99 protein-coding genes, 1 tRNA gene and 2 pseudogenes (2 of these 102 only partly in view) are annotated in these 114,949 nt (G+C 69.5%); 63 read left to right on the top strand and 39 right to left on the bottom strand.

Features of this window, described 5'->3' with window-relative positions; all coding sequences use genetic code 11:
- The 5 genes in view from TA3x_RS24105 to TA3x_RS24125 are tightly spaced (each overlapping or abutting the next) and all read right to left on the bottom strand, a layout consistent with a single transcriptional unit that may run on beyond the window.
- Positions 1-119, bottom strand: partial view of a hypothetical protein gene (locus TA3x_RS24105; protein WP_435017225.1) — the start only. It extends 730 nt beyond the left edge of the window; only the first 119 of its 849 coding nucleotides appear in the window; it begins with the start codon at positions 117-119; the stop codon falls past the left edge of the window.
- Positions 110-1,135 carry a Gfo/Idh/MocA family protein gene (locus TA3x_RS24110; protein ID WP_435017226.1) on the bottom strand — a complete coding sequence of 342 codons (1,026 nt, stop codon included), beginning with the start codon at positions 1,133-1,135 and terminating at the stop codon, positions 110-112. The genes TA3x_RS24105 and TA3x_RS24110 overlap by 10 nt, the downstream gene beginning before the upstream one ends.
- Positions 1,135-2,343: a class I SAM-dependent methyltransferase gene (locus TA3x_RS24115; protein WP_435017227.1), complete on the bottom strand. Its 1,209-nt coding sequence runs from the start codon at positions 2,341-2,343 to the stop codon at positions 1,135-1,137. Before TA3x_RS24115 ends, TA3x_RS24110 begins: the two co-directional genes overlap by 1 nt.
- Positions 2,340-3,263, bottom strand: a complete 924-nt coding sequence (locus TA3x_RS24120) for a hypothetical protein (RefSeq protein WP_435017228.1) — start codon at positions 3,261-3,263, stop codon at positions 2,340-2,342. The genes TA3x_RS24115 and TA3x_RS24120 overlap by 4 nt, the downstream gene beginning before the upstream one ends.
- Positions 3,260-4,486, bottom strand: coding sequence for a 3-dehydroquinate synthase (locus tag TA3x_RS24125; RefSeq protein WP_435022425.1), 1,227 nt, complete (start codon positions 4,484-4,486; stop codon positions 3,260-3,262). Before TA3x_RS24125 ends, TA3x_RS24120 begins: the two co-directional genes overlap by 4 nt.
- Before the next feature lie 294 nt (positions 4,487-4,780).
- Here TA3x_RS24125 and TA3x_RS24130 point away from each other — a divergent pair, with 294 nt between their 5' ends.
- Positions 4,781-6,100 (top strand): MFS transporter, encoded by a 1,320-nt coding sequence (locus tag TA3x_RS24130; protein WP_435017229.1) that lies wholly within the window; start codon positions 4,781-4,783, stop codon positions 6,098-6,100.
- Positions 6,101-6,121: 21 nt separating this feature from the next.
- Here TA3x_RS24130 and TA3x_RS24135 read toward each other — a convergent pair whose 3' ends face one another.
- From TA3x_RS24135 to TA3x_RS24145, 3 genes are all read right to left on the bottom strand, one after another.
- Complete coding sequence (locus TA3x_RS24135) at positions 6,122-7,576, bottom strand: DUF1501 domain-containing protein (RefSeq protein WP_435017230.1); 1,455 nt, start codon at positions 7,574-7,576, stop codon at positions 6,122-6,124.
- 56 nt (positions 7,577-7,632) lie between these two features.
- Entirely contained in the window at positions 7,633-10,563 is a 2,931-nt protein-coding gene (locus tag TA3x_RS24140; protein ID WP_435017231.1) for a DUF1553 domain-containing protein, read from the bottom strand.
- Between the two features lie 165 nt (positions 10,564-10,728).
- Complete coding sequence (locus TA3x_RS24145) at positions 10,729-11,904, bottom strand: hypothetical protein (protein ID WP_435017232.1); 1,176 nt, start codon at positions 11,902-11,904, stop codon at positions 10,729-10,731.
- A gap of 228 nt (positions 11,905-12,132) precedes the next feature.
- Here TA3x_RS24145 and TA3x_RS24150 point away from each other — a divergent pair, with 228 nt between their 5' ends.
- Positions 12,133-12,354: a Flp family type IVb pilin gene (locus tag TA3x_RS24150; RefSeq protein WP_435017233.1), complete on the top strand. Its 222-nt coding sequence runs from the start codon at positions 12,133-12,135 to the stop codon at positions 12,352-12,354.
- A 61-nt stretch (positions 12,355-12,415) separates the two neighbouring features.
- Here the strand turns inward: TA3x_RS24150 and TA3x_RS24155 are convergent, their stop codons facing one another.
- Positions 12,416-13,249, bottom strand: a complete 834-nt coding sequence (locus tag TA3x_RS24155; protein ID WP_435017234.1) for a hypothetical protein — start codon at positions 13,247-13,249, stop codon at positions 12,416-12,418.
- A gap of 194 nt (positions 13,250-13,443) precedes the next feature.
- Positions 13,444-14,370, bottom strand: coding sequence for a dihydrodipicolinate synthase family protein (locus TA3x_RS24160; RefSeq protein WP_435017235.1), 927 nt, complete (start codon positions 14,368-14,370; stop codon positions 13,444-13,446).
- A 397-nt stretch (positions 14,371-14,767) separates the two neighbouring features.
- Here TA3x_RS24160 and TA3x_RS24165 point away from each other — a divergent pair, with 397 nt between their 5' ends.
- Entirely contained in the window at positions 14,768-14,995 is a 228-nt protein-coding gene (locus TA3x_RS24165; protein WP_435017236.1) for a hypothetical protein, read from the top strand.
- 76 nt (positions 14,996-15,071) lie between these two features.
- Here the strand turns inward: TA3x_RS24165 and TA3x_RS24170 are convergent, their stop codons facing one another.
- The 4 genes from TA3x_RS24170 to mutM form a co-directional block, all read right to left on the bottom strand.
- Entirely contained in the window at positions 15,072-16,838 is a 1,767-nt protein-coding gene (locus tag TA3x_RS24170; protein ID WP_435017237.1) for a hypothetical protein, read from the bottom strand.
- 124 nt (positions 16,839-16,962) lie between these two features.
- A complete protein-coding gene (locus TA3x_RS24175) occupies positions 16,963-19,596 on the bottom strand; it encodes a PVC-type heme-binding CxxCH protein (RefSeq protein ID WP_435017238.1) in 2,634 nt (877 codons plus the stop codon).
- A 225-nt stretch (positions 19,597-19,821) separates the two neighbouring features.
- Positions 19,822-21,702, bottom strand: coding sequence for an ATP-binding protein (locus TA3x_RS24180; RefSeq protein WP_435017239.1), 1,881 nt, complete (start codon positions 21,700-21,702; stop codon positions 19,822-19,824).
- 133 nt (positions 21,703-21,835) lie between these two features.
- Positions 21,836-22,699 carry a DNA-formamidopyrimidine glycosylase gene (gene mutM, locus TA3x_RS24185; RefSeq protein ID WP_435017240.1) on the bottom strand — a complete coding sequence of 288 codons (864 nt, stop codon included), beginning with the start codon at positions 22,697-22,699 and terminating at the stop codon, positions 21,836-21,838.
- Between the two features lie 159 nt (positions 22,700-22,858).
- On the opposite strand from mutM, the gene TA3x_RS24190 reads away from it, so the two are divergent.
- The 15 genes and pseudogenes from TA3x_RS24190 to TA3x_RS24260 all read left to right on the top strand — a co-directional run bounded on the left by TA3x_RS24190 (position 22,859) and on the right by TA3x_RS24260 (position 34,345).
- Positions 22,859-23,695: a DeoR/GlpR family DNA-binding transcription regulator gene (locus TA3x_RS24190; RefSeq protein ID WP_435017241.1), complete on the top strand. Its 837-nt coding sequence runs from the start codon at positions 22,859-22,861 to the stop codon at positions 23,693-23,695.
- Entirely contained in the window at positions 23,692-24,378 is a 687-nt protein-coding gene (pduL, locus tag TA3x_RS24195) for a phosphate propanoyltransferase (RefSeq protein WP_435017242.1), read from the top strand. The genes TA3x_RS24190 and pduL overlap by 4 nt, the downstream gene beginning before the upstream one ends.
- A 70-nt stretch (positions 24,379-24,448) precedes the next feature.
- Positions 24,449-24,781, top strand: a complete 333-nt coding sequence (locus TA3x_RS24200; protein ID WP_435017243.1) for a BMC domain-containing protein — start codon at positions 24,449-24,451, stop codon at positions 24,779-24,781.
- 3 nt (positions 24,782-24,784) lie between these two features.
- Positions 24,785-25,090, top strand: a complete 306-nt coding sequence (locus TA3x_RS24205) for a BMC domain-containing protein (RefSeq protein WP_435017244.1) — start codon at positions 24,785-24,787, stop codon at positions 25,088-25,090.
- Positions 25,091-25,121: 31 nt separating this feature from the next.
- Positions 25,122-25,400 carry a BMC domain-containing protein gene (locus TA3x_RS24210; protein WP_435017245.1) on the top strand — a complete coding sequence of 93 codons (279 nt, stop codon included), beginning with the start codon at positions 25,122-25,124 and terminating at the stop codon, positions 25,398-25,400.
- Positions 25,400-26,602: an acetate/propionate family kinase gene (locus TA3x_RS24215; protein WP_435017246.1), complete on the top strand. Its 1,203-nt coding sequence runs from the start codon at positions 25,400-25,402 to the stop codon at positions 26,600-26,602. Before TA3x_RS24210 ends, TA3x_RS24215 begins: the two co-directional genes overlap by 1 nt.
- A gap of 30 nt (positions 26,603-26,632) precedes the next feature.
- Positions 26,633-26,953, top strand: coding sequence for a EutN/CcmL family microcompartment protein (locus tag TA3x_RS24220; RefSeq protein ID WP_435017247.1), 321 nt, complete (start codon positions 26,633-26,635; stop codon positions 26,951-26,953).
- Between the two features lie 61 nt (positions 26,954-27,014).
- The gene (locus TA3x_RS24225) at positions 27,015-28,448 is read left to right on the top strand and encodes an aldehyde dehydrogenase (protein WP_435017248.1); all 1,434 of its coding nucleotides are present in this window, start codon (positions 27,015-27,017) and stop codon (positions 28,446-28,448) included.
- 28 nt (positions 28,449-28,476) lie between these two features.
- Complete coding sequence (locus tag TA3x_RS24230; RefSeq protein ID WP_435017249.1) at positions 28,477-28,731, top strand: EutN/CcmL family microcompartment protein; 255 nt, start codon at positions 28,477-28,479, stop codon at positions 28,729-28,731.
- Positions 28,728-29,468, top strand: coding sequence for a hypothetical protein (locus TA3x_RS24235; protein WP_435017250.1), 741 nt, complete (start codon positions 28,728-28,730; stop codon positions 29,466-29,468). Before TA3x_RS24230 ends, TA3x_RS24235 begins: the two co-directional genes overlap by 4 nt.
- Complete coding sequence (locus tag TA3x_RS24240; RefSeq protein WP_435017251.1) at positions 29,465-29,743, top strand: EutN/CcmL family microcompartment protein; 279 nt, start codon at positions 29,465-29,467, stop codon at positions 29,741-29,743. Before TA3x_RS24235 ends, TA3x_RS24240 begins: the two co-directional genes overlap by 4 nt.
- 56 nt (positions 29,744-29,799) lie before the next feature.
- Positions 29,800-30,708: a class II aldolase/adducin family protein gene (locus TA3x_RS24245; RefSeq protein WP_435017252.1), complete on the top strand. Its 909-nt coding sequence runs from the start codon at positions 29,800-29,802 to the stop codon at positions 30,706-30,708.
- A 48-nt stretch (positions 30,709-30,756) separates the two neighbouring features.
- A pseudogene (locus TA3x_RS24250) lies at positions 30,757-31,677 on the top strand (malate dehydrogenase); the annotation flags it as partial.
- A gap of 175 nt (positions 31,678-31,852) precedes the next feature.
- The gene (locus TA3x_RS24255) at positions 31,853-33,181 is read left to right on the top strand and encodes a hypothetical protein (RefSeq protein WP_435017253.1); all 1,329 of its coding nucleotides are present in this window, start codon (positions 31,853-31,855) and stop codon (positions 33,179-33,181) included.
- Between the two features lie 36 nt (positions 33,182-33,217).
- Positions 33,218-34,345, top strand: coding sequence for an ABC transporter ATP-binding protein (locus TA3x_RS24260; protein WP_435017254.1), 1,128 nt, complete (start codon positions 33,218-33,220; stop codon positions 34,343-34,345).
- On the opposite strand, the gene TA3x_RS24265 is transcribed toward TA3x_RS24260, so the two are convergent.
- From TA3x_RS24265 to TA3x_RS24275, 3 genes are all read right to left on the bottom strand, one after another.
- Positions 34,326-35,414 carry a linear amide C-N hydrolase gene (locus TA3x_RS24265; protein ID WP_435017255.1) on the bottom strand — a complete coding sequence of 363 codons (1,089 nt, stop codon included), beginning with the start codon at positions 35,412-35,414 and terminating at the stop codon, positions 34,326-34,328. The genes TA3x_RS24260 and TA3x_RS24265 overlap by 20 nt on opposite strands.
- Positions 35,415-36,001: 587 nt before the next feature.
- Positions 36,002-37,159 carry a pyridoxal-phosphate-dependent aminotransferase family protein gene (locus TA3x_RS24270; protein WP_435022426.1) on the bottom strand — a complete coding sequence of 386 codons (1,158 nt, stop codon included), beginning with the start codon at positions 37,157-37,159 and terminating at the stop codon, positions 36,002-36,004.
- A 161-nt stretch (positions 37,160-37,320) separates the two neighbouring features.
- Positions 37,321-37,893 carry a hydrolase gene (locus TA3x_RS24275; RefSeq protein WP_435017256.1) on the bottom strand — a complete coding sequence of 191 codons (573 nt, stop codon included), beginning with the start codon at positions 37,891-37,893 and terminating at the stop codon, positions 37,321-37,323.
- A gap of 208 nt (positions 37,894-38,101) precedes the next feature.
- On the opposite strand from TA3x_RS24275, the gene TA3x_RS24280 reads away from it, so the two are divergent.
- Entirely contained in the window at positions 38,102-39,847 is a 1,746-nt protein-coding gene (locus TA3x_RS24280) for a response regulator (RefSeq protein WP_435017257.1), read from the top strand.
- Positions 39,828-41,009 (top strand): metallophosphoesterase, encoded by a 1,182-nt coding sequence (locus TA3x_RS24285; RefSeq protein WP_435017258.1) that lies wholly within the window; start codon positions 39,828-39,830, stop codon positions 41,007-41,009. The genes TA3x_RS24280 and TA3x_RS24285 overlap by 20 nt, the downstream gene beginning before the upstream one ends.
- A gap of 337 nt (positions 41,010-41,346) precedes the next feature.
- Here TA3x_RS24285 and TA3x_RS24290 read toward each other — a convergent pair whose 3' ends face one another.
- Positions 41,347-45,174 carry a protein kinase domain-containing protein gene (locus TA3x_RS24290; protein ID WP_435017259.1) on the bottom strand — a complete coding sequence of 1,276 codons (3,828 nt, stop codon included), beginning with the start codon at positions 45,172-45,174 and terminating at the stop codon, positions 41,347-41,349.
- 360 nt (positions 45,175-45,534) lie between these two features.
- On the opposite strand from TA3x_RS24290, the gene TA3x_RS24295 reads away from it, so the two are divergent.
- From TA3x_RS24295 to TA3x_RS24305, 3 genes are all read left to right on the top strand, one after another.
- On the top strand, positions 45,535-47,310 hold the full coding sequence (locus tag TA3x_RS24295; RefSeq protein ID WP_435017260.1) for a hypothetical protein: 1,776 nt from the start codon (positions 45,535-45,537) through the stop codon (positions 47,308-47,310).
- A gap of 165 nt (positions 47,311-47,475) precedes the next feature.
- A complete protein-coding gene (locus TA3x_RS24300) occupies positions 47,476-48,216 on the top strand; it encodes a hypothetical protein (RefSeq protein ID WP_435017261.1) in 741 nt (246 codons plus the stop codon).
- Positions 48,217-48,334: 118 nt separating this feature from the next.
- On the top strand, positions 48,335-48,730 hold the full coding sequence (locus TA3x_RS24305) for a hypothetical protein (RefSeq protein ID WP_435017262.1): 396 nt from the start codon (positions 48,335-48,337) through the stop codon (positions 48,728-48,730).
- Positions 48,731-48,859: 129 nt separating this feature from the next.
- Here the strand turns inward: TA3x_RS24305 and TA3x_RS24310 are convergent, their stop codons facing one another.
- Both TA3x_RS24310 and tyrS read right to left on the bottom strand, forming a co-directional pair.
- Entirely contained in the window at positions 48,860-49,936 is a 1,077-nt protein-coding gene (locus TA3x_RS24310) for a Gfo/Idh/MocA family protein (protein ID WP_435017263.1), read from the bottom strand.
- Positions 49,937-49,970: 34 nt separating this feature from the next.
- On the bottom strand, positions 49,971-51,197 hold the full coding sequence (gene tyrS / locus TA3x_RS24315; protein ID WP_435017264.1) for a tyrosine--tRNA ligase: 1,227 nt from the start codon (positions 51,195-51,197) through the stop codon (positions 49,971-49,973).
- 187 nt (positions 51,198-51,384) lie between these two features.
- On the opposite strand from tyrS, the gene TA3x_RS24320 reads away from it, so the two are divergent.
- Positions 51,385-52,530 carry a CPBP family intramembrane glutamic endopeptidase gene (locus tag TA3x_RS24320; protein WP_435017265.1) on the top strand — a complete coding sequence of 382 codons (1,146 nt, stop codon included), beginning with the start codon at positions 51,385-51,387 and terminating at the stop codon, positions 52,528-52,530.
- 74 nt (positions 52,531-52,604) lie between these two features.
- Positions 52,605-52,678 (top strand) — tRNA-Ile (locus TA3x_RS24325).
- Positions 52,679-52,899: 221 nt separating this feature from the next.
- On the opposite strand, the gene TA3x_RS24330 is transcribed toward TA3x_RS24325, so the two are convergent.
- Entirely contained in the window at positions 52,900-53,085 is a 186-nt protein-coding gene (locus tag TA3x_RS24330) for a hypothetical protein (RefSeq protein ID WP_435017266.1), read from the bottom strand.
- 252 nt (positions 53,086-53,337) lie between these two features.
- Here TA3x_RS24330 and TA3x_RS24335 point away from each other — a divergent pair, with 252 nt between their 5' ends.
- Positions 53,338-53,757, top strand: coding sequence for a hypothetical protein (locus TA3x_RS24335; RefSeq protein WP_435017267.1), 420 nt, complete (start codon positions 53,338-53,340; stop codon positions 53,755-53,757).
- 196 nt (positions 53,758-53,953) lie between these two features.
- Here the strand turns inward: TA3x_RS24335 and TA3x_RS24340 are convergent, their stop codons facing one another.
- Positions 53,954-54,466 (bottom strand): hypothetical protein, encoded by a 513-nt coding sequence (locus TA3x_RS24340; RefSeq protein WP_435017268.1) that lies wholly within the window; start codon positions 54,464-54,466, stop codon positions 53,954-53,956.
- Positions 54,467-54,729: 263 nt separating this feature from the next.
- Entirely contained in the window at positions 54,730-55,158 is a 429-nt protein-coding gene (locus TA3x_RS24345) for a response regulator transcription factor (protein ID WP_435017269.1), read from the bottom strand.
- Between the two features lie 524 nt (positions 55,159-55,682).
- Between TA3x_RS24345 and nuoB the strand changes: the two are divergent.
- From nuoB to TA3x_RS24425, 16 genes and pseudogenes are all read left to right on the top strand, one after another.
- Positions 55,683-56,906 (top strand): annotated as a pseudogene (gene nuoB / locus TA3x_RS24350) (NADH-quinone oxidoreductase subunit NuoB); the annotation flags it as partial.
- A 237-nt stretch (positions 56,907-57,143) separates the two neighbouring features.
- Positions 57,144-58,226, top strand: a complete 1,083-nt coding sequence (locus TA3x_RS24355) for an NADH-quinone oxidoreductase subunit D (protein ID WP_435022428.1) — start codon at positions 57,144-57,146, stop codon at positions 58,224-58,226.
- The gene (locus TA3x_RS24360) at positions 58,223-58,954 is read left to right on the top strand and encodes a 4Fe-4S binding protein (RefSeq protein WP_435017270.1); all 732 of its coding nucleotides are present in this window, start codon (positions 58,223-58,225) and stop codon (positions 58,952-58,954) included. The genes TA3x_RS24355 and TA3x_RS24360 overlap by 4 nt, the downstream gene beginning before the upstream one ends.
- A 16-nt stretch (positions 58,955-58,970) precedes the next feature.
- Complete coding sequence (locus TA3x_RS24365; RefSeq protein ID WP_435017271.1) at positions 58,971-59,369, top strand: hypothetical protein; 399 nt, start codon at positions 58,971-58,973, stop codon at positions 59,367-59,369.
- A gap of 188 nt (positions 59,370-59,557) precedes the next feature.
- A complete protein-coding gene (locus TA3x_RS24370; RefSeq protein WP_435017272.1) occupies positions 59,558-59,821 on the top strand; it encodes a hypothetical protein in 264 nt (87 codons plus the stop codon).
- 38 nt (positions 59,822-59,859) lie between these two features.
- Positions 59,860-60,216: an NADH-quinone oxidoreductase subunit A gene (locus tag TA3x_RS24375; protein ID WP_435022430.1), complete on the top strand. Its 357-nt coding sequence runs from the start codon at positions 59,860-59,862 to the stop codon at positions 60,214-60,216.
- A gap of 23 nt (positions 60,217-60,239) precedes the next feature.
- Entirely contained in the window at positions 60,240-61,457 is a 1,218-nt protein-coding gene (nuoH, locus tag TA3x_RS24380; RefSeq protein WP_435017273.1) for an NADH-quinone oxidoreductase subunit NuoH, read from the top strand.
- Complete coding sequence (locus TA3x_RS24385; RefSeq protein ID WP_435017274.1) at positions 61,454-62,128, top strand: NADH-quinone oxidoreductase subunit J family protein; 675 nt, start codon at positions 61,454-61,456, stop codon at positions 62,126-62,128. Before nuoH ends, TA3x_RS24385 begins: the two co-directional genes overlap by 4 nt.
- Positions 62,125-62,451, top strand: a complete 327-nt coding sequence (gene nuoK, locus TA3x_RS24390; RefSeq protein WP_435017275.1) for an NADH-quinone oxidoreductase subunit NuoK — start codon at positions 62,125-62,127, stop codon at positions 62,449-62,451. Before TA3x_RS24385 ends, nuoK begins: the two co-directional genes overlap by 4 nt.
- A 35-nt stretch (positions 62,452-62,486) precedes the next feature.
- Positions 62,487-64,193: an NADH-quinone oxidoreductase subunit N gene (locus TA3x_RS24395; RefSeq protein WP_435017276.1), complete on the top strand. Its 1,707-nt coding sequence runs from the start codon at positions 62,487-62,489 to the stop codon at positions 64,191-64,193.
- A gap of 35 nt (positions 64,194-64,228) precedes the next feature.
- Positions 64,229-64,636, top strand: a complete 408-nt coding sequence (locus TA3x_RS24400; protein ID WP_435017277.1) for a hypothetical protein — start codon at positions 64,229-64,231, stop codon at positions 64,634-64,636.
- A gap of 267 nt (positions 64,637-64,903) precedes the next feature.
- Positions 64,904-66,481: an NAD(P)/FAD-dependent oxidoreductase gene (locus TA3x_RS24405; protein WP_435017278.1), complete on the top strand. Its 1,578-nt coding sequence runs from the start codon at positions 64,904-64,906 to the stop codon at positions 66,479-66,481.
- Between the two features lie 107 nt (positions 66,482-66,588).
- Complete coding sequence (locus TA3x_RS24410) at positions 66,589-67,512, top strand: rhomboid family intramembrane serine protease (protein WP_435017279.1); 924 nt, start codon at positions 66,589-66,591, stop codon at positions 67,510-67,512.
- A 37-nt stretch (positions 67,513-67,549) separates the two neighbouring features.
- Positions 67,550-68,725 carry a Gfo/Idh/MocA family protein gene (locus TA3x_RS24415; RefSeq protein WP_435017280.1) on the top strand — a complete coding sequence of 392 codons (1,176 nt, stop codon included), beginning with the start codon at positions 67,550-67,552 and terminating at the stop codon, positions 68,723-68,725.
- A gap of 18 nt (positions 68,726-68,743) precedes the next feature.
- Positions 68,744-69,661: a sugar phosphate isomerase/epimerase family protein gene (locus TA3x_RS24420; RefSeq protein ID WP_435022432.1), complete on the top strand. Its 918-nt coding sequence runs from the start codon at positions 68,744-68,746 to the stop codon at positions 69,659-69,661.
- An 82-nt stretch (positions 69,662-69,743) separates the two neighbouring features.
- Positions 69,744-70,781, top strand: a complete 1,038-nt coding sequence (locus TA3x_RS24425; protein ID WP_435017281.1) for a glycosyltransferase family 2 protein — start codon at positions 69,744-69,746, stop codon at positions 70,779-70,781.
- 76 nt (positions 70,782-70,857) lie between these two features.
- On the opposite strand, the gene TA3x_RS24430 is transcribed toward TA3x_RS24425, so the two are convergent.
- Entirely contained in the window at positions 70,858-71,226 is a 369-nt protein-coding gene (locus TA3x_RS24430) for a response regulator (RefSeq protein ID WP_435017282.1), read from the bottom strand.
- Between the two features lie 257 nt (positions 71,227-71,483).
- Between TA3x_RS24430 and TA3x_RS24435 the strand changes: the two genes are divergently transcribed.
- From TA3x_RS24435 to dhaL, 16 genes are all read left to right on the top strand, one after another.
- A complete protein-coding gene (locus TA3x_RS24435; RefSeq protein WP_435017283.1) occupies positions 71,484-72,824 on the top strand; it encodes a di-heme oxidoredictase family protein in 1,341 nt (446 codons plus the stop codon).
- A gap of 219 nt (positions 72,825-73,043) precedes the next feature.
- Entirely contained in the window at positions 73,044-74,867 is a 1,824-nt protein-coding gene (locus TA3x_RS24440) for a cytochrome c peroxidase (RefSeq protein WP_435017284.1), read from the top strand.
- Between the two features lie 72 nt (positions 74,868-74,939).
- Complete coding sequence (locus TA3x_RS24445) at positions 74,940-77,552, top strand: ATP-binding protein (protein WP_435017285.1); 2,613 nt, start codon at positions 74,940-74,942, stop codon at positions 77,550-77,552.
- A gap of 154 nt (positions 77,553-77,706) precedes the next feature.
- Entirely contained in the window at positions 77,707-78,744 is a 1,038-nt protein-coding gene (gene thiS, locus TA3x_RS24450; RefSeq protein WP_435017286.1) for a sulfur carrier protein ThiS, read from the top strand.
- Between the two features lie 240 nt (positions 78,745-78,984).
- Positions 78,985-80,970 carry an ATP-dependent DNA helicase gene (locus TA3x_RS24455; RefSeq protein WP_435017287.1) on the top strand — a complete coding sequence of 662 codons (1,986 nt, stop codon included), beginning with the start codon at positions 78,985-78,987 and terminating at the stop codon, positions 80,968-80,970.
- A gap of 114 nt (positions 80,971-81,084) precedes the next feature.
- The gene (locus TA3x_RS24460) at positions 81,085-82,353 is read left to right on the top strand and encodes a PQQ-dependent sugar dehydrogenase (RefSeq protein ID WP_435017288.1); all 1,269 of its coding nucleotides are present in this window, start codon (positions 81,085-81,087) and stop codon (positions 82,351-82,353) included.
- A gap of 105 nt (positions 82,354-82,458) precedes the next feature.
- The gene (locus tag TA3x_RS24465) at positions 82,459-83,277 is read left to right on the top strand and encodes a MotA/TolQ/ExbB proton channel family protein (RefSeq protein ID WP_435017289.1); all 819 of its coding nucleotides are present in this window, start codon (positions 82,459-82,461) and stop codon (positions 83,275-83,277) included.
- Between the two features lie 24 nt (positions 83,278-83,301).
- Positions 83,302-83,772: an ExbD/TolR family protein gene (locus tag TA3x_RS24470; protein ID WP_435017290.1), complete on the top strand. Its 471-nt coding sequence runs from the start codon at positions 83,302-83,304 to the stop codon at positions 83,770-83,772.
- Positions 83,769-84,299, top strand: a complete 531-nt coding sequence (locus TA3x_RS24475) for an ExbD/TolR family protein (RefSeq protein WP_435017291.1) — start codon at positions 83,769-83,771, stop codon at positions 84,297-84,299. Before TA3x_RS24470 ends, TA3x_RS24475 begins: the two co-directional genes overlap by 4 nt.
- On the top strand, positions 84,296-84,985 hold the full coding sequence (locus TA3x_RS24480) for a hypothetical protein (RefSeq protein WP_435017292.1): 690 nt from the start codon (positions 84,296-84,298) through the stop codon (positions 84,983-84,985). The genes TA3x_RS24475 and TA3x_RS24480 overlap by 4 nt, the downstream gene beginning before the upstream one ends.
- Entirely contained in the window at positions 84,982-86,040 is a 1,059-nt protein-coding gene (locus tag TA3x_RS24485; protein ID WP_435017293.1) for a vWA domain-containing protein, read from the top strand. Before TA3x_RS24480 ends, TA3x_RS24485 begins: the two co-directional genes overlap by 4 nt.
- A 451-nt stretch (positions 86,041-86,491) precedes the next feature.
- Positions 86,492-88,159 carry a DUF6599 family protein gene (locus TA3x_RS24490; RefSeq protein ID WP_435017294.1) on the top strand — a complete coding sequence of 556 codons (1,668 nt, stop codon included), beginning with the start codon at positions 86,492-86,494 and terminating at the stop codon, positions 88,157-88,159.
- 73 nt (positions 88,160-88,232) lie between these two features.
- Positions 88,233-89,348, top strand: a complete 1,116-nt coding sequence (locus tag TA3x_RS24495) for a DUF362 domain-containing protein (RefSeq protein ID WP_435017295.1) — start codon at positions 88,233-88,235, stop codon at positions 89,346-89,348.
- Between the two features lie 90 nt (positions 89,349-89,438).
- Positions 89,439-91,121 carry a 4Fe-4S binding protein gene (locus TA3x_RS24500; protein ID WP_435017296.1) on the top strand — a complete coding sequence of 561 codons (1,683 nt, stop codon included), beginning with the start codon at positions 89,439-89,441 and terminating at the stop codon, positions 91,119-91,121.
- Between the two features lie 113 nt (positions 91,122-91,234).
- Positions 91,235-91,750 (top strand): hypothetical protein, encoded by a 516-nt coding sequence (locus TA3x_RS24505; protein ID WP_435017297.1) that lies wholly within the window; start codon positions 91,235-91,237, stop codon positions 91,748-91,750.
- A 25-nt stretch (positions 91,751-91,775) separates the two neighbouring features.
- On the top strand, positions 91,776-93,446 hold the full coding sequence (gene dhaL, locus TA3x_RS24510; RefSeq protein ID WP_435017298.1) for a dihydroxyacetone kinase subunit DhaL: 1,671 nt from the start codon (positions 91,776-91,778) through the stop codon (positions 93,444-93,446).
- Position 93,447: 1 nt separating this feature from the next.
- On the opposite strand, the gene TA3x_RS24515 is transcribed toward dhaL, so the two are convergent.
- The 11 genes from TA3x_RS24515 to TA3x_RS24565 all read right to left on the bottom strand — a co-directional run bounded on the left by TA3x_RS24515 (position 93,448) and on the right by TA3x_RS24565 (position 101,390).
- Positions 93,448-93,747, bottom strand: a complete 300-nt coding sequence (locus TA3x_RS24515; RefSeq protein WP_435017299.1) for a hypothetical protein — start codon at positions 93,745-93,747, stop codon at positions 93,448-93,450.
- Between the two features lie 61 nt (positions 93,748-93,808).
- Positions 93,809-94,210, bottom strand: coding sequence for a response regulator (locus TA3x_RS24520; RefSeq protein ID WP_435017300.1), 402 nt, complete (start codon positions 94,208-94,210; stop codon positions 93,809-93,811).
- Positions 94,210-94,920: an HAD family hydrolase gene (locus TA3x_RS24525; RefSeq protein WP_435017301.1), complete on the bottom strand. Its 711-nt coding sequence runs from the start codon at positions 94,918-94,920 to the stop codon at positions 94,210-94,212. The genes TA3x_RS24520 and TA3x_RS24525 overlap by 1 nt, the downstream gene beginning before the upstream one ends.
- Positions 94,921-94,956: 36 nt before the next feature.
- Entirely contained in the window at positions 94,957-95,304 is a 348-nt protein-coding gene (locus TA3x_RS24530; protein WP_435010619.1) for a P-II family nitrogen regulator, read from the bottom strand.
- Positions 95,305-95,405: 101 nt separating this feature from the next.
- Complete coding sequence (locus TA3x_RS24535) at positions 95,406-96,539, bottom strand: serine/threonine-protein kinase (RefSeq protein ID WP_435017302.1); 1,134 nt, start codon at positions 96,537-96,539, stop codon at positions 95,406-95,408.
- Between the two features lie 76 nt (positions 96,540-96,615).
- Positions 96,616-97,521 (bottom strand): signal recognition particle-docking protein FtsY, encoded by a 906-nt coding sequence (gene ftsY / locus TA3x_RS24540; RefSeq protein ID WP_435017303.1) that lies wholly within the window; start codon positions 97,519-97,521, stop codon positions 96,616-96,618.
- A 64-nt stretch (positions 97,522-97,585) separates the two neighbouring features.
- Positions 97,586-98,461 carry a PHP domain-containing protein gene (locus TA3x_RS24545; protein WP_435017304.1) on the bottom strand — a complete coding sequence of 292 codons (876 nt, stop codon included), beginning with the start codon at positions 98,459-98,461 and terminating at the stop codon, positions 97,586-97,588.
- Complete coding sequence (nusB, locus tag TA3x_RS24550; protein ID WP_435017305.1) at positions 98,461-98,991, bottom strand: transcription antitermination factor NusB; 531 nt, start codon at positions 98,989-98,991, stop codon at positions 98,461-98,463. Before nusB ends, TA3x_RS24545 begins: the two co-directional genes overlap by 1 nt.
- 115 nt (positions 98,992-99,106) lie before the next feature.
- Positions 99,107-99,589: a ribonuclease HI gene (rnhA, locus tag TA3x_RS24555; protein ID WP_435022434.1), complete on the bottom strand. Its 483-nt coding sequence runs from the start codon at positions 99,587-99,589 to the stop codon at positions 99,107-99,109.
- A gap of 115 nt (positions 99,590-99,704) precedes the next feature.
- Positions 99,705-100,328: a transcriptional repressor LexA gene (gene lexA / locus TA3x_RS24560; RefSeq protein ID WP_435017306.1), complete on the bottom strand. Its 624-nt coding sequence runs from the start codon at positions 100,326-100,328 to the stop codon at positions 99,705-99,707.
- Positions 100,329-100,559: 231 nt separating this feature from the next.
- Positions 100,560-101,390, bottom strand: a complete 831-nt coding sequence (locus TA3x_RS24565; RefSeq protein ID WP_435017307.1) for an SMI1/KNR4 family protein — start codon at positions 101,388-101,390, stop codon at positions 100,560-100,562.
- A gap of 120 nt (positions 101,391-101,510) precedes the next feature.
- On the opposite strand from TA3x_RS24565, the gene TA3x_RS24570 reads away from it, so the two are divergent.
- Entirely contained in the window at positions 101,511-102,293 is a 783-nt protein-coding gene (locus TA3x_RS24570; protein ID WP_435017308.1) for a PIG-L deacetylase family protein, read from the top strand.
- Positions 102,294-102,296: 3 nt separating this feature from the next.
- On the opposite strand, the gene TA3x_RS24575 is transcribed toward TA3x_RS24570, so the two are convergent.
- The 3 genes from TA3x_RS24575 to TA3x_RS24585 form a co-directional block, all read right to left on the bottom strand.
- Complete coding sequence (locus TA3x_RS24575; protein ID WP_435017309.1) at positions 102,297-102,770, bottom strand: hypothetical protein; 474 nt, start codon at positions 102,768-102,770, stop codon at positions 102,297-102,299.
- A gap of 99 nt (positions 102,771-102,869) precedes the next feature.
- The gene (locus TA3x_RS24580; RefSeq protein ID WP_435017310.1) at positions 102,870-105,977 is read right to left on the bottom strand and encodes a PVC-type heme-binding CxxCH protein; all 3,108 of its coding nucleotides are present in this window, start codon (positions 105,975-105,977) and stop codon (positions 102,870-102,872) included.
- 92 nt (positions 105,978-106,069) lie between these two features.
- Positions 106,070-107,992 carry a hypothetical protein gene (locus TA3x_RS24585; RefSeq protein ID WP_435017311.1) on the bottom strand — a complete coding sequence of 641 codons (1,923 nt, stop codon included), beginning with the start codon at positions 107,990-107,992 and terminating at the stop codon, positions 106,070-106,072.
- A 466-nt stretch (positions 107,993-108,458) separates the two neighbouring features.
- On the opposite strand from TA3x_RS24585, the gene TA3x_RS24590 reads away from it, so the two are divergent.
- Complete coding sequence (locus TA3x_RS24590; protein WP_435017312.1) at positions 108,459-110,633, top strand: heme-binding protein; 2,175 nt, start codon at positions 108,459-108,461, stop codon at positions 110,631-110,633.
- Positions 110,634-110,729: 96 nt separating this feature from the next.
- Positions 110,730-111,149: a hypothetical protein gene (locus TA3x_RS24595; RefSeq protein ID WP_435017313.1), complete on the top strand. Its 420-nt coding sequence runs from the start codon at positions 110,730-110,732 to the stop codon at positions 111,147-111,149.
- A 67-nt stretch (positions 111,150-111,216) separates the two neighbouring features.
- On the opposite strand, the gene TA3x_RS24600 is transcribed toward TA3x_RS24595, so the two are convergent.
- Positions 111,217-112,086 (bottom strand): alpha/beta hydrolase, encoded by an 870-nt coding sequence (locus TA3x_RS24600; RefSeq protein ID WP_435017314.1) that lies wholly within the window; start codon positions 112,084-112,086, stop codon positions 111,217-111,219.
- 288 nt (positions 112,087-112,374) lie between these two features.
- Between TA3x_RS24600 and TA3x_RS24605 the strand changes: the two genes are divergently transcribed.
- Positions 112,375-113,703, top strand: coding sequence for a peptidylprolyl isomerase (locus TA3x_RS24605; RefSeq protein WP_435017315.1), 1,329 nt, complete (start codon positions 112,375-112,377; stop codon positions 113,701-113,703).
- Between the two features lie 322 nt (positions 113,704-114,025).
- Positions 114,026-114,949 carry the 5' portion of an aminotransferase class I/II-fold pyridoxal phosphate-dependent enzyme gene (locus TA3x_RS24610; RefSeq protein WP_435017316.1) on the top strand. It continues 318 nt past the right edge of the window, so only the first 924 of its 1,242 coding nucleotides appear in the window; the start codon lies at positions 114,026-114,028; its stop codon lies beyond the right edge, outside the window.

Consider the following 114,949-nt stretch of genomic DNA (forward strand, 5'->3'; position numbering starts at 1 on the left):
GGGGGGAGGGCGTTGCGGACGTCGGAGCAGAGGACGCAGTTCAGCGTCATCGGGTCCTGCCGCTCGAACCAGGTGTGCCAGAAGCCGCAGTGGGTGCAGGAGAGGTGCGTCAGCGGCATGCCGCCTCCAGGAGCGCATGGTGGGCCAGGTCGGATGCCGGGGAGAACGGGTAGGGACGGCCGGACAGGACCGCGTCGGCGAACGCCCCGGCCTGCTCGCCGAACGGGCCGCGGTCGGCCGCCCCGCCGAAGGGGACGGCCGTCGATCGCCCGGTTTCGGCGTCGACCCATTCCAGGGTCCCGCCCGGCGTCTGGCCCATCGTGTTGGTGGCCGTGGCCATGCCCCGCGTGCCGATCAATTCCAGCCGGCGGCGGGGGAAGCTGTCCGGGCAGTTGTAGGCGACGTGGAGCGTGGCGAGGGCACCGCCGCTAAATCGCCCCGCCAGCACCGCGCCGTCGTCGACGGCGTAGCCGTGGACGCGAGTTTGAGTCAATGCGATGAGCGACTCCCAATCGTCGCCGAGCAGCATGGCCAGCAGGTCGATGCCGTGGGGCGCCAGGTCGATCAGGGCACCTCCGCCGGCCCGGGCCGGGTCGACCCGCCAGTTGTCCGGCGCCCAGTCGGCCGGCAGCCAGCAGGCGTAGTGGATCCGAGCCTGGGCCACGACGCCGAGCGTCCCATCGGCGACCAGATCGCGAAGCCGGACATGTGCGGCGTGGAACCTCTGGTCGTAGGCGGTCGCATAGACGACCCCGGCCCGATCGCATGCCTCCACCATCCGCCGGGCATCGGCGAGCGTGGTCGCCATCGGCTTCTCGCACAGGACGTGCTTGCCGGCGGCCGCGCAGGCGGCGACGATCCCGGCATGGGCGTGGTTCGGCGTGGCGACGTAGACGGCCTCGACCGCCGGGTCGGCCAGGAACGATGGGAGGCTGTCATGGGGTATGGCCACACCGCGATCGGTCGGAAGGGTTGCGGCCAGCCGAGCCATCGAGTGCGGATCGGGATCGAACAGCCCGGCGACGCGACCGTTGCCCGAGGCGACGATCCCCGGCACGCCATAGTCGCGTGCCACCCAGCCGCAGCCCACTACACCCCAGCCCAGGCGGCGGGTCCAGCCCGCATCGATGGCCATCACCAGCGCTCCGGAAGGTCGAGCAGGATCCGTCGTCGCGCCAGGCGGGCCACCTCGTCCCGCTCCGGCCGCGAATGATCCGGGGGCGTCGGCTCCCCGATCAGATAGCCGGACGCCTCGGCGTATTCGGCCTCGAACCGGGGCGACGGCCAACGCGGCACCATTTGACCCCCTTGGTCGACCAGCAGTGGATTGACCCGGAGCGGGCGCGAGCCGGGGGCCGGGTCGAGCAAGGTCCGCCCGGTGTCCAGGCCGTCATCTGGCCAGGCCAGGGCGACCGCCTCGACCCCGGCAAGCGAACCGGCGTCTCGCGCCGGGGCCGGCGTCTCGGCCCAGGCCCAGCGGGCCAGTTCGGCGTCGTCGTACATCCGGCATCCCGGCAGCAGGCCGGCATACGCCTCGGGCGTCCAGGGATCGCCCGCGACACCGCGATGGTCGAAGTCTCGGTTGTGTGCGTGGCCGATCAGGATCCGCCCCGCATCGCCCGCCGTCCGACGGAAGGAGGCGACGACCCCCGGCTTGTCGTCGAGGAAGTAGAACGCGTCGTGGCAGAAAACGGTCGGCGACGAGGACGCCCGCCCCAACGGCCACCCGGCGACCGCGTCCGCACAGACGAGACCCACGTCGCCCGGCACCACGAACCGGCGGGCCAGCCAGATCTTGGCGAACACCACGTCGAGGCCCAGGCAGTCGATCCCTCGCAGTCGCAGGTCGCGGAGGTAATGGCCGATCCCGCAGGCCACCTCGACCACAGGCCGACCCGGGGGCGCGTGCCTCCCCAGCAGAGCGAGCCCGGACAGGTAGGTCGGGGCCGACCAGCGATAGGCGAAGTAGTCCGCCACCGGGCCGAATCCCAGCGCCCGCATTGCGTCGCGAAGCGTGCCATCTCCTTCCGCCGCGTCGATGGCCCCAGCAATTGAGGCCGCGTCGGGGGGCGGGGTGCGGGCGAAGTCGTCCTGATCGGCCAGCAAGAGGCCCAGGGCCGATCGAGCATCGCGGGAATCCAGGGCCTCCAGGGCGTGTTGACGCAGATGCTCACGACCCACCCGGAGGAACGGGATCCCCTCGACGACGGGCCAGCGGCCCCCGCCCTCGCCGACGAGCGAGTGGGGCGAGTCGGGCCGAAGCGGGGTCGCGTCCTCCGGGTCGACGAGCGCGCAGCCGCATCGCTCCCCCACCCGGGCGGAGGGGCCGGTGATGGTGCTCATGGAAGCAGCCCCGCATCGCCCAGGACATCGAGGTGGAACGCCTGGATCGGCCCGGGATGGACGAGATCGAGGTCGACGAGTGCCTGATCGATCCGGAATCCCGCGGCTCGGGCGTGGTAATCCATTTGCAACACCCGGTCGAGCACGTCGGCGGCATGGAACGCCCGAGCCTCGGGGGTGTCGGCATGGGGCAAGATGAGGCGGGCCCGGGCCACAACCTCGGCCAGCGCCGGCGGCAGCTCGCCCATCGCCCGGGCCGTGAGCCGATCCATGATCGGCCCGAGGTGCCGGCCCAGAAGCTCCTCGCCGGCGAAGCCGGAGTCGGGAAGCTCCGCGTTGTGGAGGTGGTGCGACAGCCCGGCCAGGAACGGGATGGCCGGGTCGGCATCGAACGACGACGCGACGAGCACCGCGTAGACCGCCGTGACGTAGCAATGGTCGGCGTGGCTCTCCGCCGGCTCCAGGATCAACCTCGGGTGGCCCGGGCGCGTCGCCCCGGCCCTCGGCTGATCGGCGAGACGGCCGACCCATCCGGGCAAGGGCTCCAGCCCTCCCGGATCGGCCGGGAGGCCGCCGACCGCCTCCCCGAGACGGTCCCGGATGCTCGGATCGAGGCATTCCGCGAATGAGTCGACCCCGGCGCGGAGGACCTCGATGGACTCGGTCTCCGAGAGGCCCGCGTCCGCGAGCACGGCCGCATCGATCGCGCCGAGGCGGGCGGAGGCGACCCCCGAGGCGGCCTCGGCCCAGGCCACGCGGGCGGGGTCCGCCCCGGAGATCAGGGCGGCCCAGGCCCGGGCGAAGCCGTGCGCCGCGACGCTGCCAGCTCGGCCGGCCCGGCGGATCCGCTTCAGGTCGTTGATTTCGCCGAGGAGCGGGCGGAGCCGGCCAAACCCCATCACCCGAGGAGGACCGCTCATCTCCGGGACCCCGAGGCCTCGGCGAGCGGCTCCCCGGCGGGGTGGCCGCGCGACGCGTCGTGGTCCTGGACGCGGCCGATCGCCTCGCGCATCAGGTCGCGGTCGATCTCGTGGACGTCGACCGGATCGCCCACCGCGCGGAGCATGGTCACGGTCAGGCGGCCGCCGAGGTGCTGGCGGAACTCCTCCAAGCCGTCGAGCAGAGGGCCGACATCGCGGAGCATCGGGTGGCCGAGCGTGAAGCCGAGGTCGGACAGGCAGCGGAGGATCCGCGCCGAGTCGTCCCAGGGAAGGCCGATCGCCAACGACGAATAGATCGCATCGATGGCCACACCGATGGCGACCGCCTCGCCGTGCCGGACCGCGAAGCCGGTCATCGGCTCGAGCTTGTGGGCCGACCAGTGGCCGAAGTCGAGCGGGCGGGCCTCCAGCGCCTCGAACGGGTCGCCCCCCTCGGCGATGTGGGCGAGGTGGAACTCCACCGAAGCCCGGATCATCGGCATCGCCACGGATAGGTCGCGCCGGCGGATCCGCCCCGCCCCCCGGCAGAGTTGGTCGAAGACCTTCGGCGACTTCAGCAAGGCGACCTTCACCGCCTCGGAGAAGCCGGCGATGAAGTCGCGGTCGGGCAGGCTGGACAGCAGCCCGGCGTCGTTGATCACGGCCCAGGGGACGGCGAACGCCCCCATCCAGTTCTTCTTGCCGAAGAAGTTGACCGCGTTCTTCACGCCGACGCCGCTGTCGGCCTGGGCCAGGGTCGTGGTCGGGAGACGGACCAGGCGGATGCCCCGGTGCGCGACCGCCGCCGCGAAGCCGACCGCATCCAGCACCGCGCCGCCGCCCGCCACCACGACGTAGCTCCTCCGGTCGAGGTCGGTGTCGTTGAAGGCGCGGAGGATCCGATCGAGCTCATCCCGGTCGTTCTTGATCGATTCCCCGCCCGGGACGACCCGGACCTCGCCCGCCAGGGTGCAGCGATCGGGGTGATCCTCGATGATCCCGGCCAACGTGGGGAGGATCTCGGGGCGGGCGTCGGCCACATGGGAATCGACGAAGATCTGGACCTTCGCCGGGGACTGGCCCGATGGCTCCAGCACCTCGACCAACGCCCCCCGGTCCTGGCCGAGCACGTCGTCGGTGTAGCGGAGGCGGTGGTGGAAAGTGACGGCGAACGGCGAATCGACGCGCCTGCCCTGTGCGGGCTGCGCAATGGTGCTTTGGATCACCGACGACGTCTCCGCGAGGATGGCCGGGGACGAGGGCCCCGTCCGAATCGATCAATTCTGGGATGAATGGTCTTGTAGGCGGCCGCATACGTTCGTCCACCCTTGAGGGCGATCCGAAACCGTTTTTCGATGGAATGGCCCGTCGCGGAGGTCGGGGATCGGGTCCATGCCGGGGGCCGCGGCCGATCCCAAAATGGTGGACAAACCCGAGTTGGGAGACGCCGGGAGGTTGACCACAGCCCGGAGCGTCGGCAGCATGGGTCCTCCGCCCGGTCTCCCCTGGTCCTGCCGATGACCCATCCCATCCCCCCGCTTAGCGAGAGCCGGTCGCTCCGCGCCGTCGTGTTCTTCGCCCTCTATGCGGTCGAGGGGATCCCCTCGGGCTTCGCCCTGACCGCTGTCTCCAACTACCTGGCGGCCGAGGGGGTCGGATCTGAGGTGATCGGGGCCTTCGCGGCCCGGATCGGACTGCCATGGACCGTCCAGTTCCTCTGGGGCCCGATCATCGACCGCCATCAGGGGTCCCCGATGGGCCGGCGCAGGCCGTGGGTCGTGGGTTCCCAGTTCGCCGCCTTCGTCGCCTCGCTCGGGGTGGTCGCCGTCCGGGATCCCAGGAATCAACTCGGGATGTTGTCGCTGGCCTTCCTGATCCACGGGATCTTCGCGTCGATCCAGGATGCCAGCGTCGATGCGATGGCCATCGGCATGATCCCGGAAGAGGAGCGGGGGCGGGTCAATGCGTACATGCGGGCCGGCCTCCTGTTCGGATCGGGGGCCGGCGCGGCGGCATGGGCGGTCCTGATCCGGTCGGCCGGATTCACCGCCGCCGCCGTGGCCCAGTCCGCCGTGCTGCTGGCGATGACGGTGCTCACGTGCTTCGTCCGGGAGCGGCCGGGCGATCTCCTGCTTCCCTGGGGCCGGCCGGCAGCCGACCCCGTCGCCGGATCCGCGACGCCGGATCGGCCCGTGGCGGGTCGTCGGCCGTTCGCGACGATCCTGGCCGAGTTGGTGCGGGGCCTGCTGGAACCCCGGGGCCTGCGGATCTTCGCCTCGACCCTGGCCGTCTACGGGGCGATGGCCGTCTTCATCCGGGCGTTCTCGTACAGCCTCGTCGGCGACCTCGGCTGGTCGGACGAGGACGTGTCGGTCTATTCGGGGGCCTACGGCACGGCGACCGGCCTGGCGGTCTCGCTCGCGGGGGCCGCGATCGCCGATCGGATCGGTCCCCGCCGCCTGATGATCGGCTCGATGGGCCTGATCGGAGGCTTCCTGATCCTGTTCGGCGCCTCCGCGCGGTCATGGGCCAACCCGCCGGTGGCCGCCTCCGGGCTGATCCTCTGGTCCGCCTTCGATCCGATCTTCTCGATCGCGTGCATGCCGGTCTTGATGTCGCTCTGCCGGCCGGGCGTCGAAGGCTCCCAGTTCACGGCGTATATGGCCCTGGTCAACCTCGCCAACGCCGTGGGGACGTATGTCTCGGGGCAGCTCCAGGGGCGATTCTCGGCCGGGAGCCTCGGCCTGTTCGCCGGCCTCGCCATCTGGGCGATGCTCCCCTCGGCGATCGGATCGCTCCGCTCGGCGGGAAGCCCGCGAGAAGGGTCATGGTCGTGATCATCCCGGATGGGTGACAACTCATGCAAGGAGATCGCTCATCACCCGGCCGTGGACGTCGGTGAGCCGGCGATCGAGCCCGTCGCGGCGGACGGCAAGGCGGGTGTGATCGATCCCCAGCAGGTGCAGGACGGTGGCGTGGATGTCGTGGACCTCGGTCGGATGGCGTCGGTCGGCCGGCTTGAAGCCCCACTCGTCGCTCGGGCCCAGGCTGATCCCCCCCTTGATCCCGCCGCCGGCCAGCCAGTTCGTGAAGCAGTGGGGGTTGTGGTCCCGTCCCCGGCCCCCCTGGCTCGACGGCATCCGGCCGAACTCGGTGGTCCAGAGGATCAGGGTGTCGTCGAGCATCCCCAGCCGCTTCAGGTCGGCGATCAGGGCCGAGGCCCCCCGGGCCATCCCCCGGGCGAGCGGACCATGGTCGCGGGCGACGTCCTCGTGGCTGTCCCAGTTCCGCCGGGGGAAGCCGTTGTCGTTGCCGCTCCAGACTTGCACGAACCGGACGCCCCGCTCCAGGAGCCGACGGGCGATCAGGCAGCGCCGGCCGAAGGTGTCGATCTCCTCGGTCGCATTGATGGAAGGGCCGAACGTGGTCCCCGAAGGCTCGACCCCGTAGAGCCGCAGGGCCTCCTTCGATTCCGAGGCGAGGTCCAGGGCCTCGGGCGCGGCGAGCTGCATCCGCGCGGCCAGCTCATAGCTTCGGACCCGCCCGGCGAGCCGCTCGTCCCCGGGATGGTCCTCGGCGTGCCTCCGGTTGAGCCGCGACAGCAGGTCGATGCCCGCGACATCGCCGTCCCTCCCCCCGAGGGCCACGCGCTCGTCGGGGAAGAGATCCTCGATCGGCGTCCGGGCCCCAGGCGACAGGACGGTCCCCTGGTGCTGGGCGGGCAGGAAGGCGTTGTCCCAGTTCTTGGTCCCGTTCGAGGCGAACCCGCGGGGGTCGGGCAGGACGACGAAGGCGGGCAGGTTCTCGGTCATCGACCCGAGCCCGTAGCTGACCCACGCCCCCATGCCGGGGAATCCCGGACGGTCGAACCCCGTGGTCTGGAGCAGCGTCCCCTGGCTGTGCACGCCCGTCTTGCCGACGACGTTGTGGACGAACGCAATCTCGTCGATCACCGAGCCCAACGCCTCGACCGGCTCGCCGAGCATCTTGCCGCACCCGCCGTGCGGCCGGAAGTCGAACACCGGGCGGAGCCAGGGGCCGAGGCCATCCTGGAACGTCTCGACCCGCTCGCCGAAATCCGCCGGCTGGCCGTGCCTCTTGACCAACTCGGGCTTATAGTCGAACAGATCGATGTGGCTCGCCGCCCCCGCCATGAAGAGTTGGACGACCCGCCGGGCCTTCGGGGCGTGGTGAAGCCCGCCGTCCGGCCGGAGCCCCCCGCCCGCCCGGGCATCCTCGGCGCCCAACAGCGACGCCAGCGCGATCCCGCCCAGGCCGCCCCCCGATTGCCACAGGAAATCGCGACGATTCATCCGCCAGCCTCGCTCATCGGGTTCGATGCCGAAGGGGTGATCACGGCGGGTCGCCCTCAATCGACGAAGACGAATTCATTGAGGTTCAGGATCACGCGGCAGGCGTTGGCCAGCCCGTGCTGCCGGGTATGGTCGCCGAGCGCATCGCGTTCCTCGGGCGTGGGCGCCCGGCCGATCGCCCGCATGAAGGCACCGGCGACCTGCGAGGCGGGGTCGCCCTCCGCTTCGAAGGCCTTCGCCATGTGCCGGGCGCTCGCGAGCATGAGACCGTTGTTGTAGAGCGCCAGGGCCTGGAGCGGCGAGAGGGTCTCGTTCCGCCGGTCGACCTGCATCGAGGGGTCGGCGCAGTCGAGCGCCGCCATGAACGGCTGGGGGCGGGACCGGGCCAGGAAGCGATAGATCGACCGCCGCCGCGAGGCCGGGTCGTCCGGGTCGTGCGCGCGGTATTCATAGTGGGGCGAATGTTCCGGGCGCTCGATCGCGAAGTCGCGGAACGGCGGGCCGTACATCGTCCGGTCGAGCGTCCCGGCGGCGACGAGCGTCGCGTCGCGGATCGACTCGGCGTCGAGCTTCCTCCGATTCATCCGCCAGAGGAGAAGATTCTCGGCGTCGATCGCGGCGGACGCCGGGTCGTCGGCCGAGGATTGCCGGTAGGCCTCGCTGGTGACGATCCGCCGATGCAGGACCTTGAGCGACTGACCTCCGTCGCGGAAGTCGGCCGCCAGCCAGTCGAGCAGTTCGGGGTGGGTCGGCGGGCTGCCCATCCGACCCAGGTCGTTGGGGGTGGCCGCCAGGGCCCGGCCGAAGTGGTACTGCCAGACGCGGTTGACGATCGACCGCCAGGTCAGCGGATTCTTCGGATCGATCAGCCATCGGGCGAGCGCGGCCCGCCGGGCCGACTCGGGGTGCCCCTCCGGAAAGTCGAACTCGCCGGGGCATTCCGCCGAGACGGCCGGGACGCCGGGTGCGACCTCCGGGCCGGGGTCATCGACGTTGCCGCGGCGGAGCCGGTGGATCGGCCGGGGCCGGCCGCCGTCGGCCCCGGTGCCCCGGAAGTTGCCGGTCCCGGTGTGGATCGTCCCGGCATAGACCAGGCCCGTCGGAGCGAACCGCTCCAGGTCGGCGGCGTTCGCGGCCAGTGCACCTTTCAGCTCCGCAAGTTCCCAGGACGCCCCGGGGCCGGCCGTCCGGCCGATCAGTTCGTCCCGCTCCGCCGCCAGTCGAACCGGATCATCCTTCGGCCCGGCCCGGCCTGGGGCGTATCCGTCGGTCAAGTTGGCCGAACGCCATCGGGGGGGCGCCTCGATCGAGTTGGAAGACGCCACCGGCGAGCCGGCCGCGAGGTTCTTGCCGGAGGCGTTTATGACTTCCAGCTCGGCCATCGCGAGGTGGTAATCCCCCTGGCGCAAGGCCAGGCGTGTGGCCGTGAGCCGGACGTATCGGGCCGTGGCGACGGCTTCGATGGCCTGGGGCGTGATGCCCGGATTCGGGACGTCGGCATCGGTCCGATCGACGAGGACGGAGACCTCGGCGCGGAACTCGGGGTCGTCGGACGCCTCGATCCGGTATCGGGGCGGGAAGCCGAACCCGGCGCCAATCCCGTTGAAGTCGTCGTGCGCCCCCCAGAGGACGACCCGGTCGATCCGGGACGGCGCCCCGAGGTCGACCTGCACCCACTCGGTCGCGTCCGGAGTCGGGGACAGCCGGCCATGATAGCCGAACTCGGGCCGGGCTTGTGCCGGGGCGTTGGCGGCGGCGATCCTCCGGTCGAGTTCGGCCAGCGCCGACCCGCCGGCGGCCCGGATCCGCTCCTCGACCGCCTTCTTCCGCCGTTCGAGAACCTTGCGTCCTTCGGTCAGGGCGGCGTGCTTCCGGCCCGCCTCGGGATCGTCGTGATAAGGGCGATCGGCCCGATCGATCGCGGCGAAGATCGCCTGGAGTCGGTAGTACTCCTCCTGGCGGATCGGGTCGAACTTGTGGTCGTGGCAGCGGGCGCACTGGACGGTCAGGCTCGTGAACGTGTTCAGGGCGTTCGCGACCATGTCGTCGCGATCCAGGTGCCTGGCCACCTTGCCGTCCAGCTTCGTCTCCGGGACCTCGGCGTGGCCGATCAAGTCCCACGGCCCCGCCGCGATGAAGCCGAGGGCCGTGATCCCGTCGGCGGTCCCCGGATAGAGCCGATCCCCGGCCACCTGCTCGGCGACGAATTGGCCGTAAGGCTTGTCCCCATTCAGCGATCGGATCACATAGTCGCGATAGGGCCAGGCGTTCGGCCGGGGCTGGTCCTTGTCGTAGCCGTGCGAGTCGCCGTAATGGACCACGTCCAGCCAGTGCCGCGCCCAACGCTCGCCGTGATGGGGCGAGGCGAGCAGCCGGTCGACCAACCGCTCGTAGGCGTCGGGGGCCGGGTCGGCCGCGAAGGCCTCGATCTCGGCCGGCGAGGGGGGCAGGCCGATCAGATCGAAGGAAAGGCGGCGGATCAGTGTCCGACGGTCGGCCATGGGCGAGGGCCGGAGCCCTCGCGCCCGGAGGCCGGATCGGATGAAGGCATCGATCGGGTTCGACGCGCCCATGTCAGGCACCGCGGGCCGGCGCAGGGGGCGGAGCGACCACCAATCGCGCGGGTCGTCGCCCGCGGCATCGCCCCCGGGCCATTCCGCGCCCTGGTCGATCCAGGTTCGGAGGAGGCCAACCTCATCCGGGGTCAGCCGCTCCCCGGTCGGGGGCATGATCCGGTCGGGTTCCAGGCCCGACGCCAGCCGGACGACCGGGCTGTCGGCCCCCCGACCGGGCAAAATCGCGGCATCCTCTCCCCCGCCCAGGGCCGAGGCCTTCCGGTCGAGCCGAAGGCCCCCCTTCTGCTTGCCCGGCCCGTGGCAACCCAGGCACGATCGGGCCAGGATCGGCCGAACGTCGCGATCGAACTCGATGTCGCCGCCGGCGCCCGCGGCGACGGCGGCCACGATCGCGATGAGGCCATGGAGCATGGGTCGATCTCTCGCCGGGCCGGATCAGGACATCTGGGTGCATGTTACCCCGACCCGGGCCACTCCGGCCAGGGAGGCCCAACGGCCCGGCGGGAGATCCCCGGCGGCACCGTCTCGCCGGGAGGCCGGGCGGGGAGGGGCCGCCCGGCCAGAGCGATCCGGCGGTCAGCCGACCTGGAAGTTGATCGGGGCCAGATTCAGCCGATCCCTGCGGCCGGTGAAAATGTTCGTGCCCGTGCCGCCATCGGCGCGGAGATCGAGGAGGGTCGTCGCATCCGCGACGACGAGCGTATCGTCGCCCGAGCCCATCCGCAGGTCGACCGGGCCATTCGTCGCCGAGGCGGCGGCGATGGTCACCAGGTCCGTCCCGGAACCGGCGTCGATGCCGGAGCGCCGCGAGCCGACCCGGCCGAACAGGCGGTCGAGGAACCCGCCGATCCCGCTGCGATCGCGGCCGGAGGACGGGCCTCCGATCGTCCCGTTCAGGGTCAAGGCGTCGTTGCCGGCGCCCAGCCGGACGATCGTCTTGCCGGCGACGCGGCCGTTGAGGGTCGCCGAGTCGTCCGCGTCACCCATGTCGAGCGTGAGATCCTCGCCGATCGAGGCCGAGATCGTCGCCGAGTCGTTGCCGGTTCCGAGCCTGGCCGTCAGGTCGCGGGCCAGGGCCGACGACCCGCCGACGGTCAGCGTGTCGACATCTCGCCCGCCGTAGACGAACACGTCGCGGTCCACCCGGCCATTCAACGCGAACGCGTTCGCCGCATTGAGCGCCCCGTTGAGCGACGCCCCGCGCAGGAGCACGCTCCCGGATCCGAGCGTGACCGCATTGACCGATGAGGTCGACAGGTTGCCCTGGAGGGTCGCGCCTTCGCCGACGTCCAGCGAGTCGCCGCGGCCATCGCCGCCCCCGACGCTCGTCGAGCCGGCGACGGTGATCGCGCCCGCGGACCCGCCGATCCTCACCGTGTCGGCCCCCACGCCGGCCGAGATGGTCAGGTTGCGGACGATCCGTCCGTTGCCGACGTCGATCATGTCGTCCCCGCCCCGCGCGACGATGGTCAGGCCTCGGGGCGTGGACCGGCCGCCGAGATCGACCGCCACCGTGTCAGTCCCCTCACCCAGCGAGACGCTGACATCGCGCGTCACTCCGGAGTACCGCCCGACCAGCGTGCCGCCGTCCTGGACTTCGAAGGTCCGGGCGTCCACCTGGGTGATCCTCAGGTTGGAGCCGGCCGAGTCGCCGGCGATCATCAGGGTACCCCGGACGACGCTCGCCGAGGCCGCCAGGCATCGCCTCACTTCGAGCCCTTCCGCATCGGGCCTCATCTCGCGACGGCGCATCGATCCATCCTCCGGGCCACCCGCCGAGCGCCGGCGGTGTCTGTGATCAGTTCACAGACATGGTATTCCTCGGATGGGTCGGGAAGCAAGCGACGCCGGTGCGGCAATGACCGGCCGGGCCCGCGCGTCGGCCTGGGTTCGTCCGGGACGGTTCGGCAGGGCGTCCGAGGCGGTCCCAAAGGGATGCGAAAATGTCGAATCGAAGGGGACATCCCCGAAATGTGAGCTATGTTTCATCAGGACGCAACGGCCCTTCCGCAAGTCCCATCGAGCCCACCCACCATGATCCGGGATCTTGCATCGAGCCTGCGGCATGGCGAGCAAGGGGCCACGACCGTCGAACATGGGTTGATTATTGCCCTGATCGCCCTGGCCGCGATCACGGTCGGCGCCGGCCTCTCCTCGGCCGTCCAGGACAAATTCAACCAGATGATCTCGTCATTCAGATGACGGTCGGCCGGCGCGTCTCCGGCGGCCGCCAGGGCCATGATCATCCTCCCCCACATCGAAGTCACTGGCCGCCGGGGCGGCCGATCGAACTGGCTTCGATCAGGGCGGGCTTCACGCCCGGGTCGGACTGGGCCAGGGCGCGGCCTTCCGAGCCGACCCGGTGCCAGGAACGCCAGGCTCGGTCGAGTTCGTGGACGTTGGCCAGCCCGTAGTGGGCCCGGGCCGACGCATCCCAGCCGGCCTTCTCGCCGTCGCGGACGAACTTGAGGAAGCGGGGACGCCCCCCCATCTCGATCAGGAACCGCGAGATCGAATAGCCCTGGCCGTAAAAACCCATGAGGTCGCTGGGGTACTCCTCGACCACGAACAGGCGGTCGAGCGGAAGGTTGCCCCGGCGGCGCATCAGGTCGTCGACGATGTTGTCGTGGCGACGATGCTCGCGGCCATCCTCGCTCAGCAGCGAGGCCCCTTCGTCGGCCCAGCGGGGCATCGGGCCGCCGAAGAACGCGGCGAAGATCGTGTGGGTCACCTCGTGCGGGAGCGACGAGGCCAGGATGCGGTCGAGGCGGCCCTCGACGCTCATCGTCTGATCGGTGACCTTGCCCCGGTGGAAGCCGAACGAGGTGAGGCCGCCGGCCTCTCCGCCGGTGATCTTGACCTGGATCGGACAGGGGGCCGGCCAGGCGGGGAGTTCCTGGCCGAGCCAGGCGCGGGCGATCGAGACCCGGCATGCCTCGGCATGTTCGGCGACCTGCCGGGCCTGCTCGGAGGTGGGGGCCTCGACGATGAAGTTCCGGGTGCGGTGCGAGGCCCCCGCGAGGGCGGGGAGCAGGGCGACGGCGACGAGTGACGCGGCCAGACGACCACGCGCGGGCGTGCAATGGCGAGCTTCCATGCTCGACGCTCCTCCATGACTTCGTTGTCAGGTCGCGGGCGAGTCCGGGCCGGCGTCGGCTCGGGCTGATCTCGGTCGGTGAGTCGGGGGGTTCCGGCCGGGTCGTTTCCTTGACCCGGGCCGGTTCGACGGGGACTCTAGCACAACCCAGCCGGGCTGTCCCCCCGAATTCCGGTCGATCGGCCGGAAAAGATTCAAGTCCGGGCCAGCTCGGTATCGGGGCGGACGCCCACGGCGTCGACGATCGCGGCAACTCGTGCCGAAGCGTCGGCGTCCAGCGACCGGAGCGGGGCGGGCAGCATCCGGTCGAACAGCCCCCGGTGACGGCAAAAAGCCTCGACGACCGCGAACAACGGCCCGTTGCCGAAGGCCTGGGCCAGCCTCGTCAGCTGCGTCTGGAGCCGGAAGGCCCGCTCGGCGTCGTCGGCCCGGACGGCATCCCAGATCGCCACGCACAGCTCGGGGAACGGGTTGCCCATCGCCGAAACGAACCCATCGGCCCCGACCTGGGCCGAGAGGGCCATCTGGTCGTAGGCGTGGAGGTAGCTGAACCCGACCTGGCGGCGTTCTTCCACCGGCCAGTCGAGCGTCCGGGTGAAGCCGGGATCGCCATCCTTGCAGCCGACGATCCTCGGGTGTTGGGCCACCTGGCGGAGCTGGGCGAGGGTGAGCCGATTGACCACCCAGGGGGCATTGTAGATGACCAGCGGTTTGGAAAGGCCGTCGGCCAGCGCGGTGAAGTAGTCGATAACCTCGGCCGGAGTCATCGAGAAGAACCAGGGCGGGAGCGCCGTGTAATAGTCGTAAGGGAGGTCGTCGAACATCGCGGCGCGGGCCAGGGTCTTCTTCGTCCCCTGGTCGGAGACGTTGAGCACCAGGGGCACGCGGCCCCCGGACGCCTCCGCAACGGTCTCCGCCACGATCCTCTGCGACGCGTCGGGCAGGAGGTCGAACCGGCCCGTCGTCCCCAGCGCCCAGAGGCCATGCACGCCGGCGCCGAGCACGAACTCGACCAGCCTGGCGAGGGCCGCGGCATCGACCGACTCATCCGGCCGGAGGGGGGTGGCCAGGGGAGGCACGACGCCGTGAAGGTGCGGGAGTTCCGGGGAATTCGCGACCATGAGCGGGGAATCTCCGATCGAGGCTGGGTCAGTCGTGGGCGAGGGTCCACGCCCGGGGAGCGTCCAGTATCGTCGCCCATCGACGGCCATGCAAGCCGCCGACCGGACGGGTCCGAAGGGGCAGAATCACTATCAGACAACCGTCTGAGAAAATTTTCCGCGCGATCAGGCCGATTTTGGCTGATGCTCCGCTCGTCCTGCGGCCGATCCCTACTTGTGACGACCTCGGGGAGTCAAGGAACCCGGAACGAAGAAGCTGTGGGCCGCCCCGATCGGTCCTGGAACATTCGGTGGATCGTCGCCCTCGTACGAGGCGATGGCCCTGCGAACCATCAAGCCCGTGGCCTGGCTCCGACGCCGAGGTTTGCCGCGGGACCGCACGGAGGAGGATTACCCTATGGCCACCGCCCGCTTGCGCGTCTTCCAGCCCGACAGTCAGCCCGCCGAGGAACTGTCCGAGCCGTCGGTCCCGATCCGACTGGCCGAGCTGTATCCCCTGCTCGCCCAGGCCCAGCGCGACAACTACCAGTGGCTCCGCGACTTCGAGGACGAAGACCTCTTGGTCAGCCGCGACCTGTTCGAGGTCGTCCGGGCCTTCTCCGACATGCGCCGGCCCTCGGCCTGAGATCGGCCGAACCGCCGCGACGAGATCGAGCCGCCCGCGTCCCTTCATCGGGACGCCGGGCGGTGCTCGTTTGCGCTCACTTCCCGCCGACGATCGCGAATTCGGCCGACGAGCCGGGCGGCTTGACGACCTCGACTTTCAGGGTATCCGCCTTACGGGCGACAGTATCGACGGCCAGCAACAGCTCATTCTTGCCGACCTTCAGCATGACGGGATCCGGCCGGGCCGGGTCGAATCCGTCTCCGTTGAGCCTGGCCGTGATCCCCTCGGCCGAGTTCAACCGAATCGCCACGGGGCCCGACGATGAAGCTGTGATCTCGGCCAAGACCATGACCTTCGGAGACTTCACCTCGGCCACGACCTCCGCCAGAGGCAGATCGCCGTTCGCCCTCGAATACGCCGGCTTCGTGTGATTTTCCGGCCCGAGCTCGGTGCTGGTGATCGTCGTCGCCGAACCCTGGTTGAATGGGATGTGGAGGTCCCCATCGCCCACCCGCCAGCGGTGCACCGTGGGGGTGGCGTTGACCGCGTAAGGGCCGGGCTTGCCGAGATCCGCCAGGAACCGGACGAGGTCGACGAACTCGGCGCGGGTCAGGAGGTTGGCCAGCCCCTTGGGCATGAGCGAGCCGCCGACCTTGGATTCCTCGACCGACGCGGCCGGGATGGTGCGGACCTCGGCGGTCGCGTCCTTGAGGACGATCTTGTCGTCGTCCTTCTCGACCACGATCCCCTGGTAGACGCGGCCGTCGTCGGTCAGGACCATCAGCGTCTCATAGACCTCCTTGATGGCCAGGTCGGGCAGGAGGATCGAGTTGACCAGGTAGTCGACCGGCGAGCTGACGCCCACGGCGCTAAGGTCGGGGCCGACGCCGCCGCCCGCCGATCCGATCGAGTGGCACTTCATGCAGTTCAGCTCGGCGCGGCGGAAGATCGCCTCGCCCCGGGCCGGGTCGCCGAGCTTGGCCACGTCGGCGACAAGCTTCTCCATCTCGGCCGGTTCCAACGGCTTGCTCTCGGCCTCGATGCCCGCCGCCTTGCTGAGCGACGCGACGAGCGCCTCGTCGGCGTGGCCGATCGCGTACAGTGCGCGGAGGCCCAGTTTGGCGGCGTCGGCCCCGGGCGGCTTGCGATCGAGGGCCGCCGCCAGGATCTCGGGGCCGCCCTTGAGGTCCACGAACGCCGAGAGCACCGGCGACAGGTCCTGCCCGGGCTTCGCCGCCACGATCATCGCCGCGGCGCGCTCCGAGGCGGCCGCCGCGTCGAGCCTCGCCAGGGCCGCCACCGCCCGGCCGGCCACCACGGGATCGGCTTCGTCGGTCGCCGCGACGATCGCGGCCTGATTCTCGGGGCCGCCCAGCGAGGCCAGGCAGTCGAGCGCGGCCGAACGATCCGCCGTGCCCGCCTTCGGATCGGCGACGATCGCCCGCACGGCCGCCGCCGCCGACTCGACCTTCCAGGCCCCGACCAGCCGTAGCGCGGCGAGCTTGGTCTTCTCCCCGGGCTTCGCGGGCTCGGCGAGGAGTTTCGCCACGTCGCCGAGATCGCCGGCCGGCTTGAGCTTGCGCTGATTCGCCGCATCGGCCAGCACGTCCAGAACCTGGAACCGGATGGCCTCCGGGAAGCCATCCGGCATGACGACGCGGCGGAACAGGTAGTCGAGGTCGATCACCCCGCCCCGCTGGCCGATGCCCTTAATGGCCACGCCCAGGCGATCGGCGGGCAACTTGCCGCTCTTGAGCAGGCGGACATAAGGGCTATCGGGGGGGGCGTCGTCCTGGCCACGGGCATTCGGGAGGGCGGACAGCGCGATCACGCAGGCCAGCAGGACGCGCGGGGGACTCATCGGGGAAGGCCTCATGGATATCCTCGGTGCGGTTCGATGAGGGCGGATCGGCAGGGGAACGGCACGAGGCCGCCCGGCGATCCGGGCGGCCTCGGGGTGGGGTTATCGGCGGCGGACGTTGCGGTTACTTCGCCTTCTCGAAGGCCTTGATCCGAGCGTCGAGGGTCTTGTTGGTCTCCCCCAACGTGTACTCCAGGTAGTAGTCGGACGGCATGAGCAGCGACTCCATCGCCACTTCCTGGGCGGGGGCCGCGTCGGCGCCGTCGAAAAAGCTCAGGGCGCGGATCGCCTCCAGGCGGACCCGGGGATGGTCGTCGGCGATCTGCTTGCGGAACAGCTCCAGGGGCTTTTCCACCCGGTCGCGCCAGTAGCCCAGGACGCGGGTTGCCGCGGCGCGGGCGCGGGGCTCGGGGCAGGTCAGCACCGTCTTGAGCAGGGCCGGGTCGACCTCGTCGAGGCTCTGGTGCAGCCACAGGGCTTCGAGCATGCAGTGCCAGTAGTCGGCGTCCCCCTTGGACAGGCCGGCGGTCCACTTGTCGAGGGCGGCCAGGACATCCTTGGGCGGGTGTTCGCGGAGTTCGCGGCGGGCGCGGTAGCGGGTCCGGTCTTCGTAGCTCCTGAGCAGGTCGAGCAGTTCGGGCACCGTGGCGCCGGCGATCTTGGCCTTCTCGACCAGGGGCCGCTTGGTGTAGTGGACCCGCCAGATCCGGCCGTGCTCGACGTCGCGGTTCGGGTCGCGGAGCGAGTGCTGCATGTGCCCGACCAGCGGGTTGAACCAGTCGACCAGGTAGAGGGCGCCATCGGGGCCGAATTCGAGGTCGACCGGGCGGAAGTTCTCGTCGGTCGAGGTCAGCAAGGGCTCGACCGGGTCGGCGTGGAAGCCCGAGCCGTCCTCCTTGACCCGGTAGCGTAGGACCCCGTGGAAGGTGATGACGTTGTTCAGGAGGTAATCCCCCTGGGTGTCATCCGGGAAGTTCCGGCTGGAGACGAGCTCGCAGCCCGACGTGGGGCGGAACTGCTTCTCCAGGAACTGCTTCATGTTGCCGTGCTTGCGGGGATAGTCGACCTGCCCGGAGAACGCGGTCCCGTAGTAGTTCGCCCCGCCCGAGGCGTCGGCGACGAAATTCTGGCCCCACTTGTCGAAGTACTGGCCCCAGGGGTTGGCGAACGGGTAGGACACGAAGACGTCAAACTTCAGCGTCTTCGGCTCGAACCGGAAGATCCCGGCATCGGCCAGGCGCTTCGGCCCGTAGGGGGTCTCGACCTGGGTGCGGTGGAACACCCCTTCGTTCCAGTAGAGCGCCCCGCCCGGATCCCAGGTGAAGGCGTGGAGGGCATGGTGTGAGTCGCCCGAGTCGAACCCGCTCATGATCAGGGTTTTGACGTCGGCCTTGTCGTCGCCGTCGGTGTCCTTCATGAAGAACAGGTTGGGCTGCTGGGCGACGTAGGCCCCTCCGTCGCCGAGTTCGATCCCGGTCGGGACGTGGAGGCCGTCGGCGAAGACGGTCTGCTTGTCGGCCTTTCCGTCGCCGTCGGTGTCTTCCAGGATCAGGACCTTGTCATTCACCGGGCGGCCGGGCAGGTACATCGGATACGACGCCATGGTCGTGACCCAGAGCCGGCCCTTGGCGTCGAAGGTCATCTGCACCGGCTTCTTGAGGTCGGGGAACTGCTCCTCCGACGCGAACAGGTTGACCTCGTAGCCTTCGGGCAGCTTGAAGGTCTTCCGCGAGTCCTCGGGGCTGGTGAACGCGGCGGGCCGGGGCTTGTTGGTCTGGACCCGGACCAGTTCGCCGGTGTTGGAGTCATCGATGGCTTCCGGGACGGCCTCGCCATTGGCCACGGCCCAGACGCGGGCTTCGCGGTTCTCGACCATCTTGCGGAGCTTGGCGAACTCGGCCGGGAAGTTCACGATCCCGAACGGGGCCTTGCGCCCGCCGTAGATGTAGCAGCCGTTGATCGCGCGATAGTCATAGAAGAACTGGAGGTTCTTCTCCAGGATCTCGGCCTTGAGCCTGGCGAGGTCCGCCTTGACGGTCGCCGGACGCGGGCCGAACAGGGCCTCGTCGAGGACTTTCGCCACGGCGGCGTCGCCGGCCTCGTTGAGGTGGATGCCGTTGATCGTGAGCGGGGCCTTGGCCTCCGCCATCAGCTTCATGGACGGGCCGAAGAGGTCGACGTAGACGAAGCCCTTCTCCTTGGCGATCTCGGCCATCGCGTCGGCGTAGAGCTTGATGTTCTCGTTGTTCTGCTTGCCGTCGGTGATGTGCGGGTTGCCGAGATTCTCGTGGGCGATCGGCGACAGCAGGACCAGCCGGGGGGCGGCGTTGCCGTCGTACTTGGTGGTCGTCGTCTCGTCGACGAACTTGGTGAGATCCTTCTTGAACTTGTCGAGCCCCTGGGGACCCTTGAAGGACTCGTTGAACCCGAACGCAGCCACTACCACGCTCGGTTTCTCGTCCTTCAAGGTGTGGCCGTGGTCCTCGAAGCCGGCGGAGCGGGGCCGCAGGGTCAGCTCGTCGGCCGACCAGCCGAGGTCGTGGACGACCAGCTTGAGTTCCGGGAACCGCGATTGGAGCAGGGTTTCCCAGTTGCCGAAGTACTGCATCCGCTCGGCCAGGGTATTGCCGATCAGGATCATCCGATCGCCCTGCTTGAGTTCCAGCTTCGGGGCGTCGGCGGCGTGCGCCGGGGCGGCGACGGCCAGGGCCGACGAAATGGCCAGGGCGGCCCAGCTTGCGAATCTCGCCCTCATCATCAGTAACCCTCGGCGGACAATGGGTGTAGGCTCGTCGATGAGCGGACCGGCCTGGCCCTCCCGGGCCATCGGGCAGCAGGATCGGTGGGATCGGGCCGCGAGGCACGACCGGGCGGGCAGGGAAGCGAAATCGAGATCAGGACCGCGGATGGCTGTCCATGCTACCGGGTTGCAGGCCGAATGCAATTCCTCGACCCAGCGCGCGGCGGAATTGGCCCGGCCGAATCAAGGGAGGGGATCGCTGCTGAGCTTGCGATAGGCCGCCGGGGATTCCGGGGCGATCAGGTTCAGGTTCGACAGCGCGGCGCGGGCCTCGACGCGGCGGGCCTTGGTCAGGTCGATCCGCTCGTCGCTGAGGTTGACCTCGAACTTGCGATTGCCGGGCAATTGCAAGGGGACGCGGACCGTGAAGGTGCTCCCCTGCCCCGGCCGGCTTTCCAGGTGGACGTCGCCGCCGAGCAGCTTGCTCAGCTCGCGGACGATCGACAGCCCGAGGCCGGTCCCCTGGTGCTCGCGGGTCAGCACCCCTTCGTTCTGGCCGGGGTGGCCCGCCTGGCGGAACTTCTCGAAGATCGTCTCCCGATCCTCCTCGGCGATCCCGATCCCGGTATCGGCCACGGACAGGACCAGCGTCCGCCCCTCGGCGTGGGCGCGGAGCGAGACCCGGCCCCCGTCCGGGGTGAACTTGATGGCGTTGCTCAGGAGGTTGTAGATGATCTGGCGGATCTTGCCGGGGTCTTGCCGCATCAGCGGGATGGCCTCGTCGAGCCGGCATTCCAGGTCGATGTTCTTGCGGTCGGCGATTGGCCTCGCCAGCGCCGTGAGCGACTCGCAAACGTCGCGGATCGAGAAGTCCTCGGTGCGGACCTCCATCTTCCCGCTCTCGATCTTGGCGAGGTCGAGGATGTCGTTGATCATCCCCAGGAGCATCTTGCCCGAGGTCTGGATGTTGGCCGCGTACCGCTTCTGGCGGTCGTTGAGCTGGTCGCTGCCGGACAGCACCTCGCTGAACCCGATGATCGAGTTCAGGGGGGTCCGCAGCTCGTGACTCATCGTGGCCAGGAAGTCGCTCTTGAGCCGGTTCATCTCGAACAGGGCCAGGTTCGCCTGCGCCAGCTCGTCCACCTTGCGGTCGAGGTCGTGGTTGACGTCGCGCAGCTCCTGCTGCATCGAGACGAGGTTGTGGAGCATCCGGTTGAACGCGTGCGACAGCTCCTCGAACTCGTCCCCGGTCTGGATCTGGGCCCGGATGTTGAGCCGGCCGGCGGCGATCGCGTCGGACACGTCCCGCAGGTGCTTGACCGGCTTGACGATCACGTATCGGACGATCGTCCAGGAGGCGGCCATCGCCGCGATCGCCGTGACCAGGGCGATCGCGATCAGGATGGCCCGATTCTGGTTGATGTCTTTATAAATCTTGTTCATCGGCACCTTGATCACCACGGCGCAGGCGAAGTCGCCGGGCTTCAGGTCGACCCACTTCCCATTGGGGAGTTGCCGCATCCCGTGATCAACGTGGCATCGCAGGCAGTCGGGGGTGAACAGGACCGCCTGGATGTAGCGATACTGCTGCTCGCCGACGATCGGTTCCGAGACCTCCATCGAGGTGCCGTCGGCGAAGGTGAAATCCTTGTTGGGCGGGGGCGGCTTGTTGGCGTTGCGTTCGGCCGCCTCGATGAACCTGGCCAGGACTTCGGCCTCGCGCGCATCCATCGGGTCGGGCGGCTTGTCGCCCTCCCTGGCCGGCCCGTTCGCCTTCGGCTTCCCGCTGGCGGTCAGGATATAGCCGTCGGATCGGGACGTTTGATTCTGCCTGGACAGGCTCTCGTCCTTCCGCTTCGACAGGCTCTCGTCGAGCAGGTCGAACATCATGGCCGTCTCGGGCAGGACGAACTTCTCCCCCTTCGTGTGCATCCCCTTGATCGTCGGGTCGACCAGGATGCGGGCGTTTTGCGTGGCCTGATTGATGACCAACGCCTCGGTCTTCCGGCCGTACCAGGTGAAGCTCATCGATACCAGGACGAGGATGCCGCCCCCGAAGATGAATCGGCACTTCCGCTCCAGGCTGGTCTCGCCCAGCAGGTGCTTGAAGGTGCGGTACGACATCGGTGGACGATCCCCCCGCCTCAGCACGCCCGATCCATGCCCCGACGCCGTCGTCGCGGGCCTCCGCCTCGTCCTGCCACCCTAACCGAAGCCTTTCGATCCGGCCAGACGAGACGGCTCGGGCCGGGGCCGATCAACCCTTCGGCCGCCTCGCCCGCTTCGGGGCGATGCTTTGACAGGTCGGACAATAGTGGGTCGGCCGGCCAATCAGCCCGGCGATTTTGGTCTTGAGGATCGGGCCTTCGCAGCCCGGGCAGGGTTGGCCCCCCCGCCCATACATGGCGTTGATCGCCAGGAATCCCCCCTCCAGGCCCAGCACGGTGCGGTAGCCGGCGTCGAAGCTCGACCCCTCGGCCTCGATCGCCTTGTGGAGGATGATGCCGATCGCCTCGTGCAAGCGGGTGATCTCGGCAGGCTTCAAACCGGATGCCGGGCGCTCGGGGTGGATCCGGGAATGGAACAGGGTCTCGTCGGCGTAGATGTTGCCGATCCCGGCCAGGACCTTCTGATCCATCAGGGTCGGCTTGATCCCACGAGAGGTGCGGGCCAGCCGCACGGCGAGGTCGTCGCGGGTGATCTCCAGGGCGTCGGGGCCGTGGGAACGGGCGAACGCGGATTCGGCCGCGGACTCGTCCGGGAACCAGGCCACCTTGCCCAGGCGGCGCGCGTCGCAGAACCAGATGGACGTGACGCCCTTCTCCACGCCGAACGACACGCGGATGTGTTCGGGTCGGGGCGGATCCAGGAGCCAAAATCCTCCCGTCATCCGGGGCTGGATGACGATAATCCCCCGGTCACCGCCCAGCTCGATGACGACCCATTTGCCACGCCGGCCGATGCGATGCACCGTGGACCCGCCCACCCGGCGTTCGAACTCCTCCGCCGTCGCCCCTTGAAGCAGATGCGCGTCGTGGACCCGGGCGTGGGCGATCGATCGGCCTTCCAGGGCCGGCCGAAGTCCCCGCACCATCGTCTCGACCTCGGGCAGTTCGGGCATGGTTCGACCTCTCGTGATTCCTCGATGATGAGGCCGATTGTAGACGAAGGGGTCGGGATGCCACAAAGTTGACGGAAAGTCGCCAACTTCTTGACAGGTTGTGAATGGTGTTGGAAGATCCTGGTGGGTCGCGAGGCAGAAGCCGTCACGAAAGGTCTTATGCTCGCTGAAACTCGTCGTCGTCACCTCCTCGACCGCATCGCCCGCCAGGGCTTCGCCTCCCTGGATGAGCTGGTCAAGGAATTGGCGGTCTCCGAGAGCACGGTCCGCCGGGACCTGGAAGCCCTGGAGCTTTCCGGTTCGATCAGGCGGACCCACGGCGGTGCCATGCTGGCCGACGAGACGCGCTCCATCCTTTCCTTCGACGAACGCTGCACCTCCGCCACGGCGGAGAAACGGGCCATCGGCCGGGCTGCGGCGTCCCTCATCGATGATGGGGACACCGTGCTGCTGGACGGCGGGACCACCACGCTCGAAGTCGCCCGAGCCCTCCAGGGGAGGCCCGTCCAGATCGTGACCAACAGCCTGCCCATCGCCCAGCTCGCCGCGACCAACAAGGAAACCGATCTGATCCTGCTGGGCGGCTACGTCTATCCCCGGACCGGGGTCGCCCTGGGGCCGCTGGCCATCGCATCGATGCAGGGCATCCGGGTCCGCAAGGCGATCCTGGGGGCGGGCGGGATCATGGCCGAGGGGATCTTCAACGCCAACCTCCTGCTGGTCGAGACCGAGAAGCAGATGATGGCCTGCGGGCAGGAGACCATGATCGTCGCCGACCGATCCAAGTTCGGCCGGCTATCCCTCGCCTGGCTGTGCGGGCTCGACGCGGTGGCCGACCTCGTGGTCGACGCCGGCGTGGCCGAAGTCCACCGCCAGATGCTCGAATCCGCCGGGGTCCGGGTCCACCTCGCCGCCCCGATCGCCGACGCGGGCGATGGCGAGGCCGCCGCCCCCCTGATCCCCGCCCGCTTCCCTGGCCCGAGGTCCTCGTCATGAGCGCGACCGCCGCATCCCCCGACCGCGACCAGATCGAACAGCTGGTCCGCTCGATCCTCGCCCAGTCCTCGGGTAACGGCTCCAACGGCCCGGCCCGGTCGGGCTACACGCCCAACCTGGTCGTCAACATCTCCGCCCGGCACTGCCACCTCCGGCAGGAGGACGTCGAGGCGTTGTTCGGGCCGGGCTACAAGCTCACGGAGTTGAAGCGGCTCTACCAGGCGACCGACTTCGCCGCCAACGAGACGGTGGCGGTGGTCGGCCCCCGGCAGCGGATGATCCCCGGCGTGCGGATCCTCGGCCCGGCCCGGTCGTACAGCCAGGTCGAGCTGGCCTTCACCGACGCGATCAGCCTGGGGATCGAGCCCCCCGTGCGGATGTCCGGCGACATCGAGGGTTCGCCCGGCTGCCTGCTGATCGGCCCCAAGGGGAGCATCGTCCTGCCCAAGGGCGTGATCCGGGCCGAGCGGCACGTCCACATGGGCCCCAAGGATGCCGAATACTACGGGGTGAAGGAGAAGGACCGGCTCAACCTCCGCGTCGAGGGCCCGTGCGGGGCGACGCTGGAAGGGCTGCTGGTCCGGACCCACCCCGACTGGAAGCTCGAAGTCCACATCGATACCGACGAGGCCAACGCCTGCGACCTGACCCGCGCCACCAAGGTGACGATGTTCAGGCCGTGACCGAGGGCTCGCCGATCGTTCCGTCCGCCGATTCACCACTGTCCGAACCGTCCGTACCAAGGGGGCCGAGATGGCCAGTTCCAGCGTTGAAGCATTGGGCATGATCGAGTGCAAGGGTTTCGTCGCCCTGGTCGAGGCCAGCGACGCCATGCTGAAGGCGGCCAACGTCGAACTCGTCGGCTGGGACAAGATCGGCTCCGGCCTGGTCACGGCGTTCGTCTCGGGCGACGTCGCGGCGGTCAAGGCGGCCGTCGATGCCGGTGCCGCCGCCGCCAGCCGGATCGGCGAGGTCGTGAGCGTCCAGGTCATCCCCCGCCCCCACGAAGACCTGTCGGCCGTCCTGAGCTTCACCAAGGCCGCCCCCGCCCCCGCCGCCAAGATCACCACCGGAAATGGAGCCTGACCCATGGCGATCACCCCGCATCGCGGCAACGGCTCGCTCAACGGCGACGCCCTCGGCCTGATCGAGACCAAGGGCCTGGTGGGCATGATCGAGGCGACCGACGCCATGCTCAAGGCGGCCAACGTCAGCCTGGTCGGCCGGGTCGGCATCGGCGCCGCGTTCATCACGACCATGGTCCGGGGCGACGTCGGCAGCGTCCGCGCCGCCGTCGAGGCCGGGGCCGAGTCGGCCAGCCGGGTCGGCGAACTGGTCAGCGCCCACGTCATCCCCCGGCCCGACGAGGCCGTCATCCGCACCTTCGTGGGCTGATCGCCCGGTTCAAAAGGATCGGTGAACTCCCATGAATGAAGCGCTCGGATTGGTGGAAACGCAGGGGCTGGTCTGCCTGATCCACGCCATCGACGCCATGCTCAAGGCGGCGAACGTCGACCTGGCCAGCACCATCATCAAGCTCGACGGCGGGATCGTCAGCGTGATGATCCGCGGCGACGTCAGCAGCGTCCGCGCCGCCGTCGAGGCGGGGGCCGAGGCGGCCGCCCGCGCCGGCGAATTGAAGGCGGCCCACGTCATCCCGAGGCCCGGCTCGCAGGTCCTGGCCGCTTTCGGCGGGGGCCGTTGATGAAGATCCTGGTTGCCAACCTCGGCAGCACGAGCTTCAAGTACCGCCTGTATGACCTCTCCGAGGCCGGGGAAAACCTCCTGGCCCGGGGGGCCATCGAGCGGATCGGATCGGACAACGCCAAGGTCTCGACCCAGTCGGGCCGCGGAAAGTCCGAGCAGGTCCGGCCGATCAAGGACCACGGCGACGCGGTCCAGATCTGCCTGGACCAGCTCGTCGACCCGTCGGCCGGCGTCCTGGCGGACACCTCGGAAGTCGCGGCGATCGGCTTCAAGGCCGTGCTCGCCAAGGACGTCTCGGGCGTCCAGCTCGTGACCCCGGCGGTGCTGGACGCGATGGACGCCTTCGCGGACGTCGCCCCGGCCCACAACCCGCCCTACACCGCCGCCATGCGGATGCTCGGGGAGCGATTCCCCACCATCCCGCTGGTCGCCGCGTTCGAGACCGGGTTCCACCAGACGATCCCCGACGGCAATCGCCGCTACGCCATCCCCGACGACTGGACCAACCGGCTCGGCATCCGCCGGTGGGGGTTCCACGGCAACAGCCATACCTACATCTCGCGTCGGATGGTCGAGCTGGTCGGCCGGGACGGCCTCAAGGTCATCTCCTGCCACCTCGGCGGAAGCTCCTCGATCTGCGCGATCCGCGACGGCAAGTCGGTGGCGACCAGCATGGGGATGAGCCCCCAGTCGGGCCTGCCCCAGAACAACCGCGTCGGCGACCTCGACGTGTTCGCCCTCCCGGCGATCATGAGGGCCACCGGCCTGACCCTCGAACGCGTCCTGGACACCCTGGCCAACCAGTCGGGCTTCCAGGGGATGGGCGGGGTCGGCAACGACCTCCGCGACATCGAGGCCGCCGCCGCGGCCGGCAACGACCGTGCGAAGCAGGCCCTGGACGTCTACATCTCCTCGGCCCGGCACTACTTGGGGGCCTACCTGGTCGAGCTGGGCGGGGCCGACGCGATCGCCTTCACCGGCGGGATCGGCGAGAACTCGTCGCTCGTCCGCGAGGGGATCTGCCGCGACCTGGGCTGGTTCGGCATCAAGCTCGACCCGGCCGCCAACGCCTCGGGGCCCGACGAGCGGATCGTCTCCACGCCCGACTCGCGGGTCGAGGTCTGGACGGTGCCGACCAACGAGGAAATCGTGGTCGCCCGCCACGTCCGCGACCTGCTCTCGTCCGGGCAGAACGCCTGACCTCATCTCGTTTCGGGGAGTGACCGCCCGATGTTCGTCGCCCGCGTGACCGGAAGCCTGGTGGCCACCCAGAAGGTGGCGTCGATGACCGGGCACAAGCTCCTGACCGTCGAGCCCTACCGGATCGACGAGAAGGATCGCTCGCGCCTGGTCCCGACCGGCCGGACCTTCGTGGTGGTCGACGCCCTCGGCGCCGGGCTCGACGAGATGGTCCTGATCTGCCAGGGGTCGAGCGCCCGGCTCACCCCCGAGACCGAGAAGCTCCCGATCGACGCCGTGGTGATCGGCCTGGTCGACACCATGGACGTCGGCGGCAAGACGATCTTCTCGGCCCGCGACGGCGGCGAATAAACCGCGACGGCTCAATCCCCGAACCGAACACCGGCCCTACCTCCTTGCCACGGTGCCCGCCATGGACATGACCGAAGACCTGATCCGCAATGTCATCCAGCAGGTGCTGACCCAGATGGGCACCGGCGGCGGCGCCCCCGGCTCCAACGGCAACGGCTCGCCCCGGCCGTCCGGCAAGGACGGGGTCTACCCGACCGCCGACGCCGCCGTGCAGGCCGCCGAGGCCGCCTTCCAGAAGTACCGGACCCGCCCCTTCGCCGACCGCAAGGCGGCCGTCGCGGCAATCCGGACCATCTGCGTCGAGCAGTGCGAAGAGCTCGGCAAGATGGAGATGGACGAGACCAAGATCGGCCGGCTCGACCACAAGATCGCCAAGCTCCGCGACGCGATCCCCCGGGCCCCGGGCGTCGAGTACCTCCGCTCGGACAACTGGTCGGGCGACGACGGCCTGACCCTCACCGACTACGCCCCGTTCGGAGTCATCGGGGCGATCACCCCGGTCACGCACAGCCTGCCCACGCTGGCGGGCAACGCCATCAGCATGCTGTCCAGCGGCAACACGGTGGTCTACAACGCCCACCCGTCCGGGGCCAAGGTCGCCGCCGAGGGGGTCCGCCGGTTCAACCGGGCGATCCACAAGGCGATCGGCATCGAGGACTTGCTCACGATCATCGAGACGCCGACCCTGGAATCGGCCGCCGCCCTGTTCGACCACCGGGGCGTGAAGCTTTTGGTCGTCACGGGCGGCCCCGCCGTGGCCCGCGCCGCGCTGGCCAGCAAGCGTCGCGCCGTGGTCGCCGGCCCGGGCAACCCGCCGGTGGTCGTCGATGCGACGGCCTGCCCCGATCATGCCGCCAAGTGCATCATCACGGGTGCCGCGTTCGACAACAACCTGCTCTGCATCGGCGAGAAGCAGGTGTTCGCCGTCGCCGGGATCTTCGACAAGCTGATGGACTCGGTCGGCCGCCACGGCGGCTATCGCCTCACCCCGGGCCAGATCGACGCCCTGACCGCCAAGGCATTCACCAAGGGGGATGACAACCATCTCCACGTCAACAAGGACCTCGTCGGGGCCGACGCCGCCGTGCTGGCGAAGCACGCCGGGGTCGACGTGCCGAAGGGGACCGAGATCGTCTTCGGCGAGACCGGGGCCGACCACCCGTTCGTCCAGCACGAGCAGATGATGCCGTTCATCCCGTTCGTCCGGGTGCCCGACGTCGACCGGGCCATCTCGATGGCCAAGGAGAGCGAGCACGGCTACGGCCACACCGCCGTCCTCCACTCCCGCGACACGTCGGTCATGCAGAAGATGGGCAAGATCATGGACTGCACCATCTTCGTGGTCAACGGCCCCAGCACCGCCGGCCTGGGCCTCGGCGGCGAGGGCGTCCTGTCGTTCTCGATCGCCGGCCCGACCGGCGAGGGCGTGACCACGCCGTTGACCTTCACCCGCCAGCGTCGGACGACGATCGCAGGCGGCATGCGGTTCATCTGATCGGTCCCGAGACGGGAGGCGTACCGCGATGCAACTCGGCCGCGTGCTGGGGACGGCGACGACGACGGTGAAGCACCCCACCTTCCATGGGGAGAAGCTGCTCGTCGTCCAGATCGAAGGGACCAACGGCCGCCCCGAGGGCGAGCCGGTGCTGGCCTTCGACCGCCTGGGCGCGAGCCGGGGCGACGTGGTGCTGCTGACCACCGACGGGCGGATCTTGCAGGAACAGATCGGGCGGACCACGCCCGGTCGCTGGACCGTGATGGGGCTCCCCGACGGATGAATCCGAGCTGGCCGGAGGTGAACGCGGCCGTTTTGGCCGTTCTGGGCGACTTCCTCGGCGGACGCAAGGCGTCGTCCCGCCCGGCCCCGTCGCGCAACGGCCACCACGCCGCCGGCACGAACGGGAAGGCGGACGGGTTCGTCTTCGCGGATCGGCTCCTGTCGCTCCGCCATGCCGAGACGCTGGCGAACGGGTCGGCCCGCGAGATCCGCGTGGCCCCCGGCACGGTGGTCACCCCCCTGGCCCGCGACTGGCTGAAACGGCAGGGTCTGGTACTCCGCATCGTGTCGGGCAAGGACGCCGCGGCGGCCCGGGCTCGGGCGGTGGGCGAGTGGGGCTTCGCGATCGAGTCGCGGTCGGGCCAGGCCGAGTCACTGCGTCGGTCCCTGCTCGAAGGCGATGCCTGGTCGGAGGTCGGGGCCGACGCCACCGAGGCGGCGCACTGGGTCGTGGATGGCGAGGGTCGGGGCGTGCTGGTGGTGGCCGACGAGGCGTCGGTGGCCTGCTGGCGGGCGAACCGGGTCGAGGGGATCCGGGCGGCGAGCGTGGCCGAGGTCGACGCCGTGGCCCGGGCGATTCGCCACCTCGGGGCCAATTTGCTGGTGGTCGAGCCGGCCGGCACGTCGATCTATCTCCTGAAACACCTGGGGGAGCGGTTCCGCCGCGGCGGGGCCCCCGCCCTGCCCGACGGCTGGGACGACGATGGGCCCGAGATCGGGACGGGGGGGACGCGATGAGGATCGCCGAGGTCGTCGGCCGGGTCACGCTGAGCCGGGTCCATCCCAGCCTCCGGGGGTCGCGCTGGGTCGTCGCCCTGCCCATGCCCCGCGAGGCGCTGGTCGAGGACTCGCCGAACCGGGGCGAGGAAGTCATCGCCTACGACGAACTCGGGGCCGGACGCGGCTCCCTGATCGGGCTGAGCGAGGGAGCCGAGGCGGCCAACCCCTTCGGCAAGGACAAGAAGCCGGTGGACGCCTACTGCGCCTGCCTGATCGACCGACTCTACCTCTGAGCCAAGACGAAACACACACGCGGACGAAACGAACCCATTTCACGGGGATGACCGACATGGCCGGCGACTTGATGAGCGAGTGGAAGCTTCGGGAAGAGATGTGCGAGATCGGCCGGCGGGTCTACAACAAGGGCTTCGCCGCCGCCAACGACGGCAACATCAGCTACCGCCTCAGCGACGACCGCGTCCTCTGCACCCCGACCCGCGTCTCCAAGGGGTTCATGAAGCCCGACGACCTCTGCATCGTCGACATGGACGGCAAGCAGGTCTCCGGCAAGCGGAAGCGCTCCAGCGAGATCCTGCTCCACCTGACGATCATGAAGGAACGGCCCGACGTCAAGTCGTGCGTCCACTGCCACCCGCCCCACGCCACCGCCTTCGCCGTGGCCCACGAGCCGATCCCCAAGTGCACGATGCCCGAGTTCGAGGTCTTCCTCGGCGAGGTGGCGATCGCCCCCTATGAGACCCCCGGCACCCAGGCGTTCGCCGACACGGTGATCCCCTACGTCCGCGACACCGACGTGATCCTGCTGGCCAACCACGGCACGATCACCGTGGGCTCGGACCTCACCGATGCCTACTTCAAAACCGAGATCATCGACGCCTACTGCCGGATCCTGATCCTCACCAAGCAGCTCGGCCGGGTCGAATACTACGACGACGCCAAGGCCGCCGAGCTGATCAAGATCAAGCCCAACCTGGGCATCCGCGATGTCCGGCTGGAGAAGGGGCTGGAGAACTGCGACCTCTGCGGCAACAGCCTGTTCCGCGAGGGGTACACCGACTTCAAGCCCGAGCCCCGCGCCTTCATCCCGGCCAAGCTCCAGGAGACGCTGACCTCGCCGCCGACCTCCGCCCCGGCCTCGAAGCCGACCGGCAATGGCCAGGGCGACGTGAGCGAGTCGCTGGTCCAGGCGATCACCGACCAGGTGATGCGGGCCATGCAGTCCGCCGGCAAGAACTGACCTGAATCCCTACATCCACACGCAAGAGACGGCCCGGGGAGGGCGAGCATGAAGGTCAGCATCATCGGCGGCGGCGGTCTGGTGGGCTCGTGCGCCGGGTACGCCTTGCAGTGCGGCGCGATCGCCAGCGGCATCGACCTGATCGACGTCAACGGCGACCTCTGCAAGGGGCAGGCGCTCGACCTGCTCCACGGGGCGTCGATCGCCGGCGATCAGCGGATCCGGGCGGTCGGCTACGAGGCGATCCCGGAAAGTGATGTCATCTGCATCACTGCCGGCCTCCGCCGCAAGCCGGACGAGAGCCGCCTGGATCTCATCAACCGCAACGTCCTTCTGTTCCTCGACATCCTGGCCAACGTCAAGGCGGCCGGCCCGAAGAAGGACGCGATCGTCCTGGTCGTCTCCAACCCGGTCGACGTCCTGACCTACCTGGCAACGATGCAGCTCGGCCTGCCGGCATCGCAGGTGATCGGCCTGGGCACCCTGCTCGACTCGGCCCGGTTCCGCTCTTTGATCGCCGACTCGCTCAAGCTGCCTGCCACCCAGGTCACGGCCACCATCCTGGGCGAACACGGCGACAGCATGGTGCCGATCTGGTCGGCGGCGCAGGCGGCGGGGCTGCCCCTGGACAAGTTCCCGGGCTGGAACCCGCAGTCGGCCGACGCCCTGTTCCTCAAAACCAAGGGCAGCGGCGCCGAGGTCATCAAGATGAAGGGCGGGGCCGGCTTCGCCGTCGGCCTGTCGATCCGCGAGGTGATCCACGCGATCGCCCTGGACAGCAAGCGGATCCTGCCGGTGGGCTCGCTCGTCGATGGCGTCTACGGGATGCGGGACGTCTGCATCTCGGTCCCCACGGTGGTCGGCCGCAAGGGGGCGGAGAGGCAGCTCGAAATCGAGCTGTGGGGCAAGGAAGTGTCGGCCCTCCAGAAGTCCGGGCAGGTGCTCCGCGACACGATCGACACCGTGCTGAAGGCCAACCCCAACGCCGCCAAGGGCGCCGTGGCCCGGCCGACGGCACCGGCCGCGAGCAAGCCGGCCGGCAACGCCACCGGCTCGGGCGTGCGGGTGACGATGGGCTCGGGCGGTGGGATCAATAATGGCGGCCGTCCCCGGGTCACGATCTCGGGACAGGGGGGATCCGGACGTGGTTAAGACGCTCGACCGCAAGCTCGAAGCGATCCACGCCGACCCGTCGGGGTGCCGCGAATTCATCCTGGCCGATGCCAAGGACGCCGACATGGCGTTCGGCATCGGGGCGCCGGGGCTGTCGCCCGAGATGCACGCGGGCGAGACCCGGTTCAAGACCCTGGAAGAATACCGCGACCAGATCCGTGCCATCGTCCGGCAGGGGCTGGTCGACATCATGCTGATGTCGGCCAGCACCAACCACGCCCTGACGATCCGCGAGCGTCTGTTCGAGGGGTCGCACATCACCCCCGCCGCCCGGGCCAACGACACCACCGACGTCCACATCGCCCGGGGGTCGAGCTACGCCAGCGTGGCCGCCCAGCCGTTCCGGTCGGCCAGCCTGGACCACATCCAGTGCGGCCACCTGGACTGCTCGCCCGAGGAACGAGCCCTGGGGGCCGACCTCGGCCTCTATAGCGTGACCTTCAACAACGACCTCGCCCGGGACCGCGACACCCTGCTCCGGTTCCACGAGTTCCGCGAGGAGGCCGAGCGGAAGAAGTTCCGCTACTTCCTGGAAGTCTTCGACCCCAACGTCCCGGGGGCCGTGGATCCGGCGATCCTGCCGCACTACCTCAACGACATGATCGCCCGGATGCTGGCGGGCGTCGCCCCGGCGGGCCGGCCGACCTTCCTCAAGATCGTCTACCACGGCCCGAAGGCGATGGAGGAGCTGGTCCGCTACGACCCGCACCTCGTCGTCGGCATCCTGGGCGGGTCGGCGGGCACCACCCGCGACGCCTTCCAGATGCTGGCCGACGCCCAGAAATACGGCGCCAAGGTGGCCCTCTACGGGCGGAAGATCAACAACGCCGAGAACCAGCTCGCCTTCGTCCAGTTCCTCCGCCTGATCGTGGACGGGGTGATCGGGCCGGTCGAGGCGGTCAAGGCGTACCACGCCGTCCTCCAGAAGCTCGGCGTCCGGCCCCACCGGTCGCTCGAAGATGACCTCAAGACCCAGGACGCCGCCATGAGCTATGGCGGGACCAAGTCGAAGGTCGTCGTCCCCGAACGCGCCGCCCCGGCCGAGGCGGCCCACGCCTCCTGCGGATGCAATGGCGCACCCAAGCCGGCTCCGGCCGCCGCCAAGCCCGCCGGCTGCGGCTGCCACGGTGCCCCCTCGCCCGAGGTGGTGCTGGCCGCGCTCACCACGCCGCCTAAGGCCAGGCCCACGACCTCATCCAACGGCTACCCGACCCACGCGGACGGCCTGCCCGACTTTGCGAAGATGGACGTGGGGCAGAGGCTGGCCTATCATCGCAATCGGCTCGGCCTGGGCCGCTGACGATCGCGCGAGCCGGGCCGATCGGGGGATCATCCGATGGCCCGGCTCGTTCTCGATGGGGTCCGCAAGACGTTTCCCGGCGGGGTCGTCGCCGTCGATGGCGTCGACCTGGCGATCGAGTCGGGCGAGCTGTTCGTGATCGTCGGCCCGTCGGGGTCGGGCAAGAGCACCCTGCTCCGCCTGACCGCCGGCCTGGAGGCCCTGGACGCCGGATCGATCTCCCTGGGCGGCCGGCGGATCGACGGCCTTGCGCCCCGCGATCGCGGCGTGGCGATGATCTTCCAGGGGCAGGTCCTGTACCCCCACCTCAACGTCTTCGACAACCTCGCCTTCGGCCTCCGCGCCCGCAAGAAGGCCGGGGCCGAGATCGACGCCGAGGTCCGGGCCGTGGCCGACACCCTGGGGCTGGGAAAAGTCCTCGATCGAGCGGTCGCGACCCTCTCCGGCGGCCAACGGCAGCGGGTGGCCCTGGGGCGGGCGATGGCCCTCCGCCCCGACGCCTTCCTGCTCGACGAGCCGTTCACCGGGCTCGACGCCCCGCTGCGTGCCTCGACCCGCGCCGAGCTGGCCGACCTCCGGAGCCGGTTGGGATCGACGATGGTGATGGTCACGCACGACCAGTCCGAGGCGATGGCCCTGGCGGATCGCCTCGCGGTGCTCGACCACGGCCGACTCGTCCAGGTGGGCACCCCGCAGGAGGTCTACGACAATCCCGCGAGCCGCTTCGTCGCCCGCTTCATCGGCCACCCGCCGATGAACCTGGTGCCCGGTCTGGTCGCCCGCGAGGGGGACGGGTTGATGGTCCGGATCCTCGATGCGGACCACCTCGCGCCGTTCCGTCTCCACGGTTGGGCCCCCTGGCTCGACCCGATGTTCGCCTTCGGATCCCCTCGTGTCGACTTCGGGCTCCGCGCCGAGCATTTCCGGCCGCTGCCGGCCCGCGGGGAGACGCCCCCCCATGGCACGGTCGTCCGGCTCGAACCGACCGGCCCGGAGACCCTGGCCACCATCGTCGTGGGATCCCACCGCGTCGCCGCCTGGATCCACGCCCATTCGCCGATCCGGGTCGGGGATCCGGTCCACCTGGTCATCCAGTGGCAGAGGGCCTGCGTCTACGACCCGGAGACCGGCCGGCGGCTCGGGCTCACCCCGCCTGCCGGCTGATGTCCTCGAACGACTCGCCCTCGGCGGTCGGGATCGTCCGGATCTCCTTCGCGTCGAGGTCCAGCCGCCGGAGGTCGACCATCCGGACCTTGCGATTGGCCTCGGTATGGAAGTGATAGCGAAGGTTGGCCAGGTCGGCCACCGCCGTCCACTGCGTCACCTCGAAGGACTCGGGCCCCTTCCCGGTCTCGCGCACCGAGCCCCGGGGGATGTCGAAGTGGTTCAGGATGTGGAACGCCTGATCGACGGCGTCGCGGGCCGTCGCCGTCGGGGTCGCCGTCTGGGTGAACGCCACGGCGCGGACGAATCGCGAAGGCGGGGTGAAGTCGCCCGGGATGCCGAACAGTCCCGCCCCCTGCCCCAACGGGGCCAGCCGCAGCCCGGCCAGTTCGACCGGGGGTACGCTGTTGACCGAGAGGTTGACGTAATTCCGCAGGTTGGTGACGTGCCAGTCGAACGTCGGCGAGTTCGTCGTCACCCCAAGCGGGTTGTCATGGACGACCAGCTTCCCGTCGACGAACTCCAGGACCGCCGACCTTCCCGAAGCATCATGCACGGCATAGTGGACCGGCAAGACCGGCCCGTCTTTCCCCAGCGGGATCTCCCCGACCACCACCTCGCGGGCCTTCGCGATCGCCTCCGCGACGGTGGCCGAGGTCCCCAGCAGGTAGCCGCCGAGTTCATGGGGCGCCAGCGACCGGGGGATTTCCCCCTCGCCCACCGCCTGATACGTGGCATATCCCGGGAAGTAGAAGATCCCCACGGCCAGGCCCTTCTCGTTGAGCCCATCCACCACGGTCGGCAGGCCGAAGGCGTTCATCCCGGCGAAGCCATACGTCCCCGCCCACGACAGGCCCGCCTTGCCGCCCGGGCCCGATCCCACGTAGGCCCGCCCTCGGGGCACCACGATGATTTCCGACCGGAGGTCCGGCGCGAACTCCATCGTCCGGGCCGAGATCACCGACCCATCCCCGGCCTTGAGCCGGATGCCGGTGCAGGCCGAGGCCGGGACGATCGCGAGCAAGGCGGCCGGGATGGCCAGGAACCAGGGGAAGCGTCGGGTGGACATCGGGGATCTGCCTGGGAGGAGGGGTCGGATCGAGTCACGTCCCCCCCCACCATAGGACGGGGCCGGGCGGAAGTCGCACGGCCCGCACCGTTATCTCGATCAGTCCCGCCGCTCGTCGGGTCCCTGCGACTCGACCTGTTCGCGGAACTTCATCGCCGCGGATCGCTCCTGCCTGGTCTCTTGTCACCTGGGCAGCTTGTCGGCGTGGCAGATGCCGCAGCGAGCCTGCCCGCAGTCAAACGCATCCATCTTACGAAACCGGCCTTTTTGCAGCTCGCACGGGCAATCAATGGCGTCCGGGCTCCAGCCGAAGGCAAGGTTAATCGCAACGTGCCGCAGGTAATGTCTCTTCCACTCCCGCTGGGTCCGCGGGAAGTCCTCGTGCCAGCGTCTCATCCGAGCCTCGCATGGTGGGTCGCGACCCCTGCGGGATGGCCATGCGTGGCCTCCAACCCGCAGGGCATCGCATGCCCTCCCAGCTCGGCAATTTGATGGGTGTCATGGTCCGTCTCCCCGGGCGCACAGCCCTCGCCGGATCGGACAGGATCCAGGCCCGTCGGGTTCGCTCGACCGGGGAATGCTCGGGTTCAGCTGGCCACGGCGGTCTCGGCGACCTGCCCATAGACCTCGGCGGCGGCGGCGAGCCCGGCGCCGGGTTCGAGGCGATGGCCGAGGTCGCGGAGGCAGGTCTCCAGGGCGGCCAGGACCAGCGTCACGTTGAACGGGCGGGCGTTCTGGCCCATCAGGCCGATCCGCCAGGCCTGGCCCTTGAATGGCCCGAGGCCGCCGCCGATTTCGATGCCCCATTCGGAGACCAGCCGCTTCCGCACCGCCACGTCGTCGATCCCGTCGGGGATGCGGACGCAGTTGAGCTGCGGGAGGATGTGGGCCTCGTCGGTCAGGTAGGACAGGCCCATCGCGGTGAGGCCGGCCTTCAGGGCGCGGTGGTTCTTAAGGTGGCGGGCGTGGCGGGCCTCCAGCCCCTCCTCGACGATCAGGGCCAACGCCTCGCGGAGGGCGTAGTTCATGCTGATCGGGGCGGTGTGGTGGTAGAACCGGTCGCTGCCCCAGTAGCGCTGGATCATCTGCATGTCCAGGTACCAGCTTTGGACCTTGGTCTTGCGGCTGCCGATCACCTCGGCGGCCCTCGGGCTGAACGAGACCGGGGCCAGGCCGGGGGGGCAGCTCAGGCACTTCTGGGTGCCCGAGTAGATGGCGTCGATCCCCCAGGCATCGACCTCGACCGGCACCCCGCCCAGAGAGGTCACGGCGTCGACGGCGATCATCGCCCCTTCCTCGTGCGCGACCTTGCTGATCTCCTCGATCGGCTGCCAGGCTCCCGTCGAGGTCTCCGCCTGGACGATCCCGACCACCTTGGGCTTGTGCTGGCGGAGCGCGGCGCGGACCTCCTCGGGGTCGAACACCTCGCCGTAGGGACGCTCGATCGTCGAGACCTTGGCGCCGGCCCGCTCGGCCACGTCGACCATCCGGCCCCCGAACACCCCGTTGACGCAGACCAGCATCGGGTCGCCGGGCTCGATCAGGTTGACGACCACGGCCTCCATGCCGGCCGACCCGGTGCCGGAGACGGCCATGGTGAGCCGGTTCTCGGTCCGGAAGACGTGCCGGAGCAGGTTCTGGGTCTCGTCCATCAGCGCCACGAACGCGGCGTCCAGGTGCCCCAGCAGGGGCATGCCCAGCGCGGCCAGGACCCGCGGGTGGACGTCGCTCGGCCCCGGCCCCATCAGCACCCGGGCCGGGGGATTGAGCGGGGCGGGGACGTCGATCGGGAGGGATTTGGTGGCGGCCACGACGGCACTCCGGGGCTACAGGGCGGGACACGCTCGACGCGCGAGATCAAGGCCCCAAGGTAGGGCAATCCGCCCCGGCGATCAATGCCCCCCGGCTAGGCCGGCGTGTCGGGGGGCCGATCCTTGACCAGGGCGGCGATCCGCTTGAACAGGGGATGGGCGGCCGTCTCGGCCCACTCGAACAGGGCGGCCTCGGTGGTGGTCAGGACCGCGCCGGCCCGCTCCAGGCGGCGGAGGGCGACGTCGTGGTCGAGGCGGAATCGCGAGCCCACGGCGTCGACGGGGACCTGGACCCGATAGCCGAGCCGGAGCAGTTCCACGGCCGTCTGCGCGACGCAGATGTGGGACTCGATGCCGGTCACCGTGACGTGTCGGATGCCCGCCCCGCCCAGGTGGTCCACCAGGCCCGGGGCGCCGCAGGCGTGAAACGTGAGCTTGGCCGGACGCTCGGCGAACAGGCCGGCCAGTTCGGGCACGGTGGGGCCGAGGCCCTGGGGATATTGCTCGGTGGCGAACGAGGGGACGTCGAGCATCCGGGCGGCGAGGGCCAGCCGGATGGCGTTGGCCACCAGGCGGTCGCGATCGAGGATCGCGGGGATCAGGCGTTCCTGGACGTCGACGACGAGCAGGGCGCCGTCGCGGGCGGCGAATCGTTCGGGCATCGGCATGGAGTCGGACTCCGACGGGTTTGGGAGCCTCATCCGGCCGCCTGATGCTAGGATGCGACGCCGGCACTCGTCAAGTCGCGGCTTGCCGTTGGAAGCCGGGCATGAAAAGCGGTATACTCGCGGCTCCACAGCCGGCCGGCCGGGGATGTCCCGGGGCCGGCCCCTTCGCCGCACGGGCGAGTCGGATATCGGACGGGGGCCGTCTCTCTTGGCCGACAAGCCTCGCCTCCTGGTCATCGAGCGCGACACGCCGGAATCCGCCGCGATCCGGTCCCGCCTGGCCGACGGGTTCGACGTGATCGGGGCGCGGACCATGTCCCGCGCGCTGGTGCTCCTGCGCGAGCAGGAATTTGCCGGGGTCTACGTCGATACCGCACAGCTCTCGCTGGTCCGCTGGGCGGGCGTGCTGATCCAGGCCGACGAGATCCTCGATGCGATCGCCGACGGCGTGGCGGTCGTCGACCCCGACCTCCAGATCATCTGGACCAACCCCGAATTCACCCGGCTGGTCGACCCCGATGTCGACCTGATCGGCGCCAAGTTCTACCGGGCCCTGGGCTCTCCGGAGATCCTCGGTCCCGAATCCTGCCCGTTCGCCACCTCGGTCGCCGCGCGGGAGCCGGTCGGCACGGAGCTGCGGATCGACGCCAATCGCTACCTCCGCGTGACATCCACGCCCGTGTTCGACAACTCGGGCCGGCTCACCCACCTGATCGCCCTGACCCGCGACATCACCGACGAGACCCTCCAGCAGCAGAAGATCACCGCCATCCACAAGGCCGGCGACGAGCTGGCCGACCTCACCCCCGAGGAACTCGCCGAGATGGGGGTGGAGGAGCGGACCGACCTGTTGAAGTACAACATCGGCCGCCATATGAAGGACCTGCTCAGCCTGGACTTCATCGAGATCCGCCTCCTGGATCGCGTGACCGGCCGCCTGGTCCCTCTGCTCACCGAGGGGATGACCCCGACCGCTGCCAATCGCGAGCTGTTCGCCCGCGTCCATGGCAACGGCGTGACCGGGTTCGTCGCGGCGACCGGGCAGAGCTACCTCTGCCCGGACACCACCAACGACCCCCTTTACCTGGAAGGGGCGGCCGGCGCCCGCAGCTCGTTGACCGTCCCGCTCAACTACCACGGCACGGTGATCGGCACCCTGAACGTCGAGAACAACGAGCCCAACGCCTTCGACGACCGGGACAGGCGGTTCCTGGAGATCTACGCCCGCAACGTCGCCTCGGCCCTCAACACGCTGGAACTGCTCCAGGCCGAGAAGGAGAGCACCGCCTCCGCCTCCGTGGAGGCGATCAGCCGCGAGGTGGCGATCCCCCTGGACGACATCCTCAACGACGCCACCACGGCGCTGGACCGCTACGTCGGCCACGACGAGGAGATCGTCGCCCGGCTCAAGCACCTCCTGTTCCGGGCCCGCGAGATCCGCGGCCTGATCCAGAAGGTCGGCTCGTCGCTCGCCCCGGAGCCGAAGCGGAGCGGCGCGGCGGCCCCGCCTCGCCTGTCCGGCCAGGTGATCCTGGTGGCCGACGCCGACGAGGCGATCCGCAAGGCGGCCCACCAACTCCTGGGCCGCGAGGGGGCGACCGTCGAGACCGCCCGCGACGCCCACGAGGCGATCGCCCTGGCCCGGCAGACGCCCTACGACGCGGCCATGATCGACATCCGCCTGCCCGACATGGACGGCTACCAGACCATGTGCGGGCTCCGCGAGGTCCAGCCCGGCGTGCCGATCATCCTCATGACCGGCTTCGGCTACGATCCGACCCACTCGATCGTCAAGGCCCGCCAGGCCGGCGTCCAGAACGTGCTGTACAAACCATTCCGGGCGGAACGGCTCCAGGAAGTGATCGAGCTCGCCCTCCGACCGCCCACGGCGCCCCCCACCCCCGCGCCGGCCGTCCCCCCGGAGTCCCCTCCGCATGACGCTCCCGCTCGATAGCTGGCCGGCCCTGATCGCCCTGGCCGTGGGCCACGTCGCCCTGTTCGTGGTGGTCCTGAACGTGGTCCACGCCACGTCGATGCCCGAGCGTCGGCTCAACGTGATCAACCTGATCTGGCTCGCCCTCCTGCTGGGCGGCCTGGCGGGCCTGCTCTTCGGCGGCCCGTGGACGGCCTGGCCCCTGCCCGGCCGGGTCTATGCGATCGCCTGCCTGGTGATGACCCTGGGCGTCCTCCCGCTGGTGACGGCGATCCGCGCCCTGCGCCGGCCCCCGGCCGGCATCGCCGTGCGGGGCGAGGACCTCGACCTGGGCTCCGGCCCGGGGGCCGTGGATGCGATCGGCGACGGGCACCACAACTGGCTACTCCGCCTGCCCGGCAACCACGCGCTCCGGCTCCGCAAGCTCGAGTGCGACCTGACCCTGCCCGGCCTGCCCCGCGCATTCGACGGGCTGGCCATTGTCCACCTGACCGATCTCCACTTCGCCCGATGCTATCGCCGCGAGTTCTTCGAGGCCGTCGCCGACGAGGCCGCGCGGTGGGACGCCGACCTCATCGCCTTCACCGGCGACCTGCTCGATGACCCGGAGACCTACGTGTGGACCGAGCCGGTGATGGGGCGGCTGCGGGGACGGCTCGGGCAATTCTCGATCCTCGGCAACCACGACCACCTGCTCCGGCCCGGCCGGGCCCGGCGATGCCTCCGCAAGGCCGGCTTCACCGACCTGGAAGGGCGATGGGAGCGGATTGAAATCGATGGGGCGTCCTTGATCATCGGCGGAACCTCGGCCCCCTGGGGGACCCGGATCGATTTCCAGAATCTGCCCGAGGCCGATTTCCGGCTCCTTTTGAGCCACTCGCCCGACCAGTTCCCGGCGGCCGCGTCCGGCGGGGTGGACCTGGTCCTGGCCGGCCACAACCACGGCGGCCAGGTCCGCATCCCCGGCTTCGGGCCCCTCCTGATGCCCAGCCGCTACTGCCGGCACTTCGACCGGGGGTTCTTCCGCCAGGGCCGCTCGACCCTCTACGTCAGCCAGGGGATCGGCGGCAAGCACCCGATCCGCTATGGCTGCACGCCCGAGATCACCCGATTCACCCTCCGTGCCGCTCCCGCCCCAGCCTCTCACCTGAAACCGGCCGCCAGCCTGGCCCGCCAGGCCTGAGCCAACCCCCGCCCGGCCCGGCGCGGCGGCCGCACAAACCGGCGTTTCGGCCGGCTCAGGCCGTCGAGCCCGGAGCCCGGAATCTCCCGTTGCATCCCGGGTGGCCGCAAACTCGGCGTCGGCCGACCCCGGACGTTCGCTCATCAGGCCACAGCCACGACTCTCAATCGCCTCGATCGACAGGGCCGGTCGGGCCGGCATCGGGCCGCGAACCCCAGCCACCCGGACGCAACGCGATCCGCGATCAAACCTCGCGCGATTGGACGGCGTCGCCTGCAAGTCGGCATCGCTGGCCCTCCTCGGGCATGGCGACGGGCTGGGCACGACCCGTCGAGGGTCACATCTCGCGGGAGTCGAGCGGGTCGGGGATGTGGCGGAGGTCAGGACCTGCGGCGAATGCGGGGCTGCTGGGATCGAGGCGAAGGTCATCCCGGCTCATGGTCCAGGCCGCGCGGTTGGTGGACGCATCGTTGACGAATTTCAGGTCGCCGTGGATCGCGGCTTCCTCGGCGCGGCCGACCGACTGGCTCCATGAAGCCCGGTTGAGCAGCCGAGGCATCCCGTCGGGCCGGCTTGCATCATCCCGACGGTAAACCGACACGCGGTGATAAGCGACCCCCCGAGCCTGCCAGCGGATCAGGTCGGCGAGCTGGTCCAAATCCTCCTGCCCGATCACGCGGATCAGGGGCAGGCTGGGGTCGCCCGTCGTCAGGATCGAGTCGCGGGCGTCGACATCGACGATCGGCAACTCGGGGTCGCCGGGCTTCGATTCCAGGAAGATTGTCCCGCCTCCGGCGCGCGACGTGGTCCGGCTCATCTCCAGGCGGATCAGGCCGGTCGTCCGCCCATCGGGGAGGCCATGCCCGTGGATCAGCGAACCGCCGGTGAAGACAGCCGCATCTTCGATCTTGAGTTCCAGAGGACACCCCGCCGCGATGTCGACGAGGTCTTGCCCGGACCGGAGCAGGCATTCCTTGATACGCACCCGGGCCGGGATCGACCCGGCGGGGACGACCGCGAATGGGGCCGGGACCCCGACGGCCGGCGGGTCGTCGCCGGACGAGGCGGCGATCACGGCCGATCGTGCCCTCGTCCCCTCGATGGTCACGGTGCACGAGACGAGTTCGAGCTTCGCCCCGCCCGATCGCAGGTCGAACGCGGCCCAGCGACCCGGCAACGGGGCATCGCCGGCTGCCAGGAGGATATCGATCCCCTCCCACTGCACGGCGCCCGACACGATCGTCGCGAATGCCGGCCAGTCCCAGGCCCCGGTGATGTAAGCCGGATCGGGGCGGAAACGGATCTGGGGCCTCGTCGGGCCGGCCTCGGCGCGGATCACCCAGGAGGTATTCGCCGGGAAGCGGATCGCGGGCAAGGACCAGTCGGCGTCGGAGGCGATGATCAAGGTCCGGGTGCCCGTCGTCGATCGCGTCAGGGCATCCATGAACTGGACGGGGGTCCGCAGGACGGCGTTCGGCCCGCCGCTGCCGCCACCGTTCCCGGCCGGCTCGACCGGCCAGGTCAGGGGGTTCAGGGGGCCCGGCCCCGGAGGGGCGGCGGGCGGGGCGACCGGCGCCGGGGCCAGATCCGGCCGGGCCTCCCCCTCGACGATCTCCGCGGGCCGGCCCGCCGGGGCGGTGCGGCTCCCATTGGGGGCCGGCATCGGGATCGGCATGGGGATGGGCATCGGGACCTCCTCCTCCTCGGGCTCCTGGGGGAAGGTCCGGGGGGGAGGAGGGGAGGACGGTGAGGGGACTGGGGGTGGCGGCTCGGCGATTACCTCGTCGCCGCCGCGGTCGCTCCTGGCCGCCGGCAGGGCCGCGACCGCCATGACCGTCGGGGCAGGGAGCGGGCCGGCGGGCCCCTGGCGTGCCCCGGCGCGGTGGGGGGCCTCGCGCGGCAGGGCCAGGCGGAAGGCGCGGGCGGGATCGGCCGGCCCCCCCGCCAGGGTGGCCATCGGGTCCGGGTCGTCCCAGGGGTGGAGATCCGCGGGGAGTGATCCCGCTTCGCGGAACACCTCCGGGTCGTCGGCCCATCCCGCGAACGATCGGATCGGCAGGCGGTCGGCCCCGACGATAGCGGGCTGGAGGTAGGAGCCGACCCGCGCGTAGACGTTATCCTGGCCCCACCAGTCCAGACGTTCCGGGTTGTCGATCGTGACCAGGGTCGCGGGCGAAGCGCCCGGAGGTCCCACCACCGAGTTCAGGAGCCGGACGCGCGGCGAGGTGCCCGAGAACCGGAACACCGGCCCGGCCCCAGCCAGCACGCTGACGTGGAGCATCCTCAGGTCGACCGCGACCGAGCCGGCCCCCCCGGGGTCGGGGTTGTCGCACCAGAAGTTCGCCAGCGACGACGGCGCCGGCCCCAGCTCGCAATCGCGGACGTTGAGGTCGACCGGGCCCATCGCCAGGATCGACGCCTGCCCCCCGGCGAAGAAGCAGGCATCGGCGAGGATCGTCGGCACCCTCTCGCCGGATGTGCCCGACTTGGCGCCGCCACGGGCCTGGATCGCGGCAGGCCGCCCCCGGGGGTTGGCAGAGGCCGAGGGGCGGAGGAACGAGCAGCGGCGGACCGTCAGGTCGGTCTCCTCGGCCCGGATCGCAGCCAGGTCCTCGTTCTCGACCACGAAGGTGACGCCGTCGACCGCCAGTTTGCCGTTGGCCACCTCGATCAGGGCGGGTGACGCAGCCCCAGCGAGGGCGACCATCCCATCGGCGGCCAGGCGGACGACCGGCCGGACGCCCGCGTCGGCCTTGATCGATACATCGATGCCCGGCAGCTTCCGGCCCGGCCCCGGCCTCAGCTCGTAGGGGCCATCCTCGACCAGCAGGATCGTGGCGCGGCGGGGGGCCTCGGCCAGGACCCGGAGCAGGTCGTCGCCGGGCCGGACCGCGATGTCGCGGGGGGGCTCGGCCTCGCGTGCGGGGACCTTCTGGGTGGCGACCACGGGAATCGGGCGCGGCACGGGCGGGGACACCGTCTCGATGACCGGCATCGTGGGACCCGTGCCGTCCCCCCACCACGCGAGGGCCCCGAGGATCATCGCGAAGGCGACGACCACCACCCCGCCGGGCACGTGCCGCTGCCAGGCCGGGGTCGGGGCCGGGGGCGACCAGGTGATCCCCTCCGGGCTGCTGGGGCGGAGGCCGAGCGATCCGGCCAGCGCCAGGAGGTCGCGGGCCAGTTGCTCGGGCGTCTGGTAGCGGCGGTCGCGATCCTTGGCCATCAGCTTGACCAGGATGCTCGCCAGCCCATCCGGGACGGAGGGGTTGAGCAGCTGGATGTCGGGCGGAGCATCCTTCTGGTGGTTCAGCAGCTTCTGCGTGACCGTCCCTTCCGGGAACGGCGGCTGCCCGGACAGCATGTGGAACAGGGTGCATCCCAGCGAGTAGAGGTCGCTGCGGATATCCACGTCGCGCGGGTCGCGGGCCTGCTCGGGGCTGATGTAGTCGAACGTCCCGAGGGTCATTCCCGACTGGGTCAGGCCGGTCTCGTCGTCGCGCTCGAATCGCCGCGCCAGGCCCATGTCCACCAGCTTCGCCCGCCCCTGGGGCGTGACGATGATGTTGGATGGCTTGATGTCCCGGTGGACCACCCCTCGCGAGGAAGCATGGACCAGCGCCCCGGCGATCTGGAGCGTCAGGTTGATCGCCCCCTCGGTCGTGAACGGGCCACGGCCCTCCACGACCTGGCGGATCGTCGTCCCCTCGATATACTCGAAGGCGATGAAGTGATACCGGCCATCGTATCCGATCGTGTAGACCCGGGCGATGTTCTCGTGGTCGAGCCGGGCCGCCGCCCGCCCCTCCTGGTAGTACCGCTGGACGACCTCGGGGTCGACCGCCTGGTCGGGGGGGAGGATCTTGAGCGCGACGTATCGGTCGAGCTTGATGTCTGCGGCGCGGTAGACGGCCCCCATGCCGCCGGCCCCGATCGACTCCTCCAGGGCGAAATCGTCGATCCGCTCGCCCGGCTCCGGCAGGGGCAGAGCGGCCGGCTTCGGCCCCGGCCTGGAGAGTTTTGAGCCGTGGGCCGACCCCGAACGGACCGTCGGTGGATCGTCGCCGTCCCCTCGCGGGGGCCCGGGAGCGTTCGGGCCGGGCAGGCGCCCCGAGCCCTGGGCTCCGAGCGGCCCGGATCGGGGCGTCGGGTCGAAATCCGGCATCGGGGCGTTCTCTCTCGGGTGGGGCCCGAGGAGCCCCTTGTGGCGACAGTCCGTTGTTCCACGACCGGACGAGCGGGCCGAAGCGGCCCGACCGCGGGCGGAGACGCGAGGTTGAAAGGGCGACGGGATTTCGCGTCGAGTCCGCCTTTCATCCTAGATCGCGACATTCGTCCCTGTCAATCGCCGCGCGAACCATCTTCCTCCGACCATCGTAATGTCGGGAAAATCCGCGTGGGGCCTCGGCGCGGGTGGTTTCGGGCCTCACAATAGGGGGACTGTCGGAGTTATCATCGAGCGAGGCGTTCGCCCTCGATTCATCGCCCCCCGACCATCCGTCGCATTGCCCAGGAGACGACTCCGTTGAATCGGCGATCCCCCGCCTTGTACGGCATCCTCGGCCTCGTCTCATTCATCGCCGGGTGTGATTATGGGTCGGGGCCCGCCCCGGTGTTCAGGCCCGATCAGGTCCGCGGCCCGCTCCCCACCCAGGGCCGCCAGGCCGCCCCCGCCGCGCCGGCCTTCGACCCGTCGGCGGCCCTGGGCGAGTTATCCGACCAGGAGAAGAAGCGCCGCGACGCCATCCTCAATCGTGTCATCACGCTGATGAAGTCGGCGGCGATCAACCCGGCCGGCGGCCAGATCCGGATCGCCACGGACAGCCTCAACGAGTTGTTCGAACAGGGGACCATCGCTTCCGACTATGCCGTCTCGGCCGGAGAGGCGCGGTTCCTGGAATTGAAGCTTCCGGAGTTGTTCCGCGACCCGCAACCGGTGGTCGACCAGATCATCTCGAAGAAGTTCACCGACCGCGACGCCCGCCACATCGAGGACTGCATGTTCTACCACGTCGTCGCCACCCGGGTGGCCGGCGAGGGGGATGAGCTGACGCGGGTCCGTCGCATCTTCGACTGGGTGCTCCGCCAGGTCCAGCTCGTCCCCCCCAACTCGCTCTCGGGCGACGGCATCCCGCAGGCGGAGGTCCGCCCGGCCGACGCCCTGTTCCGGGGCATGGGCGTCGAGCAGGGCGGCCGCTGGTCCGAACGGGGCTGGCTGTTCATGGCCCTGTGCCGCCAGATCGGCGTGGATGTCGGCATCCTGACCTACTCCCCCCGTCGGGCATCGGGGCCGGTGGCCGACCAGGCCGCGCCGGCGCAGCCGCCGGTCGCCTGGGCCTGCGCCGCGGCCATCGGCAAGGAACTCTACCTGTTCGACGCGGCCCTGGGGATGCCGATCCCCGGCCCGGACGGGACGGGCGTGGCGACCCTGAACCAGGCGATCGAGATCCCCGACGTGCTGGACCGGCTGAGCCTCCCGGACCAGCACTACACCTATCGGGCCAGCCGCGCCGACCTGACGGCGAGCCCGACCAAGATCGGCGTCCTGGTGGATTCCAGCCTGGCCTACATGGCCCCCCGGATGCGCCTGCTCCAGGGCCAGCTCCGGGGCGAGTACAAGACGATCCTCTTCCGCGACCCGGCCGAGCAGGCGGTGAAATTCCGCGAGGCGCTGGGGCCCCGGTTCGGCGGCACGACCCTCTGGGAGCTCCCGATCAAGGTGGAGACCTTGCTGTTCAGCGACGCCGAGTTCGTCCAGTCGACTTTGATCTCGCTCCGATTCTTCGATCCCAAGTTGCCGCTCATGCTCGCCCGGACCGCCCAGCTCCGCGGCGACCTGCCGGACGCCCTCCAGCGGCTGGCCACGCTCCGGTTCGCCGACAACCCGGTCATGAACAACAAGGAGCAGACGCCGATCCCCCCCGAGGTCCAGCAGGGCCTGGACGTCTACGCGACCTGCTTCCTGGCGGAATGCCAGCTCGACTCGGGATACCCGGACAAGGCGGAGGAGATCTACCGCAAGGCGCTCGACCTGATCCCCGAGCCCGGGCCGGGCCGGAATGCGTTCTACATGCTCAGGTGGTCGGCCCAATCGAACCTGGCCCGCCTCTGCGAGGCCCGGGGCGACGTCGCCGGCGCGATCGATTTCTACACCCGCCCGGACCCCACGCCGCAGCATGTCGGCAACCTGATCCGGGCCCGGGAACTGGTCTGGGCCGACCCGTTCGCCGACCCGATCCCCACGCCCCCCCCGGCGCCGGCCGACCGGTCGGGACCGCCCCCGACGGCCACCAATCCGTGAGCGGCCGGGGCCGGCCTACCGGCCCGCCTCATCCGTGTGATAGATTCAACATGCCGGGCCGGGCGGCGAGGCGCCGCCCGGCCCGCCCCCTTGCGTGCACCTAATGAGGTTCGTCGATGCGTCCCCGGTCCTGGAGGCGTCATGCGGGATGGTGATCGCGGGAGCGTGCCCAATCCCCGCGCGGGGGGCGAATCGGCCCTGATGGCGGATCGGGGGGCGGCCCCGGCCCCCTCCCCGGGCGCGATCATCGTGACCGAGGTCAGCCCGTTCCATTGCCTGTATCAGGATGCGCTCGAATTCCACAAGCAGAGCCGCCTGGCCCTGAAGCAATCCGAGTCGGCGGCGAGCCGGTTCGCGCGGGCCTCGCTCCTGCTCTACGTCGCGTCGGCCGAGGCGTTGATCCACCAAGCGGCGGCCGAACTGGGCCGGGCCGATCTGGCGGCGGTGGTCGCCGACCCGATGCGGCCCCTGCCCCTGGCCGACGTCTCGAAGCTGCTGCCCGGGATCCTCGGGGCGCCCAAAGCGTGCGACCACGACACGCCCCCCTGGCCGCAGTTCGCCGAATTGCTGGCGTTGCGGGCGACGTGGTCCCATCCCGGAGAGGCGTCGGCCCGGCGGGCTTATTACGTCCAGTCCCGCCCCGATGCCGATTTCGAGCCGCTCCAGCCCCACCAGATCCCGCCGGGGTCGGGGCTCCGGCCCGATGCGTTGATGTTCCCCCGGACGGGCCTCCCTCGCGACCCCTATGCCATCCGGCCGCGGCACCTGGACACGGTCCGGAGCGTCCTGGACAACGCCGTCGAGGCCCTCGACCGGAGGCTGGACGGGGCCCTGACCCGCGACAATCGGCACCGACGCGAGCCGACCCGACGGGTCCCGGCGAACGCCCCGTTGCATCAAAGTTGAATCGGATCGATCGGGCGGAATTTCCCGTCACGAGCTTGTCCGCCCGCGTATGATGGATGGACATCGGCCCTGCGTGATTCCCACGCGGGGCGACTCATCCTGAAGGGCCCCCAACCTCGTGTCCGCCTCATCTTCGTCCGTTCGCCAACTGTCTCGCCAATGGACCGGCCGCCTTTCCACCTATCGCCTGCACCGCAACGATGAGCATCGGGAAGCCCTGGTTGCCGACGCGACCCGATATGCTGGCCTTCACCTGGAAAACGACCTGTCCCGCTCCGCCTACTGGTCCAAGGCCCCCCTGGCCCGCCGCGCCGCGTTGATCCTGTTCCTGGTCGACCGCGGGATCGTGAGCCGCGAGGTCCGCGAGGGCCGCGTCGTGTTCGTCGTCCGCGACCACGCCTCGGACTGGGCCGCCGCCCAGCCCACGATGGCGTCCTACCTGGAGCCGACCCTGGAAGTGCTCGCCGCCCTCCGCGGCGCCCAGGGCGTCTGTCCCCCGGCTTCGGCCAACTGACCGTCCGGGGCATTGAATGGCCCGCTCCCGAGCCCGCCAGGGCCCGGGGGCATCTCCCATTCCCATCCTGACCGACCGGCCTTCCCGCCATCGCTCGCCGGCGATGACGGGACGAGACGCTGCGCGGTATCACGGCGGGCCGAGCGGGACGTCGTCGGCCAGGGGAAGCGAGACCGCCGCGCCGGTGCGGGCGGATCGGTAGATGGCCCGGATGATCTCGACCGCCTTGCGGCCCTCGCGGCCGTCGACCTGGGCGGGCTTGTTTTCGTCGATGGCCCGGAGGAAGTCGGCCAGCTGGTCGCGATGGCCGGCGTGGCTGATGGCCCGGGGGTCGCCCGCCCCGCCGGAGACCTGCCCCTTGGGGGCCAGCAGGTCCGCGTCGCCGGGAAGTTCGGACGCGAAGGTCCAGAGGGTGACGTCGTCCTGCTCGACGCGTGCCGAGCCCTGGCTGCCGTGGATCTCGGTCCGCTTCAGGAGGCCGGGCGATGCGGCGGTCGTGGCCTCGATCACGCCCAGGGCCCCGTTGCGAAACCGGAGGGCGGCGACGGCCACGTCCTCGACCTCGATCCGCTCGTGGGCCAGGGTGGCGGTCATGGCCTGGACCGACTCGACCTCGCCCATCAGCCACTGGATCAGGTCGACGTTGTGGATCGCCTGGTTCATCAGGGCGCCTCCGCCGTCGAGATCCCAGGTGCCGCGCCACCCGCCGGAGTCGTAATACTCCTGGGTCCGCCACCACTTGACGTAGGTGTCGCCCAGCGTGAGGCGGCCGAACCGCCCCGAGTCGATCGCCTCTTTCAGGGCGATATTCGCGGCCGAGAACCGAGAGGGGAAGATGGCACAGAGGCGGACGCCGGCCGCGTCGCACGCCTCGATGATGGCGTCGCAGCGGGGGACGGTGATCTCCAGCGGCTTCTCCACCACGACGTGCTTGCCCGCCTTCGCGGCCCGGACGGCGGGGTCGAGGTGGGCCCCGCTCGGGGTGCAGACGCAGACCACGTCGATGTCGGGCCGGGCCAGCATCGCATCGAGGTCGTCGTAGATCGGCACGTCGCCGCCTGCCAAGGCGGCGATCTTGGCACCGTTGGCCTCCGACCGGCTGAACGCGGCCACGACCCGCGCCCCCTCGATCTCGCCGATGGCGCGGGTGTGATATTCGGCGATCATGCCGCAGCCGATGATCCCGAAACCGTGGGGCTTGGCCATGAGAAGATCTCGCGGAGATGAAAGGGTTCGAGGATCAGTCGCCCCGGCGGATCCGGACGATCTTGAGCTTGCCGACCCGGACGATCAGCCCGTCGGCCGCGTCGATCTCCGCCTTGGCATCGGTGATGACGGCCCGGTCGGGGCCGATCTTGACCCCGCCCTGCGCGATCACGCGGCGGGCGTCAGACGTGCTCTTTTCCAGGCCGAGGGCCACCAGCAGGCGGGGCAGCGGCACCGGGGCCGTCGGCCAGGCGCCGTCGATCCTCAGGGTCGTCTCGGGGATCACGTCCGGGTCGAGCTTCAGCGACCGGCGGCGGAAGGCGTCGGCGGCGGCGTCGGCGGCGGCCTGCCCGTGGTACTGGGCCACGATCGCCTTGCCGAGCACTTCCTTGGCGTCGCGGGGATTCACCCCCGGGGCCAGCAGGGCGTCGACCTCGGCCAGCGGTGTTTCGGTCAGGAGGGTGAAGTACATCCGCATCGGGCCGTCGGGCAGGCTCATCACCTTGCCGAACATGTTCTCGGGCGTCTCGGCCACGCCGATGTAGTTGGATAGGCTCTTGCCCATCTTCTTGCTACCGTCGGTGCCCACCAGGATCGGCATCGTGATCGCCGTCTGGGGCCGGAGGTCGCGGGTCGCCTGGAGGTCGCGGGCCAGCAGGAGGCTGAAGAGCTGCTCGGTCCCGCCCAGTTCGACGTCGGCGCGGATCTCGACCGAGTCCCACCCCTGCATCAGGGGATAGAGGCACTCGTGGAGGAAGACCGGCTTGGCCGAGGCGATCCGGTTGGCGAAGTCCTCGCGGGCCGAGATCTGACCCAGGGTCAGGTGGCGGGTCAACGCCAGGACGTCCAGGAACGACCATTTGGCGAACCAGTCGCCGTTGTGGTGGACCTCGGCTTTCTCCAGGTCGATCAGCTTGCCGACCTGCGTGAGGTAGTCGCGGGCGTTGTTGGCCACGTCCTCGGCGGACAGGGCCTTGGCCCGGGCCTCGTCGCGGCCCGAGGGGTCGCCGACCATCGCCGTGTAGTTGCCGATGATGACGACCGCCGTGTGGCCCAGGTCCTGGAACTGGCGGAGTTTCCGGAGCGGGACGGTGTGGCCGAGGTGGACGTCGATCCCGGTGGGATCGATGCCGTACTTGACCCGGAGTGGGACGCCGGTCGCGACCGACTTTTCGAGCTTCTCGACGAATTCCTTCTCGGGCGTGATCGCATCGACCCCCCGCCGGAGGATTTCGAGCTGGGCGGCAGCATCAAGGCTCAACGCAGGGCTCCCTGGCCGGTCGGGCCATGATTCGAGGGAAAAGGATCACGATTCTAGGCCAGGGGCAGGGCCCGGGGCAAGGTGGCCGCGGCGTGCCCCCGCGCGTTAAGTTGGTGGATCGCCCGGGGCCGCCGGGCTTCGCCCCCGAATCGGGATCGCCCCCCCGAGCGCCCACGAGCCCGCCATCATGCCGCCCCTGACCCCGACCCAACTGATCGCGGCCCTCCTGATGATGATCTTGATGGCCTCGGTCGTCGCCGTCTGGGCGATCGTCTTCGTCCGGATCCTGCTCGAACAGCCGGTCTTGCCGGATTCGACGCCGAGGGTCGTCCCCTGGGGGGCCGGCTCGGTCCTCGGCTCGATCCTCGCCTGGTTCGGATTGCAGAATGTGACGGCGCTCCTTTACCTGATCGCCACTAGGCCGCCCGGAGGGAATGTTCCGAAGACCTCGGGATCTCCATTCAGCCCGGCCGAGCAGATGGGCCTCTCGGCCGCCGCCAACGTCGCGGCCGTGATCCTGATCCCCCTGCTGCTCCGGGCCAGTTCGGGCGCCCGACTCCGCGACTTCGGCATCGAGGCCCGCGGCCTCGCGCGGAGGATCCTGGAGGGCGTCCTCGCCTATCCGCTGCTGGCCCCGTGCGTCTTCGGGCTGATGCTGGTCTGCGTCGCCATATGGGGCAAGAGCGATCATCCGCTCCAGCAGGCCATGATGGACGATCGATCGGCGGGGACCGTCGCCCTGCTCTTCTTCGCGGGGTCGATCATGGCCCCGATCGCCGAGGAACTCCTGTTCCGCGGGGTCCTGCTCGGATGGCTGACCCGGCTGGCGATGCGACCCGAAAAGCGGGACGAACCCGACGCCGCGAGCGACTGGACCGGTGGGCTCGACTCGGATCCGGGGCCGGCCCAGGGCTCCTTCCTCACGCCCATCTCCATCGAGGCCGAGGATGCCGAGGGCGAGCCTTTCAATCCCTATCAGCCGCCCGCGGCACCCGTCACCGCCGACCCTGCGCCGAAGGTCGCGATCCCTTCGCGGCTGATCCTCGCCAACATGGCGGTTTCGGCGGTGTTCGCCCTGCTGCACGGCCCCCAGTGGCCGGCCCCGGTGCCCTTGTTCGTGCTCTCCATGGGACTCGGCTTCCTCTACCAGAGGACCGGGAGCCTGGTCGGGCCGATCGCCCTGCACATGACCTTCAACGGCATCAGCACCCTGATGCTGTTCCTGGCCGGACCCATGACGCCAGCCGCGCCGAAGGCCCCCGCCCCCATCCCCGGACCGGCTTTTCACAGCATCGAAACAACTCCTTCGCAGATTGGGGCGGTAGCCCGTTGACTCGCCGGGATTCGCGGTTAAGATAACCCTCGTCTTGCATGAGTCGCAACGAATTGCAAGACGCACAACGAATCGGGCGCATAGCTCAGTTGGCTAGAGCGCACCCCTGATAAGGGTGAGGTCCCAGGTTCAAATCCTGGTGCGCCCATTCATCAAAAAGCCTCTCGGTGGGATCATCCCATCGAGAGGCTTTTTTTGTTCTTCAGTCTGAGGCGATCACGCAGCCGATAGCAAAGATCCGACCCAGGATCGCTCGGCCTCCACACCCCCTAATCCCATGGGACCAGGGGAGGTGGAGCAGGTCGAGGCGGCGTGCGAAAGGGCCCGAGCCAAGGCGAGGGCGGCCCATCGCCCGACTCGGATGCCGATTCAGAGGCTGAAGGCGAAATCGTGCTGGAAGTTGTGGCGGCAATCCCGGCACGCGCAGCGATGCACACGCGGGACGAATGACTTCTCCGCATCGCCGATCGGTGAACGCGCGGGGGATTCGGCCCGGTCGCCCACGACCACTTCGAGGCTGCCGCACGAAGGGCAAGGGACTTCGAGTTTGTTCATGTGAGTTCCCGTCCGAGGGTCAGGATGGTCGCCACCAGGACACCGGGGGTAGCATGCCCGCGCGTCCCGGGCCGGTCAAACGACGCCGGGCCCGTCGCCCATCCCCTCCGTCCGGTCCTGACACCATTCCGCCTCGCGCCGGTCGGACCACCCCGGCGAACGGCCTCGACGTCTCCTCACCGAGGGCCCGCGATTCGTGTGATAGACTCCCCTCACGCGGAGATCGAAGGGACTCGATGTGTGGAGAAACGAATGATTGCGATTCCATGCCGGGCCAGGATCGCCGGGGTCGCCCTCGCGGCGATCCTCCTCTCGTCTCGCGGCGCCAATGCCGATGGGGACGAGCACGCTTTTCAGACGGCCGGATCGACGAACCCCGTGATCACCGGGGCCGCCTACGATATCGTCAACCAGCAGAAGGCCGAACGACGCCTCGGCTTTCTCCAGGGGAAACTCCGGCGCGATGAGGAGCGGGGTAACGCCTCCGCCGTGGAACGCGATGTCCGGAAGATCCAGAACACCTCACAACGCATCGCGGTCGACGAATGGCTGATCCGGAAGAATCTGCTCCAGGAGCCGGGCTGCTACCCGTATCCTCCCCGGCTCGATTCGATCACCTGCGCCGCGATCGGTCAGTATCGCCGACCGCCCCACGTCCATTACGGGCGGTGAGCCTCGACGATTCGGTTTGATGGCCGCGTTAACCCGAGCCGACCCGGCCGGCATGAGGGGTCGATGGGATTGCGCCCGAGCCGGGCATCAGCCGGGGTGATCCATGATCGATCCCCATCGGCCAGGGATGGGGCCGTTCGGTGCCCCTCCTGGCCGCGGCGATATCCGTGATGATGCGACGGGGACGGCGGGACGATCAGTCGTCGCCGTCGTCATCGTCCATGTCACCATCATCATCGTGATCTTCGTCTTCTTCGATTTCTTCTTCATCGTCGGCGACGGCATCGGCCACCTTGGCGGCGACCGGCTCGGCGGCGGGTTCGGGCCGGGGGATGGCCGCGCCCAGGCCGGGGGCGTTGTCGGGCATCGCCTCCTTGGTCTTCTGGACGAAGTGGGTCCCCTTCCCCTTGGCCGTCAGCTCCTCGGCGCGGGCCAGCGCGGCCTCCTTCTGGGAGTACTCGAACGTCCCGACCGGCTTGAAGGCGTCGTTCAGCACGGTCCAGACGATCCGCATCCGGGCCGAGGGCTTGACCGGCTTGGCGGCCTTGGCCTTGGACTTGGCGGGGGCCTTCTTCTTTTTTGGCTTGCGCTCTTCCTCGTCATCGTCCCCTTCGACGATCTCGACGGCATCTTCTTCCATCGGATCGAGGGGCTCGGCGGCGTCATACTGGCGACGCAACTCGCGGCGATTCTGGGGTTTCCCTGCCATGCAGACCGTCCTCCGCCGCGGCGGACCTCAAGGAGTTTCGGCGTCGGGGCCCGGCGCGGTCCGGGCGCGACCGATCGCACCATCTTAGTCCAAGGCTTCGAGAATCGCCAGCGATCGGAACCGCCCGCGTGTCGCGGCGATCGGGCTGGAGTCGGCCGGCCGCCTCACCTGGTCCGGGCGGCCTTCGATCCGACGGCCCGCCCGAGGGCGGAGCGGCCCGAGTCCCCGGCGTCCCTGGCGCGAGGCGGAGCATCGGCCCCGATTCAGATCACGCCGACCGGGGTCATCAGGGGGATCGGGGTCATCATCGGCGACCCGGGGCCGGGGTCGATCTCGCGGCGAATGTTGGCGACGAGGTCGTCCGGGTGGTATGGCTTGGTCATCATCTGGTTGACGCCGATGGACCGGAGTTCCGTCTCGTGCCGGGGGACGATCGCCGCGCTGCAGATCAGGATCTTCTGGGATGGGGCTGCTTCGCGGATCTGCCGGCAGACCTCGACGCCCGAGAGCCGGGGCAGGTTGAGATCGACCAGGCAGAGGTCGAACGGACCTTCCTCGGCGAACTTCTCCACCCCTTCGACGCCGTCGGCGGCCTCGCAGATCCGGTACCCTTCCGCCCTCAGGAACTGGGAGACCAGCATCCGCAGGATGTCCTCGTCTTCCACGATGAGCAGAGAGCCTCGCCGATCCATCGGCCACCATCCTTCCCTGGGTCGCGTCATAGCGGAGAGTCGGCCATTTCGGCCCCTTCATCGGGGCCGGCCTGGCGGCATCATAGCCCGATCGACGGCCTGCGCCCACCCACAATGCCCCCCCCGGCGGCCGGGGCAGCCCCGGCCGGGGGCGATCCCGGACATAAGTGAATGCTTCGATCGGGCTTCGGGAGTTCCCCTTCCCTGCGATTCACCCCGGCATTCCGGCAGACCGCGGCGATTGCGACGTGCTTGGTCAGGTTCAGCCCGATCAGGCCCGGCAGCGGACCCATGCGGAATAACCAGAGGTTGAACGCCACGCAGGCGACGATCGCCAGCAGCCCCGCCACCCTGCTTTCGAATCGAGGTCGGTCCATACCTCCATCATGGGCATCCCGGCCCCGCGCGGCCAGCGGCTTCCCCCTGGCGAACCGGGGGCCGGGCGTTTAGCATGGGGCCTTGCGGGCCCGGGCCGGCCCGCCCCCGACGCCGGATGGACAGCAAGAAGGGTCGCCGAGAGTCCCATGCCGAGACCCACGATCACGCGGCCCGAGTGGAGCACGGCGATCGACCCCGTGCTCCAGAAAGAGCTGGAACAGCACGTCCTGGTCACGGATTGGGACAAGCTGCTGAGCATGGTCGACGTGGTGTACAACTGGGGGCGGCGGTCCAGCCTCTGGCCCCTGGGCTTCGGCCTGGCCTGCTGCGCCATCGAGATGATCTGCACGGCGTCCAGCCGGTTCGACATCGCCCGGTTCGGCGCCGAGGTCTTCCGAGGCTCTCCCCGCCAGGCCGACGTGATGATCGTCTCCGGCACCGTCACCAAGACGATGATGCCGATGATCGCGCGGCTCTACGACCAGATGCCCGAGCCCAAGTATGTGATCTCGATGGGCGCCTGCGCCTCGGGCGGCGGGCCGTTCAAGGAGGGCTACAACGTCGTCTCGGGGATCGACAAGTATCTTCCCGTCGACGTGTACATCCCCGGCTGCCCGCCCACGCCCCAGGCGCTTCTCAACGGCGTTATCGCCCTCCAAAAGAAGATCGACGGCGAGAAGATCACCCGGTCCCCCTGGTACCGCGACGATGTCGAACGCGACGTGCCCATCCCGGTCCTCGGCCCCGACCTGATCGACCTCCGCACCGTCGAGATCACCGCCGAGAAGGTCGCGCGCGGGTTGGTCGAGGCCCGCGAGGCCACCCTCGAACACCCGCCCAAGATCCCCGCCCCGGCCGTGGAAGGCCCCGCGGCGGAAGCCGTCCCCGGCGCCAAGCCGACCAAGAAGGTGAAGCAGGCGGAGGCCCGCCCCAGCCTGGTGTGGTCGGGCGCCGCGAAACTCGCCGAACTCGCGTCGCGGATCGACGCCGAGTTCGGCGCGGGGACGGCCTCGGTCGTCCGCGCCGCCCTGCTGATCCCGGCCGATCGCTGGCTCGACGCGGCCCGGTTCCTCCGCGACCGGAACCCGGTGCGATACGACTACCTGGCCAGCCTGCAGGCGGTGCACTACGCCGATTGCATCGAGATCGTCTATCACCTGGAAAGCACGACCACCGCCGGCCAGTTGATCGCGGTGCGGGTCCGGGCGGCCGAGGCGGAAGGGGCGGGCGAAGTCCCGTCGGTCCAGCCGATCTGGCCCGGGGCCGACTTCCAGGAGCGCGAAATCTTCGACCTGTTCGGGGTCCGGTTCCCCGGCCATCCCGAATTGAAGCGGATCCTGATGTGGGACGGCTACGCCTACCACCCGCTCCGCAAGGACTTCCTCGAACCCTACTACGAGGGGCCATCTAAGGTCCTCGACAGCCGGATCGAGGACGGCCAGCACTTCCGCTCGGAGGAACTCGCCCCGCTCGGCCCCAACGTCAAGATCCCCCAGGGGTATGAGGGCTGGGCCGGCCTCAACCCGGACGGCGACCCCAAGGGGGTCGAGCTGACCCCGGTCGGTGTCGCGCTGGGAGAGTTGGATACCGACCAGTTCGTCCTGAGCATGGGCCCGCAGCATCCCAGCACCCACGGGGTGTTCCGGATGAACCTCCGGGTGGACGGCGAGACCGTGGTCGGGCTCAAGCCGGTGATGGGCTACATGCACCGGAACCACGAGAAGATCGGCGAGCGCAACACGTTCCTGATGAACATGCCGTTCACCGATCGGCTCGACTACCTGACCAGCATGGGCAACAACTTCGGCTATGCCCTGGCCGTCGAGCAGTTGATGGGCGACGAGGCGAAGCCGCCCGAGCGGGCTGAGTACATCCGCGTCATCATGGCCGAGCTGACCCGGATCGCCAGCCACATGTGGTCGACCGGCTTCCTCCTCAACGACCTGGGTGCGTTCTTCACGCCGGCCCTGTATGCGATCGAGGAACGCGAGCTGATCCTCGACCTGTTCGAGTGGGCGGCCGGCAGCCGGATGATGTGCAACTACTTCCGGTTCGGCGGGGTCGCCTTCGACCTCCCGCCGGGCTGGGTCGAGAGGGCCCGACCGTTCGTCAACGACCGCCTCGATCGCAAGATCGACGAGCTGGACCGGCTCCTCTCGGCCAACGAGATCGTCCTGGATCGCACCAAGGGCGTGGGCGTCCTGACCCGGGAGCAGGCCATCGCCTTCTCGACCGGCGGTCCGGTCCTGCGTGCGTCCGGGGTGGCCTACGACGTCCGCCGGGCGGCCCCCTACAGCATCTATGATCGGTTCCAGTTCGACGTGATCACCGGCCGAGACGGCGACCTGTATGATCGGTACTACGTCCGGGTCCAGGAGATGCGCGAGAGCGTCCGGATCCTCAAGCAGGCCCTCCGCGACCTGCCCGACGGGCCGATCCTGGCGGGCAAGAAGACGTACCTGATCAAGGTGCCGGCCGGCGAGGCCTACTCGCGGGTCGAGAACCCCAAGGGGGAACTCGGCTACTACGTCATCTCCGACGGCTCGGCCAACCCGTATCGCTACCACGTCCGGAGCCCGAGCTTCATCAACCTGACCGCCCTGGAATCGATGTGCGTGGGCCACACCATCGCCGACGTGGTGGGGATCCTGGGCGGGCTCGACATCGTGCTCGGGGAGGTCGATCGATGACGATGCTTCGGGCGGAACGAAGGCGGGCCTTGAGTTTCGGCAAGGGCCTGCTGGTCGGGCACTGGATCACCCTCCGGCGATTCCTCCGCACCTTCCTGGTGGGCGACGGCCGCACGCTCCGGCGCCGGGGCGGGGGCGACCTGCCGGTCGACCTCTGGACCCGCGCCAAGGCCGACCGGCCGACGATCCGGCAGGACTCCCGCACCGAGGGGCTGTTCACGGTCGAGTACCCCGACGAGCGGCTGCCGGTCTACGAGCGGTTCCGCGTCCTGCCGATGCTGATCTACGACGCCGACGACGGCAACGTCCGCTGCACGGCGTGCAACATCTGCGCGAAGGTCTGCCCGCCCCAGTGCATTTGGATCAGCCAGGCGACCAAGCCCGACGGCAAGCCGGTCCCCCTGCCCGCCGACTTCTACATCGACATGGACGTGTGCATGAACTGCGGCCTGTGCGCCGAGTACTGCCCGTTCGACGCGATCAAGATGGACCAGAACTTCGAGCTGTCCAACTACGAGCGGCACCAGTCGCACATCTACGACCTGCAAGACCTGCTGGTGTCGAGCGACTACTACGCCCGCACCCACCCCGAGGCGTACGCAGACGCCGACGAGCAGGCCGAGCGGGCCAAGGTCGCCAAGAAGAAGGGGCAGCGGCTCCAGAAGGCACTGGCGGCCGTAGCGTCTTCTCCGGCGACCGTTGAACCTCCCTCACCCCCGCCGGAATAGCCGATGGGGCTGATCAATGGCAAAACCGACGATGTTCGATCCGGAGATCGATCGGGTGGCAAAATCGAAACAGCATGATCGGCATCGTGCCCGTTCCCTGGATCTGATCGCGATCGTTCTGGCGATCGCTTGCGACGTCCTATTTGCCAACGCTACGCAACATATCGACATCGACAAGCGCACCCGATTTGCCGTCGTGACCTGGGATTGGTTCGGCTACGTCTACGGGATGTCGGGTGCGGTTGCCTCGCTCGCGTCCGCTTCCCTTTCGGCGAGGCGGATGCTCTTGATGGACGTCTTTGCTCCACCTCCCCCGATGAATGGCCATTCTGCAATCAACATGATCGCCCTCTTCATCAATGCCTGCGGCATTGGTCTCTTCCTCTTCTTCTATAGCGAAGCAATCGAGACCTGATCTCGCCGGAGAACGATCGGCCCGTTGGGTCTCAATGCATGGCCGCTCCAGGGATCGTCGGCGACAACCATCGGGGCCTGGGGCCTTGCCCGGACCCGATGTTTCTCTGTAAGATGCCCGTTTCCCACGGGATGAGCCGTGCCGGGGCCGGCCGTCGATCGGTCCCGGAAGGAGCGTTGGAGCCCGAGATGATCCCCACGCCGCCGAAGCCTCGTTTCGAGCCGGGCACCCGCGTCCGCGTCACCCAGCATGTCCGCGTCGGCCACCGCGAGTGGACCACCCAGGTGGTCGGCATCGTCGAGCGCGAAGGCGTCCGCCCCCTGGGCGGGATGGAGATGGGGGGCAAGGGCCTGTACGCCCGCCAGCAGACCATCCGCCTCCGCCGCGACGACGGCGAGATCATCGACGTGGCCCTCGACGAGCAATCCGAGCTGGTCGAAGTCCCCGCCTGACACCCGACCGGGATGGTTGAGCGAGAAGGCCCGCGATGATCATCGTCAACTACGTCTTCCTCGGGGTCCTGCTGGCGGGCGCGATCGCCTTCGGCCTGGCCCCGATCGTGATCACCGGGCTGATCGCCCCCCGCAAGCCGTCGCGGACCAAGGCGGCGACCTACGAGTGCGGCGTCCTGACCGTGGGCGACTCCTGGGTCCGGTTCCGCATTCAGTATTACCTGTATGCGTTGCTGTTCGTGGTGTTCGACGTCGAGGCGGTCTTCCTCTACCCCTGGGCCGTCAGCTACGCCGGGCTCGGCTTCTACGCCCTGGTCGAGATGGTGATCTTCCTGGTGATCCTGGCCTTCGGCCTGGTCTACGCGTGGGCGAAGGGCATGCTGCGATGGGCCTGACGGCGTGGTGGGGATCGGGCCCGATGATGCCGATCCTGTGGGCCGAGGCGGGCGCACGCCACGCGACGCTCGGCACCGGGTTCGACGGCATCCCCTGGATCCGGTGGTTCCTCGCCCTGGGGGTCCTGTTCGGGCTCTTGCCGGGGGTGGTCGCCTACCTGGTCTGGGCCGAGCGCAAGGTGGCCGGGCGGTTCCAGGACCGGATCGGGCCCAATCGCGTCGGCCCGTTCGGCCTGCTCCAGTCGATCGCCGACGCCATCAAGCTGATCACCAAGGAAGTCCTCGTGCCGGAGGGCGGCGATTTCTGGGTCCACATGCTGGCCCCGGTGCTGCTGCTGATCGCCTCATTCATGGTCCTGGCCGTGATCCCGATCGGCGCCGGGGTGGCGGCGGTCAACCCGCCCCTGGGACTGCTGTTCGCGATCGCCCTGACCAGCCTGTCGCCCCTGGGCGTGTTCCTGGCCGGGTGGTCGAGCCGCAACAAGTTCGCCCTGCTCGGCGCCATGCGGGCGGTGGCCCAACTGGTGTCTTATGAGCTGCCGCAGGTGCTGGCCACGATCCCAATCGTGCTGTGGACCGGTAGCTTGAGCCTGGTGGCGATCTTCGACAGGCAACTGGACCTGGGCTGGTTCCTGTTCTCGCCGCCGGGTTTGCTGTCGTTCGCGATCTTCATGATCGCCAGCGTGGCCGAACTGAACCGCGCCCCGTTCGACCTGCCCGAGGCCGAATCCGAGATCATCGCCGGGTTTCACACCGAGTACTCGGGGATGCGCTGGAGCCTGTTCTTCCTGGCGGAATACCTGGGCATCCTGGGGGCCAGCAGCCTGGCCACGGTGATGTTCCTGGGGGGCGGGACGCTGCCGTTCCTCGGCGACTTCCCGATGAACCTGTTCGGCTTCGGGACCTGGTACGGGGCACTTTTCACGAATCTCTTTTACATGACGGTGTTCACGATCAAGATCGTCGGGTTCGTGTTCGTCTTCTTCTGGGTCCGCGCCACGCTGCCCCGGATGCGGGTCGACCGCCTGATGGACTTCGCCTGGAAGGTGCTCGTGCCCTTGGCGATCCTGAACATCCTGATCGCGGCGATCTGGTACGAACTGACGATCCGGCCGGCCTCGCCCCGGTGGGTGCTGGGATGGCTGGTCACGTTGCCGCTGGCGGCGGGGTCGGTGGCGGGGCTGTTCGCCCTGAATCGGGCCCCGGCCCGGTCGCGCGAGGGGATGGTGGTGACGCCGTGATTCGCCTGGTCTTCCTCCTACTGGCGACGATGGGGCTGCTGGCGGCCCTGGGCACGGTGATGGCCCGGAACCTGGTCCGCGCGGCGCTGCACCTGGTGGCGTTCTTCTTCATCGTGGCCTGCCTGTTCATCCTGCTGGAAGCCGAGTTCATCGCGATCGTCCAGGTGCTGGTCTACATCGGCGCCGTGGCCATCCTGATGATGTTCGGGATCATGCTGACGCGGAACGTCCAGGGGGACGAGACCACCGAAGGCCCCTGGACCCGGATGATCCCGGCCGGGATCGTGGCGGTCGGCTTCCTGGCGGTCATGGCCTTCGGCATCGGCCGCGAGAAGGGGCTGGGCCCGCGGGCCCCGTGGTCGCGGATGGTCGAGCGGCCGGCGATCGGGCCCGACCCTGCCCTGAAATCCACCCCGCGCGGCCGGGCGGTCAGCGACATGGGCCGGACCCTCGGCGATGAGTTGATGAGCCGCTATGCCCTGCCCTTCGAGCTGGTGGGCCTGCTGCTGACGGCCGCCGTGGTCGGCTCGATCGCCCTGGCCCGGCAGGACGGGCCCGGCGACGATGCGCCGGCCGACCGGGTGGGATCGGGCCGGAGGCGGGTCGTGCCTTCGCGCTCCACCGTCGAGCCCGTCCTCCCCAATGCGAGCCAGGACGGGGGGGCGGCATGAACGACATCCCTTTGACCTGGTTCCTCCTGTTCGCGGCGGCCTCGTTCGCCATCGGCCTGTTCGGCGTCCTGGTCCGACGCAACGCGGTGGCGGTGCTGATGGCCGTGGAGATCCTCCTGAACGCGGCCAACATCAACCTGGTCGCGTTCTGGCGATATGGCGCCATCAAGCCCGGGGACGGCCCGCTGTCCGGCGTGATCCTGGCCCTGTTCGTGATCGCGATCGCGGCGGCCGAGGTGGCGGTCGGGATCGGCCTGATCCTGCTCTGCTACCGCCGCCGGCAATCCGCCGACGTCGACCGCTTCGACAGCCTTTCGGGCTGAGCCCGCCGAGCCGAGCCCCCGGAGTTCCCGCTTCGATGCCCGTCACCGTGATCTCGCCCGACCCCCGCGACCTCCTGCACCTGGCCCCGGAGGTGATCCTGGCGACCTGGGGGCTGGTCGTCCTGGGCATCGACTTCGGCCTGCTCCGCCGCACCTCGGCCGACCGGAAGGGGCGGGTGCTCGGGCTGATCACGCTGATCGGCGTCCTGGCGGCGCTGGTCTCGACGATCCTGCCCGAGATCCCCGGGCTGGCGCCCACCACGCACCGCGAGCCGTCGCTGATGCTGGGCACGGTGGTCGGCGGAACCCTGGTGGGGCGGATCAACGCCGTGGTGCTGATCCTGCTGGGGCTGGTCGTCGCCCTGTCGACGACCTGGCGATTCACCGAGCACTGGGGCGAATACTTCGCCCTCACGCTCTGGGCGGCGGTCGGGATGCTGTTCCTGATCGCCTCCGAGGAGCTGGTGACGCTGTTCCTGTCGCTGGAAATGATGACGATCTGCCTCTACCTGCTCGCCGCCTTCGAGAAAGGGCAGGGACGATCCCCCGAGGCCGGCCTCAAATACTTCGTCTACGGCTCGGTCTCATCGGGCCTGTTCCTGTTCGGCCTGAGCCTGGTCTATGGCCTGACCGGCACGACCCGGCTGGCGGGAATCGGCCAGGCGTTGATGGCCGACGGGGCGCGGGCAGGGCTGGATGGCGACGTGGCCAGGGCGATGGCCGTGCTGCTCGTGCTGGTCGGGTTCGGCTTCAAGGTCGCGGCGGTGCCGTTCCACCAGTGGGCGCCCGACGTCTACGAGGGAGCCCCGGCGCCGGTCACGGCGTGGATCGCCACCGGGTCGAAGCTGGCCAGCGTGATCGCACTCCTGAAGGTCATGGTCCAGTCGCTCGGCCCCTGGGCCTATCGCGCGACGATGGAACCGGGCGCCGCCAATGGCCCGGCCTCGGCCGGCTGGGTCGGGCTGGTCGCCCTGATCGCCGCGGCCACCATGACATTCGGCAACGTCGCGGCACTGGTGCAGACCAATTTCAAGCGGCTGCTCGCCTACTCGTCGATCGCCCACACGGGGTATCTACTGGTCGGCGTGCTGGCGGCGGTGGTCTCGGTGAACAACGCGTCGGCATCTCGGGCGGTGCTCTACTACCTGGTCGTCTACTCGTTCACCACGCTCGGTGCGTTCGCGGTGGCCGCCTGGCTGTTCCGGGACAAGGGGTCCGAGCGGATCGACGACCTCGACGGCCTGGCCTCGCATTCGCCCGGGCTGGCGGTCTGCATCCTGATCCTGATGGTCTCCCTGATCGGGATCCCGCCGCTGGGCGGCTTCTTCGGCAAGCTGTTCCTGTTCATGGAGGCGCTGAACACCGCGCCGGACTCGGCCCATCGGTTGACCTTCCTCTGGCTGGTCCTGGTCGGGTTCCTGAACAGCGTGGTCTCGGCCTTCTATTACGTGCGGGTGATCCGGGCGATGTTCCTCCGGCCCCCTTCGGGCGTCCCGATGCGGCGGGCATCGCCGGCGATCGCCACGTCGATCGTGCTGGCGGCGGTGGTCGCGGTGCTGTTCGGGATCTACGCCCGGACCGTGACCGACGCGTCGGTCATCCCCCACTCGCGGATGTTCCGGGTCGGCGGGGCGGCGCTGGTCTCGGAGATCTTCGAGGAGGACGACGACGACATCGATCCGGTCCTGCTCCCCGCCCCCCTGCCGGTCCAGCGGATCGGGCCCGACGCCCAGGCCAAGTGACCCGCCCGGGCTCCCCACCGAGGTCGACGCGCATCATGGCGATCATCAATACCTTGCATAAGTGCCTGGATAGCCCGTACCTGTTCCCCGACGAGGATGCCCCCGGCCGCGTGCCGGGGCTGCTCGCGCTGGCGGCCGAACGCCTCGACGCGGCGGGCCGGGTGCAACGCTCCGGGCAGGCGGACCAGACCGATGCCGGCCTGTTCGCCTACGAGGCGATGTTCGCCGACCTCCGCGCCCTGGTCTATGCCCGGGGGTATCGCGAGGCCGGGCTCCGCTGCCTCCTGCTGGCCTGCGAACAACTCTATGTCCGCGCCGATTTGCTCGACGCGGAGCACCTGCGGGCCTTCGAGCGGGCCCAATCCCTGAAGCTGGAGCCGGCCCAGGTCGTCGAGGCCGCCGCGGCATTCGACCGAAAGGCCAGGGAACTGCTCACGCTCTGAGGCCGATCCGGCCGATCTGGGGGAAAGCCCATCGTCCCCGAGAGGCGGTGTCCGGCGGCGAGCCGGCGATCCTCGGGCGACCTCCGGCTCGGGAACCTGCCGACGCCGGTCGTCCATCGGCCGGGCCCGGGGTCCCGCGGTCCGTTCGCGGCCTTGACCTTGACGATCGATTATGACACAACTCGGCCGAGTCCCGGGATGGACTCGTGAATCGGTCCGTCCCGGGCCGGATCTCGGCCGTTTACCATCGAGCCAAGGAGGGCCCTGATGGGTATCGATAATCCCTCGCCGCGACCGGAACGGGTCCGCGGCGGACTCCCGCCCCACCGCTGGACGAGGGTCGACGACCCGGGCGAGATCGCCGTCGTCGCGTCCCATTCCACGGTGATCGCCGGCGCGGGTCCGGCCGGCCTGACCGCGGCCTACGAGCTGACCCGGCACGGCCATTCGTGCGTGGTGCTGGAGTCCGAGGCGCAGCTGGTCGGCGGAATCAGCCGGACCGACCAGTACAAGGGCTATCGGTTCGACATCGGCGGCCATCGGTTCTTCAGCAAGAGCGACGAGGTCAACAAGCTCTGGCGCGAGATCCTGGGCGACCAGCTCATCACCCGCAAGCGGATGAGCCGGATCTACTACAACCGCAAGTTCTTCCACTATCCGCTCAAGCCGCTCGACGCCTTCCGCAAGCTCGGGCCGATCCGCGCCCTGCTGATCGTCCTCAGCTACGCCAAAGCCCGCCTCCGGCCCATCAAGCCCGAGCGGAGCTTCGAGGACTGGACCGTCAACCGCTTCGGCCGGGTCCTCTTCGACATGTTCTTCAAGACCTACACCGAGAAGGTGTGGGGGATGTCGACCACGGAGATCTCGGCCGACTGGGCCGCCCAGCGGATCAAGGGTCTGAGCCTGACCCGGGCCGTGTGGGATGCCCTGTTCGGCAAGCGGGGGAGCGGCAAGGGCGAGGTCATCAAGACCCTGATCGATAGCTTCCAGTACCCCCGACTCGGCCCCGGCCAGATGTGGGAAGCGGCCCGCGAGAAGGTCCGCGCCGGCGGCAACGCCGTCCACCACGACCGCCGCGTCGCCCGGATCGAGCACGACGGGACGGCCGTCACCGCCTTCGTCGCCTCGGACTCGAACGGCCGGCAGACCCGGTATCGGGGCGAACACTTCGTCTCGACCCTGCCGATCCGCGCCCTGATCCGCGCGATGGACCCGCCCGCGCCGGCCGAGGTGCTGAAGGCGGCCGAGTCGCTCCGCTATCGCGACTTCCTCACCGTGGTCCTCATCCTGGACACCCCCGAGAGCTTCCCGGACAACTGGATCTACATCCACGAGCCCGACGTCCGGGTCGGCCGGATCCAGAACTTCAAGAACTGGTCGCCGGACCTCCTCCCGAACAACATGACCACCAGCCTCGGCCTGGAATACTTCTGCTTCCAGGACGACGACTTCTGGGCCAAGAGCGACGAGGAGCTGATCGCCATCGGCCGTCGCGAGATCGAGGCCATCGGCCTCGGCAAGTCCGCCGACGTGATCGACGGGTGCGTCGTCCGGATGCCCAAGGCCTACCCGGTCTATGACGACGTCTACCAGGACCACCTGGCGGTGATCCGCGGTTGGCTGGCGAAGCTGGGCAACCTGGAACTAGCCGGCCGCAACGGCATGCACAAGTACAACAACCAGGACCACTCCATGATGACCGCGCTGCTGGCGGCGCGGAACATCCTGGGCCTGGGCGAGTTCGATACCTGGAAGGTCAACACCGACGCCCAGTATCACGAGGAAGGCGAGGAGGCGGGCGAGGACGCCCGCGCCGTGCCCCGGCGGGTCTCGGCCTCCGCTTGATGCGATCGGCCCGGAGGATGGCCTCCGGGTGCGTGACGTGTTAGATTGGGGCGATCAGACCGGCACAGCACCGGTCGTCGCCCGCCCGCCGTCCGGGGATCGCTCCGTTGCGCGAGATCGGAACCATCGCCGAGGAGAAGGCCGCACGCGTCCTGGAGGATTATCTCCTGACGCTCGGCATCTCGACCAAGCTCATCCCGGCCGCCGATGGCGTCCAGATCTGGGTCCATCGCGAGGATCGGGTCGAGGAGGCCCGCGCCGTCCTGGAGGAGTTCCGCAAGGCCCCGGATGACCCCCGGTTCCGGGCCGCCTCCCGGGAAGCCCGCACCCTGCGGCAGAAGGCGGAGCAGGCCGAGGCGGAATACCGGGGCAACATCCGGGAGGTCAGCGACCGCTGGAACGGCCCGTTCCACCGCCGCGCCCCGCTGACGGCCGCCCTCCTGGCCGCCTCGATCCTGGTCGCGATCGGCACCGACATGGGTGAGCCGCTCACCCGGGTCGGGGAGTGGCTGTCGTTCTCCACCCACAAGGTCGAGACCGTCGGCAACTTCCGGGTCCTCCGCGACAACGGCCTGTCCGACATCGAACACGGCCAGTTCTGGCGCGTCCTGACGCCGATCTTCATCCACTTCGGCCCGATCCACCTGATCTTCAACATGCTGGCGCTGATCGCGCTGGGCGAGCGGGTGGAATCGCGCAAGGGATGGCAGAAGATGGCGATCATCGCCGTGGTCGCGGCGGTGCTGGGCAACATCGGCCAGTTCTTCGAGTCCGGCGGGAGCTTCGGGGGGATGTCCGGCGTGCTGTTCGCCCTGGCCGGCTACCTCTGGGCCAAGGGGCACGCCGACCCGGAGGACGGCCTGGCGCTGCCGCCCAACGCGGCGTTCATGATGATCGCCTGGTTCCTGTTCGGGATCATCAGCAAGATCGACGTCTCGCCGGACGCGCCGATGCCCACGGTCTCGTTCGCCAACGTCTGCCACGGCGTGGGTCTGGCGGTGGGCATCGCCTTCGGCCTCCGCCGGTTCTGATCCGGGCCGATCGCCCGGCCTCTCGGGAGACTTCCTCATGGGTGCGCCCCACGTCCTGCCCCACCCCCCGGGCGTCGCCCTGGTCGGTGGCGGGTTCATCGGCCCGGTCCACGCCGAGGCCCTGCGGCGGATCGGCGTCCCGATCGTCGGCCTGCTCGGCTCGTCGCCCGACCGGGCCCGGGGCCTGGCCGACCGCCTGGGCATCCCCCGGGTGTACGATGACCTCGACGCGTTGATTGCCGATCCGGCGGTCGGCGCGGTCCATGTGGCCTCGCCGAACGCGGCCCATTTCGAGCAGGCGACCCGGGTCCTCGAATCGGGCCGTCACATCGTCTGCGAGAAGCCCCTGGCCGTGACCTCGGCCGAGACGGCGGCCCTGCGCGACCTGGCGGAGTCCCGCCCCCGGCAGGCGGCGGCGGTCAACTACAACGTCCGGTTCTACCCGATCTGCCAGGAGATGAAGGCGCGGATCGCCCGGGGCGACCTCGGGCGAATCTTCCGCGTGACCGGGGCCTATGAGCAGGACTGGCTGCTGTGGCCCGAGGACTATAACTGGCGGGTCGAACCCGACGGTGCCACCAACCTCCGCGCCGTGGCCGACATCGGCACGCACTGGATGGACCTGGCCCAGTTCGTCGTCGGCGCGCCGATCCGCCGGCTGACCGCCGACCTGGCCACCTTCCACCCGATCCGCCAGAAGCCGACCGGGCGGCCCGAGACCTTCACCGATCCCCGAGCCTCGACCGTGGCCCGCGAGCCGGTGGCGATCTCCACCGACGACCATGCCGCCGTCCTGTTCCGGATGGGGGACGAGACCCGGGGCGGGTTCCACGTCTCCCAGGTCTCGGCCGGGCGGAAGAACCGGATCACCCTGGTGATCGACGGGTCCGAGGGGTCGATGAGCTGGGACAGCCAGGATCCGAACGTCCTGTGGCTCGGCCATCGCGACAAGCCCAATCAGATCCTGGAACGCGACCCGGCGCTGCTCTCGCCCGAGGCCCGCGACTTCACCCACTACCCGGGCGGCCATGCCGAGGGGTTCCCGGACTCGTTCATGCAGTTGTATCGCGCGGTGTATGCCTGGGTGGGCGCGGGCGGGGTCGGCGATCGGCCGTTCCCGACCTTCGCCGACGGGCACCGGGAGGTCCGGCTGTGCGAGGCGATCGCGCGGTCGGCCGCGTCGGGATCGTGGGAAGATGTCGAGACGGCCTGAGACCGAGGAAATGAGATGATGAGACTGGGATTCGTCTCGGCAATCTTCCCCGAATGGAACCTCGACGAGGTGCTCGGCTTCGCCGCCGGGGCCGGGTTCGGCAGCGTCGAGGTGATGTGCTGGCCCCCCGGCAAGGCCGATCGCCGCTATGCCGGGGTCACCCACGTTGACGTGACCGGTTGGGGCCCGGGCTCGGCGCAGGCCGTCGGGGACCTGACCGAGCGTCACGGCGTCGCCATCTCCGCGCTCGGCTATTACCCGAACCTTTTGGCCGCCGACCGGTCCCGGGCGGAGGTCGAGGCGGCCCACCTCCGCAAGGTGATCGACGCGGCGGCCGACCTCGGCATCGGCGTGGTCACCTCGTTCGTGGGCCGCGACCCTGCCCTGTCGGTCGAGGCCAACTGGCCCCGGTTCGTCGAGGTCTGGGCGCCGATGATGGCGTATGCCGAATCGAAGGGCATCCGGATCGCCATCGAGAATTGCCCGATGTCGTTCACCGCCGACGAGTGGCCCGGCGGGAAGAACCTGGCGACCAGCCCGGCGATCTGGCGGAAGATGTACGAGTCGATCCCCAGCCCGAACTTCGGCCTCAACTTCGACCCGTCGCACTTCGTCTGGCAGGGGATGGACGACATCGCCCCGCTGGCGGAGTTCCGCGACCGCCTGTTCCACATCCACGCCAAGGACGCGCGGGTGGACCGGGCCAAGCGCGACGCCCACGGCGTGCTGTCCTACCCGAATTTGTGGCACACCCCCAAGCTCCCCGGCATGGGCGAGGTCAAGTGGGGGGCGTTCCTCGGGGCTCTGGCCGACATGGGTTACGACGGCGACGTGGCCATCGAGGTCGAGGACCGCGCCTACGAAGGCCCGATCGAGAAGCGGTGCGAGGCGTTGCGGATCTCCCGGCGCTACCTGCTCCAGTTCCTGCCCGGTTGAGGGCTGCTCGCATCGGCGGGAACGGGTGGTATCCTTGCCCAATCGAGGTCATGGCCGGTACGCGATTGCGATGAGGGAGCGGATGCCGATCACCCACCAGCAGCTCGGCGAGCCCGCCGCCCGCCTGTCGATCCTGATCCCGGTCTACAACGAGGCCGGCAACGTCGTCGAGCTGCACGCCGAACTCGACCGCGTCCTCCGGGGCCTGCCCAACGACTACGAGATCATCTTCGTCGATGACGGCTCGACCGACGGCACGGTCGCGCTGCTCCGGCAAATCCAGGATGCGGACCCGGACCACGTCCGCGTGGCGTTCCTCCGCCGCAACTGCGGCCAGACCGCCGCGCTCTCGGCGGCGCTCGACCTGTCGCGCGGGTCGATCCTGATCCCGATGGACGGGGACCGCCAGAACGACCCGGCCGACATCCCCCGCCTCCTGGGCAAGCTCGACGAGGGGTTCGACGTCGTCTCCGGCTGGCGCAAGGATCGGCAGGACCGATTCCTGTCCCGCAAGGTCCCGTCCTGGATGGCCAACCGGATCATCGCCCGGATCTCCGGCGTGGCCCTCCACGACTTCGGCTGCACCATGAAGGCCTACCGCCGGAGCGTCCTGGAAGGGGTCCGGCTCTACGGCGAGATGCACCGATTCATCCCGATCTTCGCCTCGTGGCAAGGGGCGAAGGTCACGGAGATGGTGGTCAACCACCGCGCCCGGACCGCCGGCAAGACCAAGTATGGCCTGGGCCGGACCTTCAACGTCGTCCTCGACCTGATGCTGATCCGGTTCTATCAGAAATATGCTCAGAGGCCGATCCACCTGTTCGGCCGGATCGGGATCGCGTCGATCACCGGGAGCATGTTCTGCTTCGCCCTGATGCTTTATTACAAATACTTGCACAACGCGATCACCGGGGGCGAGCCCAAGACGTTCATCCAGACCCCCCTCCCCCTCGTCTCCGTGATCTGCGCCCTCGCCGGGGTCCAGAGCATCCTGATGGGCCTGCTGGCCGAGATGGTGATGCGGACCTACTACGAGTCGCAGTCCAAGACGACCTACCTGCTCGGCGAAGTCCGCCAGTCCTCGACCCTGGAATCGGGGCCGCTCGGCCGCCAGGAGTGATCGGACGGGGCGACCCCGACGCGGGCGGGCATCCATTCCCGCCCGGGCCCGGGTCCAGTCTTCGGGTGGATCCGTTTCATGCCGACCGCGCGAAGACCAGGTCGCAGAGGCGGAAGATCGGGGCCAGGTCGATCGGCTTCCAGAGCAGGACTTCCGGGCGGAGCGACCGGACCTCCTCGATCTGCCGGGCATCTTCCGACCCCGAGCAGACCGCCACCAGGGTCGATGGGTGCCGGCTGCGGACCTGCCGAAGGATGGTCTCCCCGCCCCCATCCGGCAGGTTCAGGTCGAGGATGATGCAGTGGGGGGCGGGGTCGAGCCCGACCAGCCCCTCGGCGACCGAGCCGGCCAGTCCGACCTGCCAACCCCTCGGGGTGAACAGGGCATGGAGCGCATTCCGCGTGTAGACGTCGTCGTCGATCACCAAAAGCCGTGGCCGTTCCATCGGGCGAGTTCCTCTCGAAAGGATGGGGCTGCGGGACACGCTCGATCATTCGAGCAACGCGCGTGCCCCCGGCCGCCTCCCCCGCCTCGCCGACCGATCGGGTCGGATCGATCGGCGCGAATCGATGGATCGGGACGATCCGACCCGCTCCGGTCCTGACAAAAGTCCGCGACCCGATTGCGTCCCATTCCTCTCTTGATTACATTTGTCGGACGGCGGAGGATCCTCGACGATCACGGGCGGAAGGAGGGCCGGCGATGGACGGTTTATCCGGATTGGGTCAGGCGCGGCGCCAGCTCGGCCTGGGCCTGACGGCGGCGGTCGCGGGGCTGCTGACCTGGGTGGCGTCCCCCGGCCTGCCGATCTGGTGGGCCCCGCGGGCCAGCGCCTCGGCGAAGGCGGCCGGCCTCGCCCTGTTCGAGCACGAGTGGACGCCCCACGACCCGCTGGCCAAGGGGGACGGGCTGGGGCCGGTCTTCAACGGACGGTCGTGCGTGGCCTGCCATTTCCAGGGCGGCGTCGGCGGGGGCGGCAACAACAAGCAGAACGTCCGGTCGTTCATGGCGCTGCCGACCAAGGATCGCCCCGACCTCAGCGGCGGGTTGATCCACGCGTTCGCCGTCGAAAACAAGTTCCTGGAAGGGGATAAGAAGCTCCGGAAGATGTTCCCGATCATCCCGGGCAGCGTCACGGTGTCGGGGGATTGCCGGGTCTTCACCCGCGACTTCGACCCGCTCCGGACGGAGAGCGTGAACTCGACCGCCCTATTCGGCGCCGGGTGGATCGACCGGCTTTCGGGCAAGACGATCTACCAGCACGGGCTCCGCAAGGCGGTGGCCAAGGTGGGGCGCGAGGTCACCGGCGAATTCGGCGGGGTGTTGCCGGGCCGGCCCCGGGTCCTGGCCGACGGGCGGGTGGGCAAGTTCGGCTGGAAGGCCCAGTTCGCCACGCTCGAAGAATTCGTCGCAGCCGCGTGCGCCAACGAGGTCGGGCTGGGGAACCCCCGGATGCCCCAGGCCACGCCGATCGGGCACAACTATCCCGAGGTCGACCCCGACCTCGACCGCAAGCAGTTCCGCTCGCTGGTGGCGTTCATCGACACCCTGCCCCGTCCGACCGAGCTGGTCCCCGACCTGTCGGACAAGGCCGCCGAGGCGACCCGGGGCCGCGAGGTCTTCGCCTCGGTGGGCTGCGCCTCGTGCCACACCCCGGACATCGGCGGGCTGGCCGGGGTCTACAGCGATTTCCTGCTCCACCGGCTCGACGACCGGTCCAACGGCGAGGGGTCGGGCTACAGCACGCTCGATTCGCCCGAGGTCCCGCTGCCGGATGCCTTCCCGCTGGCCGAGGAGTGGAAGACGCCCGCCCTGTGGGGCGTGGCCGATTCCGCCCCGTACTTCCACGACGGGGGATCGCCGACCCTGGAGGCGGCCATCGCCCGCCACCACGGCGATGCCGAGGAGGTCCTGAAGCGCCATCGCGGCCTGACGCCCGGCGACGCGCAGGCCCTGCTGACCTTCCTCGGGACCTTGAAAGCCCCGGCCGAGGCCAAGCCGGCCATCGATCCCGACCGGGGCGTCCTCGCCTCGGCCCGCTGATCCGACCGCGAGCTACCACCTGCGACCGAACGATTTCGAGGGGGCCCGATCCCGGTCGGGCCCCCTCGTTCCATTTCCCGGCCCGAGCAGGCCGGAAGGTCCATCCGGCTTGCCGCGGCGGGCCCGCGTTCCTATCCTGTTGTTGTCGAACCCCTCTCCGGGCCCCGCCATGCCCGCCCCCCCGCCCAGGTTTCCGACCGAGCAGGAGACGGACCTTCCATGACCCATCGGCTGACGCAGACCTCGGCATGCCTCGCGATCCTCGTCGCGACGGCGGCCGTCCCTGCCCGGGGCGGAGACGCGCAGGCCCCCGACCGCTCGCCGATCGCCCTGGCGATCGCCCGCGACGGGTCGCGGATGCTGGTGGCGAACCAGACGGCCAACTCGGTCTCCTGGCTCGATTTGATCGGCGGGAAGGTGATCGTCGAGGTCCCCACCGGCGACATGCCGGCCGGGGTGGCCATCTCCGGCGACGGCACGCGGGGCATCGTGACCCACTGGCGCGGCTATGACGCGGCGGTCCTGCGCCTCACGCCCGAAGGGGTGAAGGTCGAGGGCCGCGTCGAGGTCGGGCCCGAGCCGCGAGGCGTCGCGATCGGCCCCGACGGCCGTACGGCGTTCGTCGCGGTCGGGGCCGCCAACGAGGTGGCGCGGGTGGACCTCGTCGACCGCAAGGTCACGGGCCGCGTGGCCGTTGGCCGCGAGCCCCGGGCGCTGGCGATCACGCCCGACGGGTCGCTGCTGGTCGTCGCCAACACCCGGGGCCGGTCGGTCTCGGTGATTGGGCTGGCCTCGTTCCAGGTCGAGCGGACGCTGGACCTGGGCGGTGACAACCTCCGCCAGGTGGCGATCACCCCGGACGGCAAGACGGCGTATGTGGCCGGGATGAAGAACCGCCGGTTCCCGACGACCGAGAACAACATCGACCTCGGCTGGGTCCTGGGCCAGCGGGTCTTCCGCGTCGCCCTGGACGGGTCGGCGAGGCCCGACGGGCTGTCGATCGACCCCAAGGGGGACGCCGCCGGGGATGCCCACGGCGTGGCCCTGGTCGGCCCCGAAGCGAACACCCTGGCCGTCTCGTGCGGCGGCACCCACGAGGCGATGCTGATCCGGCTCGACGGGAGGCCGCTTTCCTGGCGGGGCGGCCTGGGCCGCGACCTGATGGCCGAGGACCTGGTCGGCGACCCGTCCCGGTTCCGTCGGGTCGAGTTGGGCGGCCGCCCGACCGACCTGGTGGCCGCCCCGGATGGCCGGACGTTCTACGCCGCCAATTACCTGTCCAACGCGATCCAGCAGGTGGACGCGGCCACGGGCCGGGCGACCCGCACGATCGCGCTGGGCGGTCCGGCCACGCCGTCGCTGGCCCGACGCGGCGAGGCCCTGTTCCACGACGCCGACCGATCGGCCAACCACTGGTATAGCTGCAACACCTGCCACAGCGACGGCCACACCAACGGCCTCGACTTCGACACGTTCAACGACGGCTGGATCGACGGGCAGACCGCCCACGCGCGGAGCCGGAAGAAGGTCCCCACCCTGCGGCGCGTCGATAAGACCGCCCCCTGGACCTGGCACGGCTGGCAGGAGAGCCTTTCCCAGGCCGTCGCGGAATCGTTCACCAAGAGCATGCAGGGGCCGAAACCGGCGCCCGACGAGGTGGAGGCGGTCGTCGCCTACCTGGCGACGCTCGACTTCCCGCCCAACCCCCATCGCACCCCGGACGGCGGGTTGACCGAGGAAGCCCGGCGCGGAGAGGCCCTGTTCCGCTCCGCCAAGGCCGCCTGCTCGTCGTGCCACAAGGGGCCGGAATTCACTGACGGCCGCAAGCACGACGTCGGCCTCGGCGAGCGGGGCGACGTCTACGAGGGGCACAATCCCCCGTCCCTGATCGGCGTGTATGACAAGGACCCCTATCTCCACGACGGTCGGGCCCCGACTTTGCGTGCCATGCTGACCGGGGATCACTCGCCCGAGGCCGTCGGCGGATCGGCGCTGACCGAGGCCGAACTCGGCGATCTCATCGCCTACTTGCAAAGTCTCTGAACGAGCACGAGAGGATAGGTGAGCCGGATCCGGGGCGTCGGGATGGTGCGATTTCGGTGGCGAGGTGGTGATGTGAGGCGCTGGGCCGAATTCCTCCCCAGGTTCGGGTTCCTGTCGGCGGTGGTGGTCCTGCTCGCCAATACCCTGGTCACGGTCGAGACCCTGACGAGGCTCGGGGCGGACAACCAGACGCTGTCCGAGACCCGGGAATTCCTCCGCGCCGTCAGCCGGGTCCGGATCCTGTTCGCGGCCGAGTCCGGCCCCTACCTGTTCGCGGAGACGGGGGATCGCGGGGCCCTCGAGTATTACCAGAGATGCGACCAGGCCATCGATGCCGAGATCGCGAACGCCAGTCGGATGGGCGAGCACATCCTCAAGGACGCCCGCGACGTCGATGAGCTCCTGGGTTTGCTGCAGGTCAAGCGGGACGAGCTGGCGAGGCTGATCCGGTCCGGTCCGGGCGAGCCGGGCGCGAAGATCCCGCGCGATGGCCGGACGACGGAACGCGCCCGCGAGCTGCTTCGTTCCATCGACCAGAGGGTCGACGCCTTCTACCGCCAGACGTCGAGCGATTCGCTGATGGCGGTCCGGAAGGCGGGCGTCTCATTCACCCTGGCATCGGCCCTGGCGGTGCTCCTGCTGGGCCTCGCCTTCCACCGCGACCAGCGCGACGCCCACCGCCGCGAGCGGGCCGCCGCGATGGTCCGCCAGCATGAGCGCTGGCTGGCCGCGACCGTCGAGAGCATCGGCGACGGCGTGATCGCGACCGATCCCCGCGGGAACGTCCTGCTGGTCAACCCGGCGGCGGAGGCCCTGATCGGCTACGCCCCGGCCGAGCTGATCGGCCGGCCGATCGCCGAGGTCTTCCGATTGATCGACGAGGAAACCCGGCGGCCGGTCGAGAGCCTGGCGGCGCGGGTCGCGCGCGATGGGAGGGGCGAGCAGATCCGGGGCGTCGCCGTGCTGGTGGCCCGGGACGGGCGCGAGACGACCATCGAGGACATCGCCTCGCCGATCCGGGGCGAGCAGGGCAACATCCTGGGCGTGGTCAAGGTCTTCCGCGACGTCGGCCGGCAGAGGCGCGAGGAGGCCGAGCGGGATCGGCTCCTGGCCGAGGCCCGCGTGGCCCGGCAACGGCTCCAGGACCTCGTCATGCAGGCCCCGGCGATGATCGTCACCACCCGGGGCCCGGGCCACCTCGTCGACCTGATCAACCCGACGTCGCTGGCCTCGTTCGGTCGGGAAGACGCCGCCGGGATCGTCGGCCGGTCCCTCGAAGGGCTATTCCCCGAGGCCGATCGGGGGGAGATCCGCGCCATCATGGACCGGGTCTACGCCGAGGGGGGTCGCCACGCGGTGGACGAGCAGCCCCTCCGGCTCTTCCGGCCGGGGACTTCGACCCCCTATCAGGCCACCGCCCGGGTCGTGTTCCTGCCGACCCGCGACGCCGCCGGGTCGATCGACGGGATCCTGATCCATGCCGTCGAGGTGACCGAGCAGATCGAGGCGAGGCGGTCCCTGGAACGGCTGGCGGGCGACCTCCGCGAGGCCCGCGACGCGGCCGAGGAGGCGAATCGATCCAAGGACCGATTCCTCGCCGTGCTGTCGCACGAGTTGCGGACGCCGCTCAACCCGATCCTCCTGGCCGTCTCGGCGATGCTGGAGAAATCCAACCCCCCGGCCGAATTGCGTTCGCTCCTGGTCATGATCCGCCGCAACGTCGAGCTGGAAGCCCGCCTGATCGACGACCTGCTCGACGTGATGGGGATCCTCCGCGGCAAGATGGCCCTGCAGTGGGGCATCGCCGACGCCCACAACCTGATCGGCGAGGCGCTGACCATCTGCCACGGGGAGATCGCCGAGGCCGGCCTCCGGGTCATCCTGGACCTGGAGGCGCGCGAGCGGACCGTCAACGCCGACCCGGCCCGGCTCCAGCAGGTCTTCTGGAACCTGATCAAGAACGCGGTCAAGTTCACCCCGGCCGGCGGCACGATCCGGATCTCGACCAGGAACGAGCATGGCGAGCCGGGGAAGGCCCCCGGCTTCCTTGCCATCGAGGTCGCCGACACCGGGATCGGCATCGAGCCCGAGGTCCTCCCGTTGATCTTCGAGCCGTTCCGCCAGGGGGAATCGTCGCTCAACCGGCGTTATGGGGGGCTGGGCCTGGGCCTGGCCATCGGCCGATCGGTGATCGAGGCCCACGGCGGTTCGCTCGCGGCCGGCAGCGAGGGCAAGGGCCGGGGCTCGACCTTCACCGTCCGCCTCCCCTCCCTGGCCTTCGCGCCCGATGCCCCGGCCGATCCGCCGACGAGCGACGCACCGGCGGACGGCCCGCTCAAGCTCCTGCTGGTCGAGGACGACATCGCCACGCTCCGCGTCCTGTCCCGCCTGCTCCGGGGCATGGCCCACCGGGTCACCACCGCCGACACGCTCCAGGACGCCCTCGCCGCCTTCGACGCCGACTCGTTCGACCTGGTCATCAGCGACATCGGCCTGCCCGACGGCAGCGGCATCGACCTGATCCGCGCGATCCGCCGCCGCGACGCCGTCCCGGCCGTCGCCCTGACCGGCTACGGGATGCAGGAGGACATCCAGCGCTGCCGGGACGCCGGCTTCTCGGCCCACCTCACCAAGCCGATCGACTTCCGGAAGCTGGAGGTCGTCATCCGCGAGGTGATGGCCTGATCGCGCCGGCCGGCCTTGGGGCCCGGGGGCGGGATCTGGTACGATCGCCATCGGCGACGCGAGGCCGGCTTGACCCCGATTCGCGCCCGCCCCTAAGATGGACATTCGTGAAGGCCGAGAGCGGCGGCGAGCAACAGGATCGGCGGACCCACCAGTGACGATCACCTTGAACGGAGAGCGGCGCGACCTCCCCGGGCCATTGACCGTGGCCGGGCTCCTCGACCACCTGGGCCTGAAGCCCGAGCGCGTGGCCGTGGAGCGGAACCGCGACCTCGTCCCCCGGGCCCAGCATCAGGGCGTCGAGATCGCCGAGGGGGACGTGCTGGAAGTCGTCACCCTGGTCGGCGGCGGGGCCGCGGTCGCCCTGGAAGAGCCGCCGATGCTCCAGATCGGCCCGCACCGCTTCCGGGGCCGCCTCCTGGTCGGCACCGGCAAGTACAGCACGCTCGACCTGATGCGCGACTGCCTGGAGGCCAGCGGCACCGAGGTCGTCACCGTGGCCGTCCGACGCGAGCGCCTGTTCGACCGCGAGGGGCGGAACCTCCTCGACTACATCGACCCGGACCGCTACACGATCCTGCCCAACACGGCCGGCTGCTTCAACATGGACGACGCCCTGCGGACCGCCCGGCTCGGCCGCGAGTTGCTCTCCGGCCTCGGCAACCCCGGGGCCGACTGGGTGAAGCTGGAAGTCCTGGCCGACACCCGCACCCTCCTCCCCGACCCGGTCGCCACCCTCCGCGCCACCGAGGCGCTGGTGGCCGAAGGCTTCCACGTCCTCTGCTACACCAGCGACGACCCGGTGATGGCCCGCCACCTCAAGGCGGCCGGAGCCGCCAGCGTGATGCCGGCCGGCAGCCCGATCGGCAGCGGACAAGGCGTGCTCAACAGCAACAACCTGCGGATCATCCTCGAAGACCTCAAGCACGGCGACCCGGACTACCCGGTCATCATCGACGCCGGGGTCGGCACCGCCAGCGACGTGGCCATCGCCATGGAACTGGGCTGCGACGGCGTCCTGCTGAACACCGGGATCGCCGGCGCCCGCGACCCGCTCCGCATGGCCCACGCGATGCGATTGGCCGTCGAGGCCGGGCGGCTCGCCTTCGGCGCCGGGCGGATCGCGAAGAAGCTCTACGCCACCGCGTCGAGCCCGACCGAAGGGTCGATCGCCGCGACCAGGCCGTCTTGATCGACCAGACGGGGTGGGTGCCTCTCCATCCGGACAGTTCCCTCCCCGGGTGGCTGTGGTTGGCTTGCCAACCACAGGGCCGACGGGTTGGAGCGGCAGCGTCGGGCGTGGATCGCGCGATCGGCCCGATCGATGGCCGACCTCACGAGGCAACAGCACCGGCCCTGTGGTTGGCAAGCCAACCACAGCCACCCGGCCGGATTCAAAACGTCTTGATCGAACGGGGAGCGGGAGGGCAGGATGCCGCAGCTTGATCCGGCCCCGATCCTCGGCCCCGGCGGGGCGATCGCGCGGCGTCTGCATCATTACGAGGCCCGCGACGAGCAGATGGCCATGGCCAACGCCGTGGCCCACGCCATCGCGACCTCGTCGCACCTGATGGTCGAGGCCGGGACCGGCGTCGGCAAGAGCTTCGCCTACCTGGTCCCGGCCATCCAGGCGGCGGCCGAGACGGGCAAGAAGGTCGTCATCTCGACCCACACGATCAGCCTCCAGGAGCAGCTGCTCCAGAAGGACATCCCGCTGCTCCAGGCGGTCATGCCCGAGGAGTTCTCGGCGGTCCTGGTCAAGGGAAGGTCGAACTACGTCAGCCTGCGCCGGCTGGACGGGGCGGCGTCGCGATCCGGGGCGATCTTCCTCAAGCCCGAGGAGTTCGACAACCTCCACGAGATCAAGCACTGGGCCGGGGAGACCACCGACGGTAGCCGGTCCGACCTCGGTTTCCGCCCCGCCCCGAGCGTCTGGGATGCCGTGGCCAGCGAGCACGGCAACTGCCTGGGCAAGAAGTGCCCCAGGCATCGCGACTGCTTCTACTTCGCCGCCCGCCAGCGGATGCGCTCGGCCAACCTCCTGATCGTGAATCACGCCCTGTTCATGAGCGACCTCGCGCTGCGGGCGTCGGGCGGGAGCATCCTGCCCGACTACGACGTGGCCATCTTCGACGAGTCCCACACCCTGGAGGCCGTGGCCGGCGACCACCTCGGCCTCCGCGTCAGCAACAGCCAGGTCGACTTCGCCCTCGGCCGGCTCTACAACGAACGGACCCGCAAGGGCCTGCTCGTCTTCCACCAGTTGACCGACGCCGTCTCGCTGGCCATGCGGGCGAAGATCGCCGCCGAGGACTTCTTCCTGGCGGTTTCCGAGTGGAAGGGCCGGCGCGGTTCGGCCAACGGCCGGCTCCGGGGCCCGTCGGGCCTCCACGACACGCTGGGCGAGGCCCTCCGCAAGCTGGGGACCGCGATCGACGATGGGGCCCAGAAGATCGAGGAGGACGAGCAGAGGGTCGAGCTGGTCGCCGCCTCCGAACGCTGCGCGGCGATGGCCAACGGGCTGTCCTCCTGGCTGTCGCAGGACATCGATGAGGCGGTCTACTGGATCGACGAGGACCTCGGCCCGCGTCGGCGGATCACCCTGGCGTGCGCCCCGCTGGACATCGGGCCGATCCTCCGCCGCGACCTGTTCGACCGCGTGCCGACCTGCGTCCTCACCTCGGCCACGCTCAGCGTCGGCTCGCCGCCCGGATTCACCTACGCCAAGACCCGGGTCGGCCTCACGAAGTGCGAGACGCTCCAGCTCGGCAGCCCGTTCGACTACCCGAAGCAGGCCGCGATCCACATCCCCCGGAACCTGCCCGACCCGTCGAACGATCCGAAGGGGTTCGAGGAGGCGGCCATCCGGGCGCTCCCGTTCTACCTGGAGAAGACCCACGGCAAGGCGTTCGTCCTGTTCACCTCGAACCGGATGCTGGAGGCCGCCGCGCGGGCGTTGACCCCCTGGTTCGCGGCCCGCAACATCGCCCTGATCGCCCAGACCGACGGCATGCCCCGGTCGCGGATGGTCGAGGCGTTCAAGGCCGACGTGGACAGCGTGATCTTCGGCGCGGAGAGCTTCTGGCAGGGCGTGGACGTGCCGGGCGAGGCATTATCCCAGGTCATCATCGTCAAGCTGCCGTTCAGCGTCCCCGACCGCCCTTTGCTGGAGGCCCGGCTGGAGGCGATCCGGCGCCGGGGCGGCAACCCGTTCGTGGATTACCAGGTGCCCGAGGCGGTGCTGAAGCTCAAGCAGGGGTTCGGCCGGCTGATCCGGTCGCGGGGGGATACCGGGATCGTGACGATCCTCGACCCCCGGGTCCTGAGCAAGCCTTATGGCCGGACCTTCCTGGCCTCTTTGCCCGAGTGCCCCCGGGTGGTGGAAGTGCTGGCGCCCACGGGCCGCCCCGGGGTTTGATTTGACGTTGCCGCGCAGGGCGGGTCTACTGGAGGGCCGGCCGGGGGATGTCCCCGCGCCGCAGTCGGCCGCGGACTCGCCCACCGCGGCCGGGATCGCCTGGAGACGCACGGCATGCCTTCGATCGCCCGACTCGCCGCACGCACGGCCCTCGCCTGCGGTTTCGCCCTTGCCTCCTTCGCCGCGACGGCCCCGGCCGCCGACGCGGGGCTGCCGAAGCTCAAGCCCGTGGTGGCCTTCCCCAACCTCACGTTCGACCGCCCCGTGGCGCTGGCCTATCCGGCCGACGGCAGCAACCTCCTGTTCGTCGTCGAGCAGCACCAGGGCAAGATCTTCTCGTTCCCGAACCAGGCCGACACCTCGGACAAGAAGCTGTTCCTCACGCTCCCGGACAAGATGAACAAGGGGAACGAGGAAGGGCTGCTCGGCCTGGCGTTCCACCCCAAATACAAGGACAACGGCGAGTTCTTCGTCTACTACTCGGCCAACGACAGCGAGAAGCAGGGCGAGCGCCGGGTCTCGGTCGTGTCGCGGTTCAAGGTCTCCAAGGAGGACCCGCGCGTCGCCGACCCCGCCAGCGAGCAGCGGGTCTGGGTCTCGGCCAAGGATCCCTTCGAGAACCACAACGGCGGGTGCATCGCCTTCGGCCCCGACGGCTACCTCTACATCTCGCTGGGCGACAGCGGCGCCGCCGACGACCCCCTGGTCACCGGCCAGAACCCGACCGACTGGTTCGGCTCGATCCTCCGCATCGACGTCGACCACCCCGCCGAAGGCAAGGCCTACGGCATCCCCTCGGACAACCCCAAGCTCCGCGATTCGCGGTTCGAGAAGTGGGCCCCCGAGGTCTTCTGCATCGGCCTCCGCAACGTCTGGAAGTTCAGCTTCGACAAGGAGAACGGGACGATATGGGCCGGCGACGTGGGCCAGAACAAGTGGGAGATGGTCCACATCCTCACCAACGGCGGCAACTACGGCTGGAGCATCGCCGAGGCGTTCCACCCGTTCAAGGCCCGCCAGAAGGCCGACCCCGCCAGCCCCCTGACCAAGCCGATCGTCGAGTATCCCCACGACGTCAAGCTCGACCCGAACCGCAAGGACGTGGGCAAGAGCATCACCGGCGGCTACGTCTATCGCGGCGATAAGCTCAAGGACCTGGTCGGGACCTACGTCTACGGCGACTTCGACTCCGGGCGGATCTGGGGCGTTCGGGCCGAGGACGGCAAGGCCGTCGCTTCCGGCGAGCTGATCGACGTTGCCAAGAAGAAGCTGGCCATCGCGGGCTTCGGCGAGGCCCCCGACGGCGACCTGTTGATCCTCCCCTTCGAAGGCAAGAACAGCAGCCAGAGCCACATCTATCGCCTGGTCCCCGACGCCGACTGAGCGTCCGGCCCATCCGCGTTGTCCGACCCGGCTCGATCGGCTAAGCTGAGGCATCGAGCCGGGTCGTCCCATGCGCGGGAATGTCCAGGGAGGAACGCCTTGAAGATGCCGAGTTTCTCCCGCCCATCGCCATCGGCCCTCCGTGCATTCCTGGTCGCCGGGCTGCTCTCCGGCGTGGGGGCGTCCGCGGCCTGGGCCCAGGCGGCCCCGGCGGCCGGGGAGGCCGCCCGCAGCGGCGGGTTCCTGACGGACCTCCGATGGATCGCCGAGTCGTCGGGCCTGATCGGGCTGGTGATCCTGGTCCTGTCGTTCTACCTGATCGCGCTGATCGCCTGGATGGCCATGGAGTACCGCCCGTCGGTCGCCCTGCCTCGCGACCTGATCCGCGAGCTGAACGACCTGCTGGCGCTGAAGCAATACACCCAGGCGTTCGAGAAGGTGTCCGAGAGCCCCTCCTTCTTCGGCAAGGTGCTCACGGCCGGCGTCCGCAAGCTGCCGTCCGGCCTGGCCCCCGCCCAGAAGGCGATGGAGTTGGCCAACGACGACGCGACGATGGCGATGGAGCATCGGACCACCTACCTGGCCACGGTCGGGACGCTCGGCCCGATGATCGGGCTGGTCGGCACCGTCTACGGGATGATCCTCAGCTTCCAGGTGATCGCCACGGCGGGGGCGTCGCCCCAGGCGAGCCAGCTAGCCAAGGGGATCTCGACGGCCCTGTTCGCCACCCTGGAAGGGATCGCCCTGTCGATCCCGGCGATCTTCTTCCACGCCCTGTTCCGCAACCGGATCGCCCGGCTGTCGATGGAAGTCGCCATGCTGAGCGAGACGATGCTGGAGCAGTTCGCCCCCGGCGTCCGCGCCCCCCACCCCCTGGCGGCCCGGCCGATCCCGGCCGCCCCGAACCCTTCGGCCAACGACTAGCCCGCGACATCCAGGAGCGAGGCCATGGGCTATCGGAACCGGGTGCGGGGCAAGGAAACCCTCGAACTCAACCTGACGCCGCTGCTCGACGTGGTGCTCCAGCTCATCACCTTCTTCATGATGCTGATCCATTTCGGCAATCAGGTCGAGGGGGAGTCGGCCAGCATCAAGCTCCCGTCCGCGCCCGCCGCCCTGCCCGCCGGCGACTTGGCCCTGGACCGGCTAATCGTCAACATCGACGCCCGGGGCCACCTGCTCGACGAACGGGCGGACATCGACGCCAAGACGTCCGGCGACTGGTGGGCGGAGCAGGCCCGCCGCCGCAAGGCCGGGATGGAGGCGCTGGGCGAGGGGGGAGGCGAGTTGTCGACCGTGGTCGTGGTCCGCGCCGACAAGGCGACGACTTACGGGGCGGTTCGGGGCCTCCTGGCCTCGGCCCAGGCCAACGGGTTCGCCCGGTTCTCGCTGGTGGTCCTGCAGGGGGACGCCCGATGACCCCACGCACCGCGAAGCGTCGCGCCTCGGAGCCGATCGAGGTCCAGTTCCCGGTCACGCCGATGCTGGACATGGCGTTCCAGCTCCTGGCCTTCTTCGTCCTGACCTTCCAGGCACCGTCGGGCGAGACCCGGCTGGACCTCTACCTCCCCTCGACCCCGGCGGCGCTGCCGTCGGCGGCCCAGGGACAGTCGCGCGAGGCCCCCGCCCGCCGCGCCGACCTCGACCTGGAGAACGACCTCCGGATCCGGGCGGAGGCCGACGACCTCGGCGGGCTCAAGTCGATCCGGCTCGGGGATGCCCCCCTGCCCGACCTCGAAGCCCTGGCCGACCGCCTCCGCCGCTATGCCTCGGTGCTGGAAGGCCGGCCTTTGCGGGTCCGCCTGCTGGCCGACGATGCCCTGACCTACGAGGTGGCCGCCCGGGTGATCGGCACCTGCAACGCCGCCGGTGTGGCCACGATCCGCCTGACCGACCCGAATGCGTCCGGTGACCCGGCCCCCGGGGCCGATCGGGGGGTGCCATGATCTTCGGGCCCGGGCTGATCGGGCTGATAGCCCTGGCGGCCGCGGCGGGCACCGCGGCCCCGCCCATCGCGGGCGACTCGGCGCTGACGCTCGCCGATCTGGAAGGTTATCGCCGGGCCCTGTCCGAGCCCGCGACCGGGCCGGCCGCCCCCGTCGCGTTCCGCGACCTGTGGGACCGCCCCGGGGAGTTCGTCGGCCGCCGGGTCCGGATCGCCGGCCGGGTCGCCCGCATCTTCCGCCAGCCCCCGGTGGGCACGTTCCCCGGGCTGGTCGAAGCCTGGGCCGTGGCCCCCACCGGCGAACCCACCTGCCTGGTCTTCCCTGACAAGGGCGGGGCCCCTAAAATTCAGATCGGCGAATCCGTCGAATTCGAGGGGACCTACCTCAAGCGCCTCCGCTACCCCGGAGGCGATGCCGATCGCCTGGCCCCGCTCCTGGTCGGCCCCGCGCCGCCGTCCCGGGCGAACCCGGGGACGCCTTCCGGAGCGGCCCGGCCGTGGGCCACGGCGGACCTGATGGTGGGGCTTGGCGTGGCCGCGGCGGTGGCGTTGCTGCTCGCCCGGCGCCACCTGGCCCGGCCGGCCCGCCCGATCCGCGAGCGTGGGACGGATCCCGAGCCGGAATTCGACGACGGGGGGGAGCCGCCCCGCCTGGAATTCGTGGATGCACCGGGGGATCAGCGATGAGCGGACTCATGCCCGACCGGCCGATCGCCACCGTGGCCGTCCCGCCGGAACGATCGAACCCGATGGCCTGGTGGCCCTTCGCCCGCTCCCCCCTGACCGACCCGAGGTCGCTGGCCAGCTCGTTCGCGATCCATGCGCTGGCGCTGGTCGTGGCCTCCCTGGTGGCCTTCCGCGTGGTAGGCATCGAGGAGCCCCCCAAGCCGAACCCGTCCATGGTAGGGGAGATCGACCCGATCGACACCCGGGCCCCGTCGCAGGACGGAGGGGGCGCGGCGGGCGAGCTGGGCGGCGAGACCTCGGAGGTCGCCGTGGAGAACGGCGTGCCCCTCCAGGCGACCCGCGACCCGGCCGCCGATGAGCTGCTCGCCGAGATCATCCCCCGGAGATCGGGCGTCGAGCCCGGCCCCCAGGTCCTGCCCGGCCCCTCCACCAGCGGGCTGGGCCTGATGCCCGGCCCCGGCACCGGGGGGGGCGGCGGAGCCGGCGGGGGATCGAACCTGGGCGCGGGGACGGGCACCGGCCCCGGCACCGAGTTCTTCGGCGTCCGCGATCGCGCGGGGTCATACGCCTACGTCATCGACTGCTCGGGGAGCATGTCGGCGCGGGACTCGCTCGACGTGGCCAAGCGCGAGCTGCTGGCCAGCCTGAACCGGCTGCCGCCCGAGGGGCGGTTCGGCGTCGTCTTCTACAACCTCACCCCCACCGTGTTCACCGATCCCCAGGGGCGGCAGGCCCTCATGCCGGCGATCCCGGCCAGCAAGGAGCGTGTCCGCGCCCTCCTGCAAGGGATCCAGCCCTACGGCGGGACCGACCACATGACGGCGATCCGGTCGGCGATCGCGCTGAAGCCCGAGGTCATCTTCTTCCTGACCGACGCCGACCTCATGACCCGGCAGGATGTGACCCAGATCCGGTCGATGCTGGGGAAGACCCGGATCCAGGTGGTCGAGTTCGGAGTGACCGGCAGCCTCGGCGACTCGGCCCCGCTCCAGTCCCTGGCCCGCGAGACTGGCGGCTCGTATCGCTACATCGACGTCCGCACCTTCAAGAAATGACGGCCGGCCCCGCCTCGACGATTTCCGGGACGGCCGGGAAAACTGTGCAAAGCGGGCCGCGATTCCTCGATGGTATAGGGCGGGCCCCGAGCCACGGCGGATCCGGGATCGCCACCCCCGTTGATCGCCTCGCCCCGGGGAAAAACGAACCCAACCACCGGCCCGAAGACCCGAGAACATCGATCCCAAACGAACCCAACCATCGGCCCAGAGGTCGGAGAACATCGATCCCAAACGAACCCAAGGCCGGCCGCCGAGCCGGTGCCGGGCGGTTCGACCAAACGAACCCAACGACCCCGAGCGGGATGCCGACGTTCCGGCCGAGCCTGGCCGGGGCATTGTCCCGGCCCGACGGTCGCGTTTATAATCCGGAATGAATCCGGGGGTCCAACCCCTCGGATCCCCGCCGCCCACCCCAGACCCAGCCCGTTCCGACCCCAAGGGAACGCCCGTGATCGGCAAAATCACCGAAATCCTCCGGGATGATCCCCTCAAGACCCTGGCCCTGTTCGCGGCCCTGATCGCGCTGGCGACCACGCCGATCGCCTTCGCGGTGCTCGCGCGGATCGACTGGTTCCGCGCCCGGCGCGGCCGGGTGATGCAGAAGCCCGAGTTCTGGTCGGTCGCCTGCGGGATGGCCCTGGTCATGGCGATCCCGGCCATCTTCGCGGCCCTGGTCATCAAGAGCCAGGACTTCGACCGCGACCGCTACGAGTTCGACCCCAACAAGACCTGGTCGGTCCTCGACCAGGGGCGCGAGTTCAAGTCGGTCAAGGACGCCGATGATGCGGTCCGCAAGGAAATGGAGCGGCTGGCCGAAGAGCGGAAGAACCTGGTCAACGCCGTCAAGAAGCTCGACGACGCGATGCTGGCCATGCGGGCCGCCTCGGCCCAGTCCCCCGCCACGGCGCAGACGATCCCCGTCGTGCTGGACCGGCTCGCCGCGATCCGCCGGGCGGTCAAGGTGGATGGCCCGCAGCAGTTGATGGACTTCACCGCCCCGCCGGCCGCCCTGCCCGCCAGCCCTCCCGTGGTGGCGGCGTCGTCGTTCACCCGCCCCGAGACGGCCATGATCCCCGCCCCCGGCACCCAGCCGGCGGGCGCCCTGGTCCCCAAGGCCCCCGAGGGGAACGGGCTGTCGAAGGCCGAGGCGGAGGCCGAGCTGGCCACCGTGCCCGAGCCCCAGCGGCCCCTGGCCAGGATGCTCCCCCTGGACAACGTCCCCAAGGGATGGACCGTCGGCAAGTCGGGCGACAAGCACCTGGAGACGTTCAACGCCGACAACCTGTTCGAGAAGATCGACGGGCGGGCCGAGAGCTTCACCCAGAACAACGTGATCGGGATGGCCTACGCCTACTACCACCCCGACGGCGACGACTCCAACGAGGTCCAGGTCTACATCTTCGAGTTCGACCACTCCAAGCCATTCCGGGCCCAGAGCAAGTACGGCACCGAGAAGCCCGAAGGGGCCAAGCCGATCAAGGTCGGCACCGAGGGCTACACCTCGGCCGGTTCCCTCCTGTTCTACGTCGAGCCTTACTACACCCAGATCGTCTCGACCAAGGACGACCCCCAGTTCGAGGCGGTCTCCAAGCAGATCGCCGAGCAGATCGCGGCGGTCCAGGCCCCCGCCCCGCCCTCCGGCGAGAATCCCGAAGGGGGCGAGATGGTGGCCAAGGCGCCGGCGATCACGCCCGACGCCATGTTCGCCCTCCTGCCCAAGACCCCTGACCACGGGGCCCCCAACTTCGTCACCCAGGATGTTTTCGGCTATAGCTTCCTGTCGGAAGTGTTCATGGCCGACTATACGGATGGGGACGCGACGTGGCAGGGCTTCCTCCGCCCATACGCGACCGAGGACGAGGCGAAGGCGACTTTTGCAAAATATCTGGACAACGCCAAGCAAGATGGCGCCGAGGTCAAGGAGATCAAGGCGGAAGGGGCCGACGAGATGATCTCGATCAGCAACATCGGCCTGATCGACGTGATCTTCCGCCGCGGGAGCCTGGTGGGCGGGGCCAACGGTGCGACCGACGCCGCCAAGGCCGAGGCGTTCGCTCAGGCGTTCGCCAAGGGCCTGCCCGCCCAGATCCCCGGGATGGCACCGCCCCCGAAGTGAGCAGCCCGTATCGAACCTCCGCCGCGTCGCGACGCGCGGGGATGTCCCCGACACAAATCCAGCGAGGTCGACGATGGGCGAGAAGCTGACCAAGACCCAGATCAAGAACCTGGAGAAGTTCGGCGGCAAGAACCCGGCCGACGAGACGTTCTCACGCCGCCAGTTCGCCACCCAGGTCGGCGGCTATGCGGCCGTGGCCGGCGCGGCGGTCGGGGCCGGCCTGCTGCTCCGCGACCGCTGGGGGATGGAGGGCGTGAAGCCGCCGCCCCCGGTCAAGCTCAAGGACTACTCGGTCGCCGTCCCGGTCAGCAAGCCCAGCCTGGTCGTCGTCCGCTCCAAGCCGGTCGTCGCCGACGATTACTCGAACAAGTCCGACGAGTTGCAGGCACGCGAGGACCAGGCGCTCAACATGATCAAGGCGGCCCTCGGGGAGATGGGGGGGGACCACGGGGTCAACCACTTCATCACCAAGGGGGACGTGGTCGTCATCAAGCCCAACGTCGCGTTCGACAAGAACCCCGACCTGGCGGCGACCACCCAGCCCGACACGGTGTCCGCCGTGGTCAAGCTCTGCTTCGGGGCCGGCGCCCGCAAGGTCATCGTCTGCGACAACCCGATCAACAACCCGGAAAGCTGCTTCTTCAAGACCAAGGTCGGCGACGCGGCGCTCCGCGCCGGGGCCGAGCTGATGATGCCGCAGGACAGCTACTTCGAGCAGTTGTACGTCGGCGGCGAGACGATCACCAACACCTGGCGGATGTTCTACCGGCCGTTCCGCGATGCCACCAAGGTCATCGGGATCTCGCCGGTCAAGGACCACAACCTCTGCAAGGCGACGGTCACCCTGAAGAACTGGTACGGCCTGCTGGGCAACCCCCGCAACCAGTTCCACCAGGACATCCACGGGATCATCGCCGACTTCGCCCTGATGATGAAGCCGACCCTGGTGATCGCCGACGCCCGCAAGATGCTGATGCGGAACGGCCCGACCGGCGGCAGCCTCAACGACGTGAAGAAGTCCGACGCCATCATCGTCGGCACGGATCACATCGCCCTGGACAGCTACGTGATCGGGCATAAAGACCTGCTGGACAAGGACCGGAGCGAGATCCTCTACCTCGACAAGGCGATCGCCCGCAACCTCGGCAAGGACTGGCGTCCCCAGTGGACCCGCGAGATGTCGATCTGATCCGCCAGGCAAATCAACCCTCTCCCGCCCGCCGCGCTTCTCCACCCGCCATCGGGCCCGGCCCGATGATCGACCGATACGAGGGGACCGATGGTCAAGATCCGCCGGGCCTATGAGGTTCTCTTCCTCGGGCTCTTCCTGTTCTTCCTGCTGATCACCGACCTCCGCTACCTGCGCGGCTGGCCGGTCTCCCTGTTCCTGGAGGCCACCCCGCTGGTGGCCGTCGCCACGGCGCTGACGACGCACACGATCTATCGCAACCTGGTCTGGGGCCTGGTCATCATCGCCATCACGATGATGCTGGGCCGGGTCTGGTGCAACTGGATGTGCCCGTTCGGGATCATGCATCACTTCTTCGGCTGGATCGGCAATCGCCGGAACACGAAGCAGATGATCGAGGTCAACCGGTATCGCAAGATCTACGCGATCAAGTACTACATCCTCGCCGCCATGCTGGCGATGGCCAGCCTGTGGATGATCCCGACGGCGATCGACACCCCCGGCCAGATCATCTCCGCCTACCGCTCCGAGGAGATCAAGGGTTCCGGCCTCGGCCGGGTGTTCGCCTCGGTCGGCACCGGCATCGCCCGATCGGCCGAGGCCCACAAGCCCCAGCAGAGCACGCTCCAGATCGGCCTCCTGGACCCGATCGCGCTGACCGTCCGATCGATGACCACCAGCGTCCTGCCCACCGTCCACATGGCCACCGAGGGGGTCTACACCGAGCCCCGCGAGTACTGGGGGGCGTGGATCGTCGGCCTGATCTTCATCGGCTTCCTGGTCGCCAACTGGTGGATCCCCCGGTTCTTCTGCCGGGCCATCTGCCCGCTCGGGGCGTTGCTGGGGATCTTCTCGCGGTTCTCGCTCTGGCGGATCGACCGCGACCCGGTCCGTTGTACCGACTGCGACCTCTGCATCAAGAGCTGCGAGGGGGCGAGCGACCCGCACGCCGACCTCCGCAAGAGCGAGTGCTTCGTCTGCCTGAACTGCATCGACGACTGCCCGCATGATGCCCTGTCGTTCCGGTTCCTGCCCCGCAAGGCCAGCGAGGTCACGCTGCCGCAGGTTGGCCGGCGGCAGATGATGCTGGCCGGGGCGTTCGGCCTGATCCTGTTCCCGATGGTGCGGAAGTCGGGCGGGGTGAAGAAGAACTTCAACCGCGCCGTGATCCGCCCGCCGGGCTCGGTGGAGGAGGACGAGTTCCTCCGCCGCTGCATCAAGTGCGACCAGTGCATCCGGGTCTGCCCGACCAACGTCCTCCAGCCTGCCCTGTTCGAGGGGGGCCTGGAAGGGCTTTGGACCCCGATCATGATCTCCAAGATGGGCTGGTGCGAGCTGAACTGCACCCTGTGCAGCCAGGTCTGCCCGACCGGGGCCATCCGCGAGATCTCGATCGCCGAGAAGCTGGGCGCCGGGCCGTTCGAGAGCAAGGGGCCGATCAAGACCGGCACCGCGTTCTACAACCAGGGCCGCTGCCTTCCCTGGGCGATGGACACCAGTTGCGTGGTCTGCGAGGAGGTCTGCCCGGTCAGCCCCAAGGCGATCTTCACCCGCAACGTGGACGTGACCGACCGCTGGGGGGCGACCCTCCAGCTCAAGCGGCCGTTCATCGACCCCGAGAAGTGCATCGGCTGCGGGATCTGCGAGCACGAATGCCCGGTCAAGGACGATCCCGCCGTCTACGTCACGGCGATCGGCGAGACCCGGTCCAAGGAACGCTCGCTGCTCCTGACACTGGTCGAGGACGACGCCCAGGAACTCGTCTCGGTCTGATCCGATCGATGGGATCGGCCCTTGTTTCCGCCGGGCCGTCGCCCCACACTGGGGCGACGGCCCGATTGCGTCCCGGTTCGGGAATGGGTCCGGGCCGAGGGGGGTCTGCCGAGATGAAGACTCTCTGGAAGTACGCCGCGGCCCTCTGCCTGGTCGCCGGCTCCTCGGCGATCGCCTATCAAAAGGGCGCGTCGACCCGATCGAGCTACACCGATGAGAACTACGGCTTCTCGATCGAAACCCCTCGCTACCCCGGGGCCGGCCCCAGGACCCCGGGGATGGTGCTGATGGTGCCCGGTCCCCCCTCGAAGGGATTCGCACCGAACCTCAACATCACGGTCCAGGACGTCGCGACGACCACGAAAGACTATCTCGAAATGTCCCTCGGCCAGTTCCCCAAGCTCGGGTGGAAGGTCAACACCCATCGCGAGTTGAAGGTCTCCGGCCGGGACGCGATCGAGATCGACTATGAAGGGGAGGCCAAGCCGGGCCAGAAAATGCACTTCCTCGCCGTCGCGGTGATCGAGAAGGACCGGGTGATCCTGGCCACCGCCACGGTCCTGGCGGCCGATTTCGCCGAGGTCGAGGCCGAGTTGCGTGCTTCCCTGGCCAGCCTCAAGCTCAAGTAATGCCCTCGCCGTCAGGGAGCGTCCCGTGAAGAAGCTGATCAACGACCCCGGTTCCGTCGTCCCCGAGATGATCCAGGGGCTGGTCGCGTCCCGCCCCGGCCTCTCCATCGTGCCCGGCCACGCCGTCGTGGTCCGGGACGATGCCGATTTCGCCGCGAACCGCGACCGCCGGGTCGCGCTGATCTCGGGCGGCGGCAGCGGGCACGAGCCGGCCCATGCCGGGTACGTCGGCCCGGGGATGCTCTCGGCGGCCGTCCTGGGGGATGTCTTCACCTCCCCTGCCCCGGACGCCGTGCTCGCCGCCATCCGCGCCTCGGCCGGCGCGGCGGGCGCCCTGCTGATCGTGAAGAACTACACCGGGGACCGGCTCAACTTCGGCCTCGCCGCCGAGATGGCGCGGGCCGAGGGGATCGACGTCGCGATGGTCATCGTGGCCGACGACGTCGCCCTGGCCGGATCGACCGCCGAGACCGCCGGCGCCCGGGGCCTGGCCGGGACGATCCTGGTCCACAAGGTCGCCGGGGCCGCCGCCGAGGCGGGGTTATCGCTGGCCGAGGTCGCCGCCGAGGCCCGAGCCGCCGCCGAGGCGGTGGCCACGATGGGGGTCGCCCTCTCCTCCTGCACCGTCCCCGCCGCCGGCAAGCCGGGGTTCACACTGGGCGAGGATGAGGTCGAACTCGGCCTCGGCATCCACGGCGAGCCCGGCGTCCGGCGCATCCCGCTGGAACCGGCCGACGCGCTGGTCGACCGCCTGCTCGGGCCGATCCTGGGCAAGATCCCCGCCGGCCCGGTCGCCCTCATGATCAACAACCTGGGCGGGACGCCGCCGATGGAACTCTCGATCGTCGCCCGTTACGCCCTGGCCCGGCTGGCCGCCGAGGGGCGGATCGTCGAGCGGTCGTATGTCGGGACGTTCCTCTCCGCCCTGGAGATGGCCGGCGTGTCGCTCTCCGCCCTGGCCCTGGATGACGATCGCCTGGCCCGGCTCGACGCCCCGACCGGGGCCCCGGCCTGGCCCAACGCCCCGGCGCGTGCCCGTTCCACCCCCCCGGCACCTGCCGAGGCGGCGGAGACGGCCGGCCGGCCGACCCCGGCGACCCCGGCCTCGACGGAGGCCGGGCGGTCCCTGGGCTCGGCCCTCCAACGCGCGGCGCACACCCTGATCGACCACGCCGATCGCCTGACCGACCTGGATCAGAAGGTGGGCGACGGCGACCTCGGGATCAGCCTGGCCCGGGGGTCGCGTGCCGTGCTCGAAGCCCTGCCGACCTGGCCGCTCGACGACCCGGCCGCCACCCTGTCGGCGCTCGGCACCCTGCTCCAGCGCGTGCTGGGCGGGACCTCGGGGCCGATGTACGCCATGCTCGCCTTCCGGGCCGCCTCGGCGCTCCGCGACGACCCGGCCGCCTGGCCGGACGCCTTCCGCGACGGGGTCGCCGGGGTAATCGAGTTGGGCGGGGCCCGGGCCGGCGATCGGACGATGCTGGACGCCTTGATCCCCGCGTCGGAGGCCCTGGCCGAAGGAAGGTCGCTCCGAGAGGCGATCGAGGCCGCCGAGGCGGGTGCCGAGGCGACCGCCGCGATGATGCCCCGGCGCGGGCGGTCGAGTTACCTCGGCGACCGCGCCCTGGGCCATCCCGACCCGGGCGCCGTGGCCGTCGCCCTCTGGCTGAGGGCGATCGGGCCGGATCGTTGAATTACTTCTGCTTGGCGACCCAGGCCACGTGGCGGGCGATCGCCTCGTGGCTCAACAGGGCTTCCTTGGTCGCGTAGCGTGCGGCGAGTTCCTTCTCGTCGGGGATCAGGTCGTGGATCCCCGAGTGGCACGGGCTGCACAGATAGAGGCCGGAGTGCCGCATCTCGGCCTTGGTGTACTGGTCCTTGAACCGGTTCTTCTTGTGGACCGACTTCGGGATCAGGTGGTGGAAGGTCAGCGGCTTGTCGCGGTCGCAAAGTTCGCAGGCATCGGGCTCGGCCGGAGGGGCCATCGTGGGCATCTCGACCGCGGTCTCGGATCGGCGTGCGCGAGAAATGGGAGTAGCTCCGGGGAGGGATAATTCAGGGCCTGGGTGCGAAATACGTTCGGATCAGTTCGGGCAGTTCGAGCGTGAACTTGCTGCGGGGCATGACCGGGTCGCAGCCGGCGGCGCGGGCCGAGGCCAGCGCGTCGGTGTCGACGTGGGACCCGAACGCGAGGAACGGCGTCGAGGCCGGGATCAGCTCGCGGAATCGGGCGAGGTTGGCGGGGGCGACGAGGTCGCCGGCGGCCAGGTCGGCGAACACGGCGACCGGCGTCCAGCGTCCCAGCATCGCCGACGCCAGGGCCACGTTGCCGGCGACGATCACCTTGTGGCCCAGGGCCGAGGCGGTGCCGGTGACCTTGGACGTGAAGATCAGGTCGCGGGACAACAGGAGGCCGGCCGGCCCCTCAGGGACCGGGACGTTCAGAGATTCGTTCATCAGTGTCCATTCGTCCCCGGGGCGGAGAAGGTTCGATCGACCCAGTCGGGGGTGAACTCGGCGGTGGTCGCCAGGGTCGCGTCGGCGCCGGACCCGGCCAGCTCGGGCTGGGAATAGGTCTGGGCCACGCCGACGGCGAGCATGCCGGCTCCCTTGGCCGAGGCCACGCCCTGGAGGCTGTCCTCGATCACCAGGCACTCGCCGGGCTGGAGGTCGCCGAGGCCGGGCAGGGCGCGGAGCGCCTCGTAGGCCAGGCGATAGCCTTCGGGGTCGGGCTTGCCGCGGCTGGTGTCCTCGGCCGAGACGATCGGCCCGACCCGGTCCCGGACCTTCAGCCGCTTCAGGGCCAGCTCGATTTCGGGCCGGAGGGCCCCGGAGTTGATCGCGATCGGCCAGCGGTCGGCCATCGCGGTGACGACCTCCCCGGCCCCCGGGAAGTAGGGCAAGCCTCCTTCGGCGACTTCGAGGTAACGCTTCGCCTTGCGGGCGATCATGTCATCGACCCGGGCCCGGCCGGCCTCCTGCCCCGCGTCGGTGAGGGCCGCCTCGAAGCAGCCCCGGTCATCGAAGCCGAGGTAGTCCTCGTGGTAGGCCTTCATATCGAAGGGGACGCCTTCCTCGGCGAGGATTTCGCGGAAGAGGTCGCAGTGGACCGACTCGTCATCGAGCAGGACGCCATTGAAGTCGAAGATCACCGCACGAATCGTCACCGTCGTCGCCCCTTGCCTTCTCGCATGCGCCTGGGATCAGATCGCCTCGGGCCCGCGCTCGCCCGTCCGGATCCGGATGCAATCGTCCATCGGCAGGATGAAGATCTTGCCGTCGCCGATCTTGCCATCGGGCCCGCTCCGCCCGGCCTGGATGATCGCGTTGACCGTCGGCTCCACGAAATCCTCGTTGACGGCGATCTGCAGCTCGATCTTCCGCAGCAGGTTCACCGTGATCTCGTGGCCCCGATACACCTCGGTGTACCCCTTCTGCCGGCCGAACCCCTGGACGTCGGTCACGGTCAGGCGGAAGACCTCGACCTGGGAGAGGGCTTCCTTGACCGCCTCCAGCTTCGTCGGCTGGATGATCGCGATGATCAGCTTCATGGAGGACGACCCGGCGGGTGGGGACGGTCGGTGGGGACTTCCGAGTAGAGTCCTCTATTGTGGCCAAACCGCACGGCTCGTCAAGCGGCGAATCGGGCCGATCAGGGATGTCCGGCCGCGTGGGGGTCCACCCGGCGGAGCACGCGGGTCAGGGCCAGGCGCAGTTCGGCGGGGGTTGCATAGCGGTGGGCCGGGTCTTTCTGGAGGCATCGCTGGACGATCTCGTCGATCGCCCCGGCCTCGCGGGCATACTTCTTGGGGATGAACGGGACCACCGAAGGAGGGGCGTATTTGGTGTGCTGGCGGTCGTACTTGGCGAGGGTCTTGCCCCGGAACGGGGTCCCGTGGGTCAGCATCTCGAACAGGACGATGCCGAATGCATAGATGTCGGCCAGGCTGTCCACCGCCTTGGAGTCGCGGAACTGCTCAGGGGCCATGTATGGCAATGTGCCGAGCAGCGAGCCGGTCTGGGTGACCCGGGCCGACCGACTCTCTCCATTGGAACCCGTCGTAAACGACGTATCCTGATCCGAGATCGAGTGGTTCGCCGAAGGATGCTCAGCCTGGGCCGACGCCGCTTCCGGCTTCGGCGCGGGGGGAGGTTTCTCGGCCTCGTCGGGCGGAGGCCCCTCGACGCCGGAATAATAATGGGGGACCGGGGCGACCGGCTCGTCCAGGTCGATCCCCTGGGGGGAGATGCCCGCATCGAAGGATTCGAAAAGCTCGTCGCGGATCACGGCGAGCCCGAAATCGGTGATCTTGAGCATCCCGTCGACGGACACCAGGAGATTGCCGGGCTTCACGTCGCGATGGCACCGCAGCCCCTGGCGGATCGCATGCTCCATCCCCAGGCAGAATTGGATCCCGTAGCGGAGGGCCTGGACCACGTCCAGCGTCGGCGAGCCGATCCGCTTGCGGAGGTCGCCGCCGGTCACCAGTTCCAGGACGATGTGCGGCTTGCCGTCGATCTCCGCCACTTCATGAGCGTGGACGATGTTGGGATGGGAGCCGAGCTGGACCCAGATCCGGCATTCGGCCGCGAACCGGGCCCGCCGATCATGATCGTCGAGCCACTCGTCGCGCAACGTCTTGAGGGCGACCACCTGGCGGCCGGCCGCGCCGAGCCGATCGTGCGTGACGTAGACCACGCCCATCCCGCCGGGGTGGACGGCGAAGACCTCGAAACGGTCGGCAATCCAATCGCCTTCCGACCTGAGACCCGCCTTGCGTCGCATCGTCGGATCCTCAAGCGAGCGACCTGATCGGCGTCCGTCATCGGGATCAACAGCAAATGTCTCGCCAGTCGCCGGCTCAGGAGAACAACGACTCGACGAACGGCTCGGGCTCGAACGGCTGGAGATCCTCGATCCCCTCGCCGATCCCCACGAACTTCACCGGCAGCTTGAGGATCTGGCGGATCGCCACGACGACGCCCCCCTTGGCGGTGCCGTCGAGCTTGGTCAGGATCACCCCCGTGCAGCCGATCGACTTGGTGAACTCCTCGGCCTGCCGGATGGCGTTCTGCCCGTTGGTCGCGTCCAGCACCAGCAGGACCTCGTGCGGGGCGCCGGCGATTTTGCGGGCGATCACCCCGCGGACCTTCTCCAGCTCGCGCATCAGGTGGGCCTGGGTGTGCAGCCGGCCGGCCGTGTCGACGATCAGGACGTCGACCCCGCGCGCCAGGGCCCGATCGCACGCGTCGTGGGCCACGCTGGCCGGGTCGGACCCGGGGGCCCCGCGCACCAGGGCCGAGCCCGACCGTTCGGCCCACACGGCCAGCTGGTCGGCGGCGGCGGCGCGGAAGGTGTCGCAGGCGGCCAGCAGGATCGTCTTGCCCTCGTCCTTGAGACGCTGGGCGAGCTTGGCGATCGAGGTCGTCTTGCCCGAGCCATTGATCCCGGCGATCAGATAGACCGTCGGCTTGCTGGGGGAGACGGCGAGAGCCCCCGGCTTCGTGTCGGCCAGGAGGGTCCGGAACTCCCCCTTGACGAACTCGACGAGGTCCTCGTTGGCGGTCTTGTCCGCGAACGCCTCCCGGACGCGATCGACCACGGTGCGGGTGGCCGAGACCCCCACATCGGCCCGGATGAGCCTGGCTTCCAGCTCATCCAAAAAGTCCTGATCCACCTTGCGGCCAAACCAGGAGCGGACGTCGAACAGGCGGGCCGTTTTGGAGAGGCCCTGGCGGAATCGGTCGAGCAGAGACTTGAACGCCATGGTCGCGGGATCTGGGGCCCGAGGGCCGCCGTCTCGGGGAGGAGTGGGGGAAGATCGGGTCGACTCACGGGGCCGCGAGGGCCGACGCCCGATCGCGGAGGGAGGCCAGTTCGATGGCGGATGTGGTGATGGCGCCGACCCAACGCCCGGGGCGATCCGGGGCGTGGAAATCGGTCCCGGCGATCGGGACCAAGTCCATCCGCCCGGCATGATCGCGCCAGCGACGGCCCAGCCGGGTGTTGATGCCGGGGCCGTCCACCTCGATCGAGCCCAAACCGGCCTCCGCCATCGATCGAAGATCGATTTCCCGTAGATCATAGGGGGGATGGGCCAGTCCGGCAACCCCGCCGGCCCCCCGGATCAAGTCGATGGCCCGATCCCACGCGACGCGCGGCTTGGGAACCTGGGCCGGCCCCCCATCCCCGAGGAACCGGGCGAACGCCTCGCGCGAGGATTCGACCTGCCGGGTCCTCGCCAGCCAGTCGGCCAGGTGCTTCCGCCCGAGGGTGGCCCTCGGGAACATCGACCTCAACTGATCGAGGTCGACGGCGACGCCGAGTCCGGCCAGCCGCCCGGCCATCGCCTCGATGCGATCGCGACGCGCGACGCGGAGCCGGTCGGCCTCGGCCCCGAGTCCCGGATCGTCGTCGCGGACGAAGTGGCCGAGGATGTGGATCTCGCGCCCCTCCCGCTCGGCGGTCAGTTCGATCCCGGCGATCAACTCGACGCCGACGCGGTCCGCCTCGGGGCGGGCCACGGCGATGGCCGAGAGGGTGTCATGGTCCGTGATCGCCACGGCCCCCAGCCCGACGGCGGCGGCCGCCCGCACGATCTCGCCCGGCGAGCAGACCCCGTCGGAATGGGTAGTGTGGACGTGGAGGTCGGCCACCGACGCCCGGGGCGACGCCGGCCGGGCCGGGCCGGGCCGGCGTGCGGGCATCACTCGGCCCCGGCAGGGCCGGCCGGCCCGGGCTCGGGATCGGGATCGGACGGCGGCGCATCGGCCGGGCTGTCCGGGCCCGGGTCGGGCAGGACCACGGCCGCGGCCTCGGCGGCGCGGGTACGGGCGGCGTCCGCCGACTGGAGCCGGTCGAGGATCCCGTTCACGAACCGGCTCGACTGGGCGGTGCTGTACCGCTTGGCCAGTTCCAGCGCCTCGTTGATCGCCACCTTCACCGGCACGTCCGGGCAGAACAGCAACTCGAAGGCGCCCAGGCGGAGGATGTTGCGGTCGATGGCCGCCATCCGATCGATCTTCCAGTTCTCGGCGACGTCCTGGATGACCGCGTCGATCCGCTCCTGGTGCTCGTGGACCCCGGCGACCAGCGCTGAGGCGAAGGCATTCAGGGTCGGATCGCCGAGCCTGCGTTCGATGAATCGGGCGATCTCTGCGGGTTTCTGGCCCGGGTTCTGCTCCATCTGATACAAAACCTGGAGGGCGATCTCACGCCCTCGTGTCCGTCGGGTCATGGCTGAAATCTCGGGGCCAGGGAGCCGTGCCGGTCCTCCGTCGCGGGCCCGGGGCAGGCGGTTCGTCCACCCGCGATCATACGCAACGGCCCGGGCGATCGTGAAGGGGAGAAGCTCACCGCCGCAGCGCGACCAGATCCTTGTAGGCCGCCACGGCCATCCGGTCGCACGCCTCGTTCTCCTCGTGGCCGTTGTGGCCCAGGACCACCTTCACCTTCACCTGATGGCGGGCCACCAGCATGTCGAGCTTCTGCCACAGATCCAGGTTCACCACCGGCTTGAACCCGCTCCCTTCCCGACGCCTCCAGCCGTTGGCCTTCCACTTGGGCATCCATTCCTGGATCCCCTTGCCGACGTAGGTGCTATCCGTGACCAGTTCCACCTGGCAGGGTCGCTTGAGCGTGGCGAGCCCCTCGATGGCGCCGGTCAGCTCCATCCGGTTGTTGGTGGTCTGGGGCTCGGCCCCCTTGCCGTCGCGGACCTGCCCGCTGGCCGGGTGCTTGAGGATGAACGCCCAGCCGCCGGGGCCGGGGTTGCCGCTGCATGCCCCGTCGGTGAAGAGGCGGACGAAATTGGGGGGGCTGGAAGGGTCGGGCATCATGCGGTCGATCATCCCTGCCGGGGCCGGAGGCAAAACGGAGCCGGGCGGACGCGATGCCCGCCCGGTCGATCGAAGTGATCTGGCCCCACCCTAACGAGGGGCCGCCCCGGGCTCAATACTTCCGGACGACCCCGACCAGCACGCCGATGATATCGACCTTGTCGCGGAAGATCGGCTTCATGGTCTTGTTGGCCGGCTCCAGGCGGATCCGGTTCCGCTCCTTGAAGAAGGTCTTGAGGGTGGCCTCGCCTTCCTCGTCGCGAACCGCCACGATCTGGCCGTCGCGGGCCTGCTCCTGGCGGTGGATGATCACATAGTCGCCGTCGGCGATGTGGGCGTCGATCATCGACTCGCCGGTGACGCGGAGGGCGAACTTGTCGTCGGCCCCTTCCCACTCGGTGAACTCCAACTCCTCGTCGACCTGCTCGATCGCCTCGATCGGCGAGCCGGCGGCGATCCGCCCGAGCAGCTTGACGCCGGTCGGCGACGGGGCCGACGCGGGGGCCGAGGTCGGGTCGTCGACCAGCGAGATCGCCCGCGACATGTTGGGCTCGCGGTTGATCAGCCCCTTCTTCTGGAGCGCCTTGAGGTGGCACATCACCCCGTTGGGGCTCTTGATCTCGAATTCGTTGCCGATCTCGCGGACGGTCGGGCCGTAGCCCCGCCCCTGGATCTTGCTCCGAATGAAGATGTAGATGTCTTTCTGGCGTGAGGTCAAGGCTTCGAGGTCGGCCATGGGCTGGCACTCCGTAGGGAGGAAGGGTCGATCCTTCGGCCCTCCGAAGGAAGCCCCCGCGCGGGGCGCGAGGAGGGTCATCGATGATGCCATGACGTACGAACACCACCTGACCCTTTGACGGCTAATGTACACCGGTCGCCCAGCGCACGCGAGAACATTTTCCCGGAAAAATCGTTGACTCCACGTCCTGCGCCCGAACAACCCTCCGACTCGTGCCCCCGCCGCCGATCAATCTTCCCCTTCGAGTTGGTCCAGCCAGGCGATCAGCCGGCGGAGATTGGGCGTGGTCGGGCCGGGATCGCGCTCGATGGTCACGTCGATCGGCTCGACCTCGTCCGGGTCGACCTCGACCCCATCGACGGTCTTGCTGACGACGGTGAAGACCTCATCGTCCATGTCGTCCCCGGTGACCGTGACCGTGCCGCCGAACTCGCGGACGAGCACCTGGAAGAACTCCTCTTTGGGGCCGTCGTTGACCACCTCATCATGCAGGCCCAGGGCCAGGAGGCCGCGGCAGACCTCCTCATAGGGCAGGTCGATCTGCCAGGACTGGGTGTCGCGATCGACGTCCGGCTCGAAGAGGAGGCAGAGGATCGGCCGCGTGAGTATACCCGAATGGAACAACCAGTCGAGCGCCTCGGCCAGACCTCGGCCGATCCGGTAGACGACATCATCATGGCGCGGCAGGGCATAGATCACGTCGGGGTCGTCGGGGTGGAAGATCAGGGTATCCCCACCCACCGTGTCGCCGAAGGCGACCGCCTCGACCGCCCGCGAGGGTGGTAGCACCCCGTCCTCATCCCAGAACCAGCGCCCCCCGGCGATCTGCTCGCGGAGGAAGTCGCGGAGCCAGAGGGTGAACCGCTCGACCTCGGCGGGCTCCTTGATCCGCACCCAGTTGGACAGGCTCCCCTTGCCGTACCGGGTCAGGAAGGCCTCGTAGCCCTCGGGGAAGCGGACGCCGAGGCGGCCGGCGACGGCGGCGATCTCGGCGGGATCCACGGGCTTGCGAAGCGTCGAGGCGACGAGGATTTCCCAGGAGGGCTCGGGGCTGGGCATCGCGGGAATCCTCCGGCCGGGTGGGAGCGGGCATCGGGACGATGTCGAGGTTATAGTGGGCCCCGGCCGGGCGGGCAAGGAACCGCAACCGGCCCTTTTTCGAGCCCCTCGGAGCGTATCATGGCCCCGGCATCGCCCGCCCGCGTCCTCGCGATCCACGCCCACCCCGACGACATCGAATTCCAGTGCGCCGGGACGCTGGCCCTGCTGGCCGATGCCGGATGCCACCTGACCCTGGCGACGATGACGCCCGGTGATTGCGGAGGCGCGGGGATCGACCCGGAGGAACTGGCGGCGACCCGGCGGGCCGAGGCGAAGGCGGCGGCCGACCTCCTCGGTGCGGACTACACCTGCCTGGAGTTCCGCGACCTGGCGATCTTCGACGACGACGAGTCGCGCCGGCGCGTGACCGAGGCGATCCGCCGGGCCCGGCCCGACGTGATCCTGACGGCCCCCCCGATCGACTATCTCGTCGACCACGAGACGACCAGCCGCCTGGTGCGCGACGCCTGCTTCACGGCGACCCTACAGAACTACGCCACCCGGCGGTGGGAGCCGGCAACGCCCCTGGCGAAGATCCCCCACCTCTATTATGTCGATCCCATCGAAGGGCACGACCGCGACGGGAACCCGGTGCCGGTCGGGTTCCACGTCGATGTCTCGGCCGTCTCCGAACGCAAGAAGGCGATGCTCGCCTGCCACGCCAGCCAGTACCGGTGGCTCCAGGAGCAGCACGGCATCGCCGATTACCTGGAGGCCCAGGCCCGATGGGGGGCCCGGCGCGGCTCGGAGATCGGCGTGGCCAGCGCGGAGGCGTTCCGCCAGTACCTCGGCCACGCCTACCCGCACGACAACCTCCTGCTCGCCCTGCTCGGGCAGGACGGTCGCGGCGGCCTGGCCTGACGCTCAGGGGGACGGCGGGGTGGTCCCGGCGGGGTAGACGATCAGCCACCAGGTCCGATGCATCTTCCCCGCGTCGGTCTCCAGTTCGGCGACCGCCTGGATCGTCTCCCCCTTGGCCAGGCCATCGAAGTCGATCGTGGTGAACTGGCCATTCTTGCCGGCCTTCATCAGGAGGGTCTGCTTGCCCGTGGCGAGGCCCCAGGTCTGGGCGGCGCGGGCCCCCTTGGCACCGGCCTCGGGCAGGACCAGCGACAGGGTCTTCGCCCCCGGCGTGATCTCGCCGATCGTCCCGGTCAGGGTGCGGAACCCGCCCGATTTGGCCTCGCCGACTTCAACCGTTTTGGTCACCCGCTCCTTGGTCGTCGTCGGCCTGGGTCCGGCGGGTGGAGGGACGGTCTTGGTCGCCTGGGCCATGCCGATCGAGGCGGGGCCGACGATCAGGGCCAGCGTGGCCAGCCCGCGCGCGAGGATGTGCATCGTTGATTGCTCCGAGATGAGTCGAGGGGCGGCCGGATCGGCCGAGACCCCTCCGACTCTAACGGCTCCCGATGGGGCGGGCCAGGATGGACCCGCCGATCATTTGCGGGTGGCAAGGAAGGCGATCAGGTCGGCCAGCTCGGCGTCGGACAGCACCTGGTCGAGCCCGGCGGGCATGACGGAGAGGTCGCCGGGGCGGATCGACTCGACCTCCTCGCGGGGGATCCGGGCCTCGCGGTCGGCCCCGAGCGTGAGGGTGATGCTATCGGGCGTCTCCTCCTTGACGATGCCGGACTGGACCTGGCCCGACTGGAGGGCGACGGCCACCGGCTCGTACCCCCGGACGAAGCTGGCGCTCGGGTACAGGATCGCCTCCAGGAGATCCTGCTTGCCCCGGATCTGGCCGATTTTCGAGAGGTCCGGGCCCACCTTGCCGCCGAGGTAGCCGATGGCGTGGCAGGTCGAACAGGCCGCCTTCGGCCCGTTGAATACGGCCTGGCCCCGGCGGACATCCCCACCGTCGATCCGGCCCAGCTTCTCGCGGAGCCGGGCGACCTGCGCCGCCTCGTCGACGTGGAGCGAGGCGTAGAGCCGACCGGCCGCCTCCCGCACCGGCGGGCCGAAGCGATCGAGGATCGGCCGGATCACGCCGACCCGGATCGCAGAGCGGGCCTCGGCGTGTTCCAGGGCATCGACCAGCGCCAGCCCGGCCGCGTCGTCCTTGGTCCGCTCGAAGGCCAGCGCGAGGCGCTCGACCTCCAGCGGGCTCGCCGCGCGGATCGCCCCGGCGAGGGCCGAATATTGATCTTTGGACAGGGCCGCACGGGCCAGCACCTCGGCCGCGTCGGATCGTTCCGGGGCGGGCCGGTCGGCGGCGAGGTGGTCGAGCAGGAACCGCAGGTCGGCGGGCCCGACCGGGTCGAGGCCGCCGGGCATCGCGGTCAGGGCGGCCAGGCGGAGCGGGTCGGCCGCCTTCGCGTCCCGGGCCAGGGCAAGCAGGCCCTGCGCGATGGCCGAGGGCCGCGACCGCCCCCAGGGCAGTGACCGGACGGTCCGCACGGCCTCGGCCGAGAGCGCCGGGTCGCCCGAGGTCAGCGCCTCGCCCAGGGCCGGGATCCACGGTTCGGGGGCCGCTTTCAGGCCGGATCGCCCCATGACCCGCGCGGCGATCCGGCGGCCCTCGGCGGGCGTCTCCCGGTCGGCGAGGGTCGCGGCGAGCAACGCCTGGATGGCGGGGGCTCCCAGGACGCTGCCGAGTTGCCGCTCCAGGTCGGCCCGGGCCGCCTCGGGGAGGTCGGGGGACCGGAGCTTCTCCCGGAAGGACGGCGCGACGGACTCGCCCCAGGCCGGGTGGCGTCCCAGGATCCACGCGGCGATCTCGCGCGACCGGGGGTCGTCCGAGCCGAGGAGCGGCGTGACCCGGTCAGGACCGCAATGCTCCGACCCCATCTGGTCGAGCGCGATCATCGCGGCCAGCCGGACGGCCGGCGATGGGGAGTCCAGCCCGAGGCGGACGGGTTCGGGGACGTTCAGCTCGATCAGGGCATGGATCAGGGAGTGCTCGACGATCGGGTCCCGGTTGGCGTCAATGGCCCGGAGGATCGCCGGGACGACCGAGGGATCGCCGAGCCGGCCCAGGGCCTCGGCGGCGGCGCGGGCGTTGGGGCGGGACGGAGCGGCCAGGATCGGCTTGATGGAAGCGATGGCCCCGCGATCCCGATGGAGGCTGGCCACATGGAGGGCCGCCTGGCGGTTGGCCTCGTCGGGATCGTTCAGGCCGGCACGAGCGGTGACCCGGGCCTCGGGCGCGTCGATCCGGGCCGAGGTCCAGATCGCGTTGCGCCGCGCCTCGGGGTCGTCGCCCCGGACGATTCGTCCGAGCGCGGGCAACGCTTCGAGGGACCGCCGTCCCAGGGCATCCATGGCGCGTCGGCGGACGGCGGGCCGGGGGTCGCCGAGCCGATCGGCCAGCGCATCGGGCGTGGCCTTGGCCCAGTCGAGCTTGAGGCCGCGCGGGTCGTCGACGCGGGAGGCCCCGGCCTTGCGGACCCGGTAGATCTTCCCGAGGACGTCGGGCTTCTCCAGCTGCGAAGTCGGGCAGCAGAGCTTGTACCATCCCCCGGTGTCGATCACGACGATGCTGCCGTCGGCGTCTTCCAGGACGTCGGTCGGGTGGTAGTCCCGATCCTCGGAGGCGAGGAAGTCCTCATCCTGGGTCCGGAACGTCGCCCCGTCGGGGACGAGGACGTGCCGCGACACCTTCCGCATGTTGAACTGGGCCGCGAACAGGTTGCCGCGGAAGCCGTCGCCGAAGCCCGATGATTCGTAGCAGGCCAGCCCGGAGGGGGCCGCGGCTCCCAGGTGGGTCATCACCGGCATGAAGTCGGGCCGGGTCCGGGTGTGCCCCTCGGCGGCCGGGTTGAGCTTGCCATAGAGGCCGCCGTAGATGGCGTGCAGGATCCCGTCGCGGCGCCCCCCGGCTGGGATCTGGATGAAGGTCGTCGTGAAGAACCGCTCCCCCCCGGCCGAGAAGGCGACGTCCACCGGGTTGTCCATCCCGCCGGTCATCACCGGCTCGATCCCCGAGCCGTCGGGGCGGGCCCGGAAGATGTGGGACGCCTTCGTGACCAGCGGGGACCGGCCCGGCCGGTCGTAGGTCTGCTCGGCGAACGCCCCCTTGGTCCAGTAGATCCAGCCGTCGGGGCCGAGATACGGGCCGTGGAGGTCGTTGCCGCACCCGGTCAGGGTCTTGCCCTGGAACCACTCGGTGCGGCGGTCGGCGACGCCGTCGCCGTCGGTGTCGGTCAGCTTCCAGATGCTGGGCGGGGCCGCGGCGTAGAGCGACCCGTCGTGCCAGAGCGTCCCGGCGGGGAACATCATCCGGTCGGCGAAGACGGTCCGGCGGTCGAACCGGCCGTCGCCGTCGTCGTCCACCAGCTTGACGATCCGGTGCGTGGGGTTTTCCAGCTGCTTCGCCAGGGGCTCGTTCGACCCCGACGAGTCGGCCACGTAGAAGGCCCCTTGCTCGTCGAAATCCCCGGTGATCGGCCGGTCGACCAGGGGCGGGCCGGCGATCGCCTCGACCTCGAATCCGTCGCGGACCGAGAGCGTGCGGCCGTCGATCAGGGCCTCTCCGGCGTCGAGTCGATGGGCCATCAGGATCAGGAAGAGGGCGAGCCCGCGGAGGGTCGATCGGGGAGCGGTCATGGCGTGCCTGCTGGGTCAAGCTAGGGGTGGGACGCGGCTGCAGGATGTCGAGGATAACGATGTAGGCCGGCCGGATCTCCCCTTTTCCCCGATCAGAAGGCGAGGACGAGCGAAGCGAAGGCGGCGACGGGCGTATCGACCCGGCGGCCGAAGTTGCTGTAGATGTCCCGGAACCCCATCCCCGGCAGCAGGGCCGCCACGCCGCCGACCATCACCACGGCATCGTTGAGGAACGGGCGGTATTCGAACCCGGTGCTCGGTTCGACGCCGATGGTCCGGTGGATGTGGCCGGCATACAGGAACTGCTGGAGCACGTTGGTCTGGGCGAACTGGACGAAGTTGATGTTGTTGATCATCTTGAACTTCGGGGTCAGGTCCATCTCCTGGCCGACGTTGAACAGGAGTTGGCCCGGGTTCACGAAGTTGCTTTGGCCCTGGATCTTGGAAGACCGGAGGTCGGGCAGGAAGCTCCCCAGGTTCACCAGGTTTACGCCGAAGATCGGCACCGCCTGGCGCTGGAGGTAGCTGAAGACGCCGCCAGCGAAGACCTGCTGATCCAGGATCGAATCGAAACCGGTGGCGTGGCCGTTGTTGATGTTGCTGTCGCCCGACGCCCAGAGGATGGCCGTCTTGAACCGCATCCAGTCGCGGTCGTAGGACAGCTCGAAGGCGGCGAGCTGGGCGCTGATCAGCTGCGATCGGTTGGCCAGGGGGTTCAGGCTGTCGCGGCCCACCACCCAGTAGAAGGCGTTGTTGACGTTGAACCGGCCCCAGTGGCCGTCGCCGGCGAACCCGAGGTAGACGGCGTCGACCTGGTGCTTCTGGTTGATCCCGACCGGGTCCGGCCGGTTCAGGAACCGATTCTTGTTGATGAGGAAGGCCGGATTGTCGTTGTTGTAGTGGACGCTGGCCTCGGCCGTGTAGCCGGGGAAGATGAAGTCCTGGCGGTAGTAGTTGGCGATGAAGATGTTCTGATTTCGGTCGTGGAACGAGTTCAGGCCGCTGTTGGTGTCCTTCTCGAACTGGCGGTTATACAGGAGGTTGTACTGGTCGCGATTGCCGTTGCGGGTGCCGAAGATCCGGGCCCCGCGATTCACGTCCGAGAAGATCAGGCCGCGGAAGTCGCTGATGAACAGCTGCGACCCGACCCGCGCCGACACGAAGTCGTAGTACGGGCTGGTGTCGGCCAGCTTGACCTCGCCGAACCACTCCTGGAGCGCGAAGAAGGTCCGGGCCCGGGTCGTGCCGGCGGTCACGCTCGGGTTGACCTGGGCCAGTTCATTGGTGGCCAGGTAGTTGACGTTGAAGACCGGGGTGATCTTGATCCGCCAGTCCACCGGCTTGAAGCCGGCATCGCCGTGGAAGATGTCGAGCGTGATGTTGTTGAACTGGGTGAAGAAGAACTGGTCCGGCCGGCCGAAGAACGGGAACTGACCGGCGCGGGCGGTGCTCTCGAACGGCGTGGTCTGGGTCGGGACCCGCCGGTATTCCATGAAGGTCAGCTGGTTTGCCGTCAGGTCCATGAAGGTGTTCTGCCCGACGATCGGGTAGTCCCCCTTCAGGACGCTCTGGCGATAGGGGTTGATCAGCCGGCCGAGCTGGAACGGGTACTCGTCCAGCAGGGGGTGGCCCTTGCCGTAGCGGTCCCAGGCCGGATAGCCGATCCGCCAGCGGTCCTCGATCGGGACGAAGCTCGGGTCGGTCTGCCCTTCCTTGGGCTCGACCCCCGAGTTGCCCGCGAACCCGGTGGTCGGGTCCATCAACGTCCGGAAGAACTCGCCTGGCGGCGTGACCGGCGGCGGCTCCGGGTCGGGGAAGCTCGGGTCGGTCGGCGGGCGGAGGCCGGGGAGGGTCTCCGGTTCGAGCGGGGCGAACTGGACCGGCCGCGCGCCGTCGCCGAAGGTCGAATGAGTCGCCGGGGCGGACGCCGCCGGCTCATCGGGCAGGGGCGGGAGGTCATCGGGCCCCGCCGACCAGGACCGCGCGGCCGAGCATGCCACCAGGACGGAGGCCATCCCCCAGGATCGAATCGGCCGGAGGGCGCGGGTCGCCAGATCCGCGCACGACACCCGCCGGGGGAGGGCCGGGGTCGCATCATTCGGGCCAGGATGCCCGGAACCGATCCGTCGTGTCTGGGGATGAGGCATGTCTGACCTTCCGGGATCGAGATCCAATCCAGGACAACCGGCGCCCTCGGAAAAGTCCTCCGACCTTCCACCCCCTGAATCGTCGCGACGGATCGGGGACCTTGAGTCATTTGTCGAATTGAGCGGTATTGACGGCAGAAATGATAGGGACGCTTGTGCGGGTCGCGACAATTCCGCCTTTCTCGACGGTCACGCGGACTTTCCGTCAATTTCCGCGAGCGGCCCGCCGAATGAAATGGTCCGAGGGCGGGATCGATTCTCGCACGTCGGCGCGACCCAGACGACGGGACCGGGGACCAGCCCGGGCGCCGCGTCTCAGGAGAAAGGGACAGCGATGCACCTCCCCGGCGATCGAATCCTCCGGACCGGCCGCGACGCATCCGGACGTCCGCGTCAGTCCCATCGTGCCGCCCGCCCGGGCGTCGAGGGGCTGGAAGGCCGACAGCTCATGGCCGCCGACCCGGTGGGCGGCCCGGCCGTCGCCGCCGCGACCCTCACCGCCCAGCTCAATCCGTCCGAGGTGCAGCAGCTCCTGCAGAGGGCCAGCGCCGCCACCGCCAGCACCGATGCGATCATCGCCATCACCGACCGGGGCGGGCGCGTCCTGGGCGTCCGGGTCGAGAACGGGGTCTCGCCGGAGATCACCGGCAACGCCCAGAAGCTGGTCTTCGCCGTCGACGGGGCCCTGGCCAAGGCCCGCACCGGGGCCCTGTTCGGCAACAACCAGGCGCCGCTGACCTCTCGGACGATCCAGGACATCAGCCAGTCCACGATCACCCAGCGCGAGATCGAGGCCAATCCCAGCATCCAGGACGTCAATTCCAACCTGCGCGGGCCGGGCTTCGTCGCCCCGCTGGGCATCAAGGCCCACTTCCCGGCCGGCGTCCCGTTCACGCCCCAGGTCGACCTGTTCGAGATCGAGCACACCAACCGCGACAGCATCCGCCACCCGGGCCCCGACCGCGTGAAGGGGACGGCCGACGACGTCACCCTGCCCAACCGATTCAACGTGGCCCAGGAATTCATCCCCGAGACGATCGCCTTCGACGGCACCGAGCTGACCGCGCCCGAGTCCTACGGGTTCGTCTCCGGGCTGGAGCCCGACGCCCAGGCGCGAGGGATCGCCACCCTGCCCGGCGGCATCCCGATCATCCGCCGGGTCATGGTCGACGGGAAGATGACCTCGATCGTGATCGGCGGGATCGGCGTCTTCTTCCCGGGCACGACCGGCTATGCGACCGAGGAGAACTCCCGGCTCAACGACTCCTTCTACAATCCCAGGAAGCGCGACCGCTCGGCGGAGGCCGAGTTCATCTCGCTGGCGGCATTGGGAGGAAGCTCGGCGAAGAATCCCATCACGGGCGCATCGTTGAAGATCGGGGCCCTGGGCAATGTCAAACCGGTCCCGGGGCTCGACCTCAAGCCGTTCGGCCGGATCGACCTCGTCGGGATCACGCTCGACGTCATCGGCCCGCACGGCAACCAAGGGCCCAGCCTCCTCCTGAAAGAGGCCAAGAAGTTCGGCATCGGCAAGGGCGATCCCAACGGCGGCACCGACCTGCCGGTCAGCAACGACGTGTCCAATCAGATCTTCTCGTTCACCACGGCGCCCCAGGACACCGCAGTCTATCCCGGCTATGAAACCACGTTCGTCGTCCCCGGGACCGGGCAGGTCGACGTCAACCAGAGCGTCGACCCGGCCACCAACACCCGGGGCGGCCGCATCGTCCCCGACGGCTGGCTGGTCACCCCGCACGGCGGCGACGGGCTGACGGCCGAGGACGTGGTCCAGATCGTCAACCAGGGGATCGCCCGGGCCAACACCACCCGCGCGGCGATCCGCCTGCCGATCAACCGCCACGCCCGGATGGTGTTCACGGTCACGGACAGAGAGGGCAACATCCTGGGCCAGTACCGGATGCCCGACGCGACCATCTTCTCGATCGATGTGGCCACGGCGAAGGCCCGCAACGTCGCCTACTATGCGGACCCGGCCCAGCTCCAGCCGGCCGACCAACTGCCCACGGTCCCGGTGGGCACGGCGATCACCAACCGGACGGTCCGCTACCTGGCCGAGCCCCGGTTCCCCGAGGGGATTGACGGGTTCCCGCCCGGCCCGTGGTCGATCCTCAACGATGGCGGTTCGGACCGCTTCACCGGCCTGAACACCGGCCCGGCCCTGCCCGCCTCGGCGTTCCAGAGCGTCCAGGGCTACGACGCCTTCAACCCGGGGACCAACTTCAAGGACCAGACCGACGTCCTGAACCAGAACGGGATCGTCTTCTTCCCGGGCAGTTCGGCGCTCTACAAGGACGTGGACGGCTCGGGCCGGAAGGTCCTGGTGGGCGGCCTCGGCGTCAGCGGCGACGGCGTGGACCAGGACGACGTGGTCACCTTCACCGCATCGCTCGGCTTCCGCCCCGAGGCCCCGACCCCGCGTGCCGACCAGGTCTTCGTCCGGGGCATCCGACTGCCCTACCAGAAGTTCAACCGCCAGCCCAACGTCTGAGGCCCGGCGGGCCGCCCCGGATTCCCTGTCGGCCCCGTCGCTCGGATGCCGATCGATGTCCCAGGACGATTTCCTCCCAGCCGAGCGGGAAGACCCATGAAAAAGACCATCCTCGGGCTCGCCGTCGCCGCCCTGGCCGCGTCCGCCCCGGCCGCCCGGGCGGGCGACCACCACCACATCCATACCCCCCGGCACGTGCCCTCACTCCCCCAGACCCACCACCAGGCCGGCCACCCGCAGTGCGTCTCGCCGTTGGCCCACCCGTCGGACACCGGCCACTATCGCGGCGGCTACGTAGGCGGCGGCTCGGCCCATCCTGGCGACCACGGCCGCCGCGTCAATGAAGGCACCTGGGGCTGGGACTACGTCGGCCTTCGGCCCGGCGGCTCGCGGATCTTCAACAACTGGTCCCACGGACGCCGCTACCAGGGCGGCTACAGCACATACAAGACCGACGGCCCCAAGCCGGTCGAGCACCTGATCGAGACGATCCACGGCGAGAAGGGGAAGGAGTGATCCGGGCCCGAGGGGGCCGGATCGAACTGCCCCTCCTGCCCCGGCCGGGTCGGCGAGGGGTCATCCCTCACCGCTTCACCACCCGGGATGCGAAGTCGAACACGACCGGCGAGGCCGGGTCGTCGGGCAGGCCGATGTCGGCATTGATCTTGGTGTGGAACGTGTCCTTGCCGGCATAGACGGTCACGGGGACACCCGCCCCCTTCAGCGCCGCCGCGAACCGCTTCGCCTGGGCGGTCGTGTCCGGGTGTCCGGCGACGTGGAGGATCAGGAACGGGGGGATTCCTTTGTCCCGGGCCACATGGGTCACGGCCGAGAAGTCGCGATGCTTCGCCGGGTCGTTGCCGAACTTGTGGCGATGGCCATTCGCGCCGGGCAGGGGCAGGCCGTGGACCCGGCACCGGGTCTCCGCGACCTCGATGATGGCGGGGATGTCGAAGGTGTCGCCGTCGGTCGGGATGCATCCCTTGATGATGTCCAGCGACAGGCCTTCCTTCTTGAGGTAGCGGTCGTCGGTGCAGATCAGGGCGGCCAGCTGGGCCCCGGCGGAATGGCCCATGACCACGATCCGGGACGGGTCGCCGCCGTGCTCGGCGATGTGGTCGTGGACCCAGCGGAGGGAGTGGGCCACGTCCCCCACGATCGTCGCCATGTCGACGTCCGGGAGCAGCCGGTAGTCGGTCGACACGAACACGAATCCCCGATCATTGAAGGCCCGGGGCTTGCTCATGACGGTCGACTTGTCGCCGGCCGTCCAGCCCCCTCCGTGGATCCAGAACAGCACCGGCAACCCCTTCGCGCCGGGCGGCGCGTAGATGTCGAGCGCCCCCCTGGGATGGGCGGGATCGGCATAGGGGATGTCGCGGCGAATCTCCTGCCCGAGGGCCGGGCAGGCCGTCGCGAGCGCCGCGATCAGCAAGGCGAGGCGGATCGTCATCGGGCGAAGTCCTTCAACGGTGGATCGCGGGACGGGGTCGGGGGTACGAGTCCCCGGCCGGGATGCCCCGCATGCGATCGACCCGGCCGGGAGGATTCTTCCAGGACGGGGGGCGTCCTCGCAAGGAGTTCCCGCCCCTCCGGCCGAGGATGGCGGGACTTCGCCACCCTCCGTGACCGCCGAATCTTCGGATTGACCGATCCGGGGGGAATCCCGATAGTGTCGGCGGATTTGACCCCAGACTTGAGCCGATTTCCGTCGGCCCGATGGTTTATGGAGAGACCACCGATGAACGCATTGGATCGTGGCCGAGGGATCGCCCGCTCGATCGTCGTCCTGGCCGTGGCCGGGGCCTCGATGCCCGCCCTCGCCCCCGCGCAGGGCATCCTGGGCCGAGGTGCGGCGAAGCCGGCCCCCGCCGCCCCGACCACCCCGGCCGCCCTGCCCAAGGCCGCCGGGGCCGAGGCCGAGGCCCACGGGCTCGTCGAGGTCGCCGTGCCGGCCAATCCGAGCGATCCGATCGCGATCGTCAACAAGGAAGTCATCACTCGCGATCGGCTCGCCTCCGAGTGCGTGGCCCGCAAGGGCGAGGAGATCCTGGAGACCCTGATCTCCAAGACTTTGATCGACCAGGCGCTACGCGCCCAGAAGATGGAAATCACCGCCGCCGAGATCGACTCCGAGATCGACTCGATCGCCATGAAGATGGCCGGCGTGACCCGCGACGTGTGGCTCCGCACGCTCGACAAGGAGCGTGGGATCAGCCCGGCGCAATATGCCCGCGACATCATCTATCCGGCCCTGGCCCTGCGCAAGCTCTCCGAGAAGCGGGTCCAGGTCACCGAGCAGGACCTGAAGGACGCCTTCGAGGCCAACTTCGGCCCCCGGCTCCGCTGCCGGATCATCATGACCAACGACATGACCAAGGCGAAGGACATCTGGGAGGCGGTCCGGAAGAACCCGGGCGGCTTCGAGAACATCGCCAAGGAGCGGTCGATGGACACCAGCACCCGCGCCGTGGGCGGGATGCTCCCCGAGCCGATGGCCCGCCACGCCCAGCCCCGTCACGTCTCCGACCGCGCCTTCGAGCAGCTGGTGGACGGCGACCCCAACGACAAGAACCCGGCCCACAAGCCCAAGGATGGCGACTTCACAGGCCCGATCCAGGTGAATGACGCCGGTTGGGTCATCGTCCAGCGCGTCGGCGTCGACGGCGGCAATACCGGCAAGACGCTCGCCGAGCCCGACGTCCGCGCCATGCTCACCGCCCAGATGAACGAGGTGAAGCTCAAGGAGAAGATGGGAGAGGTCTTCCAGGAGCTGATCGCCGCGGCCCACATCGACAACAAGCTCACCGGCCAGGTCAAGCTGGCCCACGAGGAGAACGAGCCCGGGTTCCGCGAGGGGATGGACCGCAACGTCAAGCTCATGAATGCCGCCGGAGAGACCAAGGCCGTCCCGCCGTCGGGGGCCAAGGCCGTGACCCCCGCCGCGACCTCGCCCAACGGGACGAGCCGGCCCCCGGCCGGCGTCCCCGCCGATGCCGCCAAGGCCGCCGCCGTCCTCCAGAACGCGATCAAGGCGGCCCCCCCGGGCACGCCCGCCGCCCGCCGTTGAGACCGGCCTGAGCGGATCGCCCGGTGGTGAAAACAAGGGGGGCGGCATCGGATCACTCCGACGCCGCCCCCCTTTATATGATGAACCGGATGGCGGCCGGGCGAAGGGGCGGGTCTCGTTGCGATCGTCGGGGCGCCGGTATGGTCCGGTGGCAGTTTCCTTATCGGCGATCCGGGCGGGAAAGTTGGGCCGAGTTCGGCCCATGCCCGGAATGCCGACGCGTCGCAGGTGCAACCGCCCCGCCCGGCGAGTATGATGGGTGTCCGGACGAAACGCCCCGATCGGACGTCGGCCGGACCGGACCGACAGGATAGAGCCAGCGATGATCGACCATACGACCCAGCCCGACCCGATCGAAGCCTTCGACCTCGAGGTCGCCCCGCGCGTCCGGGGGCTGCCCCCCTACCTGTTCGGCAAGATCAACGAGCTGAAATACCGCAAGCGCCGGGCCGGGATCGACGTGATCGACCTGGGAATGGGCAACCCGACCGACCCGCCCGAGCCGTGGGTCATCGAGAAGCTGTGCGAGGCGGTCCAGGACTCGCGCAACCACCGCTACAGCGTGGCCTCGGGCATCTTCAACCTCCGCAAGGAGGTCGCGGCCCGCTACCAGTCGCGGTTCGGCGTCGATCTCGACCCCGAGAACGAGGTCGTCGCCACGATCGGCTCCAAGGAAGGGTTCAGCCACATGTGCCTGGCCCTGCTGGGGCCGGGCGACACGGCGCTGGTGCCCGCCCCGAGCTTCCCGATCCACGTCCACGCCGTCGCCCTGGCGTCGGCCAACGTCATCACGCTCGACATCCGCGACCCGGACGCCTACCTGTCCAACATCGCCCGGGTGTGCGAGAGCCTGACGCCCAAGCCCAAGATCCTGATCATGAACTACCCGCACAATCCGACCTCGGCGGTCGTCGATCGCGGGTTCTTCGAGCAGGTGGTCAAGCTCGCCAAGAAGCACCGGTTCTTCGTCATGCACGACTTCGCCTACGGCGACATCTCGTACGACGGGGTGCAGGTGCCCAGCTTCCTGGAGGCCGAGGGGGCCAAGGACGTCGGCTGCGAATTCACGACCATGTCCAAGGGCTACAACATGGCCGGCTGGCGGGTCGGCTTCGCCGCCGGCAACCGGCAGATGATCTCGGCCCTGAAGGCGATCAAGGGCTATTACGACTACGGGCTGTTCCAGGCCGTGCAGATCGCCGCGATCGTGGCCCTGCGGCACGGCGAGGAAGGCCGGCTGGCGCAG

Source organism: Tundrisphaera macrotermitis (assembly GCF_051175315.1).
GTDB lineage: Bacteria > Planctomycetota > Planctomycetia > Isosphaerales > Isosphaeraceae > Tundrisphaera.

Excerpts from the sequence above, each read along its gene's own strand:
- TA3x_RS24110 (WP_435017226.1), bottom strand. The coding sequence starts at position 1,135 with ATGGCCATCGATGCGGGCTGGACCCGCCGCCTGGGCTGGGGTGTAGTG.
- TA3x_RS24115 (WP_435017227.1), bottom strand. The coding sequence starts at position 2,343 with ATGAGCACCATCACCGGCCCCTCCGCCCGGGTGGGGGAGCGATGCGGC.
- TA3x_RS24120 (WP_435017228.1), bottom strand. The coding sequence starts at position 3,263 with ATGAGCGGTCCTCCTCGGGTGATGGGGTTTGGCCGGCTCCGCCCGCTC.
- TA3x_RS24130 (WP_435017229.1), top strand. The coding sequence starts at position 4,781 with ATGACCCATCCCATCCCCCCGCTTAGCGAGAGCCGGTCGCTCCGCGCC.
- TA3x_RS24135 (WP_435017230.1), bottom strand. The coding sequence starts at position 7,576 with ATGAATCGTCGCGATTTCCTGTGGCAATCGGGGGGCGGCCTGGGCGGG.
- TA3x_RS24140 (WP_435017231.1), bottom strand. The coding sequence starts at position 10,563 with ATGCTCCATGGCCTCATCGCGATCGTGGCCGCCGTCGCCGCGGGCGCC.
- TA3x_RS24145 (WP_435017232.1), bottom strand. The coding sequence starts at position 11,904 with ATGCGCCGTCGCGAGATGAGGCCCGATGCGGAAGGGCTCGAAGTGAGG.
- TA3x_RS24150 (WP_435017233.1), top strand. The coding sequence starts at position 12,133 with ATGTTTCATCAGGACGCAACGGCCCTTCCGCAAGTCCCATCGAGCCCA.
- TA3x_RS24155 (WP_435017234.1), bottom strand. The coding sequence starts at position 13,249 with ATGGAAGCTCGCCATTGCACGCCCGCGCGTGGTCGTCTGGCCGCGTCA.
- TA3x_RS24160 (WP_435017235.1), bottom strand. The coding sequence starts at position 14,370 with ATGGTCGCGAATTCCCCGGAACTCCCGCACCTTCACGGCGTCGTGCCT.
- TA3x_RS24165 (WP_435017236.1), top strand. The coding sequence starts at position 14,768 with ATGGCCACCGCCCGCTTGCGCGTCTTCCAGCCCGACAGTCAGCCCGCC.
- TA3x_RS24170 (WP_435017237.1), bottom strand. The coding sequence starts at position 16,838 with ATGAGTCCCCCGCGCGTCCTGCTGGCCTGCGTGATCGCGCTGTCCGCC.
- TA3x_RS24175 (WP_435017238.1), bottom strand. The coding sequence starts at position 19,596 with ATGATGAGGGCGAGATTCGCAAGCTGGGCCGCCCTGGCCATTTCGTCG.
- TA3x_RS24180 (WP_435017239.1), bottom strand. The coding sequence starts at position 21,702 with ATGTCGTACCGCACCTTCAAGCACCTGCTGGGCGAGACCAGCCTGGAG.
- mutM (WP_435017240.1), bottom strand. The coding sequence starts at position 22,699 with ATGCCCGAACTGCCCGAGGTCGAGACGATGGTGCGGGGACTTCGGCCG.
- TA3x_RS24190 (WP_435017241.1), top strand. The coding sequence starts at position 22,859 with ATGCTCGCTGAAACTCGTCGTCGTCACCTCCTCGACCGCATCGCCCGC.
- pduL (WP_435017242.1), top strand. The coding sequence starts at position 23,692 with ATGAGCGCGACCGCCGCATCCCCCGACCGCGACCAGATCGAACAGCTG.
- TA3x_RS24200 (WP_435017243.1), top strand. The coding sequence starts at position 24,449 with ATGGCCAGTTCCAGCGTTGAAGCATTGGGCATGATCGAGTGCAAGGGT.
- TA3x_RS24205 (WP_435017244.1), top strand. The coding sequence starts at position 24,785 with ATGGCGATCACCCCGCATCGCGGCAACGGCTCGCTCAACGGCGACGCC.
- TA3x_RS24210 (WP_435017245.1), top strand. The coding sequence starts at position 25,122 with ATGAATGAAGCGCTCGGATTGGTGGAAACGCAGGGGCTGGTCTGCCTG.
- TA3x_RS24215 (WP_435017246.1), top strand. The coding sequence starts at position 25,400 with ATGAAGATCCTGGTTGCCAACCTCGGCAGCACGAGCTTCAAGTACCGC.
- TA3x_RS24220 (WP_435017247.1), top strand. The coding sequence starts at position 26,633 with ATGTTCGTCGCCCGCGTGACCGGAAGCCTGGTGGCCACCCAGAAGGTG.
- TA3x_RS24225 (WP_435017248.1), top strand. The coding sequence starts at position 27,015 with ATGGACATGACCGAAGACCTGATCCGCAATGTCATCCAGCAGGTGCTG.
- TA3x_RS24230 (WP_435017249.1), top strand. The coding sequence starts at position 28,477 with ATGCAACTCGGCCGCGTGCTGGGGACGGCGACGACGACGGTGAAGCAC.
- TA3x_RS24235 (WP_435017250.1), top strand. The coding sequence starts at position 28,728 with ATGAATCCGAGCTGGCCGGAGGTGAACGCGGCCGTTTTGGCCGTTCTG.
- TA3x_RS24240 (WP_435017251.1), top strand. The coding sequence starts at position 29,465 with ATGAGGATCGCCGAGGTCGTCGGCCGGGTCACGCTGAGCCGGGTCCAT.
- TA3x_RS24245 (WP_435017252.1), top strand. The coding sequence starts at position 29,800 with ATGGCCGGCGACTTGATGAGCGAGTGGAAGCTTCGGGAAGAGATGTGC.
- TA3x_RS24260 (WP_435017254.1), top strand. The coding sequence starts at position 33,218 with ATGGCCCGGCTCGTTCTCGATGGGGTCCGCAAGACGTTTCCCGGCGGG.
- TA3x_RS24265 (WP_435017255.1), bottom strand. The coding sequence starts at position 35,414 with ATGTCCACCCGACGCTTCCCCTGGTTCCTGGCCATCCCGGCCGCCTTG.
- TA3x_RS24270 (WP_435022426.1), bottom strand. The coding sequence starts at position 37,159 with ATGGGGCCGGGGCCGAGCGACGTCCACCCGCGGGTCCTGGCCGCGCTG.
- TA3x_RS24275 (WP_435017256.1), bottom strand. The coding sequence starts at position 37,893 with ATGCCGATGCCCGAACGATTCGCCGCCCGCGACGGCGCCCTGCTCGTC.
- TA3x_RS24285 (WP_435017258.1), top strand. The coding sequence starts at position 39,828 with ATGACGCTCCCGCTCGATAGCTGGCCGGCCCTGATCGCCCTGGCCGTG.
- TA3x_RS24290 (WP_435017259.1), bottom strand. The coding sequence starts at position 45,174 with ATGCCGGATTTCGACCCGACGCCCCGATCCGGGCCGCTCGGAGCCCAG.
- TA3x_RS24310 (WP_435017263.1), bottom strand. The coding sequence starts at position 49,936 with ATGGCCAAGCCCCACGGTTTCGGGATCATCGGCTGCGGCATGATCGCC.
- TA3x_RS24320 (WP_435017265.1), top strand. The coding sequence starts at position 51,385 with ATGCCGCCCCTGACCCCGACCCAACTGATCGCGGCCCTCCTGATGATG.
- TA3x_RS24330 (WP_435017266.1), bottom strand. The coding sequence starts at position 53,085 with ATGAACAAACTCGAAGTCCCTTGCCCTTCGTGCGGCAGCCTCGAAGTG.
- TA3x_RS24335 (WP_435017267.1), top strand. The coding sequence starts at position 53,338 with ATGATTGCGATTCCATGCCGGGCCAGGATCGCCGGGGTCGCCCTCGCG.
- TA3x_RS24340 (WP_435017268.1), bottom strand. The coding sequence starts at position 54,466 with ATGGCAGGGAAACCCCAGAATCGCCGCGAGTTGCGTCGCCAGTATGAC.
- TA3x_RS24345 (WP_435017269.1), bottom strand. The coding sequence starts at position 55,158 with ATGGATCGGCGAGGCTCTCTGCTCATCGTGGAAGACGAGGACATCCTG.
- TA3x_RS24355 (WP_435022428.1), top strand. The coding sequence starts at position 57,144 with ATGGGCCCGCAGCATCCCAGCACCCACGGGGTGTTCCGGATGAACCTC.
- TA3x_RS24360 (WP_435017270.1), top strand. The coding sequence starts at position 58,223 with ATGACGATGCTTCGGGCGGAACGAAGGCGGGCCTTGAGTTTCGGCAAG.
- TA3x_RS24365 (WP_435017271.1), top strand. The coding sequence starts at position 58,971 with ATGGCAAAACCGACGATGTTCGATCCGGAGATCGATCGGGTGGCAAAA.
- TA3x_RS24370 (WP_435017272.1), top strand. The coding sequence starts at position 59,558 with ATGATCCCCACGCCGCCGAAGCCTCGTTTCGAGCCGGGCACCCGCGTC.
- nuoH (WP_435017273.1), top strand. The coding sequence starts at position 60,240 with ATGATGCCGATCCTGTGGGCCGAGGCGGGCGCACGCCACGCGACGCTC.
- nuoK (WP_435017275.1), top strand. The coding sequence starts at position 62,125 with ATGAACGACATCCCTTTGACCTGGTTCCTCCTGTTCGCGGCGGCCTCG.
- TA3x_RS24395 (WP_435017276.1), top strand. The coding sequence starts at position 62,487 with ATGCCCGTCACCGTGATCTCGCCCGACCCCCGCGACCTCCTGCACCTG.
- TA3x_RS24400 (WP_435017277.1), top strand. The coding sequence starts at position 64,229 with ATGGCGATCATCAATACCTTGCATAAGTGCCTGGATAGCCCGTACCTG.
- TA3x_RS24405 (WP_435017278.1), top strand. The coding sequence starts at position 64,904 with ATGGGTATCGATAATCCCTCGCCGCGACCGGAACGGGTCCGCGGCGGA.
- TA3x_RS24415 (WP_435017280.1), top strand. The coding sequence starts at position 67,550 with ATGGGTGCGCCCCACGTCCTGCCCCACCCCCCGGGCGTCGCCCTGGTC.
- TA3x_RS24420 (WP_435022432.1), top strand. The coding sequence starts at position 68,744 with ATGAGACTGGGATTCGTCTCGGCAATCTTCCCCGAATGGAACCTCGAC.
- TA3x_RS24425 (WP_435017281.1), top strand. The coding sequence starts at position 69,744 with ATGCCGATCACCCACCAGCAGCTCGGCGAGCCCGCCGCCCGCCTGTCG.
- TA3x_RS24430 (WP_435017282.1), bottom strand. The coding sequence starts at position 71,226 with ATGGAACGGCCACGGCTTTTGGTGATCGACGACGACGTCTACACGCGG.
- TA3x_RS24435 (WP_435017283.1), top strand. The coding sequence starts at position 71,484 with ATGGACGGTTTATCCGGATTGGGTCAGGCGCGGCGCCAGCTCGGCCTG.
- TA3x_RS24440 (WP_435017284.1), top strand. The coding sequence starts at position 73,044 with ATGACCCATCGGCTGACGCAGACCTCGGCATGCCTCGCGATCCTCGTC.
- TA3x_RS24455 (WP_435017287.1), top strand. The coding sequence starts at position 78,985 with ATGCCGCAGCTTGATCCGGCCCCGATCCTCGGCCCCGGCGGGGCGATC.
- TA3x_RS24460 (WP_435017288.1), top strand. The coding sequence starts at position 81,085 with ATGCCTTCGATCGCCCGACTCGCCGCACGCACGGCCCTCGCCTGCGGT.
- TA3x_RS24465 (WP_435017289.1), top strand. The coding sequence starts at position 82,459 with ATGCCGAGTTTCTCCCGCCCATCGCCATCGGCCCTCCGTGCATTCCTG.
- TA3x_RS24470 (WP_435017290.1), top strand. The coding sequence starts at position 83,302 with ATGGGCTATCGGAACCGGGTGCGGGGCAAGGAAACCCTCGAACTCAAC.
- TA3x_RS24475 (WP_435017291.1), top strand. The coding sequence starts at position 83,769 with ATGACCCCACGCACCGCGAAGCGTCGCGCCTCGGAGCCGATCGAGGTC.
- TA3x_RS24480 (WP_435017292.1), top strand. The coding sequence starts at position 84,296 with ATGATCTTCGGGCCCGGGCTGATCGGGCTGATAGCCCTGGCGGCCGCG.
- TA3x_RS24485 (WP_435017293.1), top strand. The coding sequence starts at position 84,982 with ATGAGCGGACTCATGCCCGACCGGCCGATCGCCACCGTGGCCGTCCCG.
- TA3x_RS24495 (WP_435017295.1), top strand. The coding sequence starts at position 88,233 with ATGGGCGAGAAGCTGACCAAGACCCAGATCAAGAACCTGGAGAAGTTC.
- TA3x_RS24500 (WP_435017296.1), top strand. The coding sequence starts at position 89,439 with ATGGTCAAGATCCGCCGGGCCTATGAGGTTCTCTTCCTCGGGCTCTTC.
- TA3x_RS24505 (WP_435017297.1), top strand. The coding sequence starts at position 91,235 with ATGAAGACTCTCTGGAAGTACGCCGCGGCCCTCTGCCTGGTCGCCGGC.
- TA3x_RS24515 (WP_435017299.1), bottom strand. The coding sequence starts at position 93,747 with ATGCCCACGATGGCCCCTCCGGCCGAGCCCGATGCCTGCGAACTTTGC.
- TA3x_RS24520 (WP_435017300.1), bottom strand. The coding sequence starts at position 94,210 with ATGAACGAATCTCTGAACGTCCCGGTCCCTGAGGGGCCGGCCGGCCTC.
- TA3x_RS24530 (WP_435010619.1), bottom strand. The coding sequence starts at position 95,304 with ATGAAGCTGATCATCGCGATCATCCAGCCGACGAAGCTGGAGGCGGTC.
- TA3x_RS24535 (WP_435017302.1), bottom strand. The coding sequence starts at position 96,539 with ATGCGACGCAAGGCGGGTCTCAGGTCGGAAGGCGATTGGATTGCCGAC.
- ftsY (WP_435017303.1), bottom strand. The coding sequence starts at position 97,521 with ATGGCGTTCAAGTCTCTGCTCGACCGATTCCGCCAGGGCCTCTCCAAA.
- TA3x_RS24545 (WP_435017304.1), bottom strand. The coding sequence starts at position 98,461 with ATGCCCGCACGCCGGCCCGGCCCGGCCCGGCCGGCGTCGCCCCGGGCG.
- nusB (WP_435017305.1), bottom strand. The coding sequence starts at position 98,991 with ATGACCCGACGGACACGAGGGCGTGAGATCGCCCTCCAGGTTTTGTAT.
- rnhA (WP_435022434.1), bottom strand. The coding sequence starts at position 99,589 with ATGCCCGACCCTTCCAGCCCCCCCAATTTCGTCCGCCTCTTCACCGAC.
- lexA (WP_435017306.1), bottom strand. The coding sequence starts at position 100,328 with ATGGCCGACCTCGAAGCCTTGACCTCACGCCAGAAAGACATCTACATC.
- TA3x_RS24565 (WP_435017307.1), bottom strand. The coding sequence starts at position 101,390 with ATGCCCAGCCCCGAGCCCTCCTGGGAAATCCTCGTCGCCTCGACGCTT.
- TA3x_RS24570 (WP_435017308.1), top strand. The coding sequence starts at position 101,511 with ATGGCCCCGGCATCGCCCGCCCGCGTCCTCGCGATCCACGCCCACCCC.
- TA3x_RS24575 (WP_435017309.1), bottom strand. The coding sequence starts at position 102,770 with ATGCACATCCTCGCGCGCGGGCTGGCCACGCTGGCCCTGATCGTCGGC.
- TA3x_RS24580 (WP_435017310.1), bottom strand. The coding sequence starts at position 105,977 with ATGACCGCTCCCCGATCGACCCTCCGCGGGCTCGCCCTCTTCCTGATC.
- TA3x_RS24585 (WP_435017311.1), bottom strand. The coding sequence starts at position 107,992 with ATGGCCTCCGTCCTGGTGGCATGCTCGGCCGCGCGGTCCTGGTCGGCG.
- TA3x_RS24590 (WP_435017312.1), top strand. The coding sequence starts at position 108,459 with ATGCACCTCCCCGGCGATCGAATCCTCCGGACCGGCCGCGACGCATCC.
- TA3x_RS24595 (WP_435017313.1), top strand. The coding sequence starts at position 110,730 with ATGAAAAAGACCATCCTCGGGCTCGCCGTCGCCGCCCTGGCCGCGTCC.
- TA3x_RS24600 (WP_435017314.1), bottom strand. The coding sequence starts at position 112,086 with ATGACGATCCGCCTCGCCTTGCTGATCGCGGCGCTCGCGACGGCCTGC.
- TA3x_RS24605 (WP_435017315.1), top strand. The coding sequence starts at position 112,375 with ATGAACGCATTGGATCGTGGCCGAGGGATCGCCCGCTCGATCGTCGTC.